The 111,249-nt window shown below is 60.1% G+C and carries 79 protein-coding genes, 4 tRNA genes and 1 pseudogene; 60 read left to right on the forward strand and 24 right to left on the reverse strand.

Features of this window, described 5'->3' with window-relative positions; translation table 11 throughout:
* Positions 1 to 337: 337 nt before the first annotated feature.
* Positions 338 to 628 (forward strand): DUF1653 domain-containing protein, encoded by a 291-nt coding sequence (locus DMP06_RS05140; RefSeq protein ID WP_123208682.1) that lies wholly within the window; start codon positions 338 to 340, stop codon positions 626 to 628.
* A gap of 169 nt (positions 629 to 797) precedes the next feature.
* On the opposite strand, the gene DMP06_RS05145 is transcribed toward DMP06_RS05140, so the two are convergent.
* Positions 798 to 2,324, reverse strand: a complete 1,527-nt coding sequence (locus tag DMP06_RS05145) for a helix-turn-helix transcriptional regulator (RefSeq protein ID WP_123208683.1) — start codon at positions 2,322 to 2,324, stop codon at positions 798 to 800.
* A gap of 433 nt (positions 2,325 to 2,757) precedes the next feature.
* On the opposite strand from DMP06_RS05145, the gene DMP06_RS05150 reads away from it, so the two are divergent.
* Entirely contained in the window at positions 2,758 to 4,554 is a 1,797-nt protein-coding gene (locus DMP06_RS05150; protein ID WP_123208684.1) for an FAD-binding protein, read from the forward strand.
* 245 nt (positions 4,555 to 4,799) lie between these two features.
* On the opposite strand, the gene DMP06_RS05155 is transcribed toward DMP06_RS05150, so the two are convergent.
* Positions 4,800 to 5,411, reverse strand: a complete 612-nt coding sequence (locus tag DMP06_RS05155) for a GNAT family N-acetyltransferase (RefSeq protein WP_161957825.1) — start codon at positions 5,409 to 5,411, stop codon at positions 4,800 to 4,802.
* 321 nt (positions 5,412 to 5,732) lie between these two features.
* Between DMP06_RS05155 and DMP06_RS05160 the strand changes: the two genes are divergently transcribed.
* Positions 5,733 to 5,820: transfer RNA gene (locus tag DMP06_RS05160), tRNA-Ser, on the forward strand.
* A gap of 316 nt (positions 5,821 to 6,136) precedes the next feature.
* On the opposite strand, the gene DMP06_RS05165 is transcribed toward DMP06_RS05160, so the two are convergent.
* On the reverse strand, positions 6,137 to 8,062 hold the full coding sequence (locus DMP06_RS05165) for an MDR family MFS transporter (RefSeq protein WP_123208686.1): 1,926 nt from the start codon (positions 8,060 to 8,062) through the stop codon (positions 6,137 to 6,139).
* A 281-nt stretch (positions 8,063 to 8,343) separates the two neighbouring features.
* Between DMP06_RS05165 and DMP06_RS05170 the strand changes: the two genes are divergently transcribed.
* The 15 genes from DMP06_RS05170 to DMP06_RS05240 all read left to right on the forward strand — a co-directional run bounded on the left by DMP06_RS05170 (position 8,344) and on the right by DMP06_RS05240 (position 24,955).
* Positions 8,344 to 9,171, forward strand: coding sequence for a TetR/AcrR family transcriptional regulator (locus DMP06_RS05170; RefSeq protein ID WP_161957826.1), 828 nt, complete (start codon positions 8,344 to 8,346; stop codon positions 9,169 to 9,171).
* Positions 9,171 to 9,656, forward strand: a complete 486-nt coding sequence (gene tadA, locus DMP06_RS05175; RefSeq protein ID WP_123208688.1) for a tRNA adenosine(34) deaminase TadA — start codon at positions 9,171 to 9,173, stop codon at positions 9,654 to 9,656. The genes DMP06_RS05170 and tadA overlap by 1 nt, the downstream gene beginning before the upstream one ends.
* 372 nt (positions 9,657 to 10,028) lie before the next feature.
* Positions 10,029 to 11,006, forward strand: a complete 978-nt coding sequence (ispE, locus tag DMP06_RS05180) for a 4-(cytidine 5'-diphospho)-2-C-methyl-D-erythritol kinase (RefSeq protein ID WP_123208689.1) — start codon at positions 10,029 to 10,031, stop codon at positions 11,004 to 11,006.
* Between the two features lie 370 nt (positions 11,007 to 11,376).
* The gene (locus DMP06_RS05185) at positions 11,377 to 11,781 is read left to right on the forward strand and encodes a hypothetical protein (RefSeq protein ID WP_123208690.1); all 405 of its coding nucleotides are present in this window, start codon (positions 11,377 to 11,379) and stop codon (positions 11,779 to 11,781) included.
* A 71-nt stretch (positions 11,782 to 11,852) separates the two neighbouring features.
* Positions 11,853 to 12,407, forward strand: coding sequence for a LemA family protein (locus tag DMP06_RS05190; RefSeq protein WP_123208691.1), 555 nt, complete (start codon positions 11,853 to 11,855; stop codon positions 12,405 to 12,407).
* Positions 12,408 to 12,440: 33 nt separating this feature from the next.
* Positions 12,441 to 13,133 (forward strand): response regulator transcription factor, encoded by a 693-nt coding sequence (locus tag DMP06_RS05195; protein WP_123208692.1) that lies wholly within the window; start codon positions 12,441 to 12,443, stop codon positions 13,131 to 13,133.
* Position 13,134: 1 nt separating this feature from the next.
* Complete coding sequence (locus tag DMP06_RS05200) at positions 13,135 to 13,722, forward strand: hypothetical protein (protein WP_123208693.1); 588 nt, start codon at positions 13,135 to 13,137, stop codon at positions 13,720 to 13,722.
* Positions 13,723 to 13,784: 62 nt separating this feature from the next.
* Entirely contained in the window at positions 13,785 to 14,786 is a 1,002-nt protein-coding gene (locus DMP06_RS05205; RefSeq protein WP_123208694.1) for a sensor histidine kinase, read from the forward strand.
* A 500-nt stretch (positions 14,787 to 15,286) separates the two neighbouring features.
* The gene (locus DMP06_RS05210; protein ID WP_245962393.1) at positions 15,287 to 16,900 is read left to right on the forward strand and encodes an amino acid adenylation domain-containing protein; all 1,614 of its coding nucleotides are present in this window, start codon (positions 15,287 to 15,289) and stop codon (positions 16,898 to 16,900) included.
* Between the two features lie 17 nt (positions 16,901 to 16,917).
* On the forward strand, positions 16,918 to 18,120 hold the full coding sequence (locus DMP06_RS05215; RefSeq protein WP_161957827.1) for a diaminopimelate decarboxylase family protein: 1,203 nt from the start codon (positions 16,918 to 16,920) through the stop codon (positions 18,118 to 18,120).
* 49 nt (positions 18,121 to 18,169) lie between these two features.
* Positions 18,170 to 18,400 (forward strand): acyl carrier protein, encoded by a 231-nt coding sequence (locus DMP06_RS05220; RefSeq protein WP_123208696.1) that lies wholly within the window; start codon positions 18,170 to 18,172, stop codon positions 18,398 to 18,400.
* A 206-nt stretch (positions 18,401 to 18,606) separates the two neighbouring features.
* Positions 18,607 to 20,193, forward strand: coding sequence for an MBOAT family O-acyltransferase (locus tag DMP06_RS05225; protein WP_123208697.1), 1,587 nt, complete (start codon positions 18,607 to 18,609; stop codon positions 20,191 to 20,193).
* 19 nt (positions 20,194 to 20,212) lie between these two features.
* Positions 20,213 to 21,424: an SGNH/GDSL hydrolase family protein gene (locus DMP06_RS05230; protein WP_220092539.1), complete on the forward strand. Its 1,212-nt coding sequence runs from the start codon at positions 20,213 to 20,215 to the stop codon at positions 21,422 to 21,424.
* A 189-nt stretch (positions 21,425 to 21,613) separates the two neighbouring features.
* Entirely contained in the window at positions 21,614 to 23,068 is a 1,455-nt protein-coding gene (locus DMP06_RS05235; protein ID WP_123208699.1) for a helix-turn-helix domain-containing protein, read from the forward strand.
* Positions 23,069 to 23,218: 150 nt separating this feature from the next.
* Positions 23,219 to 24,955: an FAD-binding protein gene (locus DMP06_RS05240; protein ID WP_123208700.1), complete on the forward strand. Its 1,737-nt coding sequence runs from the start codon at positions 23,219 to 23,221 to the stop codon at positions 24,953 to 24,955.
* A gap of 131 nt (positions 24,956 to 25,086) precedes the next feature.
* Here the strand turns inward: DMP06_RS05240 and DMP06_RS05245 are convergent, their stop codons facing one another.
* Positions 25,087 to 25,467: a metallopeptidase family protein gene (locus DMP06_RS05245; protein WP_123208701.1), complete on the reverse strand. Its 381-nt coding sequence runs from the start codon at positions 25,465 to 25,467 to the stop codon at positions 25,087 to 25,089.
* A gap of 126 nt (positions 25,468 to 25,593) precedes the next feature.
* Here DMP06_RS05245 and DMP06_RS05250 point away from each other — a divergent pair, with 126 nt between their 5' ends.
* From DMP06_RS05250 to DMP06_RS05275, 6 genes are all read left to right on the forward strand, one after another.
* Entirely contained in the window at positions 25,594 to 27,183 is a 1,590-nt protein-coding gene (locus tag DMP06_RS05250; RefSeq protein WP_123208702.1) for a DUF4190 domain-containing protein, read from the forward strand.
* Between the two features lie 105 nt (positions 27,184 to 27,288).
* Entirely contained in the window at positions 27,289 to 28,191 is a 903-nt protein-coding gene (locus DMP06_RS05255) for an acetamidase/formamidase family protein (RefSeq protein ID WP_123208703.1), read from the forward strand.
* Positions 28,192 to 28,879: 688 nt separating this feature from the next.
* On the forward strand, positions 28,880 to 30,268 hold the full coding sequence (locus DMP06_RS05260) for an APC family permease (RefSeq protein WP_123208704.1): 1,389 nt from the start codon (positions 28,880 to 28,882) through the stop codon (positions 30,266 to 30,268).
* Between the two features lie 91 nt (positions 30,269 to 30,359).
* Positions 30,360 to 30,779 carry a PaaI family thioesterase gene (locus DMP06_RS05265; RefSeq protein ID WP_123208705.1) on the forward strand — a complete coding sequence of 140 codons (420 nt, stop codon included), beginning with the start codon at positions 30,360 to 30,362 and terminating at the stop codon, positions 30,777 to 30,779.
* Between the two features lie 854 nt (positions 30,780 to 31,633).
* The gene (locus DMP06_RS05270; protein ID WP_123208706.1) at positions 31,634 to 31,957 is read left to right on the forward strand and encodes a hypothetical protein; all 324 of its coding nucleotides are present in this window, start codon (positions 31,634 to 31,636) and stop codon (positions 31,955 to 31,957) included.
* A gap of 368 nt (positions 31,958 to 32,325) precedes the next feature.
* Entirely contained in the window at positions 32,326 to 34,032 is a 1,707-nt protein-coding gene (locus DMP06_RS05275; RefSeq protein WP_123208707.1) for an FAD-dependent oxidoreductase, read from the forward strand.
* A 164-nt stretch (positions 34,033 to 34,196) separates the two neighbouring features.
* Here the strand turns inward: DMP06_RS05275 and DMP06_RS11700 are convergent, their stop codons facing one another.
* Positions 34,197 to 36,122, reverse strand: coding sequence for a LuxR C-terminal-related transcriptional regulator (locus DMP06_RS11700; RefSeq protein ID WP_245962394.1), 1,926 nt, complete (start codon positions 36,120 to 36,122; stop codon positions 34,197 to 34,199).
* 84 nt (positions 36,123 to 36,206) lie between these two features.
* Complete coding sequence (locus DMP06_RS05285) at positions 36,207 to 37,403, reverse strand: pyridoxal phosphate-dependent aminotransferase (RefSeq protein ID WP_123208708.1); 1,197 nt, start codon at positions 37,401 to 37,403, stop codon at positions 36,207 to 36,209.
* Positions 37,404 to 37,757: 354 nt separating this feature from the next.
* Here DMP06_RS05285 and DMP06_RS05290 point away from each other — a divergent pair, with 354 nt between their 5' ends.
* Positions 37,758 to 38,552 (forward strand): ZIP family metal transporter, encoded by a 795-nt coding sequence (locus tag DMP06_RS05290; protein WP_123208709.1) that lies wholly within the window; start codon positions 37,758 to 37,760, stop codon positions 38,550 to 38,552.
* A 118-nt stretch (positions 38,553 to 38,670) separates the two neighbouring features.
* On the opposite strand, the gene DMP06_RS05295 is transcribed toward DMP06_RS05290, so the two are convergent.
* Together DMP06_RS05295 and DMP06_RS05300 are read right to left on the reverse strand one after the other, a co-directional pair.
* Positions 38,671 to 39,204: a nitrous oxide-stimulated promoter family protein gene (locus DMP06_RS05295; RefSeq protein ID WP_245962395.1), complete on the reverse strand. Its 534-nt coding sequence runs from the start codon at positions 39,202 to 39,204 to the stop codon at positions 38,671 to 38,673.
* Positions 39,201 to 39,848: a DUF1836 domain-containing protein gene (locus DMP06_RS05300; RefSeq protein WP_123208711.1), complete on the reverse strand. Its 648-nt coding sequence runs from the start codon at positions 39,846 to 39,848 to the stop codon at positions 39,201 to 39,203. The genes DMP06_RS05295 and DMP06_RS05300 overlap by 4 nt, the downstream gene beginning before the upstream one ends.
* 146 nt (positions 39,849 to 39,994) lie before the next feature.
* Between DMP06_RS05300 and DMP06_RS05305 the strand changes: the two genes are divergently transcribed.
* The gene (locus DMP06_RS05305; RefSeq protein WP_123208712.1) at positions 39,995 to 40,852 is read left to right on the forward strand and encodes a DegV family protein; all 858 of its coding nucleotides are present in this window, start codon (positions 39,995 to 39,997) and stop codon (positions 40,850 to 40,852) included.
* A 131-nt stretch (positions 40,853 to 40,983) separates the two neighbouring features.
* On the opposite strand, the gene DMP06_RS05310 is transcribed toward DMP06_RS05305, so the two are convergent.
* A complete protein-coding gene (locus tag DMP06_RS05310) occupies positions 40,984 to 42,651 on the reverse strand; it encodes an FAD-dependent oxidoreductase (protein WP_161957833.1) in 1,668 nt (555 codons plus the stop codon).
* Positions 42,652 to 43,276: 625 nt separating this feature from the next.
* Between DMP06_RS05310 and DMP06_RS05315 the strand changes: the two genes are divergently transcribed.
* On the forward strand, positions 43,277 to 44,365 hold the full coding sequence (locus DMP06_RS05315; protein WP_161957828.1) for a response regulator transcription factor: 1,089 nt from the start codon (positions 43,277 to 43,279) through the stop codon (positions 44,363 to 44,365).
* Positions 44,366 to 44,490: 125 nt separating this feature from the next.
* Positions 44,491 to 45,009, forward strand: coding sequence for a ferritin (locus DMP06_RS05320; protein WP_123208715.1), 519 nt, complete (start codon positions 44,491 to 44,493; stop codon positions 45,007 to 45,009).
* A gap of 145 nt (positions 45,010 to 45,154) precedes the next feature.
* Here DMP06_RS05320 and DMP06_RS05325 read toward each other — a convergent pair whose 3' ends face one another.
* Positions 45,155 to 46,066, reverse strand: a complete 912-nt coding sequence (locus DMP06_RS05325; protein ID WP_123208716.1) for a LysR family transcriptional regulator — start codon at positions 46,064 to 46,066, stop codon at positions 45,155 to 45,157.
* Between the two features lie 464 nt (positions 46,067 to 46,530).
* Here DMP06_RS05325 and DMP06_RS05330 point away from each other — a divergent pair, with 464 nt between their 5' ends.
* From DMP06_RS05330 to glmS, 10 genes are all read left to right on the forward strand, one after another.
* Positions 46,531 to 48,258, forward strand: a complete 1,728-nt coding sequence (locus DMP06_RS05330) for an FAD-dependent oxidoreductase (RefSeq protein ID WP_123208717.1) — start codon at positions 46,531 to 46,533, stop codon at positions 48,256 to 48,258.
* Positions 48,259 to 48,736: 478 nt separating this feature from the next.
* Positions 48,737 to 49,651 carry a hypothetical protein gene (locus DMP06_RS05335; protein WP_123208718.1) on the forward strand — a complete coding sequence of 305 codons (915 nt, stop codon included), beginning with the start codon at positions 48,737 to 48,739 and terminating at the stop codon, positions 49,649 to 49,651.
* Positions 49,618 to 50,730 (forward strand): hypothetical protein, encoded by a 1,113-nt coding sequence (locus DMP06_RS05340; protein ID WP_123208719.1) that lies wholly within the window; start codon positions 49,618 to 49,620, stop codon positions 50,728 to 50,730. Before DMP06_RS05335 ends, DMP06_RS05340 begins: the two co-directional genes overlap by 34 nt.
* A gap of 126 nt (positions 50,731 to 50,856) precedes the next feature.
* The gene (locus DMP06_RS05345; RefSeq protein ID WP_123208720.1) at positions 50,857 to 51,948 is read left to right on the forward strand and encodes a hypothetical protein; all 1,092 of its coding nucleotides are present in this window, start codon (positions 50,857 to 50,859) and stop codon (positions 51,946 to 51,948) included.
* 80 nt (positions 51,949 to 52,028) lie between these two features.
* On the forward strand, positions 52,029 to 52,619 hold the full coding sequence (locus DMP06_RS05350) for an ATP-dependent Clp protease proteolytic subunit (RefSeq protein WP_123208721.1): 591 nt from the start codon (positions 52,029 to 52,031) through the stop codon (positions 52,617 to 52,619).
* Positions 52,620 to 52,666: 47 nt separating this feature from the next.
* A complete protein-coding gene (locus tag DMP06_RS05355; RefSeq protein ID WP_161957829.1) occupies positions 52,667 to 54,064 on the forward strand; it encodes a VirD4-like conjugal transfer protein, CD1115 family in 1,398 nt (465 codons plus the stop codon).
* A gap of 174 nt (positions 54,065 to 54,238) precedes the next feature.
* A complete protein-coding gene (locus DMP06_RS05360) occupies positions 54,239 to 54,988 on the forward strand; it encodes an ATP-binding cassette domain-containing protein (RefSeq protein ID WP_161957830.1) in 750 nt (249 codons plus the stop codon).
* A 144-nt stretch (positions 54,989 to 55,132) separates the two neighbouring features.
* Positions 55,133 to 57,925 carry a YhgE/Pip domain-containing protein gene (locus DMP06_RS05365; RefSeq protein ID WP_123208724.1) on the forward strand — a complete coding sequence of 931 codons (2,793 nt, stop codon included), beginning with the start codon at positions 55,133 to 55,135 and terminating at the stop codon, positions 57,923 to 57,925.
* A gap of 125 nt (positions 57,926 to 58,050) precedes the next feature.
* Positions 58,051 to 59,328 carry an ATP-binding protein gene (locus DMP06_RS05370; RefSeq protein WP_123208725.1) on the forward strand — a complete coding sequence of 426 codons (1,278 nt, stop codon included), beginning with the start codon at positions 58,051 to 58,053 and terminating at the stop codon, positions 59,326 to 59,328.
* A 347-nt stretch (positions 59,329 to 59,675) separates the two neighbouring features.
* Positions 59,676 to 61,517, forward strand: coding sequence for a glutamine--fructose-6-phosphate transaminase (isomerizing) (glmS, locus tag DMP06_RS05375; protein ID WP_123208726.1), 1,842 nt, complete (start codon positions 59,676 to 59,678; stop codon positions 61,515 to 61,517).
* 222 nt (positions 61,518 to 61,739) lie between these two features.
* Here the strand turns inward: glmS and DMP06_RS05380 are convergent, their stop codons facing one another.
* A complete protein-coding gene (locus tag DMP06_RS05380; protein ID WP_123208760.1) occupies positions 61,740 to 63,692 on the reverse strand; it encodes a fructose-1,6-bisphosphatase in 1,953 nt (650 codons plus the stop codon).
* A gap of 264 nt (positions 63,693 to 63,956) precedes the next feature.
* On the opposite strand from DMP06_RS05380, the gene acpS reads away from it, so the two are divergent.
* The 5 genes from acpS (at position 63,957) to DMP06_RS05405 (ending at position 69,815) form a co-directional block, all read left to right on the forward strand.
* Positions 63,957 to 64,580 carry a holo-ACP synthase gene (gene acpS / locus DMP06_RS05385; RefSeq protein WP_123208727.1) on the forward strand — a complete coding sequence of 208 codons (624 nt, stop codon included), beginning with the start codon at positions 63,957 to 63,959 and terminating at the stop codon, positions 64,578 to 64,580.
* 102 nt (positions 64,581 to 64,682) lie between these two features.
* Positions 64,683 to 65,573, forward strand: coding sequence for an NAD(P)H-hydrate dehydratase (locus DMP06_RS05390; protein WP_123208728.1), 891 nt, complete (start codon positions 64,683 to 64,685; stop codon positions 65,571 to 65,573).
* A 150-nt stretch (positions 65,574 to 65,723) separates the two neighbouring features.
* A complete protein-coding gene (locus tag DMP06_RS05395) occupies positions 65,724 to 66,338 on the forward strand; it encodes an HdeD family acid-resistance protein (RefSeq protein ID WP_161957831.1) in 615 nt (204 codons plus the stop codon).
* Between the two features lie 275 nt (positions 66,339 to 66,613).
* Complete coding sequence (gene ligA / locus DMP06_RS05400; RefSeq protein ID WP_123208730.1) at positions 66,614 to 68,752, forward strand: NAD-dependent DNA ligase LigA; 2,139 nt, start codon at positions 66,614 to 66,616, stop codon at positions 68,750 to 68,752.
* Positions 68,753 to 69,437: 685 nt separating this feature from the next.
* The gene (locus tag DMP06_RS05405; protein ID WP_123208731.1) at positions 69,438 to 69,815 is read left to right on the forward strand and encodes a histidine kinase; all 378 of its coding nucleotides are present in this window, start codon (positions 69,438 to 69,440) and stop codon (positions 69,813 to 69,815) included.
* Positions 69,816 to 69,856: 41 nt separating this feature from the next.
* On the opposite strand, the gene DMP06_RS05410 is transcribed toward DMP06_RS05405, so the two are convergent.
* Positions 69,857 to 70,615 (reverse strand): sulfite exporter TauE/SafE family protein, encoded by a 759-nt coding sequence (locus DMP06_RS05410; RefSeq protein ID WP_123208732.1) that lies wholly within the window; start codon positions 70,613 to 70,615, stop codon positions 69,857 to 69,859.
* A 534-nt stretch (positions 70,616 to 71,149) separates the two neighbouring features.
* Between DMP06_RS05410 and DMP06_RS05415 the strand changes: the two genes are divergently transcribed.
* From DMP06_RS05415 to DMP06_RS05425, 3 genes are read left to right on the forward strand one after another with little or no spacing between them, the layout of a single operon-like run.
* Positions 71,150 to 71,902 (forward strand): aspartate/glutamate racemase family protein, encoded by a 753-nt coding sequence (locus tag DMP06_RS05415; RefSeq protein WP_161957832.1) that lies wholly within the window; start codon positions 71,150 to 71,152, stop codon positions 71,900 to 71,902.
* Between the two features lie 9 nt (positions 71,903 to 71,911).
* Positions 71,912 to 72,820, forward strand: coding sequence for an aminotransferase class IV (locus tag DMP06_RS05420; protein ID WP_123208734.1), 909 nt, complete (start codon positions 71,912 to 71,914; stop codon positions 72,818 to 72,820).
* 18 nt (positions 72,821 to 72,838) lie between these two features.
* On the forward strand, positions 72,839 to 73,834 hold the full coding sequence (locus DMP06_RS05425; RefSeq protein ID WP_123208735.1) for a dipeptidase: 996 nt from the start codon (positions 72,839 to 72,841) through the stop codon (positions 73,832 to 73,834).
* Positions 73,835 to 73,841: 7 nt separating this feature from the next.
* Here the strand turns inward: DMP06_RS05425 and DMP06_RS05430 are convergent, their stop codons facing one another.
* Both DMP06_RS05430 and DMP06_RS05435 read right to left on the reverse strand, forming a co-directional pair.
* Positions 73,842 to 75,086: a serine hydrolase gene (locus DMP06_RS05430; RefSeq protein WP_123208736.1), complete on the reverse strand. Its 1,245-nt coding sequence runs from the start codon at positions 75,084 to 75,086 to the stop codon at positions 73,842 to 73,844.
* A gap of 50 nt (positions 75,087 to 75,136) precedes the next feature.
* On the reverse strand, positions 75,137 to 75,340 hold the full coding sequence (locus tag DMP06_RS05435; protein WP_148042495.1) for a hypothetical protein: 204 nt from the start codon (positions 75,338 to 75,340) through the stop codon (positions 75,137 to 75,139).
* Between the two features lie 245 nt (positions 75,341 to 75,585).
* Here DMP06_RS05435 and DMP06_RS05440 point away from each other — a divergent pair, with 245 nt between their 5' ends.
* The 4 genes from DMP06_RS05440 (at position 75,586) to DMP06_RS05455 (ending at position 81,294) form a co-directional block, all read left to right on the forward strand.
* On the forward strand, positions 75,586 to 76,272 hold the full coding sequence (locus tag DMP06_RS05440; protein WP_123208738.1) for a flavin reductase: 687 nt from the start codon (positions 75,586 to 75,588) through the stop codon (positions 76,270 to 76,272).
* Between the two features lie 531 nt (positions 76,273 to 76,803).
* Positions 76,804 to 78,042, forward strand: coding sequence for an argininosuccinate synthase (locus DMP06_RS05445; protein WP_123208739.1), 1,239 nt, complete (start codon positions 76,804 to 76,806; stop codon positions 78,040 to 78,042).
* 156 nt (positions 78,043 to 78,198) lie between these two features.
* Positions 78,199 to 79,611, forward strand: coding sequence for an argininosuccinate lyase (argH, locus tag DMP06_RS05450; protein ID WP_123208740.1), 1,413 nt, complete (start codon positions 78,199 to 78,201; stop codon positions 79,609 to 79,611).
* A 432-nt stretch (positions 79,612 to 80,043) separates the two neighbouring features.
* Positions 80,044 to 81,294, forward strand: coding sequence for an ATP-binding protein (locus DMP06_RS05455; protein ID WP_123208741.1), 1,251 nt, complete (start codon positions 80,044 to 80,046; stop codon positions 81,292 to 81,294).
* A 110-nt stretch (positions 81,295 to 81,404) separates the two neighbouring features.
* Here the strand turns inward: DMP06_RS05455 and DMP06_RS05460 are convergent.
* Together DMP06_RS05460 and DMP06_RS05465 are read right to left on the reverse strand one after the other, a co-directional pair.
* Positions 81,405 to 81,480 (reverse strand) — tRNA-Lys (locus tag DMP06_RS05460).
* A 73-nt stretch (positions 81,481 to 81,553) separates the two neighbouring features.
* On the reverse strand, positions 81,554 to 82,588 hold the full coding sequence (locus DMP06_RS05465; RefSeq protein WP_123208742.1) for a branched-chain amino acid aminotransferase: 1,035 nt from the start codon (positions 82,586 to 82,588) through the stop codon (positions 81,554 to 81,556).
* A gap of 401 nt (positions 82,589 to 82,989) precedes the next feature.
* On the opposite strand from DMP06_RS05465, the gene DMP06_RS05470 reads away from it, so the two are divergent.
* Positions 82,990 to 83,063, forward strand: a tRNA-Gln gene (locus DMP06_RS05470).
* Here the strand turns inward: DMP06_RS05470 and DMP06_RS05475 are convergent.
* A complete protein-coding gene (locus DMP06_RS05475; RefSeq protein ID WP_148042496.1) occupies positions 83,031 to 83,363 on the reverse strand; it encodes a hypothetical protein in 333 nt (110 codons plus the stop codon). The genes DMP06_RS05470 and DMP06_RS05475 overlap by 33 nt on opposite strands.
* Before the next feature lie 119 nt (positions 83,364 to 83,482).
* Between DMP06_RS05475 and yhbY the strand changes: the two genes are divergently transcribed.
* The 5 genes from yhbY to DMP06_RS05500 all read left to right on the forward strand — a co-directional run bounded on the left by yhbY (position 83,483) and on the right by DMP06_RS05500 (position 96,876).
* Positions 83,483 to 83,782, forward strand: a complete 300-nt coding sequence (yhbY, locus tag DMP06_RS05480) for a ribosome assembly RNA-binding protein YhbY (protein WP_123208744.1) — start codon at positions 83,483 to 83,485, stop codon at positions 83,780 to 83,782.
* A 220-nt stretch (positions 83,783 to 84,002) separates the two neighbouring features.
* Positions 84,003 to 85,286, forward strand: coding sequence for a helix-turn-helix transcriptional regulator (locus DMP06_RS05485; protein ID WP_123208745.1), 1,284 nt, complete (start codon positions 84,003 to 84,005; stop codon positions 85,284 to 85,286).
* A 162-nt stretch (positions 85,287 to 85,448) separates the two neighbouring features.
* The gene (locus DMP06_RS05490) at positions 85,449 to 87,590 is read left to right on the forward strand and encodes a hypothetical protein (RefSeq protein ID WP_123208746.1); all 2,142 of its coding nucleotides are present in this window, start codon (positions 85,449 to 85,451) and stop codon (positions 87,588 to 87,590) included.
* 133 nt (positions 87,591 to 87,723) lie between these two features.
* Complete coding sequence (locus tag DMP06_RS05495) at positions 87,724 to 92,214, forward strand: hypothetical protein (RefSeq protein ID WP_123208747.1); 4,491 nt, start codon at positions 87,724 to 87,726, stop codon at positions 92,212 to 92,214.
* Positions 92,215 to 92,244: 30 nt separating this feature from the next.
* A complete protein-coding gene (locus DMP06_RS05500; protein ID WP_123208748.1) occupies positions 92,245 to 96,876 on the forward strand; it encodes an InlB B-repeat-containing protein in 4,632 nt (1,543 codons plus the stop codon).
* Between the two features lie 331 nt (positions 96,877 to 97,207).
* Here the strand turns inward: DMP06_RS05500 and DMP06_RS05505 are convergent, their stop codons facing one another.
* Positions 97,208 to 98,596 carry a sodium:proton antiporter gene (locus tag DMP06_RS05505; RefSeq protein ID WP_123208749.1) on the reverse strand — a complete coding sequence of 463 codons (1,389 nt, stop codon included), beginning with the start codon at positions 98,594 to 98,596 and terminating at the stop codon, positions 97,208 to 97,210.
* Between the two features lie 683 nt (positions 98,597 to 99,279).
* Between DMP06_RS05505 and DMP06_RS05510 the strand changes: the two genes are divergently transcribed.
* Positions 99,280 to 99,355: transfer RNA gene (locus DMP06_RS05510), tRNA-Thr, on the forward strand.
* A 128-nt stretch (positions 99,356 to 99,483) separates the two neighbouring features.
* On the opposite strand, the gene DMP06_RS05515 is transcribed toward DMP06_RS05510, so the two are convergent.
* From DMP06_RS05515 to ilvA, 6 genes are all read right to left on the reverse strand, one after another.
* Positions 99,484 to 99,981, reverse strand: a complete 498-nt coding sequence (locus DMP06_RS05515) for a CarD family transcriptional regulator (RefSeq protein ID WP_123208750.1) — start codon at positions 99,979 to 99,981, stop codon at positions 99,484 to 99,486.
* Positions 99,982 to 100,678: 697 nt separating this feature from the next.
* The gene (leuB, locus tag DMP06_RS05520) at positions 100,679 to 101,743 is read right to left on the reverse strand and encodes a 3-isopropylmalate dehydrogenase (RefSeq protein ID WP_123208751.1); all 1,065 of its coding nucleotides are present in this window, start codon (positions 101,741 to 101,743) and stop codon (positions 100,679 to 100,681) included.
* Between the two features lie 283 nt (positions 101,744 to 102,026).
* On the reverse strand, positions 102,027 to 102,524 hold the full coding sequence (locus tag DMP06_RS05525; RefSeq protein WP_245962396.1) for a 3-isopropylmalate dehydratase small subunit: 498 nt from the start codon (positions 102,522 to 102,524) through the stop codon (positions 102,027 to 102,029).
* 188 nt (positions 102,525 to 102,712) lie between these two features.
* Positions 102,713 to 103,972, reverse strand: coding sequence for a 3-isopropylmalate dehydratase large subunit (gene leuC, locus DMP06_RS05530; protein WP_123208752.1), 1,260 nt, complete (start codon positions 103,970 to 103,972; stop codon positions 102,713 to 102,715).
* A 206-nt stretch (positions 103,973 to 104,178) separates the two neighbouring features.
* Positions 104,179 to 105,864: a 2-isopropylmalate synthase gene (locus DMP06_RS05535; RefSeq protein WP_220092540.1), complete on the reverse strand. Its 1,686-nt coding sequence runs from the start codon at positions 105,862 to 105,864 to the stop codon at positions 104,179 to 104,181.
* Positions 105,865 to 106,068: 204 nt separating this feature from the next.
* The gene (gene ilvA, locus DMP06_RS05540) at positions 106,069 to 107,280 is read right to left on the reverse strand and encodes a threonine ammonia-lyase (protein ID WP_123208754.1); all 1,212 of its coding nucleotides are present in this window, start codon (positions 107,278 to 107,280) and stop codon (positions 106,069 to 106,071) included.
* 519 nt (positions 107,281 to 107,799) lie between these two features.
* Between ilvA and DMP06_RS05545 the strand changes: the two genes are divergently transcribed.
* From DMP06_RS05545 to DMP06_RS11830, 3 genes and pseudogenes are all read left to right on the forward strand, one after another.
* The gene (locus DMP06_RS05545; RefSeq protein ID WP_123208755.1) at positions 107,800 to 108,183 is read left to right on the forward strand and encodes a RidA family protein; all 384 of its coding nucleotides are present in this window, start codon (positions 107,800 to 107,802) and stop codon (positions 108,181 to 108,183) included.
* A 327-nt stretch (positions 108,184 to 108,510) separates the two neighbouring features.
* Entirely contained in the window at positions 108,511 to 109,320 is an 810-nt protein-coding gene (locus DMP06_RS05550; RefSeq protein WP_245962397.1) for an ABC transporter ATP-binding protein, read from the forward strand.
* Between the two features lie 616 nt (positions 109,321 to 109,936).
* A pseudogene (locus tag DMP06_RS11830) lies at positions 109,937 to 110,850 on the forward strand (C-terminal binding protein).
* The last annotated feature ends 399 nt before the right edge of the window (positions 110,851 to 111,249 follow it).

The raw sequence follows: 111,249 nt of genomic DNA on the forward strand, positions 1-111,249 counted from the left end.
GAGGCGAAGAGGGCAGCGTGATGGTGTAGAATGCAGGCGATCCTGGGCGATGTCCCGTTCGCTCGGGCGGGCCTGCGGCCCGCGCCTCCCGAACGGGATCTTGACACCAACAATCGGCACACTACCTCGTGGCGTCTGCGTCAATCCGTTACCGGCGCGAAATCAGTACAGAATTCCGAAATCCTGTACTAAAACTTGTAATTCCAGACGAAAAACCTGACAGTATTCTCGAAACTTGTACTCAAAACACGGAATTCTGTACTCGCAATCTAAAATTCTGTACAGAATTCCGGAAACTTGTACAAGTTTTGATCTGGTTGGTATGTGGAGGTGCGCAATGGAAAACTCATGCACTATCAAGCCCGGCGCATATAGACATTTCAAAGGCAACTTGTATTGGGTGTTGGGTATTGCGCGTCACTCTGAGACTGAGGAGCCGCTGGTGGTGTACCGCGCGCTGTATGGCGAAGGCGGTCTGTGGGCGCGTCCGCTGGCAATGTTTCTGGAGCCGGTTGATAAGGTGAAATACCCCGATGTGCCGCAAGAGATGCGCTTCGAGAAGATTGCGAACGATTCGCCCGAGGTTGCTGTCGTGCGCGCGGCGCATCCTGAGTGGTTTGGGATGTAGCCGCAGGTGGTTTAAGAATTGCGCCTCGTTGACCCGTGGGAATGATGGGTGCTTGCGTGCGCCGCGGATACGGTTGCCGCGGCGCACTGGAGGCGTGTCGTTGGGCGAACGTCACGGATGCGGTTGCTATAAGCCCCGGAAGGCGGTGTTGTGTGATCGCTCGCAGCCCTTACATGCCTCGCGTCGACTGCTCGTACAGCGAGATGATTTCGTCGCGGTTGTGCACATCGCACTTGCGGTAGATGCTGCGCAGGTGCGACTTCACGGTGGATTCGCTGATGAACAGGGTATTCTCAATATATTTGAGCCCGCGTCCAGCAAGCCACAGCTCCAACACGTCGCGCTCGCGCGGCGAGATCTCGTGCCTGGAAACGAACTCGTTCAGCGGGTTCGTCTCGGTTTCGCTGGGCTGGTTGGATTCGACGGGATTGTCGTGTACCTCGGCGCTTGCGTCGCTATCGGCTATGGCGGACTGCTCAGCGCGGGCGGGTGCGTAAGACGCAGGTTTTTCTGCGGCGGGAGCGAGCTCCTCATCGTCTTCAAACCCCACGTCGAGCATGACGGAGCCTTCGCTGAACGCAAAGCCCACAGCCACCAGAATCAGCATGAGCGCCACGGCGAAAAACACCTGCGGCTGGCCGGCGAACAGCGGAGCGAGCGCTTGGCCAAGCGTGCTGCCCACGCATTCGGCAATCCAGCCTACCGCAAATACGTGATGCGGTCGTACCGGCGTCTTCTTGGCCAGCAGCGCAAGTACCGCCCACATCATTCCCTCGGCAATGATGTCCACGCAGAACACGAGCGAGGCGCTGATGCCGATGGAAAACGTGAGAAGCAGCACAAGCGCGGCGAACGCGAACATGAGCACCTTGTAGAGGATGGAAGGGTCAAGGCGCCGACGCACTATAAAAGCGCTGGCGATGAAGAAGGCCGTCACTGCCAGCGGGATTACGAGCGAGATGGGCGAGACGGCGCTTGAAAACTCGCCGAATTCCGGGGCGAGCATGCCGAGCGAATTGACGATGAAAAACGTGATGGCAAGGCCGATAAGCGTGCGGATGGGCAGAGCCGCCGCAACGATCTCGATCACGCTGCGGTCTGCGGCGGGGTTGGGGTTCTCATCGTAAGGCACGCTTTCGGCATGCACTATTCCCTCTCCGGCGCCCGATGCGGGCAGCAGCACAAACGAAAGCATAGGCAACAGCGACACGAGCACGCTCGACGTTGAGGCGTCGCATGACAAGATACCCCAGCACATGAGTGCGGCGATGGTGATCGCGCATCCTGCCAGCACGATCACGGCGCGCGGCTTGAGTCGGGCGAACACGTCGAACCACGCCATGATGAGCACGATGGCAAAAAATCCCGAAAGCACAAGCCCCACGATGCGCGTTGGGGCAACGGAGGCCATTGCGGGAAACGTGCAAAGCAACGTGCCGGCGGCCATGAGTAGCGACGAGAGCGCAACCATGCCGGTGCGTCCCGTAATAGAGGGGAATTGCTTGGTGAGAAAGAGGCTTGCCAAGCAGGTGATAAGCCCCGGAAGCATCGAGGCGGGAGCGGCCTTGACCGCTGGCGCACCAAGCTCGAACACGGGAGCGATGAGCAGGATAACCGCCCACGCGCACACGCACGCATAGCCGATCGCATACCGAGCCTGCGCCGGCGCCATATCTACTGTACGAAAATCAACCATGAATCCCTCCCATGCGAATTATGGCACAAACCGTCGATGGCGTTATTCACGGGCAGGAGGGTTGAGCGGCTTTTCGCTAAGAAAAGATTAAATTCGACCATAAGGGTTGATGCTATTTATCAGGCGAAATGCGCATACGCGTGCAAGCGCGGAAATTTGGCGGGCAGTTTGCTTCACCGTAAAAAGCGCGCTAATCCCAATCATCCCCAATTCGACCCTTACGGTTGGTGCGCGCGTGGGGCGCGCGGCGCACAATACGGGCATCGCCGCGGCGGAGGGAAGCCGCGGGGTGCGTTGCAGATCACGGCGCGCATATCGGCGGCATTCCCCTCCTTGCCGCCGCTCGATGTTTGCCGCGGATCGCTGCGCGAGAAACCGCGAGCCGTATGGTTCGCGCGATCCTGAAACCAAAAGGGAACAGGGAGGATTAATCATGTCCGAAGAAACCAAGGGTCTCACTCGCCGCAATTTCCTGTCGGGCGCTGCCGTTGCCGGCGCTGCGCTTGCTGGTATGGCCGGCCTGAGCGCATGCTCTCCTTCTACCGCGAGCAGCTCCGATGACTCCGCAGACGCCGCCAGCACTACTTCCGGCACCACGGTTGGCTACGACGGCACCGGCACCATGCCGTGGCTGGGCGAGGCGCCCACCATCGACGAATCCGCCATCGAAGAGACCGTTGATGCCGACGTCGTAGTCGTGGGTCTGGGCTGCGCCGGCGTTCCTGCCGCTCGTGCCGCTGCCGAGGCGGGCGCCAAGGTCGTGTGCCTGGAGCCCTCTGCTCAGCTGAATAGCGCCGCATCCGACATGGCTATTTTCGGCGGCGAGACGCAGGCTCAGTGGGGCCGCGGCGACGGCTTCATGGATAAGAAGACCGTCGTGAACATGCATATGGAAGAGTGCAGCCACCACACCAGCTACAGCATCATTTCTAAGTATTACGACGAATCCGGTGCCGCACTCGACTGGTTCGTGGCGGGCAGCCCCAGCCTCTACATGGTCAAGGACAGCAGCTACGAGGAGATTCCCGAGGAGAACCAGGCCAACTACATGTTCCCCTACATGTATCCCGTGCCCGAGACCTACGACTACACCAAGGAAGACCTGCCTTGCTATCCCACCTCGGTCGGTTTCTCCAGCCTGGCAACCGTCATGCAGGACAACCTGCAGGTGGCCATCGACGCCGGCGCCGACGTGCGCTTCCACACCAAGGGCGTTAAGCTGATCACCGACGACTCCGGTGCTGTGACCGGCATCTATGCCCAGGCCACCGGCTCCGAGGGCTACATCCAGATCAATGCGCCCGCTGTTATCCTTGCGTGCGGCGACTATCTGGCCAACGAGGACATGATGAAGTTCTACGCCCCCGAGTGCGTTGAGAACGGCATTCAGATTCTCTCCATCGACTTTGACGACGAAGGCAACTACACCAACATCGGCGAAGGCTACAAGATGGGCGTGTGGGCAGGTGCCGCAATCGACCAGTGGCATGCCCCGATGATCCACCACATGGGCGGCGGCGCCGGCGCCGACGGCCGCGGCGTTATCGGCAACAACGGCTACTTGTGGCTGAACCTGCGCGGCGAGCGCTTCATGAACGAGGACATTCCTGGTCAGCAGCTTGAGAATCAGGTGGAGCTGCAGCCGCAGCGCAAGGCCTATCAGTTCTTCGACTCGTCTTGGCCCGAGCAGCTGCAGTACTTCCCCGCAGCGCACGGCGTGGCCTGCTTCTATCAGGAAGAGCCGCTGCCTGAGTACACCGCTTCTGGCCTGCGCATCAATGTGCGCACCCCTGACGACATCGACCTTGCTGTTGAGGAAGGCCGCTGCCTGAAGGCCGATACCATCGAGGAGCTGCTCTCCCAGATTGAGGGCATGGACGTGGAGACCGCCAAGGCTTCCATCGAGCGCTACAACGAGCTGTGCAAGGCCGGCGAGGACACCGATTTCTTCAAGAGCTCGCAGCGTCTGTTCGCCCTGGAGAACGGTCCGTTCTACGCGGCTGAGTGCGGCGTTGCGCTGACGCTGGGCAACCTGGGCGGCCTTGAGTCTGACGCCGACTGCCACGTGTACAACACCAACCGCGAGCGCATCCCCGGCCTGTATGTGGCTGGCGGCATGCAGGGTGGCCGCTTCGCCGTGCAGTACCCCATCTCGCTGAAGGGCCTGTCTGCCGGTATGTGCATGGTGTACGGCAAGATCGCCGGCGAGAACGCCGCCGCCTTGGCATAAAGGGCGAGGGCGCCAACCTGCCGCCGCGTTGCCCGTCCGCGACCATCGCGGGATGCGACATCGGGCTGCGCGACAACCTGCGAGTGCGTCGGTTCATTCTGGCCACCCGACGAGATGGTTGCGCTCAACGACAACAATCCGAGGGCGTGTCGGTTCTTCCCCTCCCTTTACCGGCGCGCCCATCTTCTGCCAATTCCCGCTTCGACGCCTTCTCCAATGCGTCGAAGCGGGGCGCTGTTTGGACCCTAGAGCACGATTTCAAACCCGATGCGCTTCTTTGTGGGCTCGAGGGGGTTGGTGATTTCGATTTCGCAGCAGCGCGTCATGCCGCATTTCTCAAAGGCGTGTTGCATGGGAATGTTGCCCTCGTGCGTGTCGGCGCGCACGCTCTTGAAGCCAAGAATCCGCGCGCGGTCGAAGCAGCGATTAAGCATGAGGCTCGCAACGCCGCGACGAGTGGCAGCTGCAGCGGTGGCAAGGCGATGGAGCGTAACATAATCGGCTTGCTGCTGGTCTTTAGCGCGCAGCTCCTCGGGGGTATTGGCTGCATCGATCAGCCATGCGCCGCTTGTAACGCGGGAATAATCCGGCTCACCCGCGCCCACGAAGGCAACGGTGCCCACAAGGGTTCCTGGAGCAAGCGGATGGCTGCCGTTTTGCGCATCGATAAGCGCATCCGCTTCGGTGGCTTCGACGACAAAGGTATAGCCGGCCTCGATGTCCGCGTGAAGGCGCTCGGGAGTGGGATTGCCTCCCTGCCATTGGTCAAGGCCGCGCGCTGCCAGGGCTGCCCGCCCGTCGCGCGTGATGCGAATCACGTCATCAAGGTCGTTCAGGGTGGCTTGACGGAAGATCATGGCGACTCCTGTTCTGCTGCGTTTGGGCGAATAGATGCGCATGCGCCTTCGCGCCTCCGCGCGTTAGGACGGCGTTGTTGGGGCGCAGGAAAGCAGGAAAAGGTCGCAACAGGCCGATTGACCTCGCCATTGTACGCTGGGCATTTCGATGGGGTGACGATGCTTCTTGCGCCTTTCCCGTCCAGCGCGAATGCGTTCAGCGACACCTGCTTGGGACGCGCCGCGCGCCCTGTCTTTGATGGTGGCGTGATTATAATGCTTTTGTTGTGCCGATGGGCGCCTGTCATCGTCTTCTATTTGTGGTAAACTCATACAGCTTTCGGAGGAATGGCCGAGTGGTTGAAGGCACTTGTCTTGAAAACAAGCAGGGCGAAAGCTCTCGTGGGTTCAAATCCTACTTCCTCCGCCACAAGTCAAATCGGGCCCCGTCAAAGGGGCCCTTTTCATGTCCAGGGGTCGTGCGGGATTTGAACCGGTGAGGTGGAATCGCGTGAAGAAAACTGCCCGGTGGGCAGTTTTTAGCGATTCGCCCGAGGGCTTTAGCCCGAGGGGTAGAGCGCCCGCAGGGCGCGGAAATCCTACTTCCTCCGCCACAAGTCAAATCGGGCCCCGTCAAAGGGGCCCTTTTCATGTCCGGGGGTCATGCGGGGTCCGAACCGCAAAAGAAAACCCTGCGACTCGCTTGGTGCCGCAGGGTTCTATCTAGCGTTGCAAGGTTGGTTCCTTTACGCTTCAACGGGCCTTGCTTCTTCGCCCTGGTTGCGCGCCTCCAAGTACTTCGACATGGTGTAATGCGCGATATCCGAGCGGTTAACCACGCCCACCAGCTGGCCTTCATCGGTCACGGGAATCTTCTTCAGGTGGTTCTCGCCCAAAATGCGGCACACTTCGCGCAAGTCGGTGTGCACGTCTACGGTGATCACGCCGCGCGCGCCGATGGAGCACACGTTGGATTCCATCACACGCTGCGCCTTATCGTCGAACTCGTCGTTATCGGAGTCGGTGGTGAGCTGGGTGAACAGCACCGGATCGGTGAACGTGGTCTTGCGCTTGGCCAGCACGCGCGCCACGTCGCCATCGGAGATGAAGCCCACGGCGTGCCCCTCTGCGTTCACGATGGGCGCCGCGCTGATGTGCTTGTTCACGAACAGCTCAACGGCGTCGCATACGGTTGCGGTGTCGGGCAGCGTGTACACGTCGCGCTGCATGATGCGCTCCAGCGTGCTGCGGTTGCGGCTGTCGGGGTCAACTGCGGCGCGCTCGCCCGGCTTATCTTTCACGCATACAATGGTGATGATCAGGCCGATCAGGCACAGCAGCGTGCCCACGAAGAACGCCGCGTTCACGCCCAAGATGCCCGCGTGCGTGCCGTCCATGCCGGTTTGCGCCGCCATGTTGGTGGCCATCGTGGACACAGAAACCAGGATTGCCGTGCCCAGCGAGCCTGCCACCTGGCGCAACGTGTTGCCTACCGAGGTGCCATGGTTGATAAGCGAATTGTCCAGCGCGTTCATGGCCCATGTGTTGATGGGCATGTTCACCAGCGACATGGAGAACATGCGCACCGCGTACAGCACGGTCAGGTAAATCACGCCCGTGGCATCGCCCAGGAACGCAAATGCCAGGGTGGACGCAGTGAGCAGCGACATGCCGATAAGGCTCAACACGCGCGGCCCATGCTTGTCGAACAGGCGTCCGGCGATGGGGCCCATAGCGCCCATGATGACAGCGCCCGGCAGAATGACCAGGCCCGATATGGTAGCGGAGTATCCCATATACGACTGCAGGTAAATGGGCATCAAGATGCCGGCGGCCAAAAGCGAACCCTGCACCAGCATACCGATGATGGTGCCGATCAGGAACTTGCGATTGGCCAGCACGCGCACCTGCAGCATGGGCTCCTCCATGCGCAGCTGGCGGCGGAAGAACAGCACCAGAATGATTACGCCCACAAGCGTTATCACGATGTCGGCTGCGTTCACGCCGGTGGAGCCTATGGTCGAAAGGCCGTACAGAAGCCCGCCGAATCCCAGCGTCGAAAGGATGACCGAGGGCTTATCAAGCGTGGAGTCGGGTTTGAAGCCGCCCATAGATTTGTCGATAAACGCCACGCTGGCGATAACGACCAGCACCGACAGGATGGCGATCGCGTAGAACAGCACATGATAGCCGTAAGAGTCGATCACCACGCCCGCCACGCTGGGGCCCACTGCGGGGGCGAACGCGATCACGATGCCGAAGATGCCCATGGCCGAGCCGCGGCGCTCGGGCGGAAAAGTGAGCATCAGGGTGGTCATGACCAGCGGCATGCTCACGCCTGCGCCCGCGGCCTGCAGCAGTCGTCCCACGAGTAGAACGGGGAAATTGACCGCCCATCCGGCAAGCGCGCTGCCCAAGGCGAACACGGCCATAGAGATGGCGAACAGCGTGCGCGTCTTGTAGCGGTCGGTCAGGTAGGCGGTCACGGGCACCATGATGGCGTTGACCAAGGTGAACCCGGTTGTCAGCCATTGCGCCATGGAGGCGTCAACCCCTGTTTCTGCCATGATGGAGGGCAGGGCGGGGGTCACAACGGTCTGGTTAAGAATGGCGACGAAGGTGCCAAACACCATGACTGCCAGCATCAGAAACTGCTTGCGGGTGAGCTTCAAATCATTCCTTTCTATTGGGGTGAGCTGGAAAAACGCCGCCGTCAAAAAGCGCTTCCCGGGGGAAGCGCTGCAACAACGATATGATGCGCGCCAACGAGCAAACGCTGGCGGACAGCCGATTGCTCGGTGATGCGCATGCCTGGGCAAAACCCGCGGCGATGTGGATAAAATATACACTCGGTGTAATTATCCACACAATGCGGGCAATTGTTTATATTGAAAACGCTCACAAATGCGTGAAATTTCGTTCATATATGAGCCGTACATATATAGGTGAGGTCATGAAGAAGGAAACAGAAATCGAACCAGCTGCGTGCGAAACCCCGCACGAAGATGCCCAGATGCGGGCGGTGCATGGAGCTGATGCTCTGGGCGAAGGGGGTCAGGGGCGGCTCGCGCACAAGGCCGAGGCTTCGGGCGAGGGCCCTCAGGCGCTGCCCGCGTACAAGGTTGCTGCCACAGCCGAAAAGGCCCAGGTTCCGGCGGCGCATGGGGCCGAAAGCGGCAGCCTGCGGTCGCGCAAAAAGGCGCAATCTCGCCATGCCATCGAGCGCGCGATACTTGAGCTGGTAATCGAGCGGGGATACGAAAACGTTATCGTTGAAGATGTATGCCAGCGCGCGGAAGTGTCAAAAAAGACCTTCTTCAACTATTTTTCTTCTAAAGACGCGGCCATCCGCGGCGGCTTTGACGCCATCCCCACGCCGGACGATTTTACCGCCGCCCTTGAGAGCTGCGAGGATGAAACGTATCTTGATTGCATCGTGCGTGTGGCGCAAGCGAGTATGGCAGAGGGCTTTCGCGATCCCGATCTTCGTGCCTTGCGCAGGGAAGTGTTCGCCTTAAGCCCGCAGCTGCTTTTCCGCGGGCACAAAGACATCGCCGAGATGCAGGCGAATATATCCCGCGCGCTTAGGGACCATCTCGAGGAGCATCCCGAGCGTCGCTTGCTGCCGGGCGAGTCTATGACGATGGAGGTCCTCGTTGCCACTTCCGCCATTGCAAGCATCATGCGCATTCGTCTGGTAACATCGGTGCGCGAGGATGACGTGATGAAGCCGTGCGACGCGAGGAGCCTGCTTGTTCGTGTGGCAGAAAGGGGCCTGTGATGCTGCCGGGAATTCCCCCGTCCGCCGATGAGGTAATCGAGGCCGACGAGCGCTTTATGCGCCGCGCGCTCGAGCTGGCCCGCGATGCAGGCAAGGCTGGCGAGGTGCCCATCGGGGCAGTGGTGGTGTGCCAGGGCGAAGCGATTGCCGAGGCCGGCAATAGACGCGAGCGTGACAACGATCCTTCGGGCCACGCTGAGTTTTTGGCCATCTGCCAGGCGGCGCGCGAGCTGGAGCGGTGGCGGCTTCCCGACTGCACGGTGTATGTGACGCTCGAGCCTTGCATCATGTGCGCGGGCCTCATGCATCAGGCGCGCATCGCGCGGTGCGTGTACGGCGCCCCCGATCCCAAAGCAGGTGCGCTGGGATCGCTCTATGCGGTTCATGCCGATGATCGGCTCAACCATCGTTTCGACGTGAAGGAGGGCGTGCTTGCCGAGGAATGCGCCCAGGTGCTGCGCGAGTTTTTCGAGAGTCGACGATAGGAGGCGTACCATCCGATATCGAAAGCGGGGTCTCCGTGCCGAAAGCGAGGACTCCCGATATTGGAAGCGAGGACTCCCGATGCCGGAAGCAGCGCACCGTCCGATGCCGGAAGCAGCGCACCGTCCGATGCCGGAAGAGGGGGCTTCCGATATCGGGATCAGCGCATCGCCCAATGCTGGAAGCGAGGGCTCCCGATGCCGGAAACGGCGCACCGCCCGATGTTGGAAGGGTGGCCGCCCGCAATCTGCGCGAACCTCGGCTCCCTTCCGGGGCCCTTCTGAGAGCCCCTTCCGACGACGGTAGCGGCATGGCAGTAGGGCAGACGTAGAGATATCCAAAAGATAGAACCAGGGATAGAAAAGGAATTCTCCATGAATCAAACCATCAAAGTGATTGCTCCCGCCAAGGTGAACCTGCACCTGGGCATCGGCGCAGCTCAGCCCGACGGTTATCATGCGGCCACCTCGGTGCTGCACGCTGTTACCCTGCACGACACGCTAGCCATGCGTTTTGAGGATGCGACGCCGGGTGCGGGGCTTACGGTGCGCGTACGTTGCCAGGCCGCGGCAGGCGTCGAGGCGCCCGACGTGGCCTCTGAAGACAACATCGCGCATAAGGCCCTAGTGGCGCTCGCGCAGGCGTTGGGACGCACGGCGGATGAGACGGTGACCGTAGACATCCTCAAAGCTATCCCGCATGCCGCAGGCTTGGGCGGTGGTTCGTCCGACGCGGCGGCGGCGCTTGTCGGTGCGTGCCGGGCGTGGGGTATTGATGCGCTGTCAAACCAGGTGATAAGCGTGGCTTCTGGGCTCGGGGCCGATGTGCCGTTCTTCCTCTACGGCGGCTGTGCGTGCATGACTGGTCGAGGCGACGTGCTCGACCATGAGCTTGAGCCCATGTGCAAGCCGCTCGTTTTGGTGCGTCCCGATGCGGGCGTATCCACCGCGGCAGCATATAAGGCGTTCGATGAATGCGGAGAGCCGGAATCCGCCGAGGCGGCTCAGGCGGCATGCGCGGTTCAATCCGCCGAGGCGCTGCCGCTGTTCAACAATCTTGCGGTTGCTTCCGAGCAGGTGCTTCCGCAGCTTGCGAGCGTGCGCGAGTGGCTGGCGGCGCAGCCGGGTGTGGAGCATGATGCGGATGGCAATCCCGAGGTGCTGCTTTCCGGCAGCGGATCGGCGAGCTTCGCGGTGTGCGAGAGCATGAACGCAGCATATTCCCTGGTGTCGGCGGCGAAATTGCAAGGCTGGTGGGCGCGCAGCTGTTCGTTCGCCTCCATTGGGGCGCGAGTGGTTGACGCTCCTGGCGGCACGCGCACCAACCTCGGCGCCGTGCACAAGAGCTGGTAGGCTTACGGTTCCCGTACCGTATTGCCGTCGTGCGCGGGGCCGCTGCGGTTGGCTCGGCGCGCGGCCCGGCAATCTGGTCTGGCGCAACCCCTCCGGCCATTGATTGCGGTTCATTGTGGCAATTTGGCTTCTGTACAGCCTGGTTCGTGCAACAAACGGCGATTTGCTGCAGTTTTTGAGGGGTTCCCCGAGTACACCGCTGTTGGGCTTCGCGTTTTCCCAGGTCACAGCCTCGCTCCGATTGGGCTACTTTAGGAGGCGCGCGAAAACTGCAGCAAATCGCCGTTTGTTTGCGGGGGCGACGTTTCTGGTGCAACAATTCGCCGTTTGTTTGCGGGGGAGACGTTTACGCGGTTGCGGAGCGACGTTCATGCTGCAGAAACCGCCGTTCGTTTGCGAAACGACGTTTGTGCAGCAGCAAATCGGCGTTCGTTTGCGGAACGCCCTTGATGCTGCTGCGGAATGGCGTTTATGCTGCTGCGAAACGCCCTTGATGCTGTTGCGGATCGACGTTAATGCCGCTGAGGAGCGGCGCTGGTGCTGGTGCGGATCGACGTTTATGCTGATGCGGAGCGACGTTTATGCGGCTGCGGGCGGTATCGATGCGCTGCTTTTGCGTGCCTGGCGCCTGGTCGGCGCCACCGCATGCTGCCCGCCTCTTCGCGTCCGACATCGGCAGCGCGTGGAGTGCGATCGGCGCCACTGCTTGCGTCTCGCCCGCCATCCGGCACCTTTGTGGCGCGGTTTTCATCTGTGCGCTTCGTCCAAAAGTTGATACGCCGCCGTATTGCGCCGTCCTACCTCTATAATGGCGTTGTTTATATAGCACTGCGAGAAAGGTTTCCTATGCCTATCTGGGCCATCATCCTCATCGTTGTCGTGGTCGTGCTGATCGTCGCGATTATTGGGCTCTACAACAATTTGGTCAAACTGCGCAACATGGTGGACAATGCCTGGGCGCAGATAGACGTACAGCTGCAGCGCCGTTTGGACCTTATTCCCAACGTGGTGGAAACCGTGAAGGGCTACGCCGCGCACGAGAGCGGCACGCTCGAGGCCGTGACCGCGGCGCGTTCCGCCGTGGCCAGCGCCGGCACGCCGGGCGACAAAATGGCGGCAGACAACATGCTGACCGGAGCGCTTAAGAGCCTGTTCGCCGTCGCCGAGGCGTACCCCGACCTCAAGGCGAACGCGAATTTCCAGCAGCTGCAGGCGGAGCTTTCCGGCACCGAGGACAAGATCAGCTACATGCGCCAGAGCTACAACGACACGGTGATGAAGTACAACACCGCCATTCAGACGTTCCCCGCAGTGCTCATCGCGGGTGCGATGGGCTTCAAAGAGCGCGAGAGCTTCGATGCGGTTGCCGGGGCCGAGGCGGCGCCGAAGGTGCAGTTCTAGGAAGGCTTTCGCCTGAAAGCGACCGGTGACGCCATGGTCCAAAAAGACGTCGTGCTCATCGTGGAGGACGATTCCGACATTATCGAGATTCTTTCGCTGTACCTCGGGGGCAGCGGCTATGGCGTGCAGGCGGCACGCACCGGCGAGGAGGGCCTGGCGCTTTTGGGCGAGGGTCGTGCGTCGGTCGCCCTGGTGGACATCATGATGCCCGGCATGAGCGGCTACGACTTTATCAAACAGGCCCGTTCGTTCAGCGACATTCCCATCGTGATCATTTCGGCACGCAGCCAGACTGCCGATAAGATGGTAGGCCTCGATTCGGGCGCAGACGGCTACATCACCAAACCGTTCGACCCCATGGAGGTTATCGCCTACGTGCGCGCAATGCTGCGGCGCTACCGCAACGAGCCGGCATCGTCGGGGGCATCGTTGCTCACGGCGGGTGATTTGCAGCTCGATACCGACAGGCTTTTGCTGTTCAAGCGGGGGTCCGCCATCGCCCTTACCGCCGCCGAGCTGAAAATCATGATCCGGCTCATGCGCTCACCAGGGCGCGTGTTCACCAAGGCTCAGCTCTATGAGGCGGTGACCGGGGAGCCTAGCGCGGGCGGCGAAGAAAGCGTCATGGTGCACATCTCGAATATCCGCGCAAAGATAGAAGACGACCCCAATCGCCCCATCTACATTGTTACGGTGCGGGGGATGGGGTACCGCCTGGAGGGCTAGCATGGCCCTGCTGCGCGACCGCATCCGCCAATCCGCCCGTCTTGCCGCGTCGAGCCTCACGGTGCGGCTGCTTGTTTGCGTGGGCGTCTATGTCACGTTTGTGGCCGCATTGCTTTTCGTCACGTTCGAAACGGTGGACAGGCGCGTGGAGAATGCGTTCCCCACCATGGAAACCGTGCTCGAATACGAGAGCGATCTGCAGCAGGACCGCTTCGACGCGCTGCCCGCCTCTATCACCAAGAACTGCGAGATTGCGGTGTTCGACGGAGAGGGCAACCGCCTGTACGCCTCCGACACCATAATAGCCGCCAATGTGAGCGCGAGCGATTTGTCTCTTCTGGAGGATTACGAGGGAGGTCGTGGCTTCTACGACATTCTGGAAAGCGAAGACTCCGCAGGCAGGCCCGTGCATACCGTTATCCTGTGCCGATACGATGAGGATACCTCGAGCGTGCATGTGGAGGATTACTGCGTGCTCGATTCCTCGCTCACGGTTGTGGAAGGGGGCTTGCTGGGAGGTAGGCAAGCACACTCACGGAGCGTGAATTCAACCTGCTCAAAGGGCTGTTCGGGGCGGGCAAGACCATAGAAAAGACCACGTATGAAACCGTTTCGGGGGAGTCGCGCACGCTGGTTCTGGTGTCACCGCTTGTGACGGACGCATCCTATTCGAACGCCTATAGCAAGGCGTCGAGCCTGTGGGCGGTTGCCGCTGCCGCCGCGCTTGCGGGGGCGGCGGTGGTTGCCGTGGCGGTGGTGCGCATCGTACAGCGCGGCATTCACCCCCTGGATAGGGCCATCGCCGCATCGCGAGGCCAACGGCGCACCGGCTCTCGCCGCGGTGGCGAAAAACGACGTCCCGGAGGCTCCGGCACCATTGCCGCCGAGCTGGCGCCTACCTACGATAGCTTCAACGAGCTCATGGGCGAGCTCTCTCCCGCCCGCGACGAAAACCGTCGCATTGTGGCCGATGTTTCCCATGACCTCAAAACGCCTCTGACCGTGATCAGGGGATATGCTCAAGCGCTCTACGAGGGCCGCGTTCCTCCTGAGAAGCAGCAGGACTATTTGAAGGCGCTGGTCGAACGCTCCACCGCATCGGCCGATTTGCTCGACTCGCTGCTTGCGTACGCCTCAACCGAGCATCCCGACTATCGCCCCAACATGCGTCGGGAAGACGTATGCCGTCTGGTGCGCGCGTTTGTCGCGCATGCCGTTCCCGAGGCAGAGCGGTCAGGTGGGTCCATCGACGCCCGCGTTCCCAAAGATGCCCTATTCGCCCAGGTAGACGAGCTTCTTTTCAGAAGGATGCTGTCGAATTTGGCGGGCAATTCCTTTGCGCACAACCCGGCCGGAACGCACGTGGAGGTTTCCTGCGAGCGGCGCGGCGATGCGGTGGTGATTGCTGTGGCCGATACGGGCCTGGGCATCCCGGGCCACTTGCGAGGTCGTGCGTTTGAAGCGTTCGTGACGGGCGACGATGCGCGGTCGTCGACTTCCGGATCGGGAACGGGCCTGGGGCTTTCGATAGCCCGCCGCTGCGCGACGCTTATGGGAGGCGCGCTTTGGTTTGCGGATTCCCCGCGCGCGCCCTTTGCCACCGAAGCGATAATCGAGCTGCCTCTCGATGAGGCGGGTGCGGAAGAGAGTTAACGCGACCCGGGTCGCTGTGCGCCGTGGGCGATACGCGCATGGGGCGCACGATGCGCAACGGTGCGGTCCGAGGACTCCTTCGAGGCATGCGATGCGCAACGGTGCAGTCCGAGGATTCCTCCGGGGCGTACGATGCGGAACGGAACAGTCCGGGGATTCCTCCGGGGCGTGCGATGCGCGCATGGGGCGTACGATGTGCGCATGTGCCCTCTCGATCGCAAGTTCGACGTCATACGCATCGGAAAATGTGCGATCCGCGCGTGGCAGCACCTTGCCGGTGGCGGATCGAACCGCCGAGAGCGGCCGTATCCATATGTCGCACGTATGCAGAATCTATGGTCTGCAGCTCCGTTCTGCCTGGGAGCCCGTGTTCGCAGCACTCTTCTGAACAGGCAATTCATAATCAAACCATCTTCCTAAAGAAATCTTTAGAAAGGCCTTAGGTCGCATGAAGGGCCCGGTTCTACCGTACTGCCCAGCAATGAAGGCACGCGTTGCGCGTGCACCATGCGCTCAGCTCCCATGAGGCTATCGCCATGGGCGGGCGTGGCGATACGGAGGCCGTTATGCATGCAAGAAAAAGCGTTCTCGCGTACCTAGAAGAGGGCGCGCGTAGTTATCCGCAAAGATGCGCCGTGGTGGATGCCGAGGGCGAGTGCTCATACGCGGAGCTTCGTACGCGCAGCCGCCAAGCGGGGAGCGCGTTCGCCAACCGCGGCGTGCGTCGCCGTGCCGTGGTGGTCTACATGGAGAAAAGCATTGATGCGCTTTCGGCCATGCTGGGCGCTTTGTATGCTGGAGGATTCTACGTGCCCGTTGATCCGCGCGCGCCCGTTCAACGTCTGTCTCGTATTTGCGACGCGTTGGGGGATCCTCTTGTCGTGGCCGACGCCAACCTGGTTTCACGCGCGCAGCAGGCGGCGGGAGAGTCTCGCACGGTGTCTTTCGAGGAGCTGCGTGATGCCGAAGCGAACGACCATGCGCTTTCGCAGGCCCGCCGCGGGGTGACCGATGCCGATGCGGCGTACGTGCTGTTTACCTCGGGATCCACGGGCGTGCCCAAGGGCGTGGCGGTAAGCCATCGCAGCGTGGTCGATTTCATCGATTCGTTCGTCGAGCTGTTTGGGATAGGGTCCGACGACCGCATTGGCAACCAGGCCCCGTTCGATTTCGACGTATCGGTCAAAGACATCTACGGGTCGCTCGCCGCGGGCGCAACGCTGGTTGTCATCCCGCGCGCCTTGTTCTCGCAGCCCGCCGCTTTGGCGGCGTTTCTCAACGCTCAGCGCGTAACGGTAATGACGTGGGCGGTGGCGGCGCTGTGCCTTATGACTGGCTTGCATGCGCTTGACGGAGAGGGTCTTCCGCATGTGAGGAAAGTGCTGTTCAGCGGCGAGGTGATGCCGCATGAGCACCTGAAGGCGTGGATGGAGCGCTTGCCCCGCGCGCTGTTCGCCAACTTGTACGGTCCCACCGAGGTCACGTGCAACTGCACGTATCACGTCATAGACCGCAGCCGCGACTATGCGGAAGGCATTCCGCTTGGCTCGTCGTTTCCCAATCGCGAGGTGCTGCTGGTGGGCGATGACGGCCGCGAGGTCACCCAGCCTGGCGGGGTGGGCGAGATCTACGTGCGGGGCACCTCCCTGGCGCTGGGATATGTGGGCGATGAGGGGGCAACCGCGGCGGCGTTCGTGCAAAACCCGCTCCACGCGCGCTACCCTGACCGCGCCTACAAAACCGGCGATTTGGGCCGTTTGAACGATGCGGGCGAGCTGTTTTACTGCGGTCGAACCGATAACCAGGTGAAATATCTCGGACATCGCATTGCCCTCGAAGAGATCGACCGCGCTTTGGAGGAGCAGCAGGGCGTATCGCGCTGTAGGTGCGCCTATGACGACGCCCGTAAGCGCATCGTGGCGTTCTACGAAGGCACGGCTCTTCCCGCGAGCCTCCTTGAGGGCGCTCGAGCGTCGCTGCCTCCGCAGATGATCCCCACCAAGCTCGTGCAGGTCGAATCCATGCCGCTCACCAAAAACGGCAAGGTGGACAGGCGCGCTCTTTTGGAGGATTTGGCGCGTTCGCGCGGTAAGAAGCGGCGTTTGGCCGTTTGACGGAAAGGATGACAAACGTGGCTCGATTGGATTTGGAGAATTTTGCACAACGCTTTGGCACGCCGTTCTATCTGTTCGACGAGGGGGAGCTGCTCAGGCGCATATCGTGGCTGCGCGAGCGGCTTCCCTCCAAGGTGAAGCTTGTGTACGCGGTGAAGGCGAACCCGTTCTTGGTTCCGGCGCTAGCGAGCGCGGTGGAGAGGTTCGAGGCGTGCTCGCCGGGAGAAGCGCGCATATGCCTGGAATCGGGCGCGTCGCCTTCGTCATTGGTGGTTTCGGGCGTGTATAAAGACGAGCCGTCGACGGCGCGCCTAATGGATGAGGCGCCGGGCACGGGGCGTTTCACCGTCGAATCGCTCGCCCAGTTCGAGCTGATCAGACGGCTGGCCAAAGAACGCGGCATACGGGTCTCCGTGCTGCTGCGCCTTACGAGCGGCAGCCAGTTCGGCTTTGATGGGGAGCAAGTTGCCCAGGTGGCGCAGCAATTCGCTCGGGACGAATGGGTGGACATCGCGGGCATCCAGTTCTTCTCGGGTACGCAGAAGACCTCGCTGAAGCGGTACGTCCGCGAGCTTGGCCGCCTTGACGATTTCTTGGACCACCTGCGCTCGACATGCGGCTTTGAGGCGCGCGAGCTGGAGTACGGTGCGGGCTTGCCCGTGGAGTATTTCGCCCCGCAAGACGAGCAGGCCGACGGCGAACTGGTGTGTGAATTGGGACGCCTGATTCAAGATATGCGCTTTCAGGGAGACGTTGCCATTGAACTGGGGCGCAGCATTGCCGCATCGTGCGGAACCTACGTCACGCGCATCGTGGACGCCAAGGTCAACCGCGGGCAGCGCTATGCGATTGCGGATGGCGGCATGCATCAGATCGTGTACTACGGCAGCTCGATGGCCATGAAGACCCCGCCATGCCATGTGCTTCGCAAGGGCGATGCAGCAGAGCATGCCGATCGGTCCGAGCTGTGGAACGTGTGCGGCTCGCTGTGCACGACCAACGACGTGATGGTAAAGCAGGCCCCGCTCGGTCCGCTGGACGTGGGCGATCTGCTGGTGTTCGAACGCGCCGGCGCCTACTGCATGACCGAAGGCATCTCGCTTTTCTTGAGCCGGGAACTGCCGCGTGTGCTTGCCGCCAGTGCGACGGGGGAGGTTCGGCTGCTGCGCGATGCCGTTCCCACCGACGCGTTCAACTCGCCCGTGCCGCTGACCTCGTGAAGACCCCGCCTTGCAAACAAAACATGCAAACGAACAAAGGAGACAAACCATGGATGAGATTATCGAGATTCTCGAAGACCTTCGACCCGGTGTCGACTACGCCACGTGCACCACGCTGATCGACGACCGCTACTTGGATTCGCTCGCCATTGTGGCGCTGGTGGCCGAGCTCGAGGATGCGTTCGACATCTCCATTCCCGCCGTTGAGGTGGTGAGGGAGAACTTCAACTCCGTGCAGGCCATGCATAAGATGGTCACCCGCCTGGCCGACGAGTTTTAAGCGGCGGCGTATACGCCGCATCGCCGCATGGCATTCGTGTTTGTGGCGGCGCTCGGCGCGACAGCGGCGTCGGGTTGCGTAAGGGCATCTTTGCTGCCCGTGCTGGCCGTGTGCGCGGCCGCGTTAGGCCTGGGCTGGTGCCAAGGAGCGCCGCCTGGGCCCTCTCCATATACTGTCCTATTTTGATCTGCGATGACGGATGAACCATGACGTCTTATTTCTCCTTTGCCTTTATGGGGGTGCTTCTGCCCCTTACCATACTTGCGTATGCGCTTATGCCGCGTCGGGCCCGCTGGGCGGTGCTTCTTGGTGCGAGCTATGTGTTCTTCTGGGCGATAAGCGGCAAGCTCATTGTGTTCGTGGTGGCATCTTCGCTTTTGACGTATGCATGCGGTTTGGGTCTATCGGCTTTGCTGGCGCGCCGCCGGGCTTACGTCGCGCAGGGCATGCCCCGCAAAGAGGCCAAACGCCGCACGGCGCGCTGGATGAAGCTCGTGGTGGTTGCCGGGGTTCTTGGCAATTTCGGCATTCTGGTAGTGCTCAAATATCTGGCGTTCTTCAGCGGGGCAGCCACCTCGCTTCTGGCGCTCGTCGGAATCAGCGCCAGAATCGAAGTGCCTTCGTGGGGCGTTCCCATCGGCATTTCGTTCTACACGCTTATGGCCGTGTCGTATTTGGTGGATGTATACCGCGGCACAACCAAGGCCGATCGCAACCCCGTTCGCGTCGCGCTGTTCCTTTGCTTCTTCCCGCAGATCATGGAAGGCCCTATCTGCCGATACGAGCAAACGGCGCAAAGCTTGTGGGCGGGCAATCCCGTGACGCGCCAAAACCTGTTCGCGGGCACGTTGCGCATCCTGTGGGGCGTGGCTAAAAAGATCATTGTCGCCGATCGGTTGAACCTGTTCGTCAAACCGGTGTTTTCCGATTGGCAGAGTTACGACGGCAGCGTGATTGCGCTCGCAGCAATCCTCTACACGGTGCAGCTGTACTGCGACTTTTCCGGCACCATGGACGTGGCGCTGGGCATGGGCCGCATCTTTGGCGTGACGCTGCCCGAGAACTTTCGCCAGCCGTTCTTCTCGCGTACCGCTTCGGAGTTTTGGAAGCGTTGGCACATCACGCTGGGCGCATGGTTCCGCGACTACGTGTACTACCCGGTGTCTCTTTCGGCTCCCATGAAGCGTTTGACCAAAGGGTCGCGCAAGGTGTTCGGGAACCGCTATGGCCCTCTGGTGGCATCGTCGGGCGCGCTATTTTGCGTATGGCTCGGCAACGGCTTGTGGCATGGGGCGGGATCGCAATACCTGTTCTTTGGCATGTACTATTTCGTGCTCATTCTGCTGGGCGGTTTTTTGGAGCCGGTTATGCAGCGCGTTTCCGATCGCACGGGCCTCAACCGCGATGCCGTGCCGTACCGCGCGTTCCAAATGTTGCGAACGCTCGTGGTGATATTCGTGGGCGAGTTGATCTTTCGCGCCGAGGGGCTTCGCGCGGGGCTGGGCATGCTTTCCTCCATTGCCCATTCGTTTAGGCCTGAGTCGTTTGTCGACGGCACGGTGCTCGGCGTGGGGATGGATGTCCACGACTACGCTGTCGTGTGCGCGTTCGTACTGGTCATGCTTTGCGTGGGCATAGCGCGCGAACGCGGGATGGATGTGTCGGGCTGGGTTGGCGCGCGTGCTTTGCCCATACGGTGGGTGGTGTGGATGGCGCTGGTGGTTGCCATTGTCGTGCTCGGCGCCTACGGCAAGGGGTATGTGCCGCTTGATCCCATTTATGCGAACTTCTGATTGTGAGGAGGCGAAGAAAATGGAAGACCTCATAAAAGAATCCCCCAGCTCCAATCCGAGCCCTGGATCTGATGCTTGCTCCGATTGCGGGTCTAAACCGGGCTCCGATTCCGCCTCGGGTTCTGGCTCCGGCGTAAAACCGGGTTCCGATTCCGCCTCGGGTTCTGGACCCAGCGTAAAGACGCCCTCCGCTTCCGGCGCGGGGCCCGAATCGAGCTCCGGTTCCGGCGCTGGGTCGGATTCCGGTCCCGCTCGAGGGCGCACGGCCGGACGCGTCCTGCGATGCCTGATGACTGCGGTGCTTGTGCTTGTTCTGGGCTGCGGCATGCTGCTGGGAGCTTCTTACGTTCTTATGCCCAAAGACAACTCCAAAGAGGCGGGCATGATCAACCCTAAGGCCAACGGTTTTCTTGCCGAGCCTAGCAACTCGCTTGACGTGCTCTTTGTGGGTGACAGCGAGGCGTACTCATCGTTCTCGCCGTTGGACATGTGGAACCGGCACGGATTCACGTCATATGTATGCTCCAGTCCGGCGCAAAAGACCTCATACAGTTTTGTCCTGCTTCGCCGCGCCCTGCAGGGGCAAAGTCCCAAGGTCGTGGTGTTTGAGACCAACTCATTTTTCAAGAAGGTATCCATCAACGAGGTGGCGGTAAATGCCCTTTCTGAGGTCTTTCCCGTGTTTGAGTACCACGATAGGTGGAAAAGCATCACCGCAAACGACCTGACCAGCCCTGTTCAGTACACCTGGAAGGACAGCCTGAAGGGCTTTCGTTATAGCTTCAAAATCAAAAAGGCTGATGCGTCTTCCTGGATGGCGGAGTCGAGCAGGGTGGCGAGCATACCGGGAATCAACAAGACCATCATTTCGCTCATGGTGGACTATTGCCGCGAGCACGGGGCTACGCCGGTGTTCATGAGCGTGCCAAGCACAAAAAACTGGAATAGCGAACGTCACAATGCCGTAGAGGGGCTGGCCCAGGAGCTGGGGGTTGACTACGTTGACCTGAACAAGGGTGATGCCAAGGTTGACATCGATTGGTCGGCCGATTCGCGCGACGCGGGCGATCACCTGAACTACGTGGGCGCGTCCAAGGTTTCAAAGGTCGTGGGCAAGCTTCTTGACGAGCGCTACGACCTGCCCGACCACCGCACCGAGTCCGAATACAACAGCTGGAACGAGGCGTATATCGCGTTTCAAAAGAGCCTCAAGAGCGCAAAGAAGGGCTGATCGCCGTAGACAACTGACTTCATAATTGAGATGCACTGCATCCTGCGATGCAGAAAAGTATAATGGGGCTGCTTTGCAAAGAGAGGGGCTCCATTATGTCTATGCCGGTGGTCAATCTAGTCAATGAGACGGTTGTGCCAGTAGTCGCAGATATTGACACTGAAATAATCCCGGAGGCAAGGTTTTAAAATGGCTTCAGGGGAGGAGAAGAGCCAGGAGTCTTCAGTCGTGGCGGTGGCCGCGGCCGTTCAGAATGCTCCACTGCTTGTTCTCGGTAGTATTGCTTGGTGGGCTATTCATTATTCTCTATTATGGGATGCTCGCATCGCAGAGACATATTCTGCGGAGGGAATACATGACATACGTTTTATTGTTACCGTTGCCGCAACTGTTGTGGTGTTGGGTTCGCTAACTCTTATTTCCCGCAGACACCCAACGCTGGTTTATGCCAACCATGCGATTACTTACGCGGTATTTGGCGCATGCCTCGTCGCATCGTTCTTTTTGATGGGTGCTCCTGTTCTAACTGGCGAAAACATAACGCTGGGTATTGTAGGGGCTGTGCTTTCGGGTGTGGGGAGCAGCGTCGTTATCGTGGTGTATGGCGAGCTTCATGCCCGAATGGGATGCAGCATAGAGCCGGCGATTTTTGCGGTAGAGGTGCTTGGCGGTATCGCGATGTATCTTGCTCTGCTGCTTATTCCTTTTGTTGCGCATCTGGTTATTAACGCCCTGCTTTCGGTAATACTGGCTGTATTCTTTTTTCGCTACAGTCAGTCCGATTCTTCAAGCGAGGGGCTCGCAGGGCTTCGTAACGCAAGAAGGGTCGATGCGACTGTTAATCAGGTGGTGGGGGTTGCCGTACTTACGGGCTTCGCCTACGGTCTGATTCGCCTATACGCGTCGAACGGTATGGATGAGACGAGCGTTCAATTCAGCATGTATTCAGAGTGTTTGGGTTCGTGTTTTGGCGCGTTATTATTATTCGGCGTGTTTGCGTTCGGTAGGCGTCAGTCTCTTCTGGAGCAATGCTTGCTGTTCGTGGTCCCAATGGTAACAACGGGAATGCTGTTCGTATCGTTGCAGGCTATGGGCACTTTTGCTCCAACGGCAATTGGCACCGGTGGTTTCGCCTGCTTCTTCAATATGATGTGGTATTTCGCGGCTGTGCTAGCAAGTCCGGGTTCGAAGCACTGTCTTTCGTTCTCGGTCTCGCTGTTGTTTTTCTCAAGCCAGTTGGGGCAGCTTGTGGGCGTTTTGGTACCAGCCCAATTTGCAAATTTGTTCTCGACGGGCCTTATGTATCTACTGTTTCTCGTCACCATATTGTTTATGTATCTGCGAGCAAGAGCTAATCAGGATAGCGCATTGGAGGCGCCGAAGAACGAGCTAATGAATCGATCGCCTGATCACGATTTGGAGATGCAAAAGGAGAGATGGCAAAGTGAGCTCGGTCTGAGCCCGCGCGAACTGGAGGTCGCGCTGCTGCTCGTTCAGCGTGTGCCCTATCGTCAGATTGCAGAACAGCTGTATGTCTCGGAGAACACGGTGAAAACCCACGCTCGCAACATTTACAAGAAGGCCGGCGTCTCATCGCGCGAAGAGCTTCTGGATACCCTAGAAGCCCTCGCGAAAAAAGTGTGATTATTTATGATTATCCTATCGAAACGCCAGGTAGATGGCGCATCTAAGAATCACACTCCATTCGCGATTGTTGGGAGGATATGCGGTTTTTAGAATGCCCTCCATCGGCGGAGCAAAGGACGCTCCGTACATTTCGAGGAGGGATTGAACATGACCAAAATGAATCTCGATCGGCGCAATTTTCTGAAGGGCGGTATCGCTGTAGGTGCTGCTGCGGCTATGGGCTCTATGCTTGCCGCGTGCGCTCCGCAGGGCTCTGCTCAGGGTTCCGCAAGCGCGGTGGACGACGCTGATGCCGCATCCGTATCTCAGGTGGGTGGGGGTTACGCCAACCCTGACGGCATCGGCATTCCCGTGGAGCCGAATTCGACTGAAGACGTTGATGTCGTGGTTGTGGGCTCCGGCATGGGCGGCTTCACTGCGTCCATGCTCGTCAAGGAGCAGATGCCCGATGCCCATGTGGTCATGCTGGAGAAACTTAACGCATTGGGTGGCAATACTAATTTCGCAGAAGGTGGAGCCGGCTTCCTTAATATGACCCCAGAGGAGGCGCGAAAGTCTGTCCAGGCTGATGTAATTCAGCGCAATTTCGTGGTAGACGGCTCTCTTTTCTATGCAATGCGAACCCAACAAGGAGATTGCGCTGACTGGCTGTTTGGAAAGCATCAAGTTGCAATCAAGGATTATGGCAGTGGCCAGCCGCTTTATGAAGGGGGTACGGGAGCGTCTGCAATCGCAACGCTCACTCCTCAGGCAGAAGATCTGGGTGTTGATATTCGCATGGAATCGCGCGCATTTGCCTTGGTTCTCTCTGACGAGTACACGGTAACGGGCATCCAATACAAAGATGTCGATGGTAACGTCGTGCAGCTCAACGCCAAAGCAGTAGTCATTGCGTCGGGTGGCATGAACACCAATCCTGAGCTGCTCAAGTACTATTCAAACGTTGATCTGGGCAAGGTTATGCCACTCGGCACCGGACAGGATGGTGATGGCCATCTGATGGTAGAGCAGACGGCGCATGGCCGTACTGGACTCCAGACCATCGACGGCTTCTTTGCGGGCATCGGCACTGCCGATGATCCATGCGGCTTCAATTCCGACTTGAATACTGGTGCTGGATTCCAGTTCTCCAGCGTGTTTGTGAACCAGTATGGCAACCGTTTCTACGACGAATCCTTTAATTTTAATACGGGATCGCAGCTGTTCTTTACTACTATTCCCTCGGTGATTTTGTCCCAGAGTCAGGCCTTCTCCATTTTCGATGATTCCTATGTCGACAGATGGGAAAAGGGCGAATGGCAGAATGGCCACAATGGTTTCGATAGTGCCACGAAACAGGGTGAACCGCTTAAGGTGCGTGGCGATCTTGAGAGCGTGAAAGACAAGGATTGGTTCTACCAGGCCGACACCATTGAAGAGCTGGGCAAGGCAATCGCCGCAGATGTGCCGAGCTTCGACGTGGACAACTTTGTTGCCACCATCGATGCCTACAACGCTGCCGCTAATGGCGCCGAGGATGAATGGGGCAAACCTCAGGAGTTCATCTGGCCGCTCGAGACCGCTCCGTTTTACGCTGCGAAGGCCGGTGTGAATGCCTATAACACCAACGGCGGCATCCACATCAACACTCATGCGCAGGTTGTCGACCCTGTTGGGAAGCCCATCACGGGCCTCTATGCTTCTGGCATCGCGACTGCCGGCTGGGACAGTCAGGTGTATGGCGGCGGCACCAATCAACCTGTTGCGCTTTGGTGCTCGTGCATGGCAGCGCTCCATATCGTGGAAAATTGTCTGGGCGGTACCGTTTCCGACAACTGGATGGGTGATGTGCCTATGACTGATATTCTGGGTGAGGATTACCAGAACGCAAATCCGCTGGGATAACGTCGAATCTTCGAAACGGCACCTGCCACATGGTCGCATATGCGTCCGGCAACAGGTGCCAGCACCCCAAGCTCATGCCTCATTCACGGCCGCGTCTTTCCCCTCCCTGGCGCGGCCGTATTATTGTGCGTTTAGTATCCTATGCGTCGCAGGGCGGCATCGTCCATGCCAAAGTGGTGGCCTATTTCATGCACGACGGTCTTGCGGATTTCCTCCACGATACGTTCGCGCGAATTGAAGCAGCGCTCATGCGGCCCCTTGAAGATGGTCACCACATCGGGCATCTCGCCTTCGCCGTACCATTCGCCGCGCTGCGTGAGGGCCACGCCTTCGTATAGCCCCAGGATTTCGCCGCCGGGACCCTCGCTTCCCGATGACATGCGCTGGCGCGCATTGGGTTCGTTTTGCACCGTTACCATTACATTGTCCAGCGCCTCAAGAAAGGCGTCGGGGATGGAGTCGATCGCGTCTTGCACGGCCTCCTCGAACTCATCATCCGTCATCGTGTACATAAGGCCTCCCCGTCTCGCAATTTACGCCATTATGACACGTTGTGCGGGCATTGCTGGGGGCGTAACGACGGTGTGGTGGTATTCTGAAAACATGAGGAGAAAGTGCCTTTAGAAAAGAGGGTGAAGATGGAAGAGAAGACCCCTGGCGTTCCCACTCCCGAACAGCCTGAGTCCCCCGCAACGCCGCCCGCGCCCAAAGCGCCCGAGTCGCCTGCCGCTCCGGCAAAGCCCGAGCAGCCCTCGACTCCTGAGGAACCCGCAACGCCGCCCCAGCCGGCTGCCCCCGATGAGGCAGAGGCCCCTGCTGCGCCAGCTGCTCCTGCGGCTCCCGTGGCGCCGGCTGCTCCCGTGGCGCCGGCTGCTCCTGAGGCTCCCGCTGCCCCGGTTGCTCCCGAGAGCCCGGCGGCCCCTGGCGCTCCTGCGACCCCTGCGGCCCCCGAAAGCCCCGCGGCCCCTGCTGCTCCCGCGGCCCCGGTTCCGCAGTCTCCCGCCGCACCTGAGGCACCTGCCGCTCCGCAGCCCCCTCAGTCGCCCGTTCAGCCCGCCGCCCCCGCGGCTCCGCAATCGCCGGCGCAACCCCATCAGCCGGTGCAGCCGATGGGCGCGCCCGCGCAGCCCGCACAACCCAACCAGCCCCAACAGCCGGTTCCAGCTCAACCTGCGGGCTTCGATCCCACTCAGCCGTTTGGCGGCAACCAGCCTCAGCAGCCAATGGGTGCGCCTGCGCAACCCGCTCAGCCTGGCCAGCCCCAGCAGCCGGTGCAGCCCAACCAGCCCCAACAGCCCTATGGCCAGCAGTCCCCGCAGCCGACTCAGCCCATGGGTTACAACCAGGGAGCTTATCCGCCCCCTCCGGTTCCGCCGGTGTACGCGCAAAAGAGCAGCGGCAAGGCAATCGGCGCTCTTGTTTGCGGCATTCTTGCCATTCTGTTCTCGTGGCTGCCTCTTCTGGGCATCATCCTTGGCATTGTGGCCATCGTGCTCGCTTCCAAGGCGGTCAAGCAGTTCGGTCGCGACGGCAAGGCAACGGGCGGCAAGATCTGCGGCATCGTGGGTCTTGTGTTCTCCATCCTCGGATTCATATTCTGGGGATTCGTGAGCTGCGCCGTTCTGGCGGCTGCGCCCTATGCCGATTCGGGCTATAGCGAAATCGACGAGGTCATCAGCTCTGACGATTCCGGCGCTGTGGCCACCGACGAGCTTTCTGCCGCCGAGCAGCAGGCGACCGACGCCGGGGTTGCCGAGCTGGAAAAGCTCGCCACCCAGGACGAGAGCATGGTGCAGTATCTGGCCGCCGATTTGGACGAGGGCTTTACCGAGGCCATGGATATGAGCCACGCCGATTTGGGCATCGACCCTGCCGACCTGGCCCGTTGGATGCTCACCGACTTCTCCTACACTACCGACGGAGTGTATGTGTACGAGGAAGACGGCGAGGGCACCATGTACGCCGATTTGGAGATACGCGATTCGTACGCATTCATGCTGAATTTCTACGACAAGGTGAATGCGCTCAATAGTTCCGAGGAAATCAAAACGATGACCGAGGATGACGCCAAGGCTCGCATCGGTGAGCTTTACTATGAGGCCATGGACGAAACCACCGATATGACTACGTATTACGCGTCCATCGACCTGGTGAAGGAAGGCGACCAGTGGGTCGTTGATCAGGATAGTTGGGAAGAAGAGCTCGACTACATGTTCGGGATCTACTAGGCCTGCTCCGACCCCGTATCGCTTATTCTTGTGCCTGTCGATTTTATTCGGCAGGCACTTTCTTAGGCCCAACCTGCGAGCTCTTATGAGAAAGAAGGCATCAATATGAAAATCATCGAAGCTCAGGTGTATGACTTCAACAAGGAGAACGCTCCGTGCGACACGGCAAAGCCGGGCGACATGCTGCTGTTCAGGACGTTGGACTGCTTCTCCAATCGCATTCCCGACGAGAACACCACCATGGCCGATCTCGACTACACCTACGGCTTCGCAAACCCCGCGGCTGGCCCCGTGTATGTTGAAGGCGCCGAGCCGGGCGACGTGCTGGTGGTTGACATTTACGACATCCAGGTGGCCGATGAAGGCACCATCGCTACCGATGACCACTGCGGCCCGCTGTTCGAGACCACGGGCTACCGCACCAAGAAGATCAAGATCAAAGACGGCGTGGCTGATTTTAACGGTGTGAAGTTCCCCATCAATCCGATGATCGGCGTTATCGGCACCGCGCCCGACGGCGACCCCGTGATCGACGGCTTCGTGGGCAACCACGGCGGCAACATGGACAACAAGCACATCACCAAGGGCGCACGCCTGTACTTCCCCGTGCGCGTGCCGGGCGCGCTGCTGCAGATGGGCGACGTGCATGCCACGATGGGCGACGGCGAGCTGTGCGGAACCGGCATCGAGATTCCGGCCGAGATTCTCGTCAAGATTCAGCTGGTCAAGGGCTTCGAGCTCAATTGGCCGGTGCTCGAGACGCAGGATAAATGGTATGTGAACGCGTGCGCGCCCAAGTATGACGAGGCCCTGATGAACGCCGCTAAGGAGATGCAGCGCCTTATCATGCGCATCACCGGCTGGGACGCTGAGGAGACATATATGTATATGTCCGTCCAATCCGACGTGGAAATCAGCCAGGGCTGCGAGCCGTGCGAGGTCCAGCTGTCGCTGCGCATTGGCACGCCCAAGCTTTACGACCTGGAGCCGCTGGTTCCGCAGCCGTAAGGCGTTTCCCATAAGGTGCCGCAACGCTCGAAGGCACGGAGGCTGATTCCGCGGCAGTAAGGGCGGTTCAGCTCCAGACTGCAGAGTCGATTTACGAAAGAGGCCCGCTTTGTACTTCTCCGGAGGTACAAAGCGGGCCTGAATTGTAAAAAGGGGGTACAAAGTAGGCTCGGGATGCAAATCGGAGGTACAAAGCGGCTTTCATTCGTAAACGCACTGCAAAACAAGGCTGCTTCGTACCTCGTATTCGCGGAAGGGTGCGCCCATGTGGGGGTCGCTTACGATGGGGCTCGTTTTGCGCTCTTTCCATCTGCAGAGGGAATCTGCGCCTCGCGTCTTTTCTCCACCCCCTCCTTTCTTCCCTCCGCATCGCGCCGCCGGCTTAGCTCGGGCGACCGTTCACCGCGCATCCGTTTCCGATGCGCTAAAACATGTGCACAAGTTCTCCACATATGGTACATGCGATGCTAAACTGCTCTATCGCATTAAAGCGATACACCAAAACCAAGCGACGTGGGCATGCGATGCCAAAGGGGGAATACCGCGAAGCTGCAAGGTTTAATCATGGGTTTCTCGGAACGGCAAGAGCGGCACGCCATCTGGGGAAATGAGCAAACACGGCACTGGGGCAACATGCGTATGCCGCTGGCTTTTGGCAGGTAAGGAAAGCGAGTAGAAGGAAAAGGCAATGGCAGAAAAACTTTCGAGCGCCGAGAAGCTCGAGCAGCAGTTCGGCTATAAGCAAGAGCTGCGCCGTGGCATGGGCCTTTGGGACGTCGTTTTGTACGGCGTTCTGTTCATGGTCATCATCGCCCCGCACTCTATCTGGGGCCTTGTGCAGCAGCAGGGCCTGGGTATGTCCACGCTGGTCTACCTGGTAGGTTTCGTGGCCATCGGCTTTACGGCTCTGAGCTATGTGCGCATGAGTAAGAAGTTCCCCATCGCGGGATCGGTGTACTCCTATGTGCAGCGCGGTCTGAACCCGCATGCGGGCTTTATTTCGGGCTGGATGATTCTGTTGGACTACTGCATCGCTCCTGCTCTGCTGTACACCATGGTTGCCAACTGGGGCGTTATGCTGGTTCCCAATAGCCCCTGGTGGTTGTGGATCATCGTGTTCGTTGCATTCAATACCTTCGTCAACATTCGCGGCGTTTCCCTCACCCGCGGCATCGACTTCGTGATTTTCGCCATCGAGATCATCGCCGTTATTGCGTTCGTGGCCCTAGGCTGCAACTTCATCATGGGCGGCGGCGGCGCTGGCGAGTTCAACATGGACCCCATTTGGCAGCCTGACGTTGTCACTCCCACCTTCATTGCTGCCGGCATTTCCATTGCCGCGCTGAACTTCCTGGGCTTCGACGGCATTTCCACGCTGGCCGAGGAAACCCATGAGCCCGAGAAGAACATCGGCCGCGGCATCATGATCGCCCTGCTCATCATCATCGTGTGCTTCAGCGTTCAGACCTACATCGCTTCGCTGATTCAGCCCGACTGGATGAGCTGGGATGAAGAGCACGCCAACAACGCGTTCTTCTATGGCTGCCAGCTGATTGGTGGCAACCTGTTCATGAACATCATGCTAGTCATTAACATCGTGGCCGTGGGCATTGCCAACATCATGAACGCTCAGCTCGCCGCTTCTCGTCTGCTGTACTCCATGGGCCGCGACGGCGTTATCCCGCGCATCTTTGGCAAGGTTCATCCCAAGTTCAAGACCCCGTGGGTTGGCTCGATCTTCATTGGCATTGTGGCATTCATTCTGGTGGCGATTCTGGGAATGGCCGACCTCGCTACGCTGGTGAACTTCGGTGCCCTGTTCGGCTTCATCATGCTGAACTTCTCGGTGTTCTGGTATTTCTTCGTGAAGCAGAAGGAGCGCTCCTTTGGCGGCGTAGTGAAGTACCTGATTTGCCCCTGGATCGGCATCGCCATTCTGGTGTATGTATTCACCGGCTTCCAGGCGCTCACTTGGGCGATGGGCATCACTTGGTTCGTTATCGGCATGATTGTGGCTGCGGTGAAGTCCAAGGGCTTCAAGGAGGTTCCCGAGGCATTCAAGAACTTGGATGTGTAAGGGGTATCGGGCTGCGTGCCGCGAGGAACGTGACTAAAGCCAAGGGGGTCGCCGTGTGCGGCCCCCTTTTTGTACAGAAGAGGAGGCAGATATGGCAGAACCCCTGGTTGCGGCCGATGCATCGCTCGATGAGGTGCGAGCGTTCTTTGAAAGCGATCGCTACGCCACCACGACGCTTACGCCCACGATCGAAGACGCGCGTCCCGGCTACGCTCGCGTGAGCATGGAAATAGGGCCGGATCATCGCAACGGTATGGGCGCGCTTATGGGCGGCGTGTCGTTCACGCTGGCCGATTTCGCGTTTGCGATTGCGTCCAATGTAGGCCAAGCGCCCACGGTTACCGCTTCGAGCACGATTGATTTCATGAGCGCGCCCAAGGATGCTCGTCTGATTGCCGAGTGCGAGGTGGAAAAGAGCGGCCGTTCGCTCTGTTTCGCCACGGTGCGCGTTGCCGATGGTGCCGGTAACCCCGTGTCGCGCATCTCGGTGACGGGTTTTCGCAAGGGATAGAGTCCAGGAGGGCCGATGGGTTTCCCGAACCTAGGGGCGTTTTATTTGATTGCGCTATCAGCCAGGCCATCGTCGAAAGAGGGATGTCCGGGCACTCTAGTTGTTCTTAGCCCGTTGAGACGAATGCCGATACGCATAGTCGAGCTTGCTGACGCCCTTTTAGGCGGTGTTTTCTATGGCCCGTTGAAACAAACGCCGATTTGCCGCAGCATGAACGTCGCTCTGCAACCGCATGAACGTCGTTTCGCAACCGCGTAAAAGTCGCCCCGCAAACAAACGCCGATTTGCCGCACCAGAAACGTCGCCCCGTAAACGAACGCCGATTTGCTGCAGTTTTCGAGGGGTGCCCCGAGTACACTGCCATTAGGCTCTCCGTTTCCCCAGGTCACAGCCTCGCTCCGATTGGTCTACTTCGGGAGGCGCGCGAAAACTGCAGCAAATCGCCGTTTGTTTCAGCCCACGTCGCCTTTTCATTGTTTTCATTGCGATTCCGCCATTTTCACTTCGACTTTTTTTGGGGGGGGGCACGCTTGCGCAGCGATGCCCTTCGTCTTAGGGTGTCACACTTGCGCAGCGATGCTCTTCGTCTTTGGGGGAGAGGCACACTTGCGCCGCGTGCCCTTTGTCTTCTGAATGCCGAGGGCAGGGCGCGCGGTTTTTTACGTGTCAAGCTTGGAATGTGTTGGACGCTTTTTGCGTATCGGAATGAGAAGCGCCGGGCAAAATGGATGGAATATGCGTTAAGACCGTCTCTTGCTGTCTGGACGCTTTGTTCCGATGGGCGTACTATCTGCCGAGCTGTTTTTAGACGAAGTCCGCTGGCACGGCGAGCGTTGAGAGAAGGATGCGCACTTATGGCCGAGATCTTGGAAGCCGTTATGCTCATATGCTTTGGCCTTTCGTGGCCCATGAACGCGTGGAAGGCATATCAGGCGCGCACCGCCGCTGGAACCAGTTGGCAGTTCATTCTGCTTATCACGCTCGGCTATGTGGCAGGCATTGCGGCAAAGTTTTGCGCGGGAGCCATCAATTGGGTACTCGCCGTGTACTTCCTCAATATGATCTTCCTCGGCTTCAATTGGGCAATCTATTTTCGCAATCGCACGCTGGACAAGACCAACGCTTTGCAGCGCGCCGCTCGCAAAGTGGCCAAAATGCATCAGAAGCAAGGGGCGTAAAGCGAGGCGCGTGGGACGTAGGGCCTGTCGCAGCAAGGCTCGCGGAGGGACGACTGACGAGGGCTGGATGCGCGGGCATAGGGCAAGGCTCGAAGGCGCGAGGGCTAGGCCAATTGCATCTGCCTATATACCCCACTTTCGGGTATTTCTTGCCTGGTGCGTGCAAATCCCCAGATAAATCCCCTGTACCACGCGATGATTTCCCTCCGTCGCGTAGGTAGAGTGCTCAGCATCAAAGCCGATCGGGCCAATCCGTAGAGGGCGGGTTGGCGGGCGCGATGCAAGCGTGCACGCACGAGCGCACCCGGCGCAATCGTCGTGTGCCACGCACGCTGCCCACCGTTCGGAAAAGACAATAGGAGGGAATCATGGAACTCACTCGTCGCGATTTGTTCAAATTCGGTGGCGTTGCCGCTGCTGGCGCTGCTACCGCCGGCGTGCTGGCCGGCTGCTCGCCCACCACGGCAAGCGAATCTTCTTCGGGCGACGCCGAGGCGACTACCAGCTCTTGGCGCGATCAGCCCGAGATGCCTACCGAATTCGCCGAGACCGTCGACTGCGATCTGGTAGTTGTTGGCGCGGGCAACGGCGGCATGGTTGCTGCCACCACTGCTGCTCAGAACGGCGCGAAGGTTATCGTGCTGGAGAAGAACGGCGCCATCGCATCTGCCCGCGAGGCTATCGGCGCGCTGAACTCCAATCTCGAGCCTGACCACAAAGAGGACGTGCCCACGCTCATCAACCATGCTGCCACGGTGAACGCAGGCGACATCAATGCCCCGCTCTACAAGACCTGGGCCGAGAAGTCTGGCGAAATGATCGAGTGGATGAAGGAGACCTTGGAGCCCAAGGGCATGCTCTTCCCGTTCGAGTGGCATGCGCCCGACGACCCGCATGCCTACTATCCGGCCATGTGCTACAACCCCTGCCTCGATGAATACAATCCCGATGGCCCCAACTATGGCGCCTACATGCACCTCGAGGTCATGACTGACGTGTTCACCAACGACCTGGGCGGCGAGATTCGCTTCAACACCCCCGCGCAGCAGCTCATCCAGGACGAGTCCGGTCGCGTGACCGGCGTTGTGGCCGAGGGCGAGAACGGTTTCATCCAGATCAATGCCTCCAAGGGCGTCATCGTATGCACGGGTGGCTACGGTGCCAATACCGAGATGCTCGACGAGCTTGCTCCCGGCAATTCCACCTGGTGCGGCCTGACCAGCGCCACCGGCGAGAACGGTGACGGCATCCGCATGGCTCTGTGGGCCGGTGCGGAGCTTGAGGCTGGCGGCGGCTGCATGGTGTGGAATCGTGCAATCCTGCCCGATGGCTTCGAGTTTGACGAATCCCGTACCGGCGGTGACATCTTCCTGCCCGGCAGCCAGCCCTTCCTGCATGTGAACATCAAGGGCGAGCGCTTCATGAACGAGGATCAGTGCTATCCCATGAGCTTCGCCGCCGGCGCCAATCAGCCCGGCCACTACAGCTGGATCGTGTGGGACGGTAATTACTGGGACGACATCAAGCAGTTCGACACCTGCGGATGCTCTCGTCTTTATCCTGCACCCAGCGGCACTGCCTTCAATGCCGACGTGTACGACTGCGAGGCGCTCACCAAGGAGCACCTGGATAGCTTCTGGCTGCAGCCCCGTCTGGAGAACGGTTCGCTCAAGCAGGCCGATACGCTCGAGGGCCTTGCTGAGGCCATGGGCTTCGACGCCGAGACCACCGAGACTTTCCTTGCCACCGTCGAGCATTACAACGAGCTGTGCGCCAACGGCGAGGACACCGATTTCGGCAAACCGGCGTACCGTCTGTCCGACGTCGAGACTGCTCCGTTCTATGCGGCCCGTATCGCCGGTGCGTTGCTGGTGACCATCCACGGCGTGATTACCGACACCAACAGCCAGCCGCTGCGCGCCGACGGCTCCGTGATTGAGGGCCTGTACGTGTGTGGCAACGACCAGGGTGGTTTCTATCCGCACAACTACCCGTCCAACTTCACGGGCATCAATGCTGGTCGCACGGCAACCTTTGCGCGCATCGCCGCCAAGCATGCGCTGGGCGTGGAGTAAGAGCCCGAACGCACCTATCGTGTTTTGGCCCGTTGCCTCAATCGCGTGGAGCGACCGAGGCAACGCCCCCCAACCTTACCGACAATCAATGTCACCCTCCCAAGAAAGAACCCTTCGGGGTTCTTTCTTTGTTGGGGGAAACTTGAGCAGTGCTTTTGTGGCTGCTACTGACCGTTCGCCACCATGTCGATGAGCTCCTGGCGGCTGTGCACGTCCAACTTGGCGTAGATGTGTTTGGCATGCGTGGCTGCGGTTTCGCGGGAAATGACCAACGCGTCGCGTACATAGGGGATGGAGCGTCCACGTGCGAGTAGGGAGAACACTTCCGATTCACGCCGCGTGAGGCCATGCTCGCGTGCGATGGCGGCGATGCGTTCGTCGATCGAGGGAGTGCGGCCCGCGTCGGGCGTTATGGAAGGCGCCCGGTTCATGTTGGGCGTAATGGAAGGCATCCGGTCTGCGTCGGGCGTTGCGGAGAGCGCGGCGCTTTCGCTCGGGGCGGCATCGCCGGTGCTGCCCCGAGTTGCCGGAGCGGAATCTCCCGCGGGGCCGCATACGTCGGATGCGGACGGTTCCGCATGGCTGGCGAAGGAGCTTTCGCTCGGGGCAGCCGAACCCGCCTGAGCATTTTTACTAGCATCAGATTGCGCACCATTGGATTCGTTCTCGCTCCGGGCGCCCGTGTTTCGGGGCGCTTCGGCATGTTGCGGCTCAAGCGACAGGGCGGGAGAGCCATCGCGATGAGTCCCGGGCGCCGCGGCGCTGTCGGCTTGCGCGTCCGTATGATTGAGGCTGGCGGCGCTTTCGCTCGCGCTGAACGACCCCTCGGCTTCTGGCGAGGCGAAACTTCGTTTGTCGTCGATGACGAACATGGTCACCATTACGAGCAGCGCCATAGAGGTGGCGGCAACCTGATCGAGGGTAATCATGCCAATGTGAATCGCCTCGGCGAATGCGGCGGTAGCGAGCACGCCCAGAAAATCGCCCAGATGGACCGAAATCCAACCCCAGCCATAGGCCTGCACGGCGGTCATCTTACCTTCGGATGAGACTCTCGCAAAATACATCTGCGTGATCAGGCAAAACGCGAAGCGCGCAGCCACAGACATGGTAAATGCCAGATAGCTTCCCAGTGCATCGCCGAACATGATGATGGCGGCAAAGCCTAGCACAAGAGCCGGGCACATCCATCGGTAGAAAAACGAGATGGAAATGCGCCGCGGCCCCACAACGGAAATGAAGGCGATGGCAAGCGTGAACAGGGTTGATACAAATAGGGCGACCTGCACGCCAGAGCTTTCGAAGGTCGACCGACCCTCCACGAGCGCGCCTGCGATGCATACGAACAGGCACGCCGCCATGATTCCCATGACGGTGCGGCCCATAGTGGCGGGGACGGAAAGAGCGGAGAGCAGGGAGGCTTTCGCATCTGCCATATCGCCTGATGGCGCCGTGGGCGCTCCCTCGTTCTCTTTGCGTGCGATGAGGAGGCATAGCCCCGATAGGAGCGGGAACGATGCCACCACCGCCACGGCAATCCAGCCGCTCATGGCGGAAACGCCCAGGGTTATCAGAGCGCCAAGCACGGCAGATACCGGGCCGAACAACTCGACTTCATCCTGCGGAATGCGTGCGTAGTGCTCGCCCCACGACACCCACATGACGCCGCTGCCTATTCCAGTCAAAAGCGAGGCGATGGCGAATATGACGGTGGTCGCGGCAATGCTATCGGCCGAAACGAGCAGCAAGGGTGTGCCCGCGGAGGCGACGACCGCCGTGGCGAGCTCGAGACGCGGATGCGCCGAGGGCGGTCCCATGCGTCGCTCTACGGCGATGACCGCGGCAAGCGTGGCAACCGATACGAATACCGGAAACGTATCGAAGAAAAGCGCAAGGGGTGTTGGTGCCAGCCCCGCATTGATGAGCGCGTCGCCTGACGGCGTACCAAAAAGCTGCAGATAGAACACGCAGAACACCCAAGCGAGCAAAAATGCCCAACCTAAACGATACGGCGCCTTCGCGGCGTCGAGCAGCGTAGGCCCGGCGGAAAAATCGCGTAGTTCGGCCGAGTTTGCGGTGGTAAATTGCATAGCTTCCTCTCCCTGAATCCCGAAGGGATTGTACTACGTAACCGCAATACGAACTGTCGAGGAGCTCGGGTGCCGCCGTGAGGGCTATTTTGCGATTTTGTACTGGTATTCGCGCATGAGCTCGGCAAATGCGGGCAGCGAGTTCACGATGGTCTCGTGGCTCACGCAATAGCCAATGCGCACCCAGCCCTCCACGCCGAAGCTATCGGAAGGAACAACCAGAAGCTCGTACGCCTTTGCGGTTTCCGAGAATGCCTTTGCGTCGGGCTCCAGCGCGCGCACCCATAGATAGAACGCGCCCTGCGGCGGCACGCACTCGTAGCCAAGGTTGGTGAGGCCTTCGTACAGAGCCTCGCGGTTGGCGCGGTACGCCTCTACGTCGCATGGAGCATCCACACAGCGCTCGATGACGCTCTGGAACAGCGCCGGCGCGCACACGAATCCCAGTGCGCGACCGGCTCCGCACACGGCTGCGTATACGCGACGAGCGTCCTTCATTGCGGGCGGCACCAGAATGTAGCCGATGCGTTCGCCCGGAAGGCTGAGCGATTTGGAATACGAATAGCACACGAACGTGTTCTCGTAGAGCGAGGGAATCCACGGCACGCTGGGTCCGCCGTATACGATCTCGCGATACGGCTCGTCGGCGATCAGGTAAATCGTGGTGCCCAGCTCATCCTGCTTGCGGCGCAGCGCGTTGGCAAGCTCGGTCAGGTCGCACGCGGGATACACCGCTCCAGTGGGGTTGTTGGGCGAGTTCACAATCACGCCTTTGGTGCGCGGGGTGATGGCGTCCTCGATGGCCTCGATGTTCAGCTGGAAGTCGTCCAAGCGCGCGGGAACTTCCACGCACGTACATTCGGCGGACTCGATGAACACCTTGTACTCGGGGAAATAGGGGGCGATCACGATGAACTCATCGCCGGGGTTGGCCACTGCGCTGATGGAAATAGAGAGCGATGCCGACGCTCCTACAGTCATATACAGGTCATCAGCTGAGTAGGTGGTGTCAAAGCGGCGGTTGAGCGAATCGGCGATGGCCGTACGCACGCCGGCGGCGCCCTGGGCGGGCGTGTAGGCGTGTACCTGCTCGGGCGGCAGCTCCATCAGGTCGATGATGGCATCGTGCACCTCCTTGGGGGCGGGGATGCTCGGATTGCCCAGGCTGAAGTCGAACACGTTTTCCTCGCCGATTTCGGCCTTGCGCGTCATGCCGTACGCGAAAAGCTCGCGGATGGCAGAAGGTTCGCTTCCCAGTTCGTACATACGCTGATTGATCATGACATCCTCGCTTTCACGGCGGTGCGGCGGCGGTTCTGGCAACGGTCGCTCTTCGACGCCGCCGGTTCGACGGAAATCGCCCGAGCGATTGCGATGCGCGCGGGCGAAAACAATTCATGCTGCAAGTCTAACGCGTACGGCGTTGTTCTATGGCGAATTTTGCAATGATTTCGATAGCGGATGTTAACACTTGGAAAATAAGGGATGATGGGCGGCGAAACGTCATGCGACCGCCTTGCGGATTGCCGCCCGTTGCGAAGGCTGGCGAATTCGGAAGGCGGGCGTTGCGAACGGGCCGAGACGAAGCGCGCACAAGGTGCGCCGGGAGATTGTGACCGAAGGATAGGAGGCTGCATGTTCGATGCATTTCTCGGGGCCGCCGCAGGAACCGGGTTCACGTTTTTGTGCACCACGGTAGGGGCGGCTGCCGTGTTTTTAATTCGTGGCAAGAAGGGCGGTATCGCGCAGACGCTGTTTTTGGGATTCGCCGCAGGCGTGATGATTGCTGCTAGCGTTTGGAGCCTGCTCATTCCCGCCATCGAGCGCGCGGAGGAGATGGGCCAAATCGGCTGGATTCCTGCGGCTGGCGGTTTTGTGCTTGGCGCGGCGTTTTTGTTCGTGCTGCACGCGCTTCTGCCGCACCTCAACATTGGCAAAAATCACGCTGAGGGCCTGCCCTCGCGATGGGGCCGCTCGACGCTGTTGTTCACGGCGGTCACGCTGCACAACATCCCCGAGGGAATGAGCGTGGGACTGCTGTTTGGCATGGCTGCTCAGCAGGGCGGCGACCCGGTGCTTTTGGGTATGGCTACCGCGCTCGCGCTTGGTATTGGCATCCAGAACATTCCTGAGGGAGCCGCGGTTTCGCTGCCGCTTGCGCAGGAGGGTATGAGCCGGACGAAGGCGTTCGCCATGGGCAGCCTTTCTGGTCTGGCCGAGCCGGTGTTCGGGTGCCTCGTGGTGCTGGGCATCGGGTTTATCACGCCGTACATGCCCTGGATGCTGGCGTTTTCCGCTGGCGCCATGATGTTTGTGGTGGTGGAGGAGCTTATCCCCGAGGCGCACCTGGGCGATCATAGCAACTGGGGCACCGCGGGCGTGATGGCGGGTTTTCTTCTGATGATGGTCTTGGATGTGGCGCTGGGCTAAGGGCTTTCTTTGCGGTTGCGGCGCCCTTCGTGAATTGGGGAGGGCGGTCTGACTCGGGCTGCAACGAGCGAGGGAGCGAGCGCCTTATGCCTTTTCGCGCGGCGCGCCTTGCGGTGCTTTAGCTCAGCCTCGTTTGAATGAGGTGGCGAATTGCCTCGATTGCGTGGCCGCGGAACATTGCGCGCGGGCCGGCGTAGGCCATTGCCTTACGCTGAAATGCCTGCTCAGCTGGCGCATAACAGTGGTTGGAGCAGGTCTTGCAGCTAGGGCGTGGCTCGCGACGGCAGAGCGCGCGTCGCACCTCGCCGTAGCGGGTATGAGCGGCGCATTCGGGGCATAGGCGGGGAATCTTGCGCGCGGGGTACACGCCAGCGCGAACAGCCTCGCTTTCATAAGGGGTGCGCAGAGAGTCAACATGGTGGTCGGCGCAATAGATTTCGGTCATACCTGCCAGCGTGACAATATCGCGGGCGACTTCCTTGTCCTCGAAGCGCGCCATAATGCGTTCGCGACTGCGTTCGTATGCGCGCGCGGTCATCTCGTCTGCCTTGCGCGCGGCTTGGGCGTCAAAGGTGGGCTGATTGGACGGGGCCTGACTGGCTGAGGAGTCGCTCGGCTGCATTGCGTTGGTGGTTCGGGGCGTGTCGCTCACTTCGGCTCACCTTCTGCGTTGTTATCCTGAGGCTCGGCAAAGGCGCCTCCGAGGATGCTCAACTCAGAACACTTCTCTACGTAGATTTTGTTGGCGGCGCACGTGGCGGCCGAAATGGCCATGCGTCGTTCCGGCGAAAGCTCGGCCGCGTTGGCTACCTTGAGCGCGAAAGCGAATCCGCCCTCGTGCTCGATTGCCCAGGCGCCTAGTTTATGGGAGGTAACGGTGCCGCAGAACAGCACGCGCAAACTCTCCTCCACCGTGGTGCAGAAGAAGTCGTATGCGGTGCCCAGCTCGTGCGTGGCGGCTTGAGCGTCCAGCAGCCGTTGGATATCGCCGATAGAGAACGTACGTTTGAGCAGGCAAATCGCAATCAGACGCGCCACATGCTCGCGCCCGTACCGTTTGCGGCGGGGCGTGGGAAGCACATGCTGTTTGACGTAGTTGTTCACCATGGACGAAGTGAGCAGCTTTTCATCGGCCGAAACCAGCGGGCGCAGCTGCTCTTCTACATAGGTAAGCACCTGGTCCATATAGAGGTCGATCGGCGGCAGCTCGGCGTAGCGCGGCAAGTGCAGCGTACGGATGAGCTCTACGAATTCGTGCTCGCCCAAGGCGGGGGTATGTTCGTCTTTTCTAGGCATGGTTCGTAGCCTATCAGGCGATCGGCTTGTCGGGATGATGTATTTCGTCCGCGGCCCATTGCTTCAAGTAAACTCCATATTGGTTGACACAGTAATCTTCATTACTTAATCTAGTTTCAAATACTAGATAAACAAGGGAGAAAACTTTGCTAGCTCAGAAAATAGCCGTAGTTACTGATTCATGCGCCGATGTGCCGGCCGAGGTGGCGCTCAAATACGGCATTCGCGTGGTGCCGTTGCATATCAACTATCGCGAAGGGTCCTACCGCGATCGCGTGGACATTCAGCCCCACGAGGTGTATGCGCGCTTTGACGAGGAGATACCCAAGACATCGCTGCCGGCGCCCGCGGAAGTGGTGGAGTTGTTTGACGCGCTCGCCGAGGAAGGCTACACGCATGTTGCCGCCGTCAGCATTTCATCGGGGCTTTCGGGCACGTTCGACATGATGCGCAGCGTGGCCGCAGGATATGGAGCGCTCCATATCGAGGTGGTGGACACGCGCAGCATCGCGCTAGGCGCGGGGTTTGTGGCGATCGCGGCGGCGCAGGCAGCGTGCGCGGGCGAGCCGTTCGAAGCCGTGATGCGGGCGGCGCATGAAGCTGCAGCCAAGACGCGGGTGTTCTTCTGCGTGGGCACCCTCGACTACTTGTACGCGGGTGGGCGCATCGGCAAGGTTACGCATTCGTTGGGCACGGCGTTCGACATCAGGCCCATCATAACGTGCGACGAGGAGGGCACATACGTGACCTGCGCAAAGGCGCACGGGCGCAAGGCGTCGCTCAAAAAGACCATCGCAGCGGCGCAGGCGGCGCTGGGCGATTCTCGGTCGTATCGCGTGGCAATTGTGCACGGTGCGGCGGAGGCAGAGGCGCGTGCCATGTACGAGCGTGCCGCAGAGCTGTTTCCCCATGCTCGCGAGGTATATTTTGAGCAGATTAGTCCTGCGCTGGTGGTGCATACCGGTCCGGGCCTCATCGGCATCGGCGTTCAGCGGATGGATTAGCGTACGCGGAGCGGCCTGGGTTTTTGCCCTGCATCGTGGCGGCCCCGCCTGCCGAGGGAGGGGAGCAGGCGGGGCAAATGTGAGTGCTTCGGCTTGGATGGGCGGCGCTGGGTCGAACCGCTTCAGGTACCCTATGCGTTAAGCGCTGCGTCTGCGGCGAACTGTCCGGCGCGACGTCCGCCTGTGCAGGCGCGACCGTGGCTTACGCCGGAGATGGTGATGGGGTAGTCGTCGAAGAAGAAGCTGCCCGAGCAGTTGCCCGCCGCCCATAGGCCGGGAATTGGGTTGGCGTTAGCGTCAATAACCTGCTGGTTTTCATTGATTTGCAAGCCACCCAGGGTAACGAGTAGCGTAGTGCCCGCATGTACGGCATAGAACGGGGGCTCGGTGATGGAGCTAAGGCATTGCTTGCGTTTGCCGAAATCGGTGTCTTCGCCGTTGGCGCACAGCTCGTTGTAATGCTCAATGGTCTTCTTGGCAGTTTCGGCGTCGATGCCTTCCATCTTGCTTAGCAGTTCGTCGATGGTGTCGGCCGACATGATGCTGCCGTCTTCGATAAACTGCTTGATCTGTTCGGGATCATGCAGCGGCGAGCGGAAATCCTTGCATACGATCATGCCCATGGCGGGGCCGTCGGTTTCCCATTTGGCATCCCAGATGACCCATTTCATGTGACGCGGTTGCGCATTGTGGGCACGACAAACGTAGGCATACGGCATGTCTTCGTTGCAGAAACGCTCACCTAGGTCATTGAGATAAAGCCAAGGCTGACGCGTTAGCGGAATGGACGGCATGTGCTCAAGCCCTTCGACGCCTTCATCGAAGTACATCGGACAATGAGGCACGGGATCGATGGCGGCACCTGCCCACGCGCCCATGCGAATGCCATCGCCAGTGTTGTGCGCGGGGGTGGTGATGTTGTGGATGTCTTCGGCATGATTGGGGATAAAAGCATCCATCATTTCTTCGTCGGCTCCGTAGCCGCCCGTCGCAAGAACAACTGACTTCGCATCAACTTGAACGGTTCCGTTTTCACCTTCGTAGACCACGCCCGTTACGGTTCCGTCTTCTGCCTGCACAAGCTGGAGTGCTTCAGAATTGAAGCGCACATCAACGCCAATCTCTTCAGCGTATGCGGTGAATGCTTTGGCCCAGCCGATGGCGTAAGGGGGCTCGTAGCCGGCCTCGCCGCCCTCGGCAATAAGTTCATCTGTGGGAACAATCTGGAACGCATCGGTTGCGAAATGCTCATACCAAGCGTCGGGTATGACCTGCATCTCAATGGGCATGGGCGCAACCTGGATACCATGAGAAGAAAGCATATCGGCTGCCCAGTCGAGCGCTTCGGCAGAGTTGTCGAGCCAAGCCTTCACAACCCGGTAGTCTCCGCGGTGGCCGCCCCATCGAAGCACTTCCTGCAGCACGTCGTTCTTGCGATCGCGGAGGTCAATGCCGACCTCAAGCTGGATTTTGCCGCCTACGGCACCGTAGTCTATTCCCCTGAACTGAGCTGCGCCGGTCTTTTCGATAAGAATGACTTTAGCGCCCTTTTCCGCCGCTGAGCATGCGGCGGAAAACCCCGCCATTCCTCCGCCGATGACTACGACATCGGCGCTTTCGGCAGAGGATATGTCCGCTACGGGTTCGGGTTTGGTTTCCCAAGTATGTGCGCTGCTTTCTGCCGATGAATCGCTTGATTTGGCTTGGGTTGGCGCACATCCGGCAAGTGCCCCTCCGGCTATGACTACGGCTCCCGCAGCGCCGGCGGCTCCGAGGAAGTTGCGTCGCGTAAGTTCCATGTCTGTCCCTTTCTCCCTTGTGTTGTGTCGATGTTTCGCGCTAGCGATTGCCGTTTTGCCGCTTGGCTTCTGGATGAGTTGCGGGGTGCGGCGCAGGTGCGTCTTTCGCCAACTCGGAATCTTGCTGGCGCGTCGCATCGGATGGTTAAAGCTTGCTGCCCGTCCTGCATGCGCGCAATCGGTATAATGCACGTATTGTGGGGGATGAGGGGTATCGGTAAAAACGCACGATGCCCTCTGATGAGGGGAAACGTTCTTTATGACAATGGGTCTTCCGACTACGGGGCGAATCAAGAAGATGCTCCGAGGCGCCCGCGTTTATGCGTTATTCGGGGTTGCGTCGCTTTCCGCATGGTTGCTGCTTCTGGCTGTTTCGCCTGTGTTTTCTCGCACGCCTACGCTTGCGGGGGAGTTTCCTTCGTGGCGTCTGCTTGTATGTGTGGTCACGGCTTGTGCTTTCGCAGTGGTCGCAACCTCATCTCGCGTTGGGCAGTGGGTCTCAAGCGGCCGGACTCATTTTTTTGCTATAGCGGCTTGCTGCGGTGCCTGTGGTTTGTTTGGCGTTCTCATTATCGAATTTTCACAGTCATTAGCATTGGGCGTTGTTTCGTCGGCAATGACGGCGGTGACACTTGTCTTGCTGTGCTGCGTGTGGACATGCCGCATTTCGAGCGTCATGCTTCGCGATCGCGTTCTCATTTTGGCCGGAGGAGTGATGGCCGGCTGCGTGGTGTACAGCATTGTTGCTCTCATTCCTCAACCTTTTGCGCTTTTCGTGGGTGGCTGTCTTCCTGCGACGTCTATTGCGTTTGCTTTTGCCGCTGATAGCGCGGATGCGCCAAGAGGGTATTCGAGCCAAGGTGGAGTATCGGTGTTCCCGTTCGAGGTCGAACTTGCTTCGTCGGCTATTTTATTTGGCGTGCTATTTGTGCTGTGCGGCCATGCGTTTCCTGATCGAGAAGCCCAGTGGGTTTCTGCCGTTGCGCCCGGCATGATTCATGTGGCGGCACTTTTTGTTCTGGAGGTCATCATCACGCTGGTGATGATGTTTGGGTCGGGAAGGACGAATCCTCTCATTGCGGTTCGCCCCTCGGCTATCGTGGTCGCAGTGTCGCTGTTGCTCTTGCCTTTTGCAAGCGAGATATGGCGTATGGGCTGTCTGGCGCTTGCGTTCGCTGGCTTTGGAAGCTTCATGGTGTATTTCGTGATAGTCATGGGTAATATTTCGCAGGAGCGCGGAGCCAATGCCTCTCAGGTGTGTGCATGGGGCATGCTGCTTGTTGTCGCGGGGGCGCTCATTGGGGAGGTCCTGTCGGTAGTGCTTCTAGCCATCCGGCCGATAATGCCGATAGATTATGTCAGCGCGCTGAGCATCTGCGGCCTGTTTGTCATGGTGGTTATGCAGTGGGGCATGGCCAAACGCTACGATTTGGCGCATGAGACACGCGAAATGGGCGGACATTATTTTTTGGACGAACGTCCCGCCGAGGCTTTGAAATTCCAAGAGATCGCCCGTCATTTCTCGCTTTCTCCGCGTGAGACTGAGGTGCTCGTAATGCTGGCAAAGGGGCGCAGCATTCCTTATATATGTGAAGCTCTGTGTATTTCCAAAAGTACGGCGCAAACTCATGTACGCCATATATATGACAAGATGGAAGTGTCGGAAGGCCGCCAAGGACTCATTGACGCCATTGAGCAATTTGGAGCCCAATAGGTTCTCATCGTGACGAAACCATGTCGATTTGCTTATTGATACTCATTCTCAATAAGAAACGGCATGCGTCATCGTACAATGAGACTACGCAAATGATTTCGCTTTGACACAGGAGGAGAATCATCATGGATCAGAAAGTCTACGAGCTCATCAACGCCCAGATTAATGCCGAGCTGTACAGCGCGTACCTGTACCTGTCCTTCGCTGACTACTACGAGGAAGAGGGCCTTGAAGGCTACGCCAACTTCTACGAGATTCAGGCGGCAGAGGAGCGCGACCATGCGCTGATCTTCCGTAACTACCTGCATGAGAACGGTCAGAAGGTGAAGCTCTCCGCTATCGCGCAGCCCGACAAGACCTTCTCCAACTTCCTGGAGCCCCTCGAGGCTGGTCTGGAGCACGAGAAGTACGTGACTTCCCTGATCAACGACATCTACTCCGCTGCCGCCGAGGTCAAGGATTACCGCACCATGAAGTTCCTCGACTGGTTCATCGAGGAGCAGATGGAGGAGGAAGACACCGCCGACACGATGATCACCAAGATGAAGCTGTTCGGCTCCGATGCCAAGGCGCTGTATGACCTGGATCAGGAATACGCCGCCCGCACCTACACTACGCCCAGCCCCCTGGCTGCAGCCGAATAGTCAGCGCTTGCGCTCAACGCAAAAGGCGGGTACAAAGCGGTTTTTGCCGCGTTCTGGCCTGCTTCGCCTCGCAATCGTGCGCTTTGATGCGGAATATACCGCCCGTATGGCATGTGCCGTGCGGGCGGTTTTGTATTTGCGCGCATCATGACGCCAGGCGATTTCCGTCAAGCGTGCGGGCACGCGTTTTCAAGTGATCCACGAACTCCGTTTCGGTCGCGTGAAGGGGACGGCCTCTCATCCAGGACACGCCAAAGGACCAGGTAAGACCCGTGAGCGGAATGGCGCGCACGCGCTCATCGCTCCTAAATGCAGCAAGCGCGCTCAAATGCGGCAGGGTGAAGCCGAGTCCGCGCCCCTTTTGCACGAAATCGTAGATCCAAAAAATCTCAGAGTAGTCGACGAAGCGCGGCAATCTTACGCCCGCATCTTTGCACAGGCGCTGCATAGCGGATCGGCACTTGAAGTAGTTGCCCGGCATGGCAAGCCGTTCGCCTGCAAGCTGATTGGCGCATACTCGTTGATCACGGGCAAGCGGATGATCGCACCGCACCCAAATTTCGGTGCCGGTGGAGTATAGCGGCACAGTTTCGAGGTCATCGACAACGGGCAGAATATTCAGCGCCAAATCGAACGCCCCGTCGAGCAGCAACCGATCGCATGTCGCATCGGGCACCTCAGTAACCAACACGTCGACGTTTGCGTGTTTGTGTTCGAACTGTCGCACAAAATCGGCACCCAGCATGCCCAATACTCCAAGCGATGCCACCAGCCGGATGCTGGTGCGCTGCTGCGCGGCGATCTTTTCGAACTGTCCCAGCAACAGGTTACGTTCTGCCTGCATGTGACGCGCAAATCGGTATAGCTCGTCGGCGTACGGGGTGGGGCGGCGCTTGCCTGCGTCGTCTTGCTGAAACAGCGGGACGCCCAGGTCTTTCTCCAATCCTCGGATTGCTTTGGCAAACCCCTGTGGCGACATAGGAATTCTGCTTGCCGCCACGCTAAAATTGGGCGCCTCGTATGCGGCGACGAAGTAGTCGTAGCTGTCTTTGACCATGATATCCCTCCCCCAATTGCAACCCGCGTTTTATTGCCGCTGCGCGTCAATCCTCTCGTGAAACTTGTCGCTTCATCGCTCTAATGCGCGGTCGCTCCCTTTGCGCCGTTTCCCCTTTAACATGCGCACGTTTCACTATACCTGCATCCAGCGTCACGCGAAACGCCCGAAATAGCTTCGGTCTTGTTGAAGCCATTGGTTACATTGCGAATCTTCCGGCTACATCAAAACTGATGCATCCGCTGGTCAAAGGGGCAATAATCGGATTGTGGCAAAGCCGCCAAGTGAGAGGCGAAGGCGAGCGGGTACGTTAAGGTGCGGCCGTGCAAGGGTTTGGGCAGAGGTGTAAAGAGCGCGAAGCCCAAACCAAAAGCCCCCAAGCGAAAGCCCCATGCGAGCACCAAACGCTCCGGCGGCGCACAGGAGGGATTCCGCCTTGCGCGGAAACATCTAAGGAGGAAGTCATGAGCAAAGCAAAACGCATCGATGTCAGCCGCAGGAGTTTCCTGGCGGGTGCGGGTCTTCTGGGGATGGGGGCCGTTGCGGGGACGGGTCTTCTGGGCTGCAGCCCCAGCGCCTCTTCTGAAGGATCCGCCAACGCTTCGGGCGACGCATCTTCTGCGGGTGATGCAGCTGCCACGGATTCTGCATCCGATGTGTGGGCCATTCACGAGCTTGCCGAGCCTAGCGAAACCATTTCTGCCGACGTGTGCATCGTGGGCGCGGGCGGCACGGGCACTGCGGCGGCCATCCAAGCAATTGATTTGGGCCTGAAGCCCGTCATCATTGAGCGCGAACCTGGTTACGGTGGATCTTTCGTGGGAACCGAAGGCATGACGGCTTTGGAGACCCATTTTACCGAGGCGGACGGCGGTGTTTATTTTGCCGGTGCGTACAATCCTGATGAACCCTACACCGTAAAAAACGCGGTAAATACGTGCTTGAACTACCATCACTGGATTCCTCAGCACAAGCTTTACGAGAACTACTTCGCGCAAACCGCCGAGACCATCGAGTGGCTTGAGGGACACGGCGTGAAATTCGAGGGAAACATTTCCATCGGCAGCGGCCCTAAGGTATGGCATGTGTATGACAAGGGCGACAACTCCAGCCCGGGCGGCTACTTCATGCAGTGCTTTAGCCAGGAGGCACAAGATTTAGGCGTTGAGGCACACTTCGGTTATTGGGGCCGTAAACTGCTGCGCAACGAGGACGGTAGTGTTGCCGGCGTTCTGGCTGAAGATGCCAATGGTAATGTGCTTCAGGTGGATGCGCCTGTGGTCATGATTGCCACCGGCGGCTACGCCAACAACAGCGAGTTCCTCTACGAGGTGTCTGAGACCAAAAACGAGAACATCCAGGCCATGGGCATGCCTATCCGCGAGGGCGACGGTATCAAGATGGCCAAGGATGCGGGCGCGGCAATGGCCGAAGGCCTGGGCACCGTGATGTGGTGCGGCCCTGTTCCCATCGGAGCTATTAGTGCGGTTTGGACGATTGATGCGTACTCCGCCGGTGTCCAGCCCACCGTGTGGCTCAATGAGCTGGGGGAGCGTTTCTGCAAAGAGGATCTTTGGATCGATGATTTCTCTGCCGCTGGTGTGTGCGTGCGCAATCAGCACAAGACCTATGCCCTTTTCACCGAGGCAGATATGCTGCGTTGGGAAGAGAGCGGCCCGTATGGCCAGGTGTTCTCGTTCGGTACGCCAGGCACGCCGCTTTCCGAAGCGCGCGAAGTGCTGATGGAAGCCGAGGGTGTGCACGTGGGCGATGACTTGGCCGCGCTGTGCGAAGAGGTGGGGCTTGACGCCGCCGCGGTGCAGGCGACTATCGAGCGTTACAACGGATACTGTGATGCCGCCGCCAAGCTCGACCCCGAAGACACCTCTGCCGACGAGGAGTTTGGCAAGAAAGCCAAGTATATGTACAAGATGGAGGAAGGCCCCTACTGGCTGCTCGAGACCGCCGATGGCTACTACACCACCTGCGGCGGAATCAAGGTGAATGAGAAGATTCAAGTACTTGACGAAGAAGGCCAGGTTATTCCTGGGCTGTATGCCGGCGGCTCCGACGCGGGAGGACTCTACGGCGATTCTTACGACGTGAAGTTTGCTCCCGGTTCTCAGGCTGGCTGGGCTGTGAATTCCGGACGCCTTGCCATGAAGGATGCTAAGGAGTACCTGGGCAAATAGCGTCTTACCGCAAAGCGATTCCAGCTTGATATCCTTATTTCCTGCCGAACTTTTTCTTTCGCGTCTCGGCTCGCCGTCCCCCTCCCTCCCTTAAGGCGGCGAGCTGGGTTTGCAATCAGTCTAGCGTCGCCCGTATGGGCGGCGCTTTGCGTTTACGGGGCTTTAGCGGAATTGCGATGCCTCTTCATTTATGGGACGCCCCGCGGAGGGTCTCGTCTCCCGTGAACGACAGCGATTTGACGTGGCGCCCCCTGCAATTCGTTTCCGTAAAAATAACGATGCTATACTGCAACGATGTGATTGCATGAAGCAAAAAACTCGCGTATGCGCGAAACGGATGTCCGTAGTCGCCGGGATGCTCGGCATGACGAGAGTAACTTTGCGTACACGCGAAGATGATTCGTGAGGCGGTTGTGCCTGGCGCCGCAGCCAAGCCAAACTGCCAGGTTGAGATTCATGCGAGAAGGGGAGGTGCGGCATGTCCGATGCCCAGAGCTCTCAGCAGCGGGCATTTGTCCGTGCGGGAGAGATTCAGCATTCGCTCGAGGCGATTGAGGCGTTGGCGCTGGGGCGTTCTGCGCGTCTGTCCGAAGGCGTGCATCTCGAGGGCAGCATAGATGGCCTGGTGAGCGCCTTGCTGGGCACCTATCTCCCGCGACGGGACCGCATCGACCTTCATGAGGGCGAGGGTGCGTGGGCTCCCTATGTCAAGCAGGCGTTGGATGATTTCGACGAATCGGTTCGCGTATATGAGGCGGCGCTGTATTGTTCCATCGTGTACCTTCTTGCCAGCTCGGAGCTCGATGCTCAGGAGGATGGTGCGCGAACAGCGGCCGGAAACGGCGGGGGCGCGCAAGGTGCGGATACGCTCCTCAGCCGATCGAAAGCCACGTTTGCCTCGCTGGTCAAATTCTTCGAACCGGAGCTGTGGAGCGTTTGCGATATGGATGCGCCCGTGCTCGATAGCGGGGAAGGCGCGCTTGGTGATCCGTATGACATCCTGGAAAGCGGGCACGATGTTCAGCCGTATCCTGCCTCTGTGCGCATGTTGCATTTTTACGACAAACTCACTTTCAGCCCGCTTGTGGGAGAGAGGCTCGCACGCCGCAACCTTCTTGATGGCGCCGGGCGCTACGATGAGATGATGGAAATTCTCGCAAGCTGTTTCGCGGAAAATCGCAGCTCCGCGACCATCCAGGCGTACTCGCCCGCCAAATTGCTGAGCTATATCGAAGGCATAGGCGATGCTGTAGCGCGCATGGTGGATGCATATCTGAATGCGCAAGGTTTGGCGCCTCTGTGCGATGATCAAGGATTTGCTCAGGTGATGGCCGCAATTGAGAACGCAAAGCGCGTCGCGTGGCTCGCGTCTCGACGGGCGGGGCGTGCGTGATGGCTGAGAGCCTGAAAGACGATTTCTACAATCGTCTGCGCAAAGATTACTATGCCTGCCGCGCACGCGATGGCCATGTGCGCGCATCGTTCGTGTATAGGTTTCTTGCCGCCCGCGAAGCGTCTAAAAACGCACGTCGCACAAAGCTTGCCGCCGAACGCAACGCCCTTTTGCAGCTCCTCGATGAATGGGGCTCGGCAGCCAACGTGCCCGGCTTTTCTGCCGAAGCCTCAGACCGTGCGGCTGTGCGCCGGCGTGTGCAGGAGCTCGATGCCATGATTGCCCAGGATGTGGAGCACGCATGCGAGGTATTCTTCGAAAACCATGGGTACCCGGTGTCACGCCAGGGCGCGGTCGAGAAGCGCGGGCGCAAGCGCGATAAGGCGCTAGATATGATCGATGCATTCTGCAGCGAGCAGGGGCTTCGCTTGAGTGCAGATGCGCAGCAGGCGATTGCTGCGCAGAATGAGCCTTCGCTTGAAGAAGCCGAATCTCTGTACGACGCCGTTGCGTTTGACTCAGAAAGGCGCCGCATGTTCGCGCCGCTCTTCGCGGATGCGCATACGGGCGTGGTGCTGGCTATTGTCGGGATAGATTGGCTGCGCGCCGAATTGGCTCTCGAGGTATTAAGGCGCTTCGCGTCGGATTCGTCGAATGCTCCAAAGGGCTCCGCGCTTCATTCGGCGCTGACGGCTCCTCACGCACAAGACGCTGTTGAAGCCGCCATTGGAACGGGCGAGGCACCTGTTTGTTTCCTCGCCGTGATCGAGCCTGAGGAGTACATTCCTGAAGAGGTGGAATACATCCAGGCGAATACGAGCATTTTGTTCAGCGTGAGCTACAACGATGGTGCACAGAGCGTGCTTTGGGATTTCGCGCAGGCATTCGATCGCTACGAGGTAGTGCGCGCTGAGCGCCTCAATTATTTCGTGCGCGTTGAGAACGGCTATGCGCCGCAGGAATGTTCAAGAACGTATAAAGCCCTCTTTAGGCAGGTCGATCAAGGTTTTGATACCGCAGCCTACGAGAGGGCAATGCTCGATCTTGATACGTCGCTGGAATCGGTCATCGGCCGATAGCGCGGTCGATTGCTTTGTCTGCGATCCCTCTGTTCTTGTTCCGTAAAAATTACGAATATTCTTTTGCCGTCTTCCGTAAGATGCAGGCATGCAATAAACGACCAGCATGAACGACAGGAGACGAGCATGAGCACAGTGATGAGCATGAACGAAGCGACGAGCATGGGTGCAGCGGCAAGCGTGAGCGCAGCAAGGGGCATGAGCACGGCGACGGGCGCAAGCACAGCGGCAAGCGTGGATGCGGTGCCGCCCGCCGTCGGCGCAACCTCAAGCCAGGCGGTCGGCAGCCGCACGGGCGAAGGCCAGGCAGCCGCGAGCCAGGCTGCCGTCAACCGCACGGGCAAAGGCCAGGCAACCTCGGGCCAGGCTGCCGTCAACCGAGCGGGCTCAGACGTCCCGCTCGCTTCACTCGACCGCCGTGTCGAAAACGCCCGCAAGGGTGTCCCCACCGGGCTTGACGCGGTTTTCGCCATCATGTTCGAAGTGGCAGAGGCCCCGCTTTCAAAAATCTACGGCGGCAGGGCTGCCTGCGCGAGCCGCGCCCTCTCTGCCGTACGGGTGCCCTTCGACGAGGGCATGCGCATGCCTTACGGGGAATTCTGCCAGCGGGCGTTCGAGCTCCACGACAAGGAGCCGAAAAGGTATCGCACGGTAGCCCGCGAAATATGCAAGCGGTTCCGGCGCGAACTGGAGCTGCGTGAAACAAGGCGCCAGCTCCTAGAGGGATACGACGTCAAGGCCCCTCGGTACAACAGGCTCATGTTTCTGTGGGGCAGCATCCTCTCCTCCGATTACCTGGAAGCGTCGTGCCTGATCATGAACGGCTCTTCCACTGATGAGGTGCTGCGGGCGATTGAACGGAGCGAGGCGGGCTGCCCCAAGGACATCGCAACGCTTTGCGCGGAGCCCCGTAGTGAGTTCACGATGGACGAGCTCTCGCACATGACCGTGACGGTGGAAGACGATGCAAGCCAGGATGACATTCTGCAGGAAGCGGCGCGCGTGCTCTGGGAGCACGGCGCAGAAGAGCCATCTGCGGAATCGGAGGCGCCGAGGTCGGCCGATGAGGCTTCACGGTTTGACGAGGTGGGAGACGAGAAGGACGAGGATATCCTCGCCGAAGCCCTGCTTATTGAGCCGTTTGCGGCTATCTACCGTGCCGACCAAATGGATGCCGATCAAACCCCCTTCATCGATTGGGATGAAGAGATCTTGTAACGGGCGGGTGCCGCCACGATATCCGTCGCCCGACGCTCCGCGCTTCTGCGCGGAGCCGTCCCCTACGAAAGGAGCCTTTCATGGCCGAAACGTTTAGTCCCTTCATCGTGCGCGAAACAAGCAGCGGGTTTATTCGTAGCTCTATCTGCGACGACATGCTCGACTTTCGCGAGATCGAGCTCGCGGGCGAGATAGATGACCCGCTGGCCAACGAGGTAATTCGCCAGATGCGCTATTTGGAGCGCGTCGATAGCTCTGCCCCTATCACGGTGTTTATCAACTCGATTGGCGGCGTAATCTCAAGCGGACTTGCCATTTACGACACCATGCGGGCGCTTCGGTGTCCCGTGCACACGGTATGCCAGGGTTTGGCCGCGAGCATGGCGGCCGTGCTGCTTGCGGCGGGCGACCATCGGCTGATGCTCGCTCACGCCAACGTGATGATTCATGACCCGCTGGTGGCAAGCCCCGGCATTTCCGGCAGCGCCCGCCACCTGGAATCCAAGGTGCGCAACATCATGGAGACCCGCGAGCTTATGGCTTCGATTCTGGCGAAACACACCGGCCGCACCCTGAGGGAGGTGTACGAGAAAACGGCAAACGACACCTACTTCGACGCTCGCGAGGCAATAGCGTTCGGCCTAGCGGACGGCATTCTAGAGCGCTTCTAAATCCATATATGACGTATGAGCACATCACCAGCGAAAGCGAGGATGCTATGAGCACGAAAACCGCATGCACTCCCATCACCCATCTGCTGCCCCGTAAAGGCGAACGCATTTTGGCCGAAGGCGTGTTTGTGCGCAACGACGCGCACTCCACCGGCCTTAACAACAACGACCTGATCATAGGCACAAGCGGATCGGGCAAGACCCGCAGCTACGTGAAGCCCAATCTTCTCGCCTGCGAAGGGAGCTTTATCGTGGCCGACACCAAGGGCGAGCTCTACGGCAGCCTGCGGTGCTCCCTCGAACGCCGCGGCTACGAGGTGCAGCTGCTCGACCTTGTGAATATGGCCCATTCGCCCTGGGGGTACAACCCCTTGAGCCACATACGCTTCGACGGGGCAGCGGGCCGCTATTCGCAGCAGGACATCATGTCGGTGGTGGCAGCTCTATGCCCCGAAGAGAGGGTCGACGATCCGTTTTGGGATAACTCGTGTCGTCTGCAGCTTTCGGCGCTTGTGGGGTACGTGCTAGAGGCGCTCCCTCCCGACGAGCGCCATTTGGGAAGCGTTGCCGCCTTGCTGGCCATTATGAACGAGGGCAAGAAAGGCATCAGCCTTCTGAACCTTCTGTTCTCCGAACGCGGGTACATAGACTCTCAAAGCTTTGCCGCTCAAAAGTGGAAGATGGCAAGAGGGGTGCAGGAGGCGGACAGGACCCAAAGTTGCATTCAGGGGTTCATCGCCGAGAAGCTTGACCATTTCGCCTACGATGCACCTCTGCATCTGTTCACCTGCGAGCGCCAGGTCGATTTCGCCCGCATGGGCTCAACCAAGGTGGCGCTGTTCATCAATGTGAGCGATGTCGATCGCAGCATGGACCGCCTGACGAACCTGCTTTATCTGCAGGCGTTGCAGAGCCTGTGCCGCGCGGCCGATGCCGAACCCGATCGCCGCCTGGGCGTTCCGGTTCGCATCGTGCTGGATGACTTCGCCTCGAACGTTACCATTCCCGATTTCGACCGAATCGTGTCGGTCGTTCGCTCTCGCGAAATCTCGGTGAGCATCATCATCCAGAGTCTCTCCCAGCTTGAGGCCATGTATGGCAAGTCTCGTGCTGCGACCATCGTGAACAACTGCGACCACATGCTCTACCTTGGCGGACAAGATGTTGAAACGGCTCAGTTCATAGGCATGAAGGCCAACAGGGCCGCGAGCACGATTCTGGCCATGCCGGTAGACGGCGCCTATTTGTTCGAACGTGGCGCTACGCCTCGCCAGGTGTCCAAGTTCGACCTCGATCTGCACGAGCGCCAGCTGCAGTGCGAAGCGGAGTCCGAGGCGACCCCTCGTGTGAACGGCGAAAGACCCGCGGTGCGCGGGGCGCGTGGCATCGCGCCAGAAGATTGCGCGGAGCCTGTTAAAGACCCTTCCGGCCGCGAGGCGGCATAGAGGGGCCGAAGGGGGCGGTGTGCTCCCTTCTTTTTTCCAGCTTGGAAACAAAATGGGGGATTGCTCGCCACAGGACCTGTGCGTCCAAAGCGCGGTGGTACTATTGCTCAATTCGAGGGAACTCACGCACGGCTGGCGCATGCGCGTCAGACACGCCAAAGAAGGATGCAGGGCATGACTCAGGCTGAACAACCGCTCAATGGGTTTGAAAAGGGATTCACCGCCGCCGATGAAGCTTGCAGCGTCGTTTCGCTTGTGCATAAAGCGCAGGAAGAGGAACCGACTTCCGCGCCGGGAGAGACGTATGCTCGGGCTCGCGAACTTGGGCTACGTACGTCGCAGGGCTGCCCCTACGCCGGTATGACGTTTACCGTGCGAAAGGGCGAGCTTACGGCGCTGCGCGGGCGCGACGGCAGCGGCAAAACGGCGCTTCTGCTTACGCTCGCCGCGCGTATGACGCACAACCAGGGAGAGCTTGCCATTCTGGGCGAGCCCATGCCAAAGCGCGCCCGTAAGGTGCAGCGACGCATTGGACTTGGGCTTGTCAAAGGCGTGAACGACCTGCGCCCCAACCTGACGGTGGAGTCGACGGTCGCCGCCGAGCTGAGCCTGTTCGGCAAGCCTGCCAAACGCGAAAAAGTGGAGAGCTACCTGCGCTCGTGGCAGCTGGAAGGCGCTGCTCGCATGAACGTGGGCGACCTTCCCGCCGAAAAGCTGCAGCAGCTCGGCATCGCATTGGGTATGGCGGGCGATCCCGAGGCGCTTGCGGTAGACGATGTGGAAACGGGTCTGACGCTGCGTCAGTCCACGCGTCTTATGGAGCTGCTTGCGCGCACCGCGCGCGAGCGCGGCGTGGCCGTGATGGTTGCTTGCGCCAGTCGCGATCTGGCGCAGATGGCCGACTGCGTGATTGAGCTGAGTTAGGGCAGGCGCCGTCGCGGGGTTCTTGTGGCGGCGCGCGGTTTTTTTTGGAGCGCGCATCGTTGAGCTCCGCGAGCAAAAATCCGAGGGTTCCTCGGTCGTGGGGCTCGGACGATTTGGCGGTACTTCGCATGATGGGGGAAGAGCATGGCATTCGGAGGGTTTCGATTCGCCGGTCTTGAGCTGAAGAACATCCTGGGCGGCGCAGGCATGAAGGCGCTGCTGGTGGCGCTGGCCGTGATTCCGTGCCTGTGCGCGGCGTTCTATCTGGCGTCATACTCCGATCCGTACAAGGCGCTTGAGCGCGTGCCGGTTGCCGTGGTCAACTTGGACGAAGGCGCCACCATCAACGACGAAGAGCGCAATGTGGGCCAGGAGGTGTGCGACGACATTGCCGCGCGTTCCGATGGCCTGCAATGGAACTTCGTGAGCGCCGAGGAGGCGCAGGCGGGCATGGAGGCCGGGACGTACTACATGACCTGCACGATTCCTGCCGATTTTTCCGAGAAGATAGCCTCGGCCGATTCGGGCGATCCCAAGTCGGCCAGCATGAGCGTTGAGTACAACGAATCGCAAAATGTGACTGCAAGCCAGGCGGGTCGCAGCGTATGGCAGCAGATTCAGGGCGAAGTGACCGATTCCGTCACGCGCCAGTATTGGAATGCCGTGCTTACGCGCACGAGCGACGCAGGCCAGAGCATGGAGGAATCCGCAACGGGCGCCCAGCAGCTCGCCGAGGGCATGGACACGGTGGTCGAGGGCAATGCGGGCATTACCGAAGGCATCGCAGGTATCGGTCAGGGCGCGGCGGCATTGCAGAGCGGCCTGGGCGCTATCGCATCGGGCGGCGACGCGCTCGCGCAGGGCACTGCGGCGCTTTCCTCCACGGGCGGACTTTTGAGCCAGGGCGCGAGCGCGCTTGCCGTGGGCACGCAGGCGCTTGCCGGTCAGACGAGTGCGTTGGGCGAGCAGACGCAGCAACTGGCTGACGGCGCCCAGGCTATTGACCAGGGCCTTGGTGCGGCGGTGCAGAGCATAGGCAGCTCCGATGATGATCTGAGTGCGGAAAACCCCACGCTGGCAGCTTCATCGCAGGCGGTGACCGATGGCCTTGCGCAGCTGTCGGACGGTCTTGCTCTGATCCAGGATGGCGCGGTGGCGCCCTTGAAGCAGGGACTTTCTGCCGTGAAGGGCTCGATTGATGACGTAGCGGGTGATTTGCATACGCTTGCCGATGATGCGGCCGCCTCCGAAGACGGCCAGCAGAGCGCGTCAAGCATTCAGGAAGCGACGGAGGCGGCGTCTGCCGTATCGCAGCACGTGTCCGATGCGCAGGAAGGCGTGGGCTCGGCAGACGAGAGCGTGTCTTCTGCCCAGGGCGATGTTGCTGCTGCCGCCAGCGCACTTAAGGAGCTTTCTGCGGCGGGCACGCTCAGCGCGCAGGATCAGGCAGCCGTGGATGACGCCCTTGCGCGCCTCGCCTCCGCCGATGAATCCCTCGCCTCTGCGGATGCCTCCCTTGGCGCCGCGTCATCGTCGCTCGGTTCCGCCGCCGAAAACGCCCAGTCAACTTCGGCGGCTATCGCAGGCATCTCGAACAGTTCGGCAGCCGGCATATCCGCGCGGATCGAGGCGGCGGCGCAAGCGCTCGATGCGGTTTCCGCTTCTGCCATCGGCGCCAAGGATGACACGGTGTCGCTAGGTGATCTGGGTACTGCCGACGGCGAGAGCGATTCCTCTTCGGGTGCCGACTCCGCCAAGGTCACGTTGTTTGCCGCGATCAACGGAATCGATGCCGGGCTCGACTCGACGCAGGCCGCCATTGGCGATGCGGACACGCCGGGCGCCTCGCTCGCCTTTGCGTCGAACGGCGTCACGCAGGGCATCGACGCGTTGGGCGAGGGGCTTTCGCTCACTCAGCAGGGCACCTCGGCGCTCTCTTTGGGCACCACGGCACTCGCTGCGGCTACTCCCTTGCTCTCTGAGGGAGTCACGCAGCTCGATCAGGGCGCACAGGGCGTTGCCACGGGTCTTGAGGCGTACATAGGCGGCGTGGATGTGCTTGCCCAAAGCGTGCCCGCATTTGTGCAAGGGCTTTCAGGCGTGGCAGAGGGAACGGGCGCGCTGGTCAGCGGCTCCAACATGCTCGCTCAGGCGTCGGGCCAGATGGGCGAGGGCCTTTCTATGGTGGGCGACGGCGTGAGCTCCATCGCCGACCAGCTGACCGAGGATTCCGACGGACTGCATATGCCCCAGGCCGAGATCGATGATAAGGCCCAGATGATGTCGACTCCCGTGGAGCTCGACGAGGGCTATTACACGCATGTGGATTCGTTCGCTGCAGGCATCGCTCCGTATTTCTGGGCGGTATGTTTGTGGGTCGGTTGTCTCATCGCGAGCTTCGTGCTGCGTCCGCTCGACCGTCGCCTGGTGGCGTCGGGCGCCAACCCGTTCGCGGCGGCGTTCTCGGGCTTTGCGCCCATGGCGCTGCTCGCCGCGGCTCAGTCGCTCGTGCTTATGGTGGTGCTGCAGTTCGTCTTTGGCATGCAGGTGCAGGGTGCGGCGCAGTTCTATGCGTTCGGCCTGCTCGCAGCGGTGGCGTTTGCGGCGATCATACAGTTGCTCTCCGCGGCGTTCGGCCTGGGTGGACGCTTGGCCGCCGTGGTGCTTCTCATGTTGCAGATCGCGTGCGCGTCGGGCGTCTTTCCCGTGGAGACGGCGGGCGGCTTGTTCCAGGCGCTGGGCCATATCGTGCCTATGACCTACGCGATTGACGGCATGCGCCAGATTATGTGCGGCGTGGGCTTTAATGTGGCCGCGCAGGCTGCCGTGGCGCTCGCCGTGGTGGCGATCGTCGCGTTCGCGCTTACGGCGCTTGCCGCCTACAGGCGCCGCATGGTGCGGATGGCCGATTTGCATCCCGCAATGCAGTTGGGCTAAGGGCGAATCGCCAAACCCGAAAATAGAATACCGCCAAATCCGAAAATGAAACCGCGCCAAACCCGAAAATGAAACCGCGCCAAATCCGAAAGTGGTATCATATCCCCAGATAAGAGGAGGCGCGTATGGTTGCTTATATTCCCCGTCTTGCAGACGGTCAATTGCAAGAAAAACTCGAACGCACAGGTGCGGTTCTGGTAAGAGGCCCAAAATGGTGCGGCAAGACGTCAACGTGTGAGCAGCAGGCGCGAAGCGCGCTTAAAATGCGTGACCCCGATGCGTATGCGGCCAATATGGAGGCGGCGCAAATAAGGCCTTCGCTCTTGTTGAGGGGGGAGCGCCCGCGTCTTATAGACGAATGGCAGGTTGCTCCTGTGCTATGGGATGCCGTAATCAACGAAGTCGATGCCGCTGGCGGTCAGCCGGGTCAGTTCGTGCTGACGGGCTCGGCAACGCCCTTTGGCCCTCATGACGATACAAAGCCCAAGCATACCGGGACGGGTCGCATAGCCCGCATTGACATGGACACGATGACCCTGGAAGAATCGGGCGTTTCTTCGAACGAGGTGAGTCTTTCTGCTCTTTTTGGGGGACAAGCTCAGGTCGAGGGTGCTTCGAATATAAGCGTCGAGCAATACGCCGAGCTCATTTGCGCTGGAGGTTGGCCGAGCCCTATTGCTCGTGGCACGCTCGATACAAAGGTCGCGAAAGACTATATAGGCGCAATATGCGAAAGCGATATATCCGAGGCTGCAGGGGTCGAGCTCGATCCGCTACGTGCACGCGCGCTCTTGCGCTCGCTTGCTCGGAATAGCGCCCAGGAAGCATCGCTTGCAACGCTTTTGGCCGATGTCAAAGACGTGGGGGTTGGCATGAGCGAGCCCACGTTGCGTTCGTATCTGAATGCGCTGCGAAAGCTGTTTGTGATCGAAGACATACCTGCGTGGGCTCCCACGTTGCGCTCGCGAACGCCCTTGCGCTCGTCGGCTACGTGGCATCTTTGCGATCCGTCTCTTGCGGCAGCCGCTCTTGAGGCTAGCCCCGATGCTTTGTTGAATGATTTGGTGTCGATGGGATATCTTTTTGAGACTCTATGCGTACGCGATTTGCGTTCTTACGTGCGCTGCATGGATGGCAGCGTTGCGCACTATCGCGACAAATCGGGTCTTGAGGCTGATGTGATATTGCGACTCAATGATGGGCGTTGGGCCGCGGTAGAGGTGAAGCTCGGTGGTGCCAAACGCATCGATGAAGGGGCTTCGAACTTGCTGACTTTGGCAGGCAAAATCGACCAGGCGAAATCCGGTGCTCCAGCGTTTTTGGCCGTTGTGACTGGCGGGCGCTATGCGTATACGCGCGAAGACGGAGTGCACGTGATCCCCCTGGGGTGCCTCTCCCACTGATATTGGTTCCGTTGCGCCTCATTCTCTATCCCGTACCGTGCGCATGGCCGATCTTCACCCCGCAATGCAGTTGGCCTAAGGGCGAATCGCCAAATCCGAAAATAGAATACCGCCAAATCCGAAAATGAAACCGCGCCAAACCCGAAAGTGGTCTGCATCCTGCGCTCCAGGCGGTTCGCTAGGACGGCTCCGGCCGACCTGCCGCGCGGGTATGCGTGCCGTCTGCCCGACGCGTAACGCTCCCTTCACATTGCGGCGCTACAATCTCCCGGTTCTGAACGCGTCGTTCTCTGACGCGGGCGGCCGTGCGACCGTGCGCCGCCCGCGCTGGTGGGAAGGGTACGAATATGTGCGGAATCGTCGGATATACCGGAACGCTCCAGGTCAAAGACATCCTGCTGCGCGGGCTCAAGCGCATGGAATATCGCGGTTACGATTCGGCGGGCATCGCCGTGCAAACCGCTGCCGGCATCAATGTGAAGCATAAGGTGGGCAAGGTCGCCGCGCTTGCGAACATGGTCGACTCCATGGATATCGTGGGTACCTGCGGCATAGGCCACACGCGTTGGGCTACGCACGGCAAACCGAGCGAGCGCAACGCGCATCCGCATACGGCCTGCGCCAACGACATCGCTGTGGTGCATAACGGCATCATCGAGAACTTTGCGAGCCTGCGCGAAGAGCTCGAGGGCCGTGGCCATGTTTTTTCCAGCGAGACCGATACCGAGGTGGTAGCGCATCTGATCGAAGAGGCCTATGAGGGCGACCTGTTCGGCGCCGTGCGCGCGGCATGCAATCGTTTGGCCGGCGCATACGCCATCGCCGCCATCTGCGAAGCCGAGCCCGGAGTGATCGTGTGCGCTCGCAAGGATTCGCCCATCGTAGTGGGCCAGGGCAAAACCGGCGCGCTCGTGGCAAGCGACATCGTGGCGCTCATCGATGAGACGCGCGACGTGGTGGTGCTCGAAGACGATACCTTCGCCAAGCTATCCTGCGATTCGGCCACGGGCGAGACGTCCATCGAGTACGTGGACATGGAGGGCAATGCCATCCAGCCCGAAATCACGCACGTGGACTGGGACATCGACGCCGCCGAGAAGGGCGGCTACCCCGACTTCATGCTCAAGGAAATCTACGAAGAGCCTCGTACCATCCGCGACACGCTTGCCGGGCGCATGGTGAACGGGCACCTGCAGTTCGACGAGCTTGCGCTGAACTATGACGAGCTGGCTGCCATCGATCGCGTGTACATCATCGCGTGCGGAACCAGCTACCATGCCGGCCTCATCGCCAAGAACCTCATCGAGGCGTGGAGCCGTATCCCCTGCGAGGTGGAGGTGGCGAGCGAGTTCCGCTACCGCAACCCCATCGTAACGCCGTCCACGTTGGTGGTGGCCGTGAGTCAGTCGGGCGAGACGGCCGATACGCTGGCGGCGGTGCGCGACGCGCGCATCAAGGGCGCCAAAGTGTTCGGCATTACCAATGTGGTGGGAAGCCCTCTTGCGCGCGAGAGCGACGGCGTCATCTACATCAAGGCCAACAAGGAAATCGCCGTTGCTGCCACCAAAAGCTTCTTGGGCCAGGTGGCTGCGCTCACGCTGCTTGCCATGCTTCTGGGACAGCTGCGCGGCGGTCTCACCACGGCGCAGATCCGCATGCTGTTCCGCGAGCTCGCCGATACCGCTCAGCAGATCGAGCAGATTCTGGCCGATACCGACACCATCGAGGCTGCGGCTCTTGCGTGCAAGGATGCGCAGAACGCCCTGTTCATCGGCCGTGGCATTGGGTCAACTATCTGCTACGAGGGCGCGCTCAAGCTCAAAGAGATCAGCTACCTGCACGCCGAGGCCTACGCAGCGGGCGAGATGAAGCACGGCCCTATCGCGCTGATTGACCCCGGGTTTCCGGTGATCGTGGTGGCCACCAAGAGCCCTACGTACGACAAGGTGATTTCCAACATTCAGGAATGCAAGGCACGTGGTGCGCTCGTGGTGGCTATCGCCACCGAAGGGGACGAGGAAATCAAGAAGCACGCCGATTACGTGATCTACATCCCCAAAGTGCGTGACTGCTTTAGCGCCATCACCGCCAGCGTACCGCTGCAGCTGTTCGCGCGCTCCATTGCGCTCGCTCGCGGCTGCGACGTAGACCAGCCGCGTAATCTTGCGAAGAGCGTGACCGTGGAGTAGAGGTTCATCGATTCGTCGGCCGGCAAAGCGCCCACTGCCGCGGAGGAATCTGGCGGCAGCCCTTCAATCGTCGCCCATGGCGGAAAGGCACGGTTGTTAGCGGTTTATGCTCCAGCAGATTCCATGGAAACGCAAGAGCCGCCCCGTTCCGATGAGCGGGGCGGCTCTTTGCATCGAGGGGCGCTGGCATGGCGTTCGGCGCGCGCTATCGTGCGGCGCGCGTTACGCTCGTTCGGGCAGGGCTCCCTCTCGGTAGGCCTCTATCAGGCGCTCGAGGTCGCGAACGCGCGCGCGTAGGCGGGCGCCGATATCGGTGTCGGCCACCAACGTGCGCTTCTCCATGCGTTCCACCACGCGACGCGTCGAATGGATATCCAACTCGCGCTCCACTGCTGCGGCCGCCGACTCCAACGGCTCATGCGCGGCGAGCACGAATCCCTGTGAGTTCGAGATGAGCGTGTATCCGGCGATGCCTGTCGTGGGCTGATAGGCGCGCGAGAACCCGCCATCGATGGTCAGCACGCGTCCGCCGCACTTCACCGGATCCTCGCCGTCTTTCGCCTTAACGGGCACATGGCCGCAAATGATGCGCGATGCCGCGGGGTCCATCCCAAAGTCCTCGAAGACGACGGCCATGGCCTCCGGGTCGTCGAGGCGTGCGTAGAAGGGGTTCTTGACCTCCTTACGTGCGGCTTTGTCAGCCACGAAGTAGATCTCGAACGTCGCCATCTTGCTCTTTGCGAACAGGGGCGATTCCGGGGCAAGCCACAACCACCACATCAGGTCGCGCCCGCGTTTGCGCTCCACCTCGTCGGCGCTGAAAAATGCCGCGCGCACGTAGTGCTCCAGCGCGTCATAGAGGGCTCTGCCGCAAAGCTCTTCGCCAAAGATGTTCGCATGCATAAGCGAGCCGTCCTGGGCAAGCGGCACGCTCGCGTGGAACAGCAGGCTGCCGTTGGAGATCTTATACAGGCTGCCCACTTTCAGGAACAGGCGCATGTGGCGCTGCAGCTTCTCGCAGCTGACAAATGCCTGCTCGAGGCGCTGCATGACCGATTCTTCCTCGGGCGTGAGCGCATAGGGGTCGGCGGGGTCGACGGTTGGCAGCACCTTATCCGCGAGTTCGTACTCCACGCCGTCCACCACGACGGTGCCGCGATCGTGGTCGATTTTGTCCAGCAGCTTGCGGTCGCTCAGGCCGAACTCGGGGTATTCGTCGATGAGCTGGCCTTCTACCTTGAACTGGATGATGGCCATGGCCTTTTGGATTTTGACGTTCATTTCGTATGCGCGCTCGTCCAAATCGGGATTGCCTTTGAGGCCGAATGCCACGCAAGGGTCATCGCGGTAGGCATCCATGGCAAACGCCGCCAAGGGCAAAATGTTGATGCCGTAGGCGTCCTCGAGAATCGAGAGGTTTCCATAGCGCGCGCAGTTGCGCACCACGTGAGCGATGCATCCACGCTGCCCCAGGGCTGCTCCCATCCACACGATGTCGTGGTTGCCCCATTGAATGTCCAGGCAGTGGTATTTCGCAAGCGTGTCCATGATGGCGTCGGGCGCGGGGCCGCGATCGTAGATGTCTCCCAAAATATGCAGGTGGTCAAGCGAGAATCGCTGAATGAGCAGGCATAGCGCCTCGATGAAGGCCGGGCCGCGCCCGATTCGCACGATGGAATCCACGATGGCTCGGCGGTATTCGTCGCGGTCTACCGCGCAATTGTCTTCGGTCATGAGCTCCTCGATGGCATAGGCGAACTCTTGAGGGTATGCCTTGTGCACTTTGGAGCGCGAGTATTTGCCCGACGCGCGCTTTGCCACGGCGATGAGCCGCTCGACCGCCTGCGCGATCCAGGCATCCGGGTCGTCGAGAGTGGGCAGAATGAGCTGCAGCTTTTCGTGAGGATAGTAGATAAGCGTTGCGAGCTGGCGCTTTTCCGTCTCGGTGAGGGCGTTGCCAAGCGCGTCGTCGATTTTCATGCGGATGGAGCCCGACCCGTTTTTCAGCAGATGCGCGAATGCCTCGTATTCTCCGTGGATGTCGGAGGCGAACAGCTCGGTGCCTTTGGGCAGGCTTAAGATCGCGTTGAGGTTTATGGCCTCGGCCGAGGCGTCGGCGATGGTGGGGTAGGTTTCGGAAAGCAGCTCGAGATAGCGCAGGTCGTCGGTTTGCATGCGAGCCTCCTCGGTGGCGGACGGAGTATGGTGTTTGCGATTATCGCGCATAGCATCCATTGCGGGCACGCTAAGGGGCAAGAAACTCGCAGGAGTCGAGTCGCGTCGGTCGGTGCGCCACGTGGGTTCTTGGTCGCCATCTTGTAGAGCGGTTCCGCGGCGCTCATGCACGAAGGTGATTGTGGGGTACAATACACCCTAGTAAAGCGGCCGATTCTTGGCCGCAGTCTGCAATAGCATTTCGAAACAATAGAAAGGCCCCGCATGCCCGTTGGTCTGGGAGTAGATATCGTCGAAATCGATCGCATGAGGCGCATTCTCGATCGTACGCCGTCGTTCGCGCGCAAGGTGTTCACCCAGGGTGAACAGGATTACTGCAACGCTAAAGCCAATCCCGCTACGCACTACGCCGCTCGCTTTGCTGCCAAAGAGGCGGTGTGCAAGGCGCTGGGCACGGGCATTCTCACAGACGGCATCACCATGCAGGACGTCGAGGTGATTCGCGATTCCCGAGGCAAGCCGGCCGTGGCGCTCCACGGTGCCGCCGCTCGCATTGCGGCAGACCAAGGCGTAGTTGATGTGCCCCTTTCGCTTACATACACCCATAGCGTCGCCGTGGCGAACGCCGTGGCAATCACCAAGGCGTCGCAGGCCGAACGCGAAAAGCACCGCGACGTGAAGGCCGAGCTGGCTCAGCAGTTCAAAGAGCTGCGCGGCATGCTGGACGACCTAAGCGGCGAAACGGCCAGCGCCGCGCATAAGGCTCAAGAGGCAGATGCCCAGGAGCCCCAAGAGGCCGATGCGCAAGAGCCTGCGGATGCTGCAGACGTTGAGCCGTTCCCAAACGTGTCGAGCTCCGGCGTATCGGGGGGGGGGGGCTCCCGGTAAGCCCAAAGAGCATGGAGCAGCGGACGCTATGAGCGCGCTCGGTAATGATGCGAGCGGCATCGTTGCGCAAGGCGCATCGGAAGAATCGGGGAGGGGTCAAGCATGAGAAAGCTCACAAAGAAGGCGATAGCGCAACTGTTTCCGCAGCTCAAACAAGATGCCAATAAATACACGCGAGGCACGTGCGAACTGGTGGTAGGCGACAGGAATTTTCCCGGGGCGGGTGTGCTTGCCACGATGGCGGCAACGCGCATGGGCTCGGGCTACGTCAAGGCGTACACGTCGGACGAGGCCGCTGCCGCGCTGCGCATCGTGCAGCCCTCGGCCGTGATCGCTTCTTTCAAACAGTACGGCGTCGAATGCCACGCTCAGGACGACTTGCATCCCAGCGCTACCGTGGTGGGGTGCGGCCTTGCGGGCACCGAGGGCAATATGACCCTTGTCAAGAGCGTGATCGCCGCAGCGGCGGTGCCCCTGGTGCTTGATGGCGGCGCCCTGACGGCAATCGCTACCGAATCGGGATTTGCCGCACTGGCCGACCATCGTCTGAACGGCTTCTCCGCCATACTGACGCCGCACGGAGGCGAGGCGGCACGGCTTATTGCCGCGCTCCCCGTCGATGCCGAGGTGGCGGATGATTTGCATGACCCCGCTCGGCAGGCGCTCAGGATTGCGCGCGCGTACGATGCGGTGTGTGTGCTCAAGGGGCCGCAGACGTATATCGCCTCCCCGGATGATGCGGGCGCCAAGGATGTCGCCGTGTACGCCGACGGCACGCCCGCGCTTGCCAAGGCGGGAACGGGCGATGTGCTGGCCGGTTGCATCGGAGCGCTGCTTGCGCAGGGGCTAAGCCCGCGCGACGCCGCGGAGCTCGGCGTGGTGATTCACGGCGAGGCCGGCGTTTTGGCTGCGGAAAAACTGGGCGCGTTTTGCGTGACGACCGAAGACGTGCTGCGTTTTATTCCCAAGGCCGTGAAAGAAATCGTCAAATAGCGCCACGCTTGTGTCACTCCGGTTACGAATGACGGATTGTGGCCGCGATTTGCTCTCCGAACGCGTAATCTAGAAACGTGGAATAACGCCGGCGCAATTGCGCTGCAAAAGATGCGCATTCCCGTGGCCAGGCAAGAGAAAGAGGGCGCCATGGCTTATAACAATCGCAATGACAATGACAACATCCGCGTGAGCGTGCTCGATTCGCGTGACGAATTCAGGCCCGGGCGAAACGGCGGGTCGGTTAATTGGCCGCGTTTCGTTTCCGGTGCGCTTTTGCTCATATTCGGATTGATATGCGTGTTCAGTCCCCTCGCGGTGCTTGCGGGGTTCGCCGCCATCGTGGCGTGCGTGATTATCGCGAGCGGCGTGGTGAGCGTCTTGTCGTATATGCGCTCGCGCAATACTATGTTCGCGCAAAGCGGGTGGAACCTGTTCTGCGCTGTGATGATCGTGCTGTTCGGCGTGGTCTTGCTCGCGTTTCCCATGGTGGGCATCGCAACGGTTGCCTGGATCTTCGGGCTGGGCATCGTGCTGTTTGGCGCGGTGCAGCTGTTCGCTGCGCGCCGATTGAGCCTGTTCAGCGGCGGCACATGGGGGCTTTTGGCAGTTACGGGCGTGCTGGAAATAGTTTTAGGCATTCTGCTGTGTATCTTTCCTGCGTACTTGGGAGTGTTCATCGGCCTGTTTGCCATCGTGCACGCCGTGGATATGATTGTGTTCAGCCTGCCTATTGGCCGCGATCGCAGCAACGGTATGTGGTAGGGCAGCGATGAATTGCAATAGGGCGGCGGCGGACTGAAGCGGGGCGGCATCGCGCCGCCGTGCCGCGCTCGATTGCGATGGCGGCTCTCACGGCACCAGCAACATTCTGCGTCTCGCTGCGCAATCCCCGCTTCTGCTCGCTGCCGATTTCGCGGGATGCAGGCGTATCAGGTTCCCTTGTGGCGATGGCTTCTTGGGGCGCCCGCTGAGGGCGTTTCGCATGTATCATAGGCGTTCAGAATCATGCAATACCTTGAGCCCTTACGGAGAATGCCATGGAACAGCTAACCGCCTTCGACGCGGCAACGGCAGCGTCGGTTGTGAGCGACCCCAAGACGCGCATCGACGCCCTTCGCAAAGAAATCGAGCATGCGTCCTATTGCTACTATGCGCTCGACGCGCCCGTTTTATCCGACGCGGCGTTCGACTCCCTCATGCGCGAACTGCGCGAACTCGAGGCTGCCCATCCCGAATTCATCGATCCCTCAAGTCCCACGCAGCGCGTGGGCGGCTATGTGGGCGAGCAGTTTGCGCCCGTGCGCCACGCCCAGCGCATGTATTCGCTGGATAACGCCATGGATCTTGACGAACTCGACGCCTGGATGGAGCGTACGCTCGACGCCATTGGCCACGACACGCAATTCGTGTGCGAGCTGAAAATCGACGGCTCTTCCATTTCGCTCACGTATGAATCGGGCGTGCTGGTGCGTGCCGCCACTCGCGGTGACGGCGTGACGGGCGAGGACGTAACTGCCAACATGCGCACCGTGCGCGACGTGCCACTGCGCCTGCGAGACGCGGGCATTGCCGGGCTGGCGAATGCGGATGCCATGGCAGAGGTGCGCGGCGAGGTGTACATGCCCAAGAAGAGCTTCGACGCGCTCAATGCTGCCGCCGAGGCCAACGGCAAGGCCGGCTTTGCCAACCCCCGCAATGCCGCCGCCGGATCGTTGCGCCAGAAAGATCCCAAAATCACCCAAGGCCGCGATCTTGCTACGTTCATATACGCCATCGCAGACGAACGCGCCATCACGGCGCAAAGCCAATGGGAGCTGCTCCAATGGCTGCGCGACTGCGGTTTCCACGTTAATCCCGATGTAGAGCTATGCGACACACCGCAGCAGGTGCGCGCGTTTTGCGAGCGTGTAGCCGAGAAGCGCGGGAGCCTGCCTTACGACATCGACGGCGTGGTGGTCAAGGTCAACTCCTTCTCCATCCAGCGCGAGTTGGGCTTTACCGCCAAAGCGCCGCGTTGGGCCATCGCCTACAAGTTCCCGCCCGAGGAAAAAACCACGCTTTTGCGCGACATTACCGTGCAGGTGGGTCGCACCGGAGCCATCACGCCGGTCGCCGAGCTCGAGCCTGTGCATGTGGCGGGCTCCACGGTGGCACGCGCCACGCTGCACAACCTCGACGAGGTGCATCGCAAGGATGTGCGCGTGGGCGATACCGTCATTGTGCGCAAGGCGGGCGACGTCATTCCTGAGGTGCTGGGTCCCGTACTGGCCCTGCGTCCCGAGGGGGCGCTTCCGTGGCAGATGCCCGAAACGTGCCCCAGCTGTGGAAGCCCCATCGTCCGCGAAGAGGGCGAAGCGGCGTTTCGTTGCATCTCCATCGACTGCCCCGCGCAGTCGCTTGAGCGCCTGCTGCACTGGGCCAGCCGCGGCGCCATGGACATCGACGGCATGGGCGAGGAGATCGTGGCGCGCCTGGTGGAGTCCGAGCGCGTGCGCGATGTGGCGGATTACTACAACCTTACCGAATACGATCTTGCCACGCTGGAAACGGGTCGCACCAACAAAGAGGGAGAGCCCATCCATCTTGGTTCCACGATAGCCGCAAAGCTTATCGCCGCAATTGAGGCGTCTAAGGGGCGCTCTCTTGCACGCGTGCTGTTCGGCCTGGGCATTCGCCATGTGGGCAAAACCACGGGAGAACAGCTCGCGGCCGCGTTTCCCAGCATGGAGCGCCTGATGTCTGCCTCGGAGGGAGAACTTGCTCAGGTGGACGGCATCGGCGGCGTTATCGCGCAGAGTATCGTCGCGTTTTTCGCCAACGAAGATAATCGCGAGGTCATTCATCGTCTCGGCCGCGCGGGCGTGACCATGGAGGATGCCGCGGCGGGCGATGACATCCCGCAAACGCTTGCTGGCATCACCTTTGTGCTCACGGGCTCGCTCGTGCAAAGCGGCATGACGCGCGACGAGGCGGGCGCGCGTCTGAAGGCTATGGGCGCCAAGGTGTCGGGCAGCGTTTCGAAGAAAACGGGATACGTGATCGCGGGCGAGGCTGCCGGCAGCAAGTATGACAAAGCGGTAGCGCTGGGCGTGCCCGTGCTTTCCGAGGACGACCTGCTCCGTCTGCTTGATGCGGGGTCGCTCGAGGCCGCCGGTATTCCTGGGCGCGAAGCGTAGCAATCCGAGATGTGGCGCGCGGCCCGTGAGGTGCTGGGCCGCGTGCAGCCTGCGGACTCGGGGCCTGCGCCGATTGATAAAGGCGCCAGCCCTTGCATTGGGCCGCGCGCGTAGTCTGCGGGCTCAGGGCGTTCTCTCGCAGAGGCCGGTCCAACTCGCGCTTGCGTTTGGTGCCGCCGCAATGACATTCTCTCGCAGAAACGGCTCTGGGCCGGCATCTGTCGGCGCGAGAAGCTCGTGGGGCCGCGAATGGCGCCCGGCGCTGAAGCGAACTGCGATTTGCCGCTGCACAAACGTCGTTTCGCAATCGCGTAAACGTCGCTCGCCGCAAACAAACGCCGATTTGCCGCACCAGAAACGTTGTCCCGCAACCATATGAACGTCGCTCCGCAAACAAACGGCGATTTGCTGCAGTTTTCGCGCGCCTCCTAAAGTAGCCCAATCGGAGCGAGGCTGTGACCTGGGGAAACGCGAAGCCGAACGGCGGTGTACTCGGGGCACCCCTCGAAAACTGCAGCAAATCGGCGTTTGTTTTCCTTTCGCCTTTGACGAAACGTTGCAAACGTCGTTCCGAGGCGCCGGTCGCGCGAATTAGCGGTATACTGGCAGGGCGCTGCGGTTTGCGGTGCCCTTCCATTTTTTAATTTCCAGCGAAATTCTGTGCACGATAGAGGTGGTTCGAGCCATGCAGGAGAGGTTGAGCGTCTACGACGAGAAAGTGCTGCGTCGCCTGATTCAGCTTGAAACCGCGCGCCGTCAGGAGCGCAAGCAGGGCCCGCTCGCCTATATCAAGCGCGACACCGAGGCGGGTGCCGCAATGCGCCGGCTTGACCAGCTAGGCATGATCGGGGCCATGTATAAAGATGGCAATCCCTATGTGGTTGAGGTGCTGGCCAAGGGGTATTCCTACATTGGCGTGGTAGATGCCGAGCGCGCCGAGATCATGCGCGTGGAGCGTCACCGCAAAGAGGATCGTCGTCATGACTGGCTGGTGAGCGTGTTCACCGTGGCCGTTGCCATGATCGGTGTTATCGCCGGGTTCCTCATCGGCCGCCTGGTGTAAGGCGCGCGCGGTTCGCTTCTCCCATTGCTTTTGCTTGGCCGCTACGCCGCCAAATCCCACACCACTTTCACGAATAGCATCACGAGCACGGCGACGATAATGGGGCGCACGATTTTGGCGCCGTCTTTCATCACGAGCCCGCTGCCGATGTAATTGCCCAGGATGCTGAATGCTGCGGCGGTAAGCCCCAGCCCAATCCATACCACGCCGCTCGAGAGAAACGTGACGAGCGCTGCTATGTTGGAGGCCAGGTTCGCCACGCGCACCTCACCTGATGCGTCTTTGACCGGCAGTTTTGCCAACGCTGTGAACGCTATCAGCATAAACGTGCCGGTACCCGGTCCGTAGAATCCGTCGTAGCCGCCAACGATGAGCGAGACTGCGGCCACGATCGCAACTTGCCTGCGGGGCGATATGCGCGCATCGGCAGGCACGTCGAGCGTGCGTTTGCGAAGCACGAAAAACGCCACGATGGGCAGTGCCACGATCAGCAGAACCTGAAATACGCCGGCGGGCGTGAGCAGTGCCAGCCGCGCCCCGATCGCCGAGCCCGCCAGGGCGCCGATTGCCGCCGGAATGGCAAGGCGCACCATGATGTAGCCTCCGCGCGCCATGCGAAAGGTGGCCACCGCGGCACCGATTGCCGATGACAGCTTGTTGGTGCCCAGCGCCGTATGAGCCGGCAGCCCGGCAATCATATAGGCGGGAAGCGATATGAGCCCGCCTCCACCCGCGATTGAGTCCACGAGACCCGCCAAAAACACAAGCGGGCAAACTATGAGCAGCGTTATCGGGTCCATGGATACCTTGTCCTGAATAGCGGGCGGATGAGAATGGTCAAAACGTGCGGATTATAATACGTGTCTCGAAGCGTGCGCTAGGCGCGTTCAGCGAAAGAGCGCGCTCGTCGAGCGGAATGCAGGGCGGGCGGAATTCGGCGCTGCGGTTGCCACGTGCTTCGTGCCACGTACTTCGCGGTCGGGCGGGCGGATTGCGCGCGGGCGGAATGCTGGCGGGCGGATTGCGCGCGGGCGGGATGCTGGCGGGCAGAATGCAGGGCAGATAGCGAGTGGGTTAGACAGGTTGCTCGCCGCCGTTGCATGCGCCAAACAGCAACAGGGGCCGGACGATCGGATCCGGGCGGCATGTTAGCACCGCGAATTGCGTGCCGCGCCGCCGCGCATTGCGCAGGCCGCGATGCGATTCGCGACATGGCGCTCTGGCCGCGATACGATTCGTGTCTTGGCGCTTGCCGCCTCCATCGCGCACCGTGTCGCTCGCGCCTCGACGCTTCGCCAACCGACGCCGCACATGCGGCAAGATGGGAGAGTTACATGGGAGAACAGAGTGCTCCGGCACGCAAACCCCTCAAAAAGCTCGGCATCATCGGTGGAGTAGGCCCCGCGGCTACGGCGCGTCTGTTTACGCGCATCGTGGAGCTGACCGATGCTGCCGTCGACCAGGATCATATCGACATCACCATTTTCAATCGACCTCAGATTCCCGATCGCACGGCGTATATTCTAGGAGAGAGCGATCAATCCTATATCCCTGCGGTGCGCAACGCGGCGCTCGAGCTTGAACAGCTGGGCTGCGATGTCATTTGCATGCCGTGCGTGACGGGCCACTATCGCTCCGACGAAACGTTTGGGGCGCTCACGCGCGCTCGCGCTGTGCACATGCCCATCGAAACGGCAAAATTTCTTGTTGAAATGGGAAAACGAACCGTTGGCGTGATGGCTACCGATGGCACGGGCCATGCAGGTGTGCTGCAAAGTGCCCTGGAATCGCAGGGCCTTCGCGCCGTTCTTCCCGAGCCTGAGTTCCAGGCCAAGGTCATGTCCATCATCTACGACAACGTGAAAGCGGGCCGCCCTGCCGATATGCAGGCATTCTACGACGTGTGTGCGCATCTGCGCTCGCGCGGCTGCGACAGCGTGATTCTCGGATGCACCGAGCTCTCGGTCATATCGGCTCCCGCAGTGGCGCATGGCATGCTTGTGGTGGATGCCATGGAGGTCCTCGCTATGCGCGTGGTGGAAGAATGCGGTGCGCGCGTGAAGGAAAGCGCCCGCGTGCTGGGCTAGGGCGTGGTCATGGCGACGGAAAATGCTCTCTTCATTCTGGACCACGGCGCATCGATGACGCGCGCCTGTACGCCGTTGTGCATGCCTGCGCCGAGCGACGGGCTTGCGGTGTTTGAAGATATGCGCTGCTATCGAAGCGCCAAGACGAACGCAACATATGCGTTTCGGCTCGACGAGCACGTGAATCGGCTGATGCGCTCGATGGGGCTCGCCATGATGGATGCGCCATGCACGGCGAAAAAGCTCTCGAACGCGGTGGTTTCCGCCGTCCAGCAGAGCGGGCTTGTCGAGTGCCGCGTGCGCATGACGGCATACCGCGCACGGCCTCTTGATGCGCCGGGCGGCAATCCCCTTGCGCGCATCGCAATTTCATGCGAAGGCGTCCAAGCTGATTCGGACATGCCTGCGGCCAAGGCCGTTGTCTCGTCATGGCGGGCAATTCCGGTCGATTCCCTTCCACAAGCAATGCGCTGCGTTGCGGCATCGTCGGTTTTTGCCCTTGCAAGGCAAGAGGCCGCTTCATGCGGGGCGAGCGAGGCCGTGCTGCTCAACGGCGCGGGTCTTGTATGCCAATCCACCTGCGGAAGCGTCATGGTGATGCGCGATGGCGTGTTATCAACGCCGCCCTCTTCTTCCGGCGCCTATGAGAGCGTGATGCGCGATACCGTGCTCAATCTCGCGATGGATATGGACGTGCCCTCCATCGAGGAGCAGTTGACCCGCGCCGATCTTGCCATCGCCGACGAGGCGTTTTTAGCCGACGACGTGCTCGGCATCGTGCCGCTTGCGCGCATCGACGGGCGTCAGGTGGGGCGTGGCAAGCCAGGCGTCATCACCGAGGCGCTCCAAAAGCGCTTCGCCAAAGCGTCGATGAGCGAGCTTGGCGATTACTCGAGCTGGCTGACGGAGATACGGTAGAAGCGGCAGGAGCGCACCATGAATCGCATCAACATCTTCGATCTGCACTGCGACACGCTCGATCGGCTCGCGCTGCACGAGGCGGCCGCCGATCTGGGGTTTTCTGAGCATGACGCCCATATTCCCGCCGAGCGCATGTCATCGCTTGCAAGCAACGTCGCCCATATCGATCTTAGCCGTATGCTCGGCGCTGGCTACGGTTGGTGCCAGTGCTTTGCGGCGTTTGTCCCCGACGGCCTGGGCGCGCAGCGCTCTTGGCGCGTGTTTGAAACGGTGCGCGATTATTTCCGAAGCCAGCTTGAGCAGCACGACCGCCTCATCGAACAGGTGCGCGATGCGCGCGATATCCGTCGCATTGTTGGCGAGGGCAAGTGCGCTGCCGTATTCACGGTAGAGGGCGGCTCTTTTATTGAGGGCGACGTGTCGCGCGTGCACGAGATCGCCGATGCCGGCGTGAAGATGCTCACGCTCACCTGGAACGGCAAGAACGCCATCGCCTCGGGCAACCAGACCGCCGAGGGCCTCACGCAGTTCGGGCGCCAGGTGATTGCTGCCTTGGAGGGGCGCGGCGTGGTGGTGGACGTGTCGCACCTGAACGATCGGAGCTTTTGGGACGTTGTCGAGGCAACGACGAGGCCGTTTGCCGCATCGCATTCCAACGCGCGCAGCGTATGCGGCCATCCGCGCAATCTGACCGATGACCAGGTGCGCGTGCTGGTTGAGCGCGGCGGCATCGTGGGGCTCAACTTCTGCTGCGACTTCCTGCGAGACGACGGTGCCGATCCTGCGCCTGATGATGTGTTGCGCCACGTCGACCGCTTTCTCTCTCTGGGCGCCGAGCATGCTCTGGCGCTTGGAAGCGATTACGACGGCACCGACGTGCCTTCGTGGCTCGATCCGGCTGAAAAAGTGGGCGCGCTGCACGCGCTCTTTGCGAAAGAGTTCGGGGAGGAGATTGCCAGCGCGATCTGCTTCGAGAACGCTCTTTCGTTTTTCGAGCGCAACGACGCCTAGCGGCTTCCTATTCCAGGGCCCCTCGTGCCTCGAAGAGTGCGGAGGCGATGGCGGCCACATTCGTCCGCGCTTCGGTGCAGTCGGGCTGGCTGGTCATGATGCACATCACGTAGGTGCGCCCGCCCGCCCGCACAATACCGGCGTCGCATACGGCGTTATAGGCGGGATCGGAGTCGGAAATCCATCCCGCTTTATCCATCACCTCGGCATCGCGCCCGCCCTCGGCGCTCAGGATGCCGTCTCTGATAAACGACGTGCGCGTTTGCTTGAGTTGCTCCGCCAGCCACGCAGAGCTCGCTTCGTCTGACTCCAGGTAATGCAGCGCATTGACCCACAGTTTGGCCGAGCTTTGAGCGCAGTAGGTGGGGTACCACGTGAGGGGGTCGCGAGGCGCGTCTTCCACGCCAAGCTCGGCGATCCAGCTGTCGTACCCCTCTCCGTCGTATTGGTTGCGCAGCATGCCGTAGGCGTCGTTGTCCGATTCGATGACCGCGGCAGAGATTAGCTCGCCCGTTGGATAGCTTGTTTTGCCGCTGGTCGCCCAGCTGCTCGTGGAGCTGATCGCGATGCTGCCGCGATTGCTGGACACGACGTCCACCGGCGAATTCAGCGTAATCTCCCCCTTGTCAACCAGCGCCTGGCATACGTATACGGCATAGGGGCCCTTGAACGAGCTCGCCCCGTACACCGCCGCACCCGCGTTGTACGAAATGCCGTTTCCCGTGCTGGCGTCAAAGAACACAATGCCCGCGTCGCCCAATCCCTCCGCGGCCTTCACCGCGGCGTCGATGGCATTCGTAGCGTTTTCCGGTAGGCTGGGTGCCTCCTCGCCGATTAGCGAGAACGTTTGCAGCTCCGCTCTGGTGGAAATGGCGTCAAGATCGGTCGGCTCGATATCCCCCAAAGGAACCTCTCTCGTTGCCGCCTCTTCGAGCGCTTGTTCAAGTTTCGCGGCGTCGTTGTGGGTGGCGTAGATTTCCATGACGTCATCCTCCAGCGAGGTAATCATGTCGGGTTGCGCAAGCGTGTGGGCGAGGGCGATGGCAACTGCGTCTGGCGCGGTGGATGCGGTTGTGCCCGTATTGTGCTCGGCTGAAGAGAGGCGCCATGCCATAACGGCGGCGGCGATGAAGGCGACGGCAATGAAAACGGCGGTGGCGGCAGTCGCGATGGAGGAAGCGCGTCGGCGCGCAGCTCGTTTTCCTGCTCCGCTCGATGCCGCATGCTTGCCGCTTCCGGGTTGATTTGCCATTACGCCCTCCGCCTCTCACGTTTGTGAAGAGTATATCGCGCAAAAGGGGGCTACTGCTGCAAATTCAACGCCTCGCGCGCATCGAAAATCGTTGCGGCCAGCTCTTCGAACAGCAGACGATTGCTTTCGCCGTCGGGCATGCCCGTCATGAGGGAGAAGATGTAGTCGTGTCCGTCGGCTTCGATGATGCCCGCGTCGCAGATCGCGTTGTAATCGGGGTCGGAATCGGAAATCCAGCCGGCTTTGTCGAGCACTGCGTCCGCCTCCGTCAACGCTTCGCGCAAAAAGGACGTTTCGGTGCATTCGAACAGCTCGCCGAGCCATTCAGCGGTCTCGCTCCCGCCGTTTAAGTAGGTATGCGTTTGCGTCCACAGGCGAGCCGTGCGCGCCCGCGCGGATTTTAAGTCATGTCTCGCCGCTCATGAGGCGGGAACGCGTTTCGATGCATACTAGTGATAAGATGCTCGATAGGTATCGGGCACAACGGAAAGGGGCACCAATGATTGATACCAAGGCGTTTCGGAGCTTGAGCTACGGGCTCTACCTTGTCACGGCGAAGGCGGGCGAGAAGCAGGCGGGTTGTGTGGTCAACACATTCGCCCAGGTCACGTCGCAGCCCCCTCAGGCGAGCATCGCCATCAATAAAGAAAACTTCACCACAGGCGTCATTTTGGAGGCGGGCCGCTTCGAGGTGAGCGTGCTTGCCCAGGATGCCCCGATGGAACTCATCGGCCGCTTCGGCTTTCACACCAGCGCCGATACCGACAAATTCTCCGACACGCAAATCGCCCTCGATGAGGCGGACATTCCCTATGTTGCCGAGCATACCGTGGCGCATTTTCGCGTCAACGTGAAGCAGACGTTAGATCTGGGCACGCACATCTACATCATGGGGGAGGTCGAAGAATCCTCGGTGCTCTCTAAGGACGAGCCCATGACGTATGCGTATTATCATCAGGTAAAGGGAGGCAAGACTCCGCCTAAGGCTTCGAGTTACGAAGGCCCCGCCGAGCCCGGCGCGCCCGTCGCGGCCGATGGTGCAGCCTCTGCAGCTGATGGCGCACCCAAGTTTGCCTGGCGTTGCACCGTTTGCGGCCATATCGAGTATGTGGACGAGCTGCCCGATGATTTCACCTGCCCCATCTGCGGCGTCGGGAAAGAGATGTTTGAACTCATCGAGCTGTAGCCCTCCATACTTTCCGGGGGGGCGCACATGTGCATCTGGCGAGTAAAATGCATATTTTGACTAAAAAATTGAATATAACGAATTTTTTCTTGCAATTAGCCCTGTCGTCGCGTAAGGTAGCACCATTCACTCCACCGGAGTGGAGTTAGGCGCGCAAGCGCCGGGGCAATGCAAGCCGGCAATATGTCACACACGTCAGGAAAGGAGCAGGCAGCATGGCAACTCGTACCGCACAGCAGCTTTCTTTCCGACGCCAGGGCCGACGATTCAGCGTGCGACGAGCTCGCATGGTGTCTGCGGTCCGCGTGGGGTAATTCCCCGTGTGATTTCCAATAGGAGCGCAAGGCAGCATCCGGGCTCGTCCCGGGTGCTTCTTTTTTGCCCTGATTCGGCTTGAAAGCGGAGCCGCAACCTCTCATCAAGGTCCGCAGCTCCAGCAGGCACCAACGTTAGACAAGCGCAATGCGCAGCAGGAACGCCCCGCAAGGGCGCACGAACCGCCCCGCGGGGCATAGGAAGGCAGGGTCAACCATGGCACAGGAAAACGAAAAGGAAAAGGTCGTTCTCGCATACTCCGGCGGCTTGGATACGTCGGTATGTCTCAAGTGGCTGCAGGTGGAGAAGGGCCTGGATGTCATCGCTCTCTGTGGCAATGTGGGCCAGGACGAAGAGGACCTTGAGTACATCAAGCAGAAGGCGCTGGACATGGGCGCCATCGCCTCCTACGCGCTGGACATGCGCGAGGAGTATGCCGAAGGCTACCTGACCCGCGCGATTGCCGCTAATGGCCTGTATGAGAACGAGTACCCGCTGCTTTCTGCTCTTTCGCGCCCCCTGCTGTCCAAGCACCTCGTTGATCTTGCGCATGAGTACGGCGCCAAGTACGTCGCCCACGGCTGCACGGGCAAGGGCAATGACCAGGTGCGCTTCGAGACCTCCATCAAGGCGCTCGACCCCACGCTGGAAATTCTCGCCCCTGTGCGCGAGTGGGATATGCACGATCGCGATCAGGAGATGGATTGGGCCAAGACGCACGGCGTGCCGGTTCCCACCACCAAGTCCTCTCCGTACTCCATCGATGACAACCTGTGGGGCCGCGCCATCGAATGCGGCGTGCTGGAAAACCCCTGGAACGAGCCTCCCGCAGACATCTGGACCCTCACCGTTGACCCTGAGGAAGCGCCCGATAAGCCCGAGTACGTGGAGATTGGCTTTGAGGCTGGCGTGCCGTGCTCGCTCAACGGCAAGGAGATGCCCCTGCTCGATATCGTGAAAGAGCTCAACATCATCGCTGGCGCCAACGGATTCGGCCGTTTGGACATGGTGGAAAACCGCCTCGTGGGCGTGAAGTCGCGCGAATGCTACGAGGTCCCCGCCGCTCAGACGCTCATCATGGCGCACAAGGCGCTCGAGGCGCTTACCCTCGACCGTGAGACGCAGCACTACAAGCTTGGCGTAGAGCAGCAGTGGGCCACCTGCGTGTACTACGGCCAGTGGTTCTCGCCGCTCAAGATGGCGCTCGACGCGTTCTGCGCGCAGACCCAGCAGTTCGTCACCGGCGAGGTGAAGGTGAAGTTCTATAAGGGAAATTGCACGGTGATGGGACGCAAGAGCCCCTACTCGCTGTATGATTTCGGTCTGGCGAGCTACGGCGCTGATGACACCTTCAACCATCAGGCGGCCAAGGGCTTCATCGACCTGTTCAGCCTGCCCATCGTGGTGTGGTCGGCCAAGCAGGGTGCGGGCGCCAAAGAGGCCTCCGCGGAATAGCCCCATGGCCTGCGGTTCGAAGGTCCGATAACCGATATTCGCAGCGGCGCGTCTTGCGGGGCGCGCCGTTTGCCGTATTGTTTCAACAGCCGCAAGGCTCGCGTTGTAACGCATGCATTCCGCATCAAGATGCGCAAGAGGAGAAAGGTGCCCCAGATGGCGTTGTGGTCTGGCAGATTCGAGAAGAGCGTGGGTTCGTTCACGCAGGCGTTCGGCGCGTCGTTGCCCGTGGACAAATCCATGTATTCCCAAGACATCAAGGGCTCCATCGCCCATGCTAAGATGCTGGCGGCGCAGGGCATCATCTCGCGTACCGACCTTGAAAAGATCGAGGTGGGCCTGCTTGAAATCGAGAACCAGATCGAGCAGGGCAAGTTCCGCTTCGATATCAATGACGAAGACATCCATATGGCCATCGAGAAGACGCTGATCGAGGACATCGGCGTGGCGGGCGCGCGTCTGCACACCGGGCGCTCGCGCAACGATCAGGTGGCAACTGACACGCGCCTGCATGCGAAAGACCTGCTTCATGAGCTGCTCACGCAAAACTGCGCCCTGCGCGGCGTTCTCTATGCCAAGGCGCGCGACAACTTCGATGTGATCATGCCAGGCTATACGCACTTGCAGCATGCTCAGCCGGTGCTGTTCAGCCATCACATGCTCGCGTATTTCTGGATGTTCACGCGCGATTTCAAACGTCTGACCTATGCGCTCAAGGCGGCTGACGCCAATCCGCTCGGCAGCGCGGCGCTGGCGGGCACCACCTATCCGCTGGATCGCCAGATGACCACCGAGCTTTTGGATTTCGACCATCCTATTCCCAACTCGATGGACGCTGTGTCCGATCGCGATTATCTGCTTGATCTGGAATATGCTTGCAGCGTGTCCATGATGCATCTGTCGCGCTTGTGCGAAGAGATCATTCTGTGGAGCTCCACCGAGTTCGGCTTCATTACCCTGTCCGACTCGTTTGCTACGGGCTCCTCCATCATGCCTCAGAAGAAGAACCCCGATTTCGCCGAGCTCACGCGCGGCAAGATGGGTCGCGTGGTGGGCGATTTGGTTGCGTTGTTGGTAACCATGAAGTCGCTGCCTTTGGCCTACAACAAAGACCTGCAGGAGTGCAAAGAGGGCGCGATGGACGCCGCCAAGACGCTGCATGACTGCATGGTGTGCATGGAAGGCATGATCAAGACCATGGAGCTGCACGTGCCCGAGATGCGCGCGGCGGCTGGCAAAGGGTTCACCGCCGCCACCGACGTGGCTGATTATCTGGCCAAGAAGGGCATGCCGTTCCGCCAGGCGCACGAGGTGGTGGGCAACCTCGTGCTCTACTGCGAGAAGCACCACAAGGGCCTGGAGGATTTGACGCTCGACGAGTTCAGGGAGGCGTCGGAGCTGTTCGAGGAGGACATCGTGTCCTCGCTCGACCTGGAGAAGATCGTCCGCGCTCGCAAGACGTACGGCGGCACCGGCCACGATGCCGTTAAGGTGCAGATGGAAGAGGCCAAGCAGGTCCTCAATGCCGATAAGGCTTCCATCGGCTACGTAGCCCAGCCGCTGCTGTAGGATGCCAGTAGGGGGCGGATGCGCCCTGCGGCGCCGCAGCGCTTGCACAGGCTGCGCTTGACATCTCAAGCCTGCGCATTTGAAATCCAAAGGCCGAGGCGCTGAGCGGCGCCCGGCCTTTTCTGTATCCCGAATCGCTGGCTCAGCACCGCCAAAAAGCATTGCATCACTGCGACTGCCTTACTGTGCGCGTCTGTTGCAATCGGCATCCGACGGCGCTCGCCGCCTCTGCGGGCGATGCTCCTTAAAAGGGGCATCGCAAGCGGGCTCGTTTGATGGGTTGTCGCTATTCCATCTCGTCTGTATTCTCATCTATTGAGTTTCAGGTATATTCGAAATTTCTGCATTTGAATTCAAAATTTTCAGGTATAACTGAAAAATGAATGTATTAGATAGGGTTTTTACGGCATGCCCGAAACGATAGGAGGGAACATGAGTATCCCCTTGCTACGTGTGGAACGGCCGAATTACCAGCGGGTTCTTAACGAGCTGCGCGATACTGAGCAGGTCAAAGTGCTTCAGGGCGTACGACGCTGCGGGAAATCAACCATTCTGGCTTCTTTCAAGGACGAGCTCATTGCTAGCGGCGTGCCGGAGAGCAATATCTTTTACCGCCGTTTTGATGAATTCAGCCTTCCCCTTGAGCAAACCGCCGAAGGTCTCATGAAAGATCTTGGGGCTGCCTTTGACTCCGCTAACCCCGATGCCATGATGTATGTCTTCCTCGACGAGATTCAGGAAGTTGAGGGGTGGGAGACGGTAGTGCGAAGACTGCACGCCCATCCTGGCGTTGACGTTTATGTGACCGGCTCAAACGCGCATCTTTTGTCCTCCGACCTCGCGACGCAGCTTGCGGGCAGGCAGGTGAGCATTCGGGTTTACCCCCTTTCGTTCGAGGAGTATCTTCGCTTCAAAAATGCCTATGATATTGCCTATCAGGACGCTGATACGGCTTTTTCTGAATACATGCGATTTGGGGGCATGCCCAGTCTGTTCTCGCTGCGAAGTGGAACGCCCGAGGGCATTGCGCGCGAGCTTTCTTCGATATTGGATACCGTCGTGCTCAATGATGTTGCGCGACGACTCAAAATTCGCGACTTGGCTTTGTTGCAGCGGCTTATTGCGTATCTGTTTTCTACCTCAGGTAATTTGTTCTCTACCAATAAAGTTGTTGGCGCCCTTGGAAGCGCCAAAAGGAAAACCAGCTCAGAGACGGTGGATAATTATATCGATGCGCTTGAGAAGGCGTACGTTGTTGCGGAGGCCTCGCAATCGGGGCTTCAAGGCAAGGAGCTGCTTTCGCCGTTGAGGAAGTTTTATCCCGCGGATTTGGGATTAAGGAATTTCATAACCCATTTTTCGGCGGAAAACACGGGCTTTCAGCTTGAGAACGTTGTGCATAACGAGCTTGTGCGGCGCGGTTATGCGGTTGGGGTTGGCGTGCTCAGGGCGGGAGAGATTGACTTTGTGGCGCGTCGGATGGACGAACGCGTGTATATCCAGGTGAGCGAGACCGTTCTTGACCCGGCAACGCGCGACAGGGAGCTCAGACCTCTGCGCGCTATCGCCGACGCGTTTCCCAAGATGGTGCTCACGCTTGACCGTTTTGGCACCGGCATAACGGATGACGGCATACGCATAGCCAATGTTGTCGACTGGCTGCTTGGGGAGGTTGGGGAATAGCGCGGGGCCGCAGAGGGTTCGCTGGAAGCTGCTGTCCACATTTAACGATGCATGGCTTCTGGCCGAAATGGAAAAAGCCAGCCCTTTCGGACTGGCTTTTAGATTACGAGTGGTGGGCCGTGAGGGGTTCGAACCCGCGACCTTGGGATTAAAAGTCCCCTGCTCTACCAACTGAGCTAACGGCCCACGCTTTGCGCATCAATTAGCAAATGCGCAAGCATGTATTTTACCGCCGCATGCGTAGCGGGTCAACTCAAAACTAGCACACCTTGAACACCCAGCCGTGCTTGTCCTCGACCTCGCCTTCCTGAATGCCGGTCAGGGTTTCGCGCAGCTTGGTCATCACGGGGCCCATCTCGTCGTGACCCTCGGGGAAGGTGATTACCTCGTCGCCGTTGTGTATTTCGCCCACGGGGCTGATGACGGCGGCGGTGCCGCACAGACCGCACTCCACGAAGTCGCCGTTTTGCACCTCGGAGAACTTCACGGGGCGCTCGATGACGTTCATACCCAGGTCCTGTGCCACAACCACGAGCGAGCGGCGCGTGATGGAGGGCAGGATGGAGTCGGTGTGCGACTGCGGCACTACCAGGTTGCCTTCCTTATCCACAAAGAGAATGTTGGCGCCGCCGGTTTCCTCTACGTACTCGCGCGACTGCGAATCCAGGTACATGTTCTCGTCGAAGCCGTTGCGGTGAGCCTCCATGGTGGGACGAAGGCTCATGGCGTAATTCAGGCCGGCCTTGATATTGCCGGTGCCGTGGGGAGCGGCGCGGTCGTATTGGGCCACGCACAGCTTGACGGGCTTGCAGCCGCCCTTGAAGTAGGGGCCTACGGGCGTCACCAGAATGCGGAACTGGTACTCGGGCGCAGGAGCCACGCCGATGACCTCGCCGGAGCCGATCATGAAGGGGCGCACGTACAGCGTGGCGCCGGAGCCATAGGGCGGCACCCATGCGGCGTTGGCGGCAACGACCTGCTTGACGGCATCGATGAAGCGGTCCTTAGGGAAGGGCGGCATTTCCAGACGCTCGGCCGAGGTGTACATACGGTCGGCGTTGAGGTCGGGGCGGAAGCATACGATATCGCCTTCTTTGGTGGTGTAGGCCTTCAGGCCCTCGAACACTTCCTGGCAGTAATGGAAGATGCCGGCGCATTCGGAAAGCGTGATGGTATGGTCGGGCGTAATCTCGCCCTCATCCCATTCGCCGTCCTTCCAATGCGCGACAAAGCTTGCGTCTGTCGGCTGATAGCTGAAGCTCAGGTTGCCCCAGTCCAGATCCTTCTTTTCCATCGTGCGACTTCCTTTCCCTGTGGGCTACGCGGCACCGGTCTGCGCTTTGTCCGCTGGACATCCGCCGGCTCATGCCTGTCGATTGCGCGCTCGTCATGCAAATGCTTTCAGATTGCGCGCAGGCGGGACTGCCCGTTTGCCAGAACGTCAAGGCGCTGCCGAATGCGCGACTGCTCGCGTTTCGTGTGTCGAATAAGTATGCGCCTTTGAGCAGCGCGGAAACGTTAAAAGTGCGAGAACATTTCAGGGACGGCGCTTTAGCGCGGTGGAGCGGCATTGTTGTGTTGAAATAATTGGGTTACGCATAGGATAACAAGACATTCTCCGGCTGCATCTTGCGCAGGCAACCTCCTTGCTTTAGACTATCTACCTTGGCGTTCGCATAGAGCGATGCCGCAAGCTGGGCCATGGTGTAATGGCAACACAGGGGTTTTTGGTGCCCTTATTCCGGGTTCGAATCCTGGTGGCCCAGCCAGAGCTGTTGGATTTGGTTGAGCTTCTGCCGGGTCAATGCATAGGCGTAGGCCAGGCAAGGATTCGAACCGATGAGGTGGATTCGCGTCAAGAAAACAGCCCAGTGGGCTGTTTTTAGCGAATCGCCCGAGGGCGTAAGCCCGAGGGGAAGAGCGCTTGCATAGCAAGCGCGGGAATCCTGGTGGCCCAGCCAGTACGTATTACGCCGTTCTTCCGAACGGCGTTTTTTCGCGTGAGGCGCTGCGACGCTGCGCGGGAACAGTGCACGCCGCCTAGCCATTCGTTCGGTCGTCGCGTACAAAGTACGCTTCCTTCCTCTCTCAAGGCTATGCGACGCACCCTGCTTCCGTTCGCTGTTTCGTTCCGTTTCCGCAGCTTTACCCCATATTTCATTCTCGTTTTCGACCGAAAGGTACTCCTTTGGCTATTACCGGCAAGCAGGTTCGTCAGCTTCGTAGCTTGGCGCATCATCTCGACCCTATCGTGTTCATCGGCAAGCAGGGCATCACGCCTACTATCGTCGCGCAGACCAACAGCCTGCTCGAGGGCAAAGAGCTCATCAAGTGCACCGTGCAGAACACCAGCGACCTTGATACCCAAGAGGCGGCATTCATGTTGGCCGATGCCACCGAGTCCGAGATGATTCAGGTCATCGGCTACAAGTTCGTGCTGTATCGCGAAAGCCAGCGCGACGACATAGAGCACATTCAGCTCGTGTAGAAAACGGCAGGCAAAACCAAGGGCGCTGCGGAGCGTGGCGTCTTGATTGCCGCTTCGCGGAAACCATGTATCGGCCGGGGCGCCCACGCCTCGGCCTTTTCTTTTGTCGGGGTCTTTCCCTATTGACCTCACTCGCCTTATTTTCTCGAACTCATGCGCGCAACTGTTCGCCAGAACGAATACAATTCAACCTTAAGTTTATGAAGGAAAGGGGCAACCGGTGGAGTATCGGGGTGCGCAAGAGACCGCATCGGCGTGGGAGGTTTCAACGCGCCTCGTCCAACGCCTGTGCGCAGAGGGGCGCGTCGATGGCGCGCGCAAAGTCGGCGGTTCGTGGGTCATTCCGCTGAGCACCCAAAAGCCGGCAGACCTCCGCTTGGCAAAAGACCGCGATGCCGGCCATTGCCCTGAGGATGTGCCCGCGAGCGCTTCTTTAGACAAGGCGGATGATACGCCGCTCGCCATCCTCGGCGCCGCGGTGCCCCCTGCCGTCCAGCCCGGTGCGGATGCGCTGGCCGGCTTGATGCCGCTTATGAATTCCGCGTTTGTGCCGGGTGCATGCGGCGAGGCGATCGAGAGCATCGAGGACTTGGAAGCAAGAGAAATCGCTCGCGCGGAATACTATTATTTCAGCGGCAGGGCAGAGGAGGCCGCTCGGGCAAGCAGCGCGTTTCTTTCGCACCCTGATCTTGCAACAAGGTTGTCCGCACACCTCATATATGCTTACGCCAACCTTTCTTTGGGAAACATCAACAGCGCGCGGTTCGCCCTGGCGGAGTTGCGCCTGTCGCTGCATACCGATGCCTCGTCGTCGCCGCAGAGCCGTATCGCCGAAGCGTTCGTGACGTATGCGGCGTCGGTACTGCTTCATCTTCCGGCGCCCGACGACATGCCTCCTGCTGAAACGTTTTTCTCATTGCTGCCCCCGGGGTTGCGCGCATTCGCTCTCTATATGCATGCTCATCGGCTGTATTTAGAAGGCGACTATTCCCGCAGCTTAGGCCTGGTAGAAGCGGCGCTTCTCATGATGCCGAGCGACTATCCCATACCCGAGATCTACCTTCACCTGGTGGCGGTCATGGACCACATGAGCCTCAGGCAGACGGATGCGGCTCGTACGCACCTGCTCGCCGCATGGGCGCTCGCTCGCCCCGACGGCCTGATAGAGGCGTTTGGCGAGCATCACGGGCTTTTGGGCGGTATGCTCGAATCGGTCATCAAGAAGGATTGGCCGGAAGATTTCAAGCGCATTATCGACATCACGTACCGGTTCTCTGCGGGGTGGCGGCGCATTCACAATCCTGTTGCCGAAGAGACCGTGGCAGACAACCTCACAACTACCGAATTCGCGGTGTCGATGCTGGCCGCGCGCGATTGGACAAACCAGGAGATAGGCGCTCATCTGGGGGTTTCTGCCAACACGGTCAAAAGTTGCCTCGCTTCGTCGTTCAGAAAGCTCGGCATCAGTCGTCGCCGGGATCTGCAGCAATACATGCTGCGATAGCATCACCCGTTTTGCGTCCCTAACGGGTGGAACCACCTTGCGCTTCTTTCCGTACGATGGCATGCGCGGGAAGTGTGCTCCCATGCCCTTTCCGCGGCCTAATCACCCGTCTTTCCGACGGGGCAAGCCCATCGGAAGGAAGAGCTGTTTCGGAGGTGGAGTATGAGCGGTGCGAACGTAGCAAGGGCGCATCACCTATCGCGTGCGGCGTTGCCGTTCGCGGCGATGCTCGCGGGCGTGCTTGCGCTGTGCGGGCTGTCGTGGATGACGCCCCCTGTCGCATATGCGGCAGATCAGGTGAACGAGCCCATCGTCATCGATGAAAACACGCCCGCCGAGGGCGCATCGGGCCCTGGCTGGGAGTGGGAATGGGCCGGATCGGCGGGAACGCTGACGCTTGACAACGCCGATATAGTCATCCCCGATACCTATAGTGGTAATGCGAGCGCGGCCATCGTTTTGCCCGCGGGCTCCACCATTCATCTCATCGGCGAGAACTCTATTGTCATGGCCGCCGGTTCCGCGTCGGCCGATGATGCCTACGCGGCAATCGAATGCGATGACGACTTATTGATCACGGGCGACGCTTCTTCGAGCGCCTCAATTCGAGCGGAGGCGGCGGGCAGCGCCGGCCAGGGCATCTGCGCCATGGGCGATTTGAACATCGGCGTCGTAGAGCTCAACGTTATTGCGGATACGACGGCGTCGTCCGAAGCATGGGGCTCGACTGGCATATACGTTGGCGGCAATCTGGTGATCAACAATGCCGCTACCGTAGCCGTGACGGGCAGCGAATATGGCCTGCATGTTGCGGGTAGCGCCAATATCACCGACGCTCGTCAGGTGAAATTCGGCACCGAGAACGCTTCCGCCGAGGGAAATTCGGCCTTGGTTGAGGGCGAAGCGATGATCTCCGGCGTTGAGGAAGTTATCATCACCGGCTCGGCATTCGAATCGAGGGGGCAGATGACCATCGCTGCATCCACCCTGACTGCCTCTATTGACGACTCCGACTGGGCTCTCTACGCGCATCAGGGCATAGAGATTACAGACGGCTCTTTTGTCGAGGCGTCGAGTCCTCGCAACGTCATCGAGACTAATGGCCATATGCTTATTCAGGATTCCGACGTTCGTGCCGAAGGCATTGGCGAAGAGAGCACGGCGATATTCGTGTCGGGCGACCTTACTATTGCCGACAGCAACGTGACAGCGCTTGGCGATGAGGCTGTGGCCGATACCGTCGGCATATTCGTCCGTGCCGCGAGTGGCTCCGACTATGCCGGGACGCTCACGTTGGAAGGGGAGCCGTACGTTGTTGCCGAAGGCTCTCTGGCGGCAATCCTGTTCACCTCCTCGGCGGAGGATTGGGAGGGCAATCACGTGGTGCTCGATCCCGCTATCGGCGTCATCGAGGGCGGCATGCTGACGTACGCGGAGCGTAGCTTGCCTGATCCTAAAGGGAACGTCGAAAGATCGAACAATGTGATGTCGCTTTGGACGTATGCGACCGATAAGGTGACCATCGATGACTACTACAGGGTGAATGGCGCATCCCAGCGTGTGGTCATCGGCGCAGAGCACACGGTGCTTTTCGTGACCGATAATGGCGATCCCGCCACGGGTCTTAAGTCCATTAAGGCAATTGCCGCCGACGGTACCGAGTATGCTGCCGAGGAGTGGCTAGATGGTAGCCATGTGGGCTACTATCGATTCCCCCGCGATCTTCCCGTGGGTGCGTATGAACTGGAATTCGACCCCGGTTACGAAACGGCGGACAGCGCCACCATCAGCGTGAGCGATGCGGGCTCCCAAGTATTTACGTTTAATTTCTGCACGGTGGAAATGAAGCAAGCGGATAACGTGTGGGCGTGGCTCGTCCAGCCGTCGACCGGAGACCGCGTGAGCGTGCTTGAGCACATGCTTATCGGCGCTGAACTGGAGCTTGGCGCGCAGCCCGACAAGGGTTATGCATTCGCGGAATACCGTGCCACCGGAGCGGCTCCCATGTGGGAGAACGGGGATTCTGGCGTGGCCAATCAGACGGTAGTCGTTGAAGGGGCGACGGCCATCGAGCCCACGGTGAAAGCCGAGAGTGCAGCCCCCGGTGCGGGAGACGAGGGGAAGGACCAGAATCCCGGCACCGATACAACGCCCGATGCGCCGTCCTCCGGCGACAAGGTGTCTTCTCTCCCCACCACCGGCGATGCTCTCGGCGGGGTTGTGGTGCCCGTCGCAATCGTCGCCGCACTTGCGATGATCGCTGCTATCGCGGCGGCCTGCAAGCGCATCCGCGGCGTGCGTTGATTGCTTTCGTTCGCATGGGCGTACACGTACTGTTCGCTTGATTCCGATTACACCCGTTTCGTGCCCGAAACGGGTGTAATTCGTTTCCGTGCTCATAGATATGATGCTGCTTAAGCTTCGAGAAAGGTGAGCTATGGGCGCGAATGAATTGAGCAAGTGGCAGAACGCGAACGAGCGGCCAGAAGGCATCACGCGCCGCACCTTTTTAGCGGGCGGCGGCGCCACGGTGGCATCGATGATGCTTCCTTGTTTAGGCACCTTCGGCGGCAAGGTGGCGTATGCGCAGGAATTCACTGCGGCGGGGGAGGGCGAGAGCGCATCCGAGCCCACCACGCAAATCATCGTCCTCTCTTACAACGAGATAGGGCTCTCCGTCTACGACGTCAACGAAGAGGGAGCCACCGCCCCGGTGCCCAACGCTCGAGTTTCCATTTCCGCCACCGTTAAAGACAAAACACAGACGCTCGAGGCCGTATCCGACGAAAACGGCGCGGTGGTCTTCGACGCATCCAAACTGGGAACCGCTATTGATTTGGGCACCATGGGCAGGTGCTACCGTTTCGAGGGCTCCGTCACCATCACCAAGGAGCATGGCTATCGCAACGTGACCCTCGAAAAGATTCGCGTCGACAGCGGTTCTGCCCTCAAGATTCCCTGTTGCAAGATTCGCGATGCGTCCATCCCGTACTTCGAATCCCTTTCGTTCAATGGATGGGATATGCAGTACGGCGAATGCGAGGTGATTCGCTGCGAAGCGGCTACCGATAAAATCGCGCTTACCGGCACGTTGCACATGGAGGGCGTGGATTCCGTCGAAGTGTCGCTTTGGACGCGCGATCTCGGGGAAGATGGCAAGCGTGCGAGCAGTCCCCTCTTTACCGCCACGGTATCTATGTATGAAGGCGTTGGCCGCCTGAGCAGAAGCGCGTACTATTTGCGTCTTCTCGCACCCACCAAAGACCTTCTGCCGCTTAAAAAGGCCTTTGAGATCCAGGTGACAGCGGGCGATCTTGCCTACGTGTTCCCAGTGAATCTTTCGGTCAAAGAGTCCGACATTCCGCTTTCCACCGGCAATGCCGACATCGTGCCCGGCGTTTCCTATGGTCAAACGGGTTCCGAGCACACCTTGTTCACGCTTCCCGATTCGTTCCCCGCCGTGCTGCGAGGGTCCAGTTTTACTATGTGGGTTCCTACGTTTCCCGTCGATTTCTACATTTCGCCGTTCGGCATCATGTTCTTGGGCATTGGCGTCACGGGCGAAAGAAGCGCGAGCAGCATAAACGGTTTTCGTGAGGCGAGCTTTTCCAACGAAACCAATGCTAGCGTGAAGCAGCAATGGAAGGATCTCAATGACCGGTGGAGTAAAAAGATAGACCAGTATAAAGATATGCGGAAGGGAACCGACCCTGGCAGCTCCAAGGCGTTCGGCCATAAGCTCTCGCCGTCGTTCGGAATCTCCGGTTCGGTCGAGGCCACGCTGTCCGCGGAATGCAACTGGCTTGAATCGGCTGACGCCATAAAGTTCATGGGCAAAGCCGCCGCCATCTTCGATTTGTATATGTTCGTGTCCCTGATTGAGCAGCTCACTATCGGTCCGGTGCCTGTCTTTATTGGAATCAATGTATCCCTCGATGCGCGGCTTTCGTTCTATGCCGCGATCGAGTCTCCCAAGGGCGAGCCGCTCGATATCGACCTCGTTCCCGAGAAAACCGGCATCGCCATTGTCATCAACCTCGAGCTGGCGCTTTCCCTCGGCGTGGGTATCAGCGGCGTACTCAGCGCGTCGCTGCGTGGAGCGGGCAGCCTCTCCATGTATTTTGCCCTGCTTGAAGCTACGGAGGATATCGTGCCTGGCGCTCCTCGCCACGTGGTGATTGGCGCCGGGATCGAGGTGGCCATCGTGCTGCAAGCCCTTGTTTTCAAATGGAGCGGCAAGATTTGGTCTACCGACTGGCCGCGCCTTTATGACAACTGGAAGGCGTCGAGCAACGAGGGCGGGCTTCCTTCCAGCTATCTCTCGAATGACTACGCGTTGGGCACGGATTCCAACGGCGCCGGCGTGTTCGCAAGCGATGCGCTGGTGGACGAGAACGGCGCGGTGAAGCTCGAGGAATTCGGCAAGATCGCCACTATCGTCACATCGTCTGAGCTGCTCAAGAGCAGGGAGGCGGCCGCCAAGGCAACAACGCGCGCCTTTGCCGCGCCCGAGGCCGCAGAGCCGATCAACTTGGGCAACGGTATGTTCGCCATGCCGTTCAACGTCGCTGCGCCCGATGCCTCCGAGGATGCGCTTTCTGAAGGCGAAGACGGCTATGTGTACGAGGACGTGGGCGAAGATCCCCAGGGGGTGTGCACGGGCTTTGCGGATATCGCGAGCATCGCGCCGAGCGGCGGCGTGGTGCCCAGCAAAGACGTGAAGATCATCAGCGCGTCGTTCAGCAATCCGCGCGAGAAGGTCATTACCTACGACGGAATTGTGTACCTGTTCCGCCTCATGAGCGTCGATTACTCCGTGGACGGCACGCATGAGGGCCGCACCCGTCTCTCTGCCCAGATCTACAACGCCGAAACCGGGCGCTGGGGACGTCCAAAGGTTTTGGATATTCCCGTCTCGCTTGCGGGCGTAGACCGCGCCGATATGTTCGACTACGATTTCGATGTGTGCACTCAGACGGAGATGTCGGCCAGCCTGTATCAAGGTATCTACGTGAGCCTTGTGAGCACCGTGCGCGCAAACGGAGATCAGACCACGTTTTTCGATGCGTCTTCCGAATCTATCCTGACGGTTGCCGCTTTCAACCGCGACCTCAAGCGCCTCTGGTCTTCCATGTGGAAGGAAACGCCGGGGTCGACCCCCGCCAATGCCTATACCGTAACATGCCCGCGCATCACCACCATCATGAAGAACGGGAGGCCGCTCCTGGTGGCGCTGGGCTATTTGCAGCATGCCGCCGACAGCCCTATGGAGCTTTTTAGCGACAACGCAACCACCACGTGCCGCGTGGCCGTTCCTCTTTCGAACAACCTGGTGCATACCGCGGGCGTGCCGGTGGACGCGACGGCCAACAGCCTCGAGATCTCCAGCATCGATGTCGACGACCAGGATGAATCGGTAGGTTCGTTCAGCCTGGTTTCCCATTCGCGTAACGGCGTAAGCGTCGCCACGGTCAAGCTGGCAATTAGCAGGGAGCTTCAGGACGCCTCCCCCGAAGAAGAGCTTGATGTCCTGAGCGCTCCCCAGTCCTTTACCTTCTCGGCCGTGCGTAACATCGTCAACGCGGCGGATGTATCCGACATGCGAGCGTGGCCCGGGCATGCATCGTTCCTCTCGCTGGTAAACGGGGAGCTCTACGAAGCGTCATTCGACCCCAGCGTTGAAAAAGGCAGCCTCAGCACGCGGCCCGTGGGCCCCGCATCTGCCAAGATGAGCGCGTTTAAGGTGAGCGACAACGGCAACGTGCTGTTCTTCATGGAAAACAAGGAGGGCAAAAAAGAGCAGTCGTTCGACGAGCACGGCAATCCTATCGATAGCCCCACCGAGAACCGTTATCGCGTTCTTGCGAGCCTGTATGTCGACGGGTTGTTCTCCGAGCCGTTCCCGCTGGCGGGCCTCACCCATCCCATCGACAGCATTGTGGGCGTATCGGGCAGGGATGTGTACACGTTTGTGACGTCTGCCATCACGAGCATGGAAAACAGCACGGCGGATCTGCATTATGTGGAGGTTCCCATCGTGGCCACGGCGTCTATTCTCGGATTTGCCGCCGAGGAGCTGTTCGTGCTGCAGGGAGAGAGCACGACGTTCGACATCGTGCTGCGCAACGACGGCAATGTGATTCTCACGGGCTGCGTCGCCTCGCTTCACGACCAGGAAACGGGCGAGAAGGTGGCCGAATCCACGCTCGCGTTTGCCGCCGAGAACGCGTGCGCGTCGGCGTGGAACCCCGAGCTCGCCACCGAGGTGATCGGGGATGAAATTGCGAACGGGCCGGCGTATTCCGACGATGCCGTGGGGTATTCCGGCGTAGAGGGCTTCCATCGGCTGGCAGACCCCGTTTCGGCGGGCGTGCTGCTTCCTGGAAAAACGTCGCAGTACCGCGTGGAATTCGCCATTCCCAGCGATTGGCACGGCACGAAGAGCGTCTACGCGGTTGTGAGCGATTTTAGCTACGAGACGATTGTGTCCATGGCGCCCGACGGCATGGAGGCATCCCCGATTAGCCATGACCCCGATCACGACGAGCTGCCGGGCGTGAGCATCGACGTGATCAAGCAGCAGTCCGATGTTTTCGACCCCGGGCTGAGCGAGCCGGAAGTGCGCGTGGTCAAGGACGGCGTTGACGTTGGACCGGGCGCGTCCGATGGCGGTCAGGATGGTTCCGATGACGGCCAGGGCGGAGGGTCGAACGGTGCCGGCGGTTCGTCGGGCGACAGCCAGCTTGGCAACTTCGCGCAAACCGGTGACGGTGCCGGCGTGCCCTTCGTTGGTGCGCTTGCCGGCGCCGCCGCGGCAGCATTCGTGGCCTACAGCGCCCGCAGAGCGGCACTGGAGCAAGGCGAATGGGCCGATTCCCCTGTCGGCCTTGGTCAGGGAGAGTCCTGTGACCGCGACAGGGATCGTTAACGACAAGCGTGTACGAGATGGGATGATGTCATGAGTGTGCCAACGATTCTCTTCGGCGAGGGCGCCCGCCCCGCTATCACGCGGTGGGAGCGTCGCATCGCCACCGTGCTGTTCGGGCTGGCCGCCTTGTTTGCGCTTGCCGTTTGTGCGCCTGTCGCGCATGCCGACGATGGGGCGGAGGGCATTGCGGCGGATGGCGCGGCCGTTGTTAATCTCGAACCCGACGGCTACTACAACGCATCGCTTGCCGCAACCCAGACGCTCGTACGCATCAGCGAACCGGGCACCTATGCGATTCTGGGCTCTTCCAGCTTGGTGAGGGTTGTCGTCGCGCCGGACCCGGGCGATGAGATACGGGTGTACCTGGGCAATGGGCTCAACCTTCATCCAAAGTCCAACGCTGCTATCACGGTTGTTTCTGCATACACGAGCACGAGTCAGTCCCACGTGGAGCTCATGCTGCTGCAGGGCGCCAAAGCGTCCCTTTCGAGTGGCGACACGTCTGCCGTCTTGCTGTTGGAGGAGCCCTCGACGGTCACGCCCCCGTCGTCTGAGCCCATGGTTACCATCGGCGCTCAGGACGCGCGGGGCACCCTCACCCTTAAGGCAGGCTCGAAGGCGGGAAGCGCCGGGTCTCCTGCGCTTGCGGTCGACGGCGCTGGCGCCGCGGACATCGCGGGGGGCACCGTCACGGCCACGGGCGCCGGAGACGCCCCGGGCATTGGCAGGGTATACGGCGGCCCCAAGCTTTCGGTCTCCGGCGGCACCGTTACCGCCACAAGCGGCGGCAACGCTCCTGGCATTGGCGTTGTGAGCGGCTCTGCCCAGGTTTCTGTCTCTGGGGGAACCGTGCACGCCAAAGGCGGGAAAGGCGCTCCGGGCATTGGCGGCATCGAGGGTTCCGCCAGCGTTTCCATTACGGGAGGCGCCGTCTACCCCTCGAACGGCTCTATTGATGACGCGCCGCTCATTGGCAGCGTGGAGGGCGATGCCTCCATCTCCATAGCGGGCGGAAAGACCGTTGCGACCGGAGAATACGGCCAGCTCGCTCTTGGCAGCAAGGCGGGCAACGCCCAGGTTTCCATTGCGGGAGGAACCGTGGATGTCGGGTTCGCGGCGTGCGGCAGCGGCCCGGATGGCACGGCAAAGACCATGATCTACGGCGGCTCATACACGGGCTTCACAACAGGCACGGGCGCATCGGCCTCTACTGCCATCAACCGCGCGGGCGTGACCACCTATCGCGTGTTCGCCGGGCTTGAAGGGGCGAAGGCCGGGGTCGGCCTGCGGTCGCTGGAGATTCATGGCGTGAATCCCCCGTATGCATTCAACGATGTCGAGACGTCTCTGATACAGGTGCGTGAAGGCGTGCAAGAAGCCGGCGTCATGCTGTGGTTGCCCGAGGCGGGCGAAGTGGTGGGCGCCGTCGATGGGGAGGGCGTGAGCTACACGGGCGAAATTCATCCGACCAAGCCCTCGTCCGGCCTCGATTACGGCATGCTCGACCAGGAGTGTAACCTTACGCTCGACCCTAATACCGATTATGGGTACGAAGGGGAAGCCAAGGTACGCTTGGGTTCGCGCGAGGTGGTCGTGGAGGAAGAGGTGGAGCCTAACGAAGACGGCCTCACGCTGCTCGGCTTCTTCGACGCACCCGAGGGCGGAACCATGGTCATGGATGCCCAATACCAGCTCGTGTCCGGCGTTGCGGGCTGGACGGATGTTGTGGGCCTATGGGATCGCGCCGACGCCCCCTACACCCTCTACGCGCAGTGGCATCGCGATCCTTATATCGTCGCCTATGATGCGAATGTTCCTGCTACTGCCAGCACCAGGGTTTCGGGTTCTATGGATGCGAGCCACATGGAATACGGCAGGGAAATTTCGCTCGATTCCGTGAGCTATCTGCTGCATGGCTACGAGTTTGCGGGCTGGAACACTCAGCCCGACGGCACGGGAGATGCCTACGACGATGGCGAGGCGGTTTTCAATCTGGCGGAGCCGGGAGAGCGCATTACCCTGTACGCCCAATGGAAACCCTGCTCGTATGAGATCACGTTCCGGCCGGGCGAGGGGACTGGCGAAAGCTATGTCCAGTCGTGCGTTTTCGATGAGGCGTCGGCGCTTGATGCCCTGAAGTTCCAGCCCCCAACGGGCGCGGCGTTTGTCGGATGGCGCGACGAAGACACGGGCGCGCTCTATGCCGATAGGGCATGGGCGAGCAACCTCTGTTCTGTAGACGGCGGCGGCGTTGTGGAAGGCTCTACGCTTGTGGCGCAATGGGCTCACAACGATGTCACCTTGACCCTCACCCACGATAATCGGCCTGTGCAGCTGGGCAATTCCCAAGAAGAGATCGTCCTGATTCCCAAAGATGGCGGCGAGCCCGTTGCGGGGTTTGTCCAAGATACGGCATCGGGCGCCTACGTGCTCGCCGATGTTGCTCCCGGAAACTACGGCATCGATATCAATGCCGTCGACGACAGCGGCGCTGCGCTGTATCCCACCGGCGCGCTCAGTCTGACGGTGGAGGCAGGCAAACCGGCGGTTTTGTCCATCGAGTATTTCACGGCCGCCGTCGAGGCGGGCGGTCCGGGCGTCGGGGCGTGGATGGGCTCGGCGGGCGTGGAAAGCCGCGTGGTGCTCAAGGGGACCGAGGTAACGCTTGGTGCCGCAGCCGACGAGGATAACTTCTATACGTTTGACGGCTGGAGCTGCCGAGGCGTCGAGCCTGCGCAGTGGAGCCCCGACCAAGAGGTTCAAACGGTCACCGTTGAGGGCCCGTTCGTGGCCGTTGCCCATGCTCGCTCCACCGTCTACATGGTGAACTTCGATGCCAACGGCGGCGAGGGCGCGATGGCGCCCCAGCGCATCGCCTGCGGTGACCCAACGGCGCTCAGCCCCAACGCGTTCTCACGCGAGGGCTATGAGTTCACGGGCTGGAACACCCTGCAAGACGGCACGGGCGTGTCGTTTGATGAGGGGCAGGAAGTTGCCGACATCGCAGCGCCGGGAGGAGAGGCTACGCTCTACGCCCAATGGGCTCCGGTGCGCTATGCGGTCGGCTTCGAGGCCAACGCCCCCGCTTCTGCAAGTACGGCGATTTCGGGCGAGATGGGCACGCAGCTGTTTGTCTACGATGCCCCTGCCGCCTTGCCCTCGTGCGCCTATGCGCTTCCGGGCTATTCGTTCGCTGGCTGGAACACCCAGCCCGACGGCAGCGGCGCGACCTACGCCGATGGCCAAGAGGTGCAAAACCTGGCTTCCGACCCCTCGAGCGCCATCACGCTCTATGCCCAGTGGGAGCCGGTTCGCTACACCGTTTCTCTGGACGTAGGGGGCGCCTTGACGGAGCTTGAGGCGGTGTTCGACACCCCGTTCGAGCTGCCGACGTCTGTCGGCGCGCCGAATGGCAAGACGCTCGTGGGCTGGGAGGGGCTTTCGTTCGGTTCGTTCTATGCGAGCGGGGCCACGGTGGTGAACCTCTGCACGGTGCACGGGGATGGCTCCGTTTCGGGCGACACGCTTAGCGCCGTCTTCGTGGAAGAAGGGGCATTCAGTCTTGTCGTCACCAACAACGGCGCGGGCGTCTCGCTTCCCGATGAGCGCGATATCGTGCTGGTGGATGCTGCGGGAGCGCAGTATACGCCGTTTAAGGCCGCCGGATCCGGCGTGTATGTGGCGCAGGGCGTGCAGCCGGGCGAGTATTCCGTGCTGATGGAGGGCTGGAACACCGAAGGCGTGACTGCCCAGGTGGCGGCCGATGGAAGCGGCTTCCTGGCCCTGGAATACTTCTCCGTTGACATAGCCGCCGAGCCCCATGCCGCCGCATGGGCGGAAGATCCCGCAACGGGAGAGCGCAGCCAGTTTGTGGAGCGGCTTCGGGCGAGAGACGCGTTGCGCATCGGGGCTTCGGTCGACGAGGGGTATTCCTTCGAAAGCTGGACGGCCGTAGGCGCTGAGCCCGAGTGGGAAAACGGCGATTCGTCTGCGGCGGAGCAGACCGTGATTGTAAGCGGGCGAGCGCTGCTCGAAGCGCATCCCGTTGCCAACAGGTACAAGGTACTGTTCGACGCCAACGGGGGCGAGGGCTCCATGGAGCCTCAGGATATGGTCTACGATGAGCCCCAGGCGCTTTTTGCCAATGCCTTCGAGCGCGAGGGCTATGAGTTTATCGGCTGGAGCACCGATCCCGAAGGCGGCGATGCGGTCTATTCCGATGGGGAGCGGGTGTCCAATTTGACGGCCGAGCCTAACGGCGAGGTGACGCTGTATGCCCAATGGGATGACACATCCGAACCGGAGCCCGGAACTGATCCCAATCCCGGCATCGATCCCGATGATCCCGATGATTCCGACGAACCGGGAACCGCCCCCGATGGCTCCGTGAGCCCGAATGATCCCGACGCCGGCTCCGATGCGGCCGATGGCCCGAATGCCCCAGGCGGTTCGGGCGGAAACGCCCACTCGGACGAGCGTCCCGGCGCAAGCGAATCGGGCGGTGACTCCGCGAAGCTCGCCGCCACAGGCGACGGTTCGCTGTGCGTGGTCGTGCCGCTTGCGGTTGTTGCCGCAATGGCGGCTGCCGTGGCGGCGAGCGCCGGGCGTGTGCATGTCTTCGGGCGGGCTTCCCATCGCTTGCCAGAGCGGATGGACAAATAAAATAGCCTCTTCGGCGCTGGGCTTGGTTAGTATTTAGCCTTGCCTGGCGTCGAGGGGTTCGGGGCGCTTGCGGCGAGCGGCTGCCCACAGGTCCATCGCGTGCGTCATAAACGCTTCGCTTCTTGGTTCGCCTCGCATTCCTGCCCCTTCGTCTTGGCTTACACCTACAATATGCGGCAGCAGTGCGAAATGTTGCAGTCGTTGTGCATTTTCATCGCTGAACGGCAAAAGGACCCTGCGCAAAAAGCCCGCTCCGAATGGAGCGGGCAAAGGCGAGAGGCGCGATATGTGCGTCGGTACGAGGCTTGCGCGCCGTCGACGCCGCTTTTGCTTACAGGATGAAGAACACCACCGTATCCACGATGAACAGCGGAATCAGGATGGCGCACGACCAGCCCATGTATCCGAAGAACGTGGGCATCTTCACTTTCGCGCGCTCGGCGATGGATTTCACCATGAAGTTGGGTGCGTTGCCGATGTAGGTGTTCGCGCCCATGAATACGGCGCCGGCCGAAACCGCAATGAGCGACTCGATGGCAATCGTGCCTACCGAGGTCTGGATGGCTGCCATGCCGGCTTCCGCTCCAATTGAGCCCGCCGTGGTCATAAACACCAGGTAAGTGGGCGAGTTGTCCAAGAAGCTGGAAAGCGCGCCGGTGGCCCAGAAGAACTCCCACGGCTGATCGATGCCCAGGGCGGCGCCGTTGGCGCGCAGCAGGGCCAGAGCGGGAATCATCGTGATGAAGATGCCTATGAACAGGCGTGCGACCTCGGCGATTGCGCCCCACTCGAAGTTGTTGGACTCGCGATACGGCTTAGGCGTGATCTTCATAGAGATGGCGGCGGCAACCAGGATCAGGCCCACCTGCACGATGTACTCCAGGCCAATGTGGATGTCGCCGAACACATAGAAGCCGTAGGTGAGGCCCGTGGAGGCGTCGGTGAACAGCCCGGATTGCGGGATAGAGCCATTGAGGATGACGGCCACGATGATCAGCGCGATGCAGGCGATGTTGCGCTTGCCCTCGATCTTGATAGGCGTGCGCTCGTCGGCCTCGTCCATGAGCGTCATGGCCTGGGCGCCCTCTTTGCCTTCCTTCTTGATGTAGTGGTGGTCAATCAGCGCGAACACGGCAAGCAGAACCACGGCGTTGAACAGCCACAGCGGCCACAGGTGCTCCAGGGGCCAGAAGAACGGCACACCGCGCAGGTAGCCCAGGAACAGTGGCGGGTCGCCCAGCGGGGTCAGGCAGCCGCCGATGTTGGCCACCGTGAAGATGAAGAACACCACGATGTGCGCTTTGTACTTGCGCCACAGGTTGGCGCGCAGCACCGGGCGGATGAGCGTCATGGCTGCGCCTGTGGTGCCGATGAAGCTGGCGAGTACCATGCCGATTCCCAACATGATCACGTTGTTGCGTGTGGTGCCCACGATGCTGCCCGCGATATGGATGCCGCCTGCGGCCACGTACAGGCCAAACAACAGCACCACAAAGGGGATATAGTCCACAATCACCACTTCGGCGAGCTCATAGGTCGCCTCGCCCACACCGTAAGCAACGGCGAAAGGCACTAAAAACAGCAGCGACCAGAACGCAGCTACGTGCAGCTGGTGTGACTCCCACCATTCGCCTTTGACGATGGGAAAGATTGCGATGGATAGCAGCATGCCCACGAAGGGGATGATGCTCCAAATTGGAAGAGTGGTTCCGATTTCCATAATGCATTCGTTTCAACTCGAGGGCGGCCGTACGGTGCGCGATGCGATTTCGCGTAATAACGTGCGCATATGCAATAGCGTGCGCATATGACACCGAATTTACAAAGTATAGTACGTCGGTGTGCTAGAGCGAGCGCATTTCCGCGAACGAATGTTACAACCTTGTTTCGAGCTGGGAAAACGTCTGCCTATATATGGCGATTCGTCAAAGTGGGGTATTGGCCTTGCGGGCTCCTGCTTGCTGCAGCTTGGAAGTTTTCCGGCTTTTTGCTAAGTGGTAGGTCAGCAGTCTCATCCTCGGAGAAGCTAGCAGTTTGCCTTGGCATAATTCGACTGCCGTACTCTTGGGAAGCTAAACGACTCTGTCTTTGGGAAAGCCGATGGCCCTCTCGGAATGCTCTATTCCTCGATTTTCTGGCATGTGGTGCCCAGGAAATGAAGAATAGAGCTTTATTCGGCTCGTTTGCAGCGGTGGTGGACTGGGCCATGCGGAGAAATCCCAGCTCGCGCATCGCTGCTTTTGCGCATGCCCCTCCTTGGTGCGCGAACAATGCTCTATTCCTGTCGTTTCGGGCAGCACTTGCCGGAGATTGTAGAAATAGAGCATCCTACAAGCTAACTGGGCTTGCGTAAAGTTCGATTCTCGTTTATAGTATGTCCTCGCGTTTTTATGAACGCAGTGCGCCGACGTGGCTCAGTTGGTAGAGCAACGCACTCGTAATGCGTAGGTCACCGGTTCGAGTCCGGTCGTCGGCTCCACGAAATAGCAGGCCAGAAGCCCTCGAGCTTCTGGCCTTTTTCTTTCATGTTCTAAGAACGGTGTTCGCAGATTAATAAAGGCATCCGTCATTTTCGCTTTCGCGATACGGGCGAACGTCGTTTATGCCCTACGCTGTTCGCTCGGCAATAAACTCGTCCAAGTTTTCTTCCTGGATGTCCAATGCGGCGGAAAGCTCGCTTCTGACCTGATGTTCGGCCTGTTCGAGCAGGCGCGTATACATGCTTGAGGGCGTATGGCGTTTTTCTCGCTGCTCCTCGATGCGGGCGCGCATGGTTTTCACCACCTGTGCCGCAGCGGCGCAATCGTTCGTGCGCAGAATTTTGCGGAAATGGTCTTCCACGGCACGTGAATTGTTGTCTCTGTAATCATCGATCGCAATAGTTGCCAGTGAATTGATCAGCTTCAATGCTTCGGCGCGGCTCATGATGGGGCGCATCAGCTCCTCGTGATCGGTGGGCACATATACCGTGCCGCCACGTTTGCGTGTGGGTGTGAGCACATAGTAAGAGCGCTCCACGCCGCCGAATGTCATCGGTGCGTCCACTTGCGAAATGATGCATACGCCGTAATTCGCGTACACCACTTTCTCATCGAGCTGATACATGCCAAACCCCAATCTCTTACGCTGCTGCCTGCGGTCGTGCTTCTGGTTATTGCTCGCGTCCGCCCGATGGCCGCGCCATCGTTCAAGCGGTCCAAGGCGTTCGACAATGTTGGTACGTGCGTACACCGAAATCGGCGAACGTGATCGCTTTCCTGTTTGGTCCGTGCTGGGTGTCGCGGGCGGGATGTGAGCGGTGCGACGCGGCGGCCTGTCGTTTCGGGCGGCCAGCCGAATCGCGGTTGGTGCAGAAATCTGAAATCAGCATACCACGCGTTTTACCCATATTTTACGAAATCCCCATTTTATTCGTAATCACCTGGGAAAACGGCAATAATGCCGGCATCAATGGCACGAAATGCGCCCCTCGGCAAAGCCAATGGGGCGTTTGATGCCTTTCACGTTGACACAAAACGCTGCGCAAGAACGAACCGTATTTGCAATCGGTGCGGAGTGCATGATGGGCGTGGGTGTTCTCGAAAGGCATCGAGCGGTTGCCTGCATGTGGTTGCCAAGGAAAGCACTCGAGCGCAATCGGCAGCCGACGTTATCTGGGTCGCCTTCGGAAGGATGGGAATAACGTAACGTCAAGAGCATTGCCGAAGTAATGCAAAGGGACCCTCGTTTGAGAGCCCCTTCGTTCTGTCAATGAGAGTGTCGGGTTGGGTTCTAAGCCATACGTCCTAGACGGCGGCGGTTCCTAAATCGCTTGCGCAATCAGCGTTCCCATGTCGGAGCATGTCACACGCTTCTCGCCGGGTTTGGCGATGTCGCCCGTGCGATGCCCCGCCTCAAGCACGCTATTCACAGCTGTCTCGATGGCATCGGCTTCGGTGGCCAGGTCAAAGCTGTAGCGCAGCATCATCGCCACGGACAAGATGGTGGCGATGGGGTTGGCCACATTCTGCCCCGCGATATCGGGCGCACTGCCGTGAATGGGCTCGTACATGCCGCGACTCGTTTCGCCCAGGCTCGCGGAGGGCAGCATGCCAATGGAGCCGGTGATGCAGCTCGCTTCGTCAGAGAGGATGTCGCCGAACAGGTTGCCGGTCAGAATCACGTCAAACTGTCCGGGGTTGGTGACAAGCTGCATGGAGGCGTTATCCACATACATGTAGTCAACGGTCACGTCGGGATATTCGGCGGCGATGCGCTCCACCGTCTCACGCCATACGCGACTGGTTTCCAGGACGTTCGCCTTGTCAACGCTGGTCACGTGGTTGCGGCGCTGGCGAGCCATCTGGAATGCGCGATGCGCGATGCGCTCCACCTCGGCCACTGAGTAGTTCATGTCATCATGACCGGTACCATCCTCGTCGCGATGCTTTTCGCCAAAGTACACGTCGCCGGTAAGCTCGCGCACAACAACCAGATCAAGGCCATCTTTGATGCGCTCGGGCTTCAGCGGGCAGGCGTCGGCCAACGGCGCATAGAGCGTGGCGGGGCGCAGGTTGGCGAACAGGCCCAATGCTTTACGGATGCCGAGCAGCGCCTTCTCGGGGCGATTTGCGGGCGGCTGGCTGTCCCACTTCGGGCCGCCCACGGCACCCAGGATAACACTGTCGGAGGCCATGCAGGCGTCCACCGTGGCGCGCGGCAGGCACTCGCCTGTGGCATCGATGGCGGCGCCGCCAATGAGCACCTCGTTGTACACGAACTCGTGGCCGAACTTCTCGCCCACGGCGTCCAGCACCTTGAGCGCTTCGTCCACAATCTCAGGGCCAATGCCGTCGCCCTTCATAACCGCAATGTTGTATTTTGCCATCCTCAATCCTCCATCAGATTACGCGCAGGTCCAATACAGTTCCAACGAAGCCAAGATTGCAGGTCAACCAGGCGTTCGTCCCGCCCTCAGCCTAAACGCGTGTCGGTGTGACGTGCGTCAGCAGGGAGGCGGAGCGGGGAGGGCCCGCTGCGAACACTCTGTTGCTCATTATTGTTCTAAAACGGGCAACAGGAGCTTTCCGCATAGCGAGCCGAAGGCGAGCGGTAGGAAAGCGGGTGTCGCAACGGGCCCTCCCCGCTCCGCCTCCCTGCCATTCGCAAGGCTACACCCCGCGCGCCTTCAGGCTGTTCAACAGCCCATCGTTGTCGATGATCCCCTGGATGAATTCGGGGAAGGGCAGCGCCTGGAAGGTTTGCCCCGTGGTCTCGTCGGTGATGGTGCCGGTTCCAAAGTCGATGGAAACGGTGTCGCCCGCCTGAATGGCCTCGGCGGCCTCCGCGCATTCCAAGATGGGCAGGCCGATGTTGATGGCGTTGCGGTAGAAGATGCGCGCGAAGCTGGCGGCGATCACGCACGCCACGCCGTTGTCCTTGATGACGCGCGGGGCGTGCTCGCGCGAGCTGCCGCAGCCGAAGTTCTTATTGGCAACTATGATGTCGCCCGGCTGCACCTTCTTCACAAATTCGGTGTCGATGTCCTCCATTGCGTGCGTCGCCAGCTCTTTGGGGTCGGCGATGTTCAGGTAGCGCGCGGGAATGATGACATCGGTATCCACGTTGTCGCCGTACTTGAAAACGGCGCCTCTAGCTTGCATTTGCATATCTGTTCCTTCCGTATATGGGAGCCGAGCGGAGGGCGGAGGGCCCTCACGCGCAGTTCCGCACGGTAAACAGGCCGGTGGCCTGTTTAGTTCCTACCTTCTGCGCCCGAGAGGGCGCATTCGGCATGTTCGTGCGAGACAGGACTGTTTGAGCATGAGGACCCTCCGCCCTCCGCTCGCTTACGGTCCTACAAAGTCGCTGGATCGGTGATTACGCCGGTGATGGCGCTCGCCGCTGCCACGGCGGGGCTTGCCAGGTACACCTCGGAATCCACATGGCCCATGCGTCCAACGAAATTGCGGTTCGTTGTGGCAATGGCGCGCTCGCCCGCGGCGAGAATGCCCATGTGGCCTCCCAGGCAAGGCCCGCAGGTGGGCGTGGACATGATGGCGCCGGCCTCGATGAAGATTTCGGCCAGGCCTTCGCGGATACACTGCAGATACACTTCCTGCGTGGCGGGGATCACGATAGTGCGCACGCCGTCGGCAACGTGTTTGCCGCGCATGATTTCGGCGGCTACGCGCATGTCCTCGATGCGGCCGTTGGTGCAGCTGCCAATGACGCTCTGGTCGATTTTGATGCCGGCCAGCTCGGTCACAGGTTTGGTGTTTTCAGGCAAATGGGGCGCTGCGACTGTGGGCGGAATCTCGCTCAGGTCGATATCGATCACGCGGGCGTATTCGGCGTCGGAGTCTGCTTCAAACACGCGCGGCTCGTGCAGCGCGCGATCCTTCTGATAGGCGATGGTGGCTTCATCAACGGGGAAGATGCCGTTTTTCGCGCCTGCTTCGATGGCCATGTTGCAAATGGCGAAGCGGTCGTCCATGGAGAGGCTTGCCACGCCTGGTCCGGAGAACTCCATGCTCTGGTACAGCGCGCCGTCAACGCCAATCATGCCGATGATATACAGGATCACGTCCTTGCCGGAAACCCAGGGGGCCAGCTCGCCGGTCAGATTGAACTTGATGGCCTCGGGAACGCGGAACCACGCTTTGCCCGTAGCAATGCCGGCCGCCACATCGGTAGAGCCCACGCCGGTGGAGAAGGCTCCCAGCGCGCCATAGGTGCAGGTGTGGCTGTCGGCGCCGATTACCAAATCGCCCGAAGCGACAATGCCCTTCTCAGGCAGCAGCGCGTGTTCGACGCCCATGTTTCCCACGTCGTAAAAGTGCACGATGTTATGCTTGTGCGCAAAATCACGGCACTCTTTGCACTGCTCGGCGCTCTTGATGTCTTTGTTTGGGGTGAAATGGTCCATGACCAGGGCAACCTTGGAGCGGTCGAACACCTTGTCCATGTCCGCCTTCACCAGCTCGCGGATTGCCACCGGCCCCGTGATGTCGTTTGCCAAGGCCAGGTCGATATCGGCCTCGATCAGCTGGCCGGGCACCACGGAGTCAAGCCCCGCATGTGCGGCCAAAATCTTCTGTGTTTGGGTCATTCCCATATTTAGTTCCGCCGTTCTATGAAGGGCGGAACGGGCAGCCGCTGCGAACGAATCTGGCGGCCATCTTGCCCTTCAATCGTCGCTCACGTGCAAAGCACGCCTCGCTCCTCTTTCAGGGCAATATGGCTTGCCAGCTTCGCCCTCGCTGACTTTACCTAACCTAAAAGGTAGATCCCGTTCCGCCTGGTTTCCTTACTTACCTAGTATTATTCCTGCGAGCAGGCGCGGTTTACGGCCGAAATCAGAGCCTTGATGGCAGCCGTCACGGTATCGCCGTGCTCGCCAGCGCCCCACACCAGCTTGCCGTCGCTGCCCTCGATGGCCACGTAGGCCATGGCGTGCGCATCGGATCCGGTGCTCAGCGTGTGCTCGGCGTAATCGACGATATGCGCGCGCAGCCCCAGCTTGCCCAGGCCATCGCACACCGAGTCCAGACGTCCGTTGCCGTTGCCGATCACGTCCTGCTCAATGCCGTCCAGCTTCACGGTTACGAACGCCTTGAAAGCCTTGTTGTTGTCGGCGTGCGTGTAATGGAAGTCCAGCAGCTCCACGCGGCCGGGATGGTTCACGTAGCGGCTGTGGAAGATGTCGTTCACCTCGGCGGGCGAGAGCTCCTTGTGAGCATGGTCGGACACGTCCTTGGACGCGTAGCTCAGCTCCTCGCGCATCTTGGGCGGCAGCACGTAGCCATAGTTGGTCTCCAGGATGTAGCCAATGCCACCCTTGCCAGACTGGCTGTTGATGCGAATGACGTCGGTTTCGTACTTGCGGTTGACATCCGCCGGGTCGATGGGCAGATACGGGCAGGTCCAGTGCTCGGGGTCGTGCTCCTTGCGCCACGCGAAGCCCTTGGCGATGGCGTCTTGGTGGCTGCCGGAGAACGCGGCGAACACCAACGAGCCGGCATAGGGGCGACGAGGCTCTACCACCATGCGGGTGGTGCGCTCGTACATCTCCACCAGGCTGGGCATATCGCTGAAGTCGAGCATGGGGTCAACGCCATGGCTGAACATGTTCATTGCGAGCGTGATGATGTCTACGTTGCCGGTGCGTTCGCCGTTGCCGAAGAGCGTACCCTCAACGCGGTCGGCGCCGGCCAGAACGCCCAGCTCGGCATCGGCTACTCCGGTGCCGCGGTCGTTATGCGGGTGCAGCGAGATCTCAACGCCTTCGCGATACTTCAGGTTCTTGTGCATGTATTCCACCTGGCAGGCGTACACATGCGGGCTGCTCATCTCCACGGTGGCGGGCAGGTTGATGATGGCCTTGCGATCGGGCGTGGGCTGCCAGATGCCCAGCACGGCGTTGCATACCTCCAGGGCATACTCGGGTTCGGTGCCGGTGAAGCTTTCGGGGCTGTACTCAAAACGGTAGTTGTCGTTGCCCGCCTCGTCGGTCAGCTGCTTTAGCAGCTTGGCGCCATCAACGGCGATCTGCTTGATCTGCTCGCGGTCGCGCTTGAACACCTGCTCGCGCTGCGCAACGCTGGTGGAGTTGTATACGTGCACCACCACGGGGGTTTTGCAGCCTTCCAGCGCGGCGAAGGTCTTGCGGATGATGTGCTCGCGTGCCTGGGTGAGCACCTGGATAGTAACGTCCTCGGGAATCATGTTTCGCTCGATCAGCGTGCGCGCGAACTCGAACTCGGTCTCGCTGGCAGCGGGAAAACCGATCTCGATCTCCTTGAAGCCAATCTCAACGAGCTTCTCCCACATCTCCAGCTTTTCTTCCAGGCTCATAGGGATGATGAGCGCCTGGTTGCCGTCGCGCAAATCCACGCTGCACCATTTGGGCGCGTGCTCGATGTAGTCCTTCTGCACCCAGTCGTAGCAGGGCTCGGGCGGCATGTAGAATCCAGGCTGGTATTTGGTATGGGTGGGCATTCCTGTCATGAGAGGTACCTCCTTATCAGGCCCGGTCGTGCCGGGCGTTTGCTGGCTGCATGAGAGGCGTCCTCGTGGTAATCCGGTCGTCGTTGCCGCACGAGGCGCCTGCAACGGCCGCTTGGGACGGCCGGGCGACGAAAGGATTTATAAGGCGCAGACCCGTTGGTTCGCGACGTTCGGGCGTTTCCGCTTCGAAGCTCGTGGCGCGACCTACAGGTGCGCCTGGATAAGCTTGGGGCGGAAGCCCCCGGCGGCGAGCGCGTCCACGATTTGATGCTTGTGCTCGGTGCCGTAGGCCTCGATGGTAAGACGCAACTCCACGGCGGCGTTGCGGTTGGTGCTCACGAATTGGTTGTGATCCAGCCTGATCACGTTACCGTTGTTCTCGGCAACGATGGAGGCCACGCGAACCAGCTCGCCGGGGCGATCGGGCAGCAGCGTGGACACCGTGAAGATGCGGTCGCGTTGAATCAGGCCGTGCTGCACCACGGAAGACATGGTGATGACGTCCATGTTGCCGCCGGAGAGGATGGAAACCACTTTTTTGCCCGTGAACGGCAGATGCTTGAGCGCTGCCACAGTGAGCAAGCCCGAGTTCTCCACGATCATCTTGTGGTTCTCCACCATATCCAAGAAGGCCACGATGAGCTCGTCGTCTTCGATGGTGATGATGTCGTCCAGGTTTTCCTGCAAATAGGGGAACAGCTTGTCGCCGGGCTCCTGTACGGCAGTGCCATCGGCGATGGTGTTCACGCTGGGCAGCTTCACCACGTGTCCGGCCTCGAACGATGCCTTGAGGCACGCCGCGCCCGCAGGCTCCACGCCGATGACCTTAATATGGGGGTTCAAAAGTTTTGCCAAGGTGGATACGCCGGTGGCCAGCCCACCGCCTCCAACGGGCACCAGGATATAGTCAACCAGCGGTAGCTCCTGGACGATCTCCATGGTGATGGTGCCCTGGCCGGTGGCAACCGTCAGGTCGTTGAACGGATGGATGAAGGTGTAGCCATGCTCTTCGGCGAGCTCAAGCGCCTTCTCGCATGCCTCGTCATATACGTCGCCGTGCAGCACAACCTCCGCACCGTAGTGCTTGGTGCGCTCCACTTTGATAAGCGGGGTGGTGGTGGGCATGACCACGATGGATTTCGCTCCGCAGCGGGTAGCGGCAAATGCCACACCCTGCGCATGATTGCCCGCCGATGCAGTAATCAGGCCGCGATTGCGCTCTTCGTCGGTCAGCGTGCTGATTTTGTAGTAGGCGCCGCGAACTTTGTATGCGCCGGTGCGCTGCATGTTCTCGGGCTTGAAATACACCTTGTTGCCGGTGGCTTCGCTGAAATGAGGGCTCTCGATAAGCTCGGTCTTCTGGGTCACTTCTTTGACTCGGATTGATGCTTCTTCGAATGTGTCCAGCGTGAGCATATCGTCTCATTCCTTCGTGGTGCACTTTTCCAATTTAGTGTAGTAAAGTAGTATACCTTTTTATCCGGTAATTGGAAGAGACGAAGCGCCGTCTGCCCCAATTGCCGGGACGTATTCAAACGGGTCTGACGGCAAGCGGCTTTGTCGTGCGGCGTGGAAAGCCTCGCGAGTCGTCGTCGATCCTCGCAACGATCGCTGGCTTTTCGTACGCGACGGTCCTGTTAAGAACGCTGCACCAAGCCGTTCGGTCCAACAGACACGTAACTGATACTGTATAAAAACGGCGATGCTCTTTTGGGCGAAGAGGCAATTGTTGCGCTACTTTTAACAAAACAAAGGCCGTCTTGGCGCGCGCGAGGAGTACCATAGCTTCAACCGTGCAGGAGAAGGTAGCCGCGCATGGGCCATCGCGCATTGCGCATCGTCTGTGGCGACTTGCCACGTCTCGCGCATTGCTCACATGGGCTTGTTCCGTCGCTCCGTCTCTCTGCGCAACCATCGCGAGAAAGAGGTGCTGCCATGAAGACCGTATCCACTCCTAACGCTCCTGCCGCCATCGGCCCCTACGTTCAAGGCAATATCGTCGGAGGGCTGCTGTTCGCCTCTGGCCAGATTCCGCTCGACCCCGCGACGGGCGAGATGGTTGGCACCACCATTGAGGAGCAGACCGCTCAGGTCATGAAGAACGTCGGTGCGTTGCTTGAGGCCGCCGGCTCCGATTTCGACCACGTGGTCAAAACCACGTGCTTCCTTGATGACATGGGCGATTTCGCGGCGTTCAACGGCGTGTACGCCCAGGCGTTCGGCGAACATCTGCCCGCTCGCTCCGCTGTTGAAGTGGGCGCGCTTCCCAAGGGCGCGCTTGTCGAGGTCGAGGTCATCGCCGAGGTCATCGCGCAATAGTAGGTTTGGTGCCTCGCGCCGTTGCGGCCCTTTGGCTATGGGGCTTTGCGCATTTCCACGAAGCCTCACGTATTCCCGCGATTCGTTCTCGGGGTTTCTAAGCTTTGCGATATTTGAGCTTGAGCGTCCCGCGCCCCCCCAAAACCCGCAGGACGCTCGGGCGAGCCCATTTGAGGCGCCCCGCGACGCGCACCTATATATAGTTGTTATATAAATGCATAAAGAAGCTATATAAATGCATAAGGAAGCGATGCGCCAGCTCTGTCCGATGCGCATCGCTTCGCTGAACTCCGTGCTTGCCGCTTGAGGGTGGGGCATGGCCTGAAAATGGATAGGTGGAAAAACATGACGGGGCAGCCTCTATTCGAGATGCATGACGTTTCGGTGGTCCGTGCTGGCAGAACGATTCTCCATGTGGACGATTTCGCGCTGGCAGAAGGCGAGCACATTGCTCTTCTCGGCCCCAACGGCGCTGGAAAATCCACCTTCATCCAGCTGTTCACGCGTGAGGTCATGCCGCTGCATCGTGATAATCCGCCCGTGCGTTTTCGTGGCAACCCTCGTCCTACGCTCGCGGATGTCAAATCGTGCGTAGGGGTGGTCAGCGCTACGATGCACGACCAGGTGCGCGTGCACCTTCCCGTCATAGACATCGTGAGCGGCGGCGTGTTCGGAACGCTTGGACTGCCGCGCCACGTCCAGGTTTCCGACGCCGTCATCGTCAAGGCTCGCGAATCGCTTGCGCGTCTCGGCATAGCCGATCTTTCCGACCGCGATGTGATGACGCTTTCCACCGGTCAAGTGCGCCGTGTGCTCGTAGCGCGCGAATTGGTGCACGATCCCGAGGTTCTGGTGTTCGACGAACCGTGCACGGGCCTCGACCCCGAAGGCATGTACCACGTACGCGATGCCATGCGCACGCTTGCCAGCGAAGGCTGCTCGGTGGTGCTCGTTACGCATTATCCCGAAGACATTATTCCTGCCATCGACCGCGTGCTGCTCATCAAAGAGGCGGCTATCATTGCCGATGGCCCCAAAAAGGAGTTGCTGAATAGCCAGGAGATGACGAACCTCTTCGGCGTCCCGCTTGCCGTCGACGAGGCCGATGGCTGGTACAGTATGCGTGGAACGTATTAGCTCCTCTGTCGTCTGCTCTTCGAGGTGTGGCGCTCCTTTTGCCCTGGCGGGTTCGGCGTCTCTTTGCTTTTGTTGTCAGTTTCTTTAAGTATGTCATCCACCTGCACCTCCAATTTTTCCTTTGCTGGCAGTTTTCTGGAGTATGTAATCCAGTTTGAAGTAATTTTGCGGGTTACGACTCATCTTTCGATTGCCTTCTGCGTTGGCGGCTTTCATTGCCCCAGGTCAATCGTCTTTTGGCGAACGGCGCTCGAATGACTCTGCGCCAACCATCCTTCCGTTTCCGAAAATTGACACGAAACCGGATTACATACTTGCAAAAACTGGCGAGATTCAGGTTTATAGGCGGAACGGTGGATTACATACTCCGGATAACTGTCATGGCGAGCCCACTCTGTTGCGCACAAGGTCAAAGGTTTCAATCCGTTAGCCTACTTCGTTTTTCACGTAGGAGGCTTGCTAGCTAATATGGGGCGCAAAGAGAGTGTGAGGCGTATAGCGTGTCGCTGGCAGCACGCAAAGGATCGAAGCGTACGGTAAGGAGTGTCGCATGAGCACGGCAAAGCGTATAGCAATAGTCGATTTCGATTTCCCCGATTCCCTCATCGAGGAGAACATGTGCGCTCGGGCGGGCATTGAGCTCACGGTACATGCAGGTCGCTGCGATGCCGAAGAAGTGGCACGCTACGCCCAAGGCGCCGATGCCCTTATCTCTTCATACGGCGACATCACGTACGAGGCGCTTGCTGCGCTGGCCCCGCGTTTGAAGGTAGTGAGCCGCACGGGCACAGGCGTAGATAATATAGATGTCGACGCTGCCACCGAACTTGGAATCGCAGTGTGCAACGTGCCGGGCTACGGGACCGAGGTGGTGAGCGATCACGCTATCGCGCTTACGCTCGCATGTTTGCGTCGCGTCAATGAGCAAGATGCCGCCGTTCGTCGGGGCGTGTGGGATTACGCGCGCACACGCCCGCTGGGCCAGGTGCGTGGCAGGCGCTTCGGCATCGTGGGCATGGGGCCATCGGCGCCGCGGCTGCACGAAAAGCTGCCGGGTTGGGATTTGAGGTAGTGTGCTATTCGCGTTCGCTTGAGCCGAACTCGACGACGGCAGAGGGATATGCCACACTGCCGCTCGATGAGCTTTTAGCGACCAGTGATGTAATAAGCGTGCATACGGCGCTTACGCCGCAAACGTATCACTTGATAGACGAGCACGCTATTTCTCTCATGAAGCCCAGCGCTATTGTGGTCAACACCTCACGCGGAGCGGTTGTCGATACGATTGCGCTTGCTCGCGCGCTCGAAAATAACGCATTGTGGGGAGCAGGGCTCGACGTGTTCGAGGGCGAGCCGCTTGATCCTGGGCATCCGATAGCGAAGGCGCCGCATACGGTCCTTACGCCCCATGCCGCCTATTGGTCGGAAGAAAGCGGCATCGAGCTTCGTACACGTACCTGCCAAGCCGCAATCGATGTGCTATGTGGCGTGCAGCCCAGAGACTGCCTTAATCCACAAGTGCTGCAATAGCATATATATAGATATATAAGGAGGGTTCCTAGGACGCCGATGGTGGGATTCGGCTGAAGGGATACAAGTTGTGGTGGAGTTCCGCAACGCCGTATGGAGCAAAGAGAAACGCACATCCAAAAAGAAAGTGTTGCAGAGTTGTGGAGACAAAAATTAGTGCTTCACATTCGAAACGACTTCCGTATAATAACAAACCCGCCGCAAGGGCGAGCCGCTTCGAAGCCGAGCAAGGCGCAAGCCAACAGCAAGACTCCGAAGCACCGGCAAGAACAAATCTTCAGATTCCTGAAAAAAGTTCTTGACACCGGGCGGGCGGCGAGGTAATATACTTCCTCGCGCCAGCAGCGAGCCTGCGACGCGAACCCGACCCGGGCGGAGCCCGGGGGCCGGGGGAACCTT

It is taken from the genome of Slackia equolifaciens (assembly GCF_003725995.1).
Lineage (GTDB): Bacteria > Actinomycetota > Coriobacteriia > Coriobacteriales > Eggerthellaceae > Slackia > Slackia equolifaciens.

Coding starts and splice junctions, on each gene's coding strand:
- ispE (WP_123208689.1), top strand. CDS start 10,029: ATGAATCAAACCATCAAAGTGATTGCTCCCGCCAAGGTGAACCTGCAC.
- DMP06_RS05230 (WP_220092539.1), top strand. CDS start 20,213: ATGGAAGACCTCATAAAAGAATCCCCCAGCTCCAATCCGAGCCCTGGA.
- DMP06_RS05310 (WP_161957833.1), bottom strand. CDS start 42,651: ATGGAACTTACGCGACGCAACTTCCTCGGAGCCGCCGGCGCTGCGGGA.
- DMP06_RS05550 (WP_245962397.1), top strand. CDS start 108,511: ATGGATAGGTGGAAAAACATGACGGGGCAGCCTCTATTCGAGATGCAT.
- DMP06_RS05465 (WP_123208742.1), bottom strand. CDS start 82,588: ATGGAAAAGAAGGATCTGGACTGGGGCAACCTGAGCTTCAGCTATCAG.
- ligA (WP_123208730.1), top strand. CDS start 66,614: ATGGAACAGCTAACCGCCTTCGACGCGGCAACGGCAGCGTCGGTTGTG.
- DMP06_RS05260 (WP_123208704.1), top strand. CDS start 28,880: ATGGCAGAAAAACTTTCGAGCGCCGAGAAGCTCGAGCAGCAGTTCGGC.
- DMP06_RS05155 (WP_161957825.1), bottom strand. CDS start 5,411: ATGATCTTCCGTCAAGCCACCCTGAACGACCTTGATGACGTGATTCGC.
- DMP06_RS05345 (WP_123208720.1), top strand. CDS start 50,857: ATGAGCACAGTGATGAGCATGAACGAAGCGACGAGCATGGGTGCAGCG.
- DMP06_RS11700 (WP_245962394.1), bottom strand. CDS start 36,122: ATGCAATTTACCACCGCAAACTCGGCCGAACTACGCGATTTTTCCGCC.
- DMP06_RS05275 (WP_123208707.1), top strand. CDS start 32,326: ATGGAACTCACTCGTCGCGATTTGTTCAAATTCGGTGGCGTTGCCGCT.
- DMP06_RS05440 (WP_123208738.1), top strand. CDS start 75,586: ATGATTGATACCAAGGCGTTTCGGAGCTTGAGCTACGGGCTCTACCTT.
- argH (WP_123208740.1), top strand. CDS start 78,199: ATGGCGTTGTGGTCTGGCAGATTCGAGAAGAGCGTGGGTTCGTTCACG.
- DMP06_RS05325 (WP_123208716.1), bottom strand. CDS start 46,066: ATGGTCAAAGACAGCTACGACTACTTCGTCGCCGCATACGAGGCGCCC.
- DMP06_RS05505 (WP_123208749.1), bottom strand. CDS start 98,596: ATGGAAATCGGAACCACTCTTCCAATTTGGAGCATCATCCCCTTCGTG.
- leuC (WP_123208752.1), bottom strand. CDS start 103,972: ATGGGAATGACCCAAACACAGAAGATTTTGGCCGCACATGCGGGGCTT.
- DMP06_RS05495 (WP_123208747.1), top strand. CDS start 87,724: ATGGGCGCGAATGAATTGAGCAAGTGGCAGAACGCGAACGAGCGGCCA.
- DMP06_RS05235 (WP_123208699.1), top strand. CDS start 21,614: ATGGCTTCAGGGGAGGAGAAGAGCCAGGAGTCTTCAGTCGTGGCGGTG.
- DMP06_RS05535 (WP_220092540.1), bottom strand. CDS start 105,864: ATGACAGGAATGCCCACCCATACCAAATACCAGCCTGGATTCTACATG.
- DMP06_RS05170 (WP_161957826.1), top strand. CDS start 8,344: ATGAAGAAGGAAACAGAAATCGAACCAGCTGCGTGCGAAACCCCGCAC.
- DMP06_RS05265 (WP_123208705.1), top strand. CDS start 30,360: ATGGCAGAACCCCTGGTTGCGGCCGATGCATCGCTCGATGAGGTGCGA.
- DMP06_RS05270 (WP_123208706.1), top strand. CDS start 31,634: ATGGCCGAGATCTTGGAAGCCGTTATGCTCATATGCTTTGGCCTTTCG.
- DMP06_RS05250 (WP_123208702.1), top strand. CDS start 25,594: ATGGAAGAGAAGACCCCTGGCGTTCCCACTCCCGAACAGCCTGAGTCC.
- DMP06_RS05255 (WP_123208703.1), top strand. CDS start 27,289: ATGAAAATCATCGAAGCTCAGGTGTATGACTTCAACAAGGAGAACGCT.
- DMP06_RS05395 (WP_161957831.1), top strand. CDS start 65,724: ATGGCTTATAACAATCGCAATGACAATGACAACATCCGCGTGAGCGTG.
- DMP06_RS05415 (WP_161957832.1), top strand. CDS start 71,150: ATGGGAGAACAGAGTGCTCCGGCACGCAAACCCCTCAAAAAGCTCGGC.
- DMP06_RS05515 (WP_123208750.1), bottom strand. CDS start 99,981: ATGTATCAGCTCGATGAGAAAGTGGTGTACGCGAATTACGGCGTATGC.
- DMP06_RS05410 (WP_123208732.1), bottom strand. CDS start 70,615: ATGGACCCGATAACGCTGCTCATAGTTTGCCCGCTTGTGTTTTTGGCG.
- DMP06_RS05545 (WP_123208755.1), top strand. CDS start 107,800: ATGAAGACCGTATCCACTCCTAACGCTCCTGCCGCCATCGGCCCCTAC.
- DMP06_RS05190 (WP_123208691.1), top strand. CDS start 11,853: ATGCCTATCTGGGCCATCATCCTCATCGTTGTCGTGGTCGTGCTGATC.
- DMP06_RS05300 (WP_123208711.1), bottom strand. CDS start 39,848: ATGCCTAGAAAAGACGAACATACCCCCGCCTTGGGCGAGCACGAATTC.
- tadA (WP_123208688.1), top strand. CDS start 9,171: ATGCTGCCGGGAATTCCCCCGTCCGCCGATGAGGTAATCGAGGCCGAC.
- DMP06_RS05390 (WP_123208728.1), top strand. CDS start 64,683: ATGAGAAAGCTCACAAAGAAGGCGATAGCGCAACTGTTTCCGCAGCTC.
- DMP06_RS05360 (WP_161957830.1), top strand. CDS start 54,239: ATGACTCAGGCTGAACAACCGCTCAATGGGTTTGAAAAGGGATTCACC.
- DMP06_RS05220 (WP_123208696.1), top strand. CDS start 18,170: ATGGATGAGATTATCGAGATTCTCGAAGACCTTCGACCCGGTGTCGAC.
- DMP06_RS05335 (WP_123208718.1), top strand. CDS start 48,737: ATGTCCGATGCCCAGAGCTCTCAGCAGCGGGCATTTGTCCGTGCGGGA.
- DMP06_RS05150 (WP_123208684.1), top strand. CDS start 2,758: ATGTCCGAAGAAACCAAGGGTCTCACTCGCCGCAATTTCCTGTCGGGC.
- DMP06_RS05490 (WP_123208746.1), top strand. CDS start 85,449: ATGAGCGGTGCGAACGTAGCAAGGGCGCATCACCTATCGCGTGCGGCG.
- DMP06_RS05405 (WP_123208731.1), top strand. CDS start 69,438: ATGCAGGAGAGGTTGAGCGTCTACGACGAGAAAGTGCTGCGTCGCCTG.
- DMP06_RS05245 (WP_123208701.1), bottom strand. CDS start 25,467: ATGTACACGATGACGGATGATGAGTTCGAGGAGGCCGTGCAAGACGCG.
- DMP06_RS05195 (WP_123208692.1), top strand. CDS start 12,441: ATGGTCCAAAAAGACGTCGTGCTCATCGTGGAGGACGATTCCGACATT.
- DMP06_RS05290 (WP_123208709.1), top strand. CDS start 37,758: ATGTTCGATGCATTTCTCGGGGCCGCCGCAGGAACCGGGTTCACGTTT.
- glmS (WP_123208726.1), top strand. CDS start 59,676: ATGTGCGGAATCGTCGGATATACCGGAACGCTCCAGGTCAAAGACATC.
- DMP06_RS05240 (WP_123208700.1), top strand. CDS start 23,219: ATGACCAAAATGAATCTCGATCGGCGCAATTTTCTGAAGGGCGGTATC.
- DMP06_RS05370 (WP_123208725.1), top strand. CDS start 58,051: ATGGTTGCTTATATTCCCCGTCTTGCAGACGGTCAATTGCAAGAAAAA.
- DMP06_RS05140 (WP_123208682.1), top strand. CDS start 338: ATGGAAAACTCATGCACTATCAAGCCCGGCGCATATAGACATTTCAAA.
- DMP06_RS05365 (WP_123208724.1), top strand. CDS start 55,133: ATGGCATTCGGAGGGTTTCGATTCGCCGGTCTTGAGCTGAAGAACATC.
- DMP06_RS05225 (WP_123208697.1), top strand. CDS start 18,607: ATGACGTCTTATTTCTCCTTTGCCTTTATGGGGGTGCTTCTGCCCCTT.
- DMP06_RS05500 (WP_123208748.1), top strand. CDS start 92,245: ATGAGTGTGCCAACGATTCTCTTCGGCGAGGGCGCCCGCCCCGCTATC.
- DMP06_RS05430 (WP_123208736.1), bottom strand. CDS start 75,086: ATGGCAAATCAACCCGGAAGCGGCAAGCATGCGGCATCGAGCGGAGCA.
- DMP06_RS05525 (WP_245962396.1), bottom strand. CDS start 102,524: ATGCAAATGCAAGCTAGAGGCGCCGTTTTCAAGTACGGCGACAACGTG.
- DMP06_RS05420 (WP_123208734.1), top strand. CDS start 71,912: ATGGCGACGGAAAATGCTCTCTTCATTCTGGACCACGGCGCATCGATG.
- DMP06_RS05455 (WP_123208741.1), top strand. CDS start 80,044: ATGAGTATCCCCTTGCTACGTGTGGAACGGCCGAATTACCAGCGGGTT.
- DMP06_RS05285 (WP_123208708.1), bottom strand. CDS start 37,403: ATGATCAATCAGCGTATGTACGAACTGGGAAGCGAACCTTCTGCCATC.
- acpS (WP_123208727.1), top strand. CDS start 63,957: ATGCCCGTTGGTCTGGGAGTAGATATCGTCGAAATCGATCGCATGAGG.
- DMP06_RS05185 (WP_123208690.1), top strand. CDS start 11,377: ATGCTGCAGAAACCGCCGTTCGTTTGCGAAACGACGTTTGTGCAGCAG.
- ilvA (WP_123208754.1), bottom strand. CDS start 107,280: ATGCTCACGCTGGACACATTCGAAGAAGCATCAATCCGAGTCAAAGAA.
- DMP06_RS05350 (WP_123208721.1), top strand. CDS start 52,029: ATGGCCGAAACGTTTAGTCCCTTCATCGTGCGCGAAACAAGCAGCGGG.
- DMP06_RS05200 (WP_123208693.1), top strand. CDS start 13,135: ATGGCCCTGCTGCGCGACCGCATCCGCCAATCCGCCCGTCTTGCCGCG.
- DMP06_RS05320 (WP_123208715.1), top strand. CDS start 44,491: ATGGATCAGAAAGTCTACGAGCTCATCAACGCCCAGATTAATGCCGAG.
- DMP06_RS05355 (WP_161957829.1), top strand. CDS start 52,667: ATGAGCACGAAAACCGCATGCACTCCCATCACCCATCTGCTGCCCCGT.
- leuB (WP_123208751.1), bottom strand. CDS start 101,743: ATGGCAAAATACAACATTGCGGTTATGAAGGGCGACGGCATTGGCCCT.
- DMP06_RS05380 (WP_123208760.1), bottom strand. CDS start 63,692: ATGCAAACCGACGACCTGCGCTATCTCGAGCTGCTTTCCGAAACCTAC.
- DMP06_RS05445 (WP_123208739.1), top strand. CDS start 76,804: ATGGCACAGGAAAACGAAAAGGAAAAGGTCGTTCTCGCATACTCCGGC.
- DMP06_RS05425 (WP_123208735.1), top strand. CDS start 72,839: ATGAATCGCATCAACATCTTCGATCTGCACTGCGACACGCTCGATCGG.
- DMP06_RS05145 (WP_123208683.1), bottom strand. CDS start 2,324: ATGGTTGATTTTCGTACAGTAGATATGGCGCCGGCGCAGGCTCGGTAT.
- DMP06_RS05330 (WP_123208717.1), top strand. CDS start 46,531: ATGAGCAAAGCAAAACGCATCGATGTCAGCCGCAGGAGTTTCCTGGCG.